Origin of the sequence: Psychromonas arctica (assembly GCF_036697365.1) — a bacterium.
In the GTDB taxonomy this organism is placed as follows: Bacteria; Pseudomonadota; Gammaproteobacteria; order Enterobacterales; family Psychromonadaceae; genus Psychromonas; species Psychromonas arctica_A.
Genome location: NZ_JBAHZA010000002.1, coordinates 173,015 through 288,357, shown reverse-complemented (window position 1 = coordinate 288,357; position 115,343 = coordinate 173,015). Strand labels below are relative to the sequence as shown.

Genomic DNA, 115,343 nt, shown 5'->3' with positions numbered 1-115,343 from the left:
GCTGAATTACAACGACAGCAATTCAAAACACAACAAGATAACCTGCTTATTAAGAAACAGCACTTTTTAAAACAAGCCGCAGCGACTTTTGAAGAGGATATTAAAAAATTACAAAGTAAGATTAAACAGCAGCAGGCTAAACTAGTTGAGTTTAAGGAATTACAGCAAGAACAACGTTTTGAGCTTAATAATCAAATGTTAGATCAACGAATGGTAGTTGAGTCAGATAGAGATAGCCAACTTGACCAGCTTGCAGAGCAGTTTGCTGCTATTCAAGAGAGCGCCAAAACACGACAGAAAGATTATAAGCAACAACGAGATCAAGCTTTAGATAAGCTAGATCCAGATGGTGAAGTTGATAAACGTATTAAACAACGTGCTGAATTGACTAAACAACTTGAAGAATGTGCAGTATGGGCACGTAAAGCACGTGAATATGAAGATTTCATGAATAATCGTTATATCAATCGTGACCAGTTAGTTGAACAAAATCAAAATCGTGAAGTGCAAAAACGTAGTTTAGAAAATAGTTTATCGGACTTAACCATTGAAAAAACAGGTCTAATAACTGAGAAACAAAAACGCCTTAAAAAAGTATCACAGCAGCTTAATGATGATGCTGATCTTTTACTCCAATTAGGTTTGGCACAACGTGAATGTGAGCAATATGGTATTGAACCTTTAGCATCTGATTCAGAACCAAGTAATAACCCAGAATTAACTGTAACTTTCTGTGGTGATTGGGTTAAGCAGTTTAAGGCAATCGATAAACGATTACAGTCACAGATTACTCAATTTAATACTGCCTTTGCTAAAAACAATGCAAACAGCGAACTTTATGAGAATTGGGTTAAATTAGTAGCAGATAACGATATTTATAAAGGAGCTAGAAGTCTCTTCAAATATCAGAACCCGATTGCAGATTTACTTAGCAGTGCTGCGCAAAAACAAAAAAATACTTATCAATTGGTGACGGTTAACGCCAACATGATCAATGAATTCTACCAACATATTGAACACTTTGGACGTCGTATTAAAAGTATTGGTAAACAGTTATCTAGTAATGTGACTAAACTTGCTCATTTTGAAGCGCTAGCTGATATCAATGTCAATACGGTGATGAAACAAGAAGAGTTAGATTATTGGGGACCATTGCAACAATTTGCTAAATTATTTGAACAATACCGTGATGATTTACGCGAAGGTGTTGGTGATATTCCCGATGATCTGATTGTTGCCATGCAAAGACTATCTGCATATTTACCAAGTGAAGGTTTTGCATTAGCGCATCATCAGTTGTTTGATATTGAGTTTACAATCTCAGAAAAAGGCCAGTTAAAACATGCTCGTAATGCAAGGCAACTTAAAAAGATAAGTTCAACAGGACTTTCATATTTAGCTATGTTGTCATTGTATGCTGGGATTTTAGGCATGTTACGCGGTGAAAGTGATGTTAAAACACAAATTATACTGCCAGTGGATGAATTAGGTGAATTAGCGGCTGAAAATATCGACCTGCTATTAACTATGTTTAACGATAATGCGATTACCATGTTATCTGCATCCCCATCAACGGATCGTCATATTCTATCCTTGTATGAACGACACTATAAAATTAAAGATAACAAGATATTCCATGCTCATATTCCTACATCACGATTAGATGAGTTACTAATGCAACGCAAACAAGTAGCAGAACAAGCGACTCAGACTGAAACAACTGAATTGGAGAGCCAAGATGTTTAAGCAAACCGTTCAAAAATTATTAACTGGTGAAGTGATTTGTGAAACAGGTTTCGCCGATGAGTTTTTATTTTTACAGGCTCAAGAAAATCAAGATCGTGTTAGTGACTTCCTGAGCAATTTAGATCGCCAATTAACCTTTCTGGATAGTGCTGATGCGTATTATTGTACATTTAACGAAGTGGATAGCGATAATACACCAGAATTAACCGCATTATTTACTGATATTCGTGGCATGTTTCGTCCATTAGTTGAGTTTTTAGAATTAATTCTAACGGCGAGTCAAACTGACTTACCAATTCATGCAAAGTCCATTATCAATATTAATGAACTGTTTGATCCGTTTGAACATGATCAAACATTGCGTGAGCAATTACGTCATTTAACCTCGATTCGACCTTTTAAAACCAATAAATTAGAAAGCCGTGAACAATTGGTATTTGTCTTTCATAAACTAGAAGAGCTGGGATATTTTGTGCGTAAGAATGCAGGAAGTAGCCGTTATTTTGCAACTGCTAAATTTGATTTAATTTATCTATTAATTGAATTTTTAAATGATTCTGAACGTATTGAATTACCGGAGACAGTAGAGCAACAACAAGAAGAGTTATTGTTCTAATGGCTGGTTATGATACGAAAGATGTAGCAGAGTTATTACGCCATTTAGGCAACCATGACCAGCTATTAGCTGAGGCTTATGTGTTCGGCTCTATACAGGGCGATGGTGATGAAGCAAGAAAGATTGCTGCACTGCATAAAAAGTCATTGTTAAGACCTGATGATGAGCCTGGCGATTACCGCGTAAGTGCTGAGCTTAAACGTATGTTAAATCGTTTAATGCGTAAACAAAGCAGTTATCGTCAACTTACTGATATGGGGAAAGTGATTGATGTGTTGGCAGACACAGTCAACGACTATCGTTTATCAGTAATCAGTGATCAACAGGATGATGCAGAATACTATTTAGATCAGCTTGATGATCTCCTTTATGAGGCTAAAGATAATCTCAACGTTAGCCTCGACAATATGCACTATGCTATCTCGAGCCAGTTTGGCTTTGTAACAACAATCAGCGCTAAAGTACGTGAGAATGAGCGTGCATTAACCTATGCACAAAAACTCCTCACTGAATTACAGCAAATCGACCCTGAAACTTGTTATGAATGGATGGATTGGGCTTGTCCAGTAGAGCTTGCGCGAAAAATAAGTGGCTTTATCTATTGGTTTAATCAAACCCTTCCACGCTTGCGCTTTATCATCGATAGTATGAGATTAAGCCTGTTTAAACTTAGACGTGATGAAAAACAAGCGAGTTTATTACGTAATATGGCGCGTTACCTTCAGAAACACCCTGAGTTTGAAATTAATGAGAATATCTTTGAAGATAAAAACTTACCTGAAACATTGCGTTTTGCACCCGCAATGCCGATTAAGTCATACATCAACGTAAAAGAAACTGCTCATGAATTGGCTTTGGTCAATATAGTACAGTCATTACGAAAACTAAGTTCAGTCACTAAACCCAGTACGCGTGAGACATCGTCAGTGGAAGTAATTGAAAATGTAGCAATGAGTTTTAATTATGATTACTTTGAAGAGCAAACAGAGCGGCTATTTGAGAGCGCGATCACCACAGGAGAAGCTGTTTCCGCAGTAGCATATTGGCAAAATGCTTTAGCAGACTGGCATCAATTGCAGCAACATATCGAACCTGTCGCTTGGGTAGAGTTGGTATTTAGTAGTTATTGTAAATTAACTAATGCGCAACAAGCATTGATTGATATTAAACCTAAGGGCAAACAGCTTGAAGGCATCTCTCATAACTGGTCATACAGTGACATTGTGGTCAAAGTAAAATAACGATGCCCGGGTATCTATTTAATAAAACTCAATACAAATTCTTTGCTGAACAACTAAGGAAGGGGATTAATCGGGTTAAAAAAAATAAATCCTGTGAATGGATAGTTGAAGTCCATCGTCTAGGAAAAATTGAATATGACCAATGGGTTTACACTGATATAGACAGACGTGAAATCCTCGCCTTAGTAAAGTCACAACTAAACGTGGATTTGCTTTACGATGATTTTCCTTATGATACCTCTCGCATTGAGCGAGCTAGCACTTTTAATGAAGAAAAAACTCGGACTTTGTCTGTTAGCCACGAGTTTGTTTTAGTTAATAGCCTAAATACTTTAAAGCTAAATCAACAAACCATTGCGCTTAATGAGTTTCAATCTTTAGGGCTTTATATTAATGCAACGAGTGTTGATAGTATTGAGCACGATTATATTGTGTTGGTAGAAAATCTAAGCGTAATGGCTAATTTATCATTGGTAAAATTAAATGCTGAGTGCGCTTTTTTAAAAGATGCATTATGGCTGTATCGTGGTGATATTAAAGCGCAACAAACTACAGCCATGGCCTATCAGTTTTTTAGACGTTTTAAAGGGACTCATCAATTAGTGTGCTTTGCTGATTTTGATCCTAAAGGCTTAGAAATTGTGTTAACAAGTGATGCCGATTATTCACTTATGCCGACACTGAACGATATCAAAGACTTTACAGCTGAAGGATCTGATATTGATTACTTCAAGCAAACTGATTCAAGAAACTATATTAACAAAAAATTATCAGATTCAGCTGAGGTAGGAATAGAGCCGTTTTATATTTTAATGTCTGAGAAAAGAAAAACTATAAAACAAGAACATATGCTGGCAAAAGCAATGGCTTTATCACTATCTAAAATAAATAACATACAATAGAAACTCATTAATAAGTAAATTTAAATTAGGAATAAATATGCAAATTACAAAGAACAGTGTCGTAGAATTTCATTACCGAGTTAATGAAGGCGATGCATTATTAGAAAACAGCCAAGGTAACGCCCCATTGGTCTACCTTCATGGCCACGGCGGCTTATTCGAAACGATGGAAGCTGCCTTTGTTGGTAAATCAGTGGGTGATGAATTTGAAGTCACTTTAACACCTGAACAATCTTATGGTGATCGACGTGAATCAGCAATTCAACGTATCCCATTAAAACATTTACAAGGTGCTAAAAAATGGTCTCCAGGTATGGTTGCGACGGTTGAATCGAATCAAGGAAAACAAGAAGTAACGTTAATTAAAGTAGGGCGCTTTAATGCTGATTGTGATTTGAACCATCCATTTGCAGGAAAAACACTCACTTTTGCTATCCAAGTTGTGAGTGTGCGTGAAGCGACTGCTGATGAGCTGTCTCATGGACATGCGCATAGTAAAGGCGGTTGTGGTCATTAATCAACGAGGTTAATTTAATGAAACGTATTACTTTATATACCATGGTCAATTGTCCTCACTGTAAAACAGCGAAACAATATCTCGAACAACAAAAAATTATTTTTCGTTCAGTAGATGTGAAGAGTCCAGCAGGTCAAAAAGAGTTTGCTAAAACAGGTTTCAGAGGCGTTCCTATTTTAAAAGTAGGAGATCAATTTCTAAATGGTTTTAGTGTGAAAGGTTTTAATAGTTTATATAAAAACTAAGCATATTCTGTTATTCATTAAATCAATTAGCAGCACTACTTATGATTAAGTGGTGCTGCTATGTTCTATATGCAAGCACTACATCAATAAACCTTCCATGCTAACAATAAAAAATGTCACTTATGTGATACTTTTTTCTTGCCAGCATTTGAATAAATGCATAAAGTGAAATCATATTATTTTCTTGTTACGGAGTGCTAATGAAAGTATTTGATTCTGTTGGCTTACCGCCTGCGCAAGTTATCTCTTTACCCAATGAAGTAGAGCACCATGATCACGATCATCACCAATTGGTGATCGCATTAAAAGGTTATTCTGAGTTTTGCATTGAAGGGACACCAAACTTTATTGTGCCAGGACAAGGCTGCATTGTAACGACTAGTTCGGAGCATGCTTTCAATGGCGTTGGAGACTCGGAGATATTAACCTTAAATTTACCCGTAGAATTAAGTGTTGATACTCAAATAGTAAAAAGAATTGAACCTTTATTCAGTAGTAATCAATATTTCCGTTTAGACAGACAATTCCAATCAATTCTACAATTACTCGTGTTAGAAATGAAAGAATCCCCGGAAGATATTTTATTAGCAGAAGCTTGTAAAAATACTGTTATAGCAATGCTTCATCGTCACATGCATTTAGATTTTCCGAATAAACTCAGTTTAAAAAATAGAATCAATATGACTATTATTGATAATTATATTCTCCAGCATATTGCTACTAAAATAACCGTAGCCCAATTAGCGGGTTGTGTTTATCTAGGTGAAAGCCAATTCCATTTGCTATTTAAACAGCAAGTTGAGATGACTCCACATCAATATATTCTTCAAATGCGTTTGAACCTTGCTAAGAAGTTATTAGCAGACCATTCAATGAGTCTTTCATCTATCGCTAGTGCCAGTGGTTTTGCTAATCAAAGTAGCTTCACCCACAGTTTTACTAAAACACAGGGCATCTCACCTTCTAAATATCGCCTTTAATTGATCTATATCAAGGTGGTTATTAAGTGATCTGGATCACATAGCAATTTCAGTCGTACTTTTTGACATATTAATCGTAGTTTTTGGTAAAGCGTTTTATTCAATTTAGAAATACTATCGAGTTTTATGACATTGCCAACAATGTCTGATTAAGGCTATGTTTTTAGAGGGATACTTATGTCGTTTTTGAATGCAGCAGACGTGCTACGTAAAGATTTTATGGATACAGAATTATCTGTATTGTGGTCGTATATTTCACCTTTGTATATGGTTGATGAAAGCGAGTGGTTAAGTCAGCTATTACCATTAGCGACACCAACTACAGAGCAAATGTCTAGCATTGATAAAGATGCAACTGACTTAATTGAGCGTGTTCGCAAAGATAAAAATGCGGTACATATGATAGATGCGTTATTAGCTGAATATAGCTTGGATACCAAAGAAGGTATTCTATTAATGTGTTTAGCAGAAGCATTAATGCGTATTCCTGACAAGCAAACAGCAGACGCACTAATCAAAGATAAGTTAAGTGTTGCAGACTGGAAAGCCCATCTAAAAAACTCTAGTTCACTATTCGTTAATGCCTCAACTTGGGGATTATTATTAACGGGAAAAATTGTTAACTTAAAGAAAGACAATAAAAAGAGTTCTGCGCATCTTGTTAATGGTTTAGTAAACAAATTAACTGAGCCAGTTATTCGTGAAGTAATGCAACAAGCAATGAAAATAATGGGGCATCAATTTGTATTGGGCCGTAATATCAATGAAGCACAGTCGAATGGTAAAACCTTTACTAACAAAGGCTGTAGTTATTCATTTGATATGTTAGGTGAATCAGCATTAACAGCAACAGATGCTAAAAAATACTTTGATGCTTACATGATGGCGATTGAATCAGTGGGTAGTAAAGCGCTTAATCAAAAAGATCAAGATAATGCAGCAACGGTTTCGATTAAGTTATCGGCATTGCATCCTCGCTATGAAGTGGCAAACACTCAACGTGTGCTCACTGAAATGTACGATACTGTTATTCTTTTGATTAAAAAAGCACGAGAAGTGAATGTTGGTTTAACCATAGATGCAGAAGAAGCTGATCGTTTAGAATTATCGTTATTATTGTTTCAAAAGCTACTCGCTGCACCAGAAACTAAAGGTTGGGGCAAGTTAGGCATAGTTGTTCAGGCATACAGTAAACGCGCATTGCCAGTACTTGCTTGGTTGGCGGGATTAGCAAAACAACAAGGTGATATTATTCCGTTACGTTTAGTTAAAGGGGCGTATTGGGATAGTGAAATTAAAATATCTCAACAAAATGGTTTTGCAGCTTACCCTGTATATACCCGTAAAGAAGCAACAGATGTGTCTTATTTAGCATGTGCTAGATTTCTGTTAAGTCCTGCGATTAAAGGATTAATTTTCCCTCAGTTTGCAAGCCATAACGCACATACAGTAACCAACATTACGCATATTGCAGAACATCAAGAATATGAATTCCAACGTTTACATGGAATGGGCGATGCTTTATATCACCATGTAATGAAAATGTTTAACAGCCATGTACGAATATATGCACCTGTCGGTAATCATAAAGATCTATTACCTTACCTAGTAAGACGTTTATTAGAAAACGGTGCTAACAGTTCTTTTGTACATCGTTTAGTTGATGCTAAATGTGCTATTTCAGAGCTAACAGAGCATCCTGTCGTTACTTTATCTAAACGTAAAACATTACATAACAGTTTAATTGAGCTACCACCGGCTATTTTTAGCGATCGAAAAAATTCATTTAGCATTAATATAGATATTGAGAGTGAAGTTGCGCCACTACATGAAGCTATTGAGAGCTTTAAAGGTTATCAGTGGAAAGCGGGACCAATAGTGAATGGAGTACTTTACACTGAGGCTCAACAATTAGATGAGCCAGAAAGTGATATTACTAGCCAAACTATTACAGCACCTTATGACCGTTCAATTGAAGTGGGAAGTGTGCTGTTTTCAACACCACAACTTATTGAAAATGCATTATTAAATGCACAACAACATTTTTTAGAGTGGGACACTACAGATGTATCAGTACGAGCACAGTGTTTATACAATCTAGCTGATTTGTTAGAAAAGAACATGCCTGAATTAGTTGCACTTTGTCATCATGAAGCTGGTAAAACTATTCATGACTGTATTGATGAAGTTCGTGAAGCGGTTGATTTCTGTCGCTACTATGCACAGCAAGCAACGGATATGTTAGACAACAATGAAGCGAATGTAAGCTTCGATAACATTATCCAGCAGGTGACACATCAAGGTAAAGGTGTATTTGTTTGTATTAGTCCATGGAACTTCCCATTAGCTATTTTCTTAGGTCAAATTACTGCAGCGTTAGTGATGGGCAATACTGTCATTGCCAAACCTGCAGAGCAAACCTCTTTAATTGCTGCACGTGCGGTTGAGTTTATGTTAGAAGCTGGATTTGATGATCAAAGTATTCACCTGTTAACAGGAAACGGAGCAGAAATCGGTAATGCTTTAACTTCTGATGATCGTATTGCTGGCGTGGTATTTACTGGTTCGACTAATACCGCACAAGTGATTAACAGGAGTCTAGCTAAACGCGATGTATTACCTGCTACGTTTATTGCAGAAACAGGCGGTCAAAATGCAATGATCGTGGACAGCACCGCATTACCTGAACAGGTAGTAAGGGATGTAATACGCTCTGCATTTGCATCTGCGGGACAACGTTGTTCTGCACTGCGTGTATTATTCATTCAACAAGATATTGCACCTCGTGTTATTGAGCTGATTCAAGGGGCCATGGATGAATTATCTGTTGGGTTACCGTATTTACATAGCACTGATGTTGGACCTGTAATCGATAAAACAGCAAAAGATAAACTGACTAACCACATCAAGAAAATGACTGAGCAGCATAAACTGTTGGCACAAGTGTCGTTAAGTGAATCATGTCAAAAAGGAGATTTTATTGCACCTACCGCGGTAGAAATTGATAATTTATCGCAATTAACAGAAGAACAATTTGGCCCTATTTTACACGTCATTCGTTACAAGGCATCGCAGTTAGAAGAAGTAATCAATCAAATAAACGGCTGTGGTTTTGGATTAACAATGGGGATTCATAGTCGAAATGAATCAACTTATACACATATTGCCAAAGCCAGCCGCGTTGGTAACTGTTACATCAATCGCGATCAAGTTGGTGCAGTGGTAGGTGTACAACCATTTGGAGGTCAAGGGTTATCAGGTACAGGTCCCAAAGCGGGTGGACCACGTTATCTACAACGTTTCAGCAAACAAGTTGTAACTGTTGATGTTGAAATGAATGAAGGGGTTTAAAGATGAGAGAAACTATTGAAGTAGCACCAAATGTCAGCGATTTACGTGTTATTAATCAAGCTGCAGATGCATGGTTACCTTGGAATGCTATCGGCGTCGAAGAAAGATTAGCGGTATTGGAACAATGGAGTGCGTTATTAAAGTTTCAACAGTGCATTGATTTATTAGCTTCACAAGTGATCGAGTATCATTGCCAGCAAGCGACAAAATTAATTGCTGAGCCATTGAATATGCCGGGCCCAACAGGTGAAAGTAATATTTTAAGTACTTCTGGTCGTGGTGTATTTCTAATTATGGCTGAAGAAAACTCATCGGTTATCGCTTTTACTGCTTTGCTGAGCTGTGCATTAGTTGGCGGAAACAGTTTGATTGTCACTGATACAGAAGAGCATAAAGCATTGTTTGAAGTGTTACAGCAAGCCTGTGATTTATCAATGGTTGCGATGCCTGTGTGTTTTGTGAAGGATAATCAAGCATTAGAAAACCTTTTAGATGATGATGTAGTTGCTGGTGTTGGTTATGTAGGTGACGAACAAAAAGTGATTGAGTTAAACCGTATTATTGCTAATAGAACAGGGCAGATTGCGACTTTTATTACTGAGACAGATCTACTTCAATTAGAAACATCGCGAGATCAGAACTTAGTATTACGCTTTATTACCGAAAAAACATTATCAACCAATGTTACCGCAGTAGGGGGGAATGCCACTCTATTAGCATTAGGGTGTGGTGACGAATAGTTTAAAGGACTTTACCAATTAAACTAACTTATCAGTTTAATTGGTATTAATACTCAGTATTTTGTAAATAAAAAGCCGCGCTGGTTGCCTAGCGCGGCTTTTTATATGATAACTAGCAGTTAACTTATCGTAAAGTGATGGCTATATAGTTATTCAGGTAATACGCCATTGTGGTAGATGTTTTGTACATCGTCACAGTCTTCTAGCATCTCTAAGAATTTTTCAAACTTCTCAACATGCTCTTCAGTTATTTCAGTATCTGTTTGCGGTACGTAAGTGATTTCTTCGACTTCTAATTCAGCATCTGGATAGCTTGCATGTAGTGCAATTTTAGCGTTGTTAAACTCTGTGTGAGGACAAAATACTGAAATTTTACCGTTTTCGCTAACTACATCAACAACGTCAACATCTGCCATCATTAATTCTTCTAAAACTGCTTCATCGTCTTCACCAGCGAATACAAATACGGCTTGATGCTCAAACATGTGAGCAACGGTGCCTGGTGAACCAATTTTAGCGCCAGTTTTATTAAAACAGTTACGTACTTCAGTCCAAGTACGGTTACCATTATCAGTTAAACAATCAACGATAACTGAACAACCACCAGGGCCGAAACCTTCATAGCTAGCGCGTTCATAATCTTCACCGCCACCGCCTTTCGCTTTTTCAATTGCACGTTCAATTACATGTGCTGGAACTTGGTCTTTTTTTGCGCTATCGATTAAACGACGAAGTGATAAGTTACCATCAGGATCAAAACCACCATTTTTTGCGCAAACATATATTTCTTTACCGTATTTTGAGTAAACTTTAGTTTTCGCGCCGGCTGTTTTTGCCATGTCTAATTTTTTGTTCTGGTATGCTCTTCCCATCTGAATGCTCTCTTTTTTTGAAATGGATTGTCCGGAAAAAATAATGGTCAAGATTTTAGCCTTTAATGAGGCTTGGCGCTAGAGGGGGTAAGGGAATTTACTGAGATAAGTCATCAAAATAGGGTAGTAACGCTATAATTTAACCCAAAAATTATTTGTTAAGCATTTATTTGCGACATATCGTTAGTTATGCACTAACTCTTTTAATTCAGCTACGTCTAAAATATGGTTTTCGATTGATACTTTACTTGCGCCTAACTCACAATCGCTATTCCACTCTTGGCCTGCAGAGCAGACTTTAGTTTCACTGTATAAGGTTTTTGTTGCTATCAAGAAAAGGCTTTCGTAAGCGGTGAGTAATTTACTCTTAATATTTGTCAATCTCGCCTGAGCCAAATCACTATGTGCTCTACATATCTGCTTTTCTTTAGCTAAATTTAACCTTTTTTGTCTACGTAGTTCGATATCTGCAATTGAGTCAGCTTTAGTTTCAGCGGCTTTAAATTGGTTTATCATTTTGTCTAATGTTTGTATTTCTTTGATTAATTTAGATTTATCTTTTTTGAGTTTTTCGATATCACCTTTTAAGTGGAACTCAGTTTTTGTATTGCCTGAAGTCCCTATACTTACTGACGTAATACCTTTATGGCTAGTGGTAATACCACCAATGATGGCTCCTTGTGTATAGGTATCATTGTGTACATGTATGTTACCTATACATAAGGTGCGACAATGTATTAATTGACTGCTTAGTGTTAAGTCTTTTCCAATAGTGAGATTGGCATATTGGGCTATTGTACCGGTTAGATTACCATCGCAAGTGACTTCACAGGTATAGGTATCATCTTCTTTATTTAGATGGCCTATAATAGGCATCTCTACTGTTAAATCTCCGCCACAAATTATCTTAGCAGATTCAATAACTCCCATAACCGTGATGTCCCCACTGGCTTTAACTATCATATGATCATGTATATCACCGCTAATAACCACTGTTCCATCATATTCTATATGACCCGTCTTGTTACTCACTTTTTCTACTAGCATTACATCATCAATTCTAATAAAACCGTCTTGTTCGATGGGAATACCAAAAGAGGAAGCAATTAAATTTAATGGGTTTTTTGGATCAACCTGTACATTCTTATGAATTACAAATTCAGCGTCTTTTCCTTCCACATGTTCAATTATTTCTGCGGTCACTGTTTTACCTGAAGCTCCTGATTCTTTGGGTATCTTTTTCATTAATACAGTGCCGGCTTTAACGGTAATAGACTGGCCTAGGTCACGCATATCTACTTTACCATTAGCTAGTAATTTTGGTTTGGGTTTACGGTGTGTTTCGGTATTCACCATTTTGACAAAAGTGGCATTTTTACCATGAATGGGTGGAATTCCATGTGCGACTGCAATTTTTAAAGTCTCACCTGGTTTTGCATTTTTGCAGGCATTGAGCAGGCCTAAGACATTTTTAGGGACTAAACCGATCCTCAAACCTAAACGTTGGCATTCAGATTTAATCATATCTAGTGTGATTTCTTTCCCGCCATAAGCATTGGTAATAGTGGCACAAGCCTCCATTTTATCATCAGAGATATCTATATTTAATATAGCATCTTGCTTTTCTGCGATAGTAATAGGGTCAACCATGAGTGTTGAATCAAGTTGACCTTCAGCAAGCATTTTAAATGCATCGACTGCTTTATTGATTCCATCAATTTTGACTTTGAATTTTGGTAAAGAAGGGGTGTTTAAAAGGACAATAATATCTTCTGCAGTAACTTCTGCATAGAAAGGGCTAATTTTTAATAACAGTGATTCACTATCGTTTGATAGTACTATCTGTTCAATACTTAGCTTGTCCTGAACCATATAACTCCATTAAATTAATATCAAAAAAATATAGCTACGTTATCTCAGAAGTACTAATAAAAAGCAAGGTTTTCTTAATCAGATCATGATGCTAAGAGCTACAAGATAATGCAGAACAACCAAATTTATTTCTAGCCCAGTCAGGACGTTTTATTTCAAATTGTTGATATTTTAGCTGTTGCTTGTAAGGGGCTTTTATTAGTTCGGAAAGAAGTAATACTTTCGAATAATCACCTTGTTCTGCCAACTCTATTGCTTCCTGCACTTGGAAATTACGTAAAATATAACAGGGATTAACGTCATCCATTTGTATTTTACGTTGTTGATCATCTTGCTCTGTCGCTAACAATCTTTTTTGATAACGTATTAACCACTCTGATAATTGTTGTAAATAGTCTTTAGTTATTTCTTCTTGATTATAAAAGCAGTTTGTAAAATGCGCTTGTAATTGTTGTAAATTTTGTGGGCAAACCCGCGTTGAATAGTCGGCTAAGGTACGATAAAACAGTGTCATATCTGTATTAATAGTTGAAAGCACTGTTTCTAAGTCAGTACATAGAGCTTGATCACTCTTAACCAATTCGTTGTCTTGACTATCTGTATTGGTTGCAATGCCTAATTTTTCGCGCATCATCTTTAACCATTTTTCATTGTATAGATGATTGTAATTATTAAAGGTTGCTTGCAGTGGCTCGGCTTCATTTATAAGTGGATAAATAGCATTAGCTAATTGAAATAAATTCCATTGTCCTATGTAGGCCTGTTGTCCGAAACGATATCTACCCTCAGTAGCGTCTGAAGTGTTTGGTGTCCAATCCAAATCGAAGTTATCTATCCAACCATAAGGGCCATAATCAATAGTTTCGCCTATTAACGACATATTGTCAGTATTTAGTACACCATGAACAAAACCCACACGCATCCAATCTACAATTAATTGTGCTGTTCGATCGCAAAGTATTTCGAACCAAGATAAATAAACGACCTTATCAATAATGCCTGATTCAGGTATCAATTGTGCATAGTTGTGTCTAATACAATAGTCTAAGGTTTGTTGTAATGTGTCTATGTCACCTCGAACAGCTGGTAACTGAAGCGAACCAAAGCGCAGAAAAGAAGGGGATACTCTAGCAACAATAGCACAAGGCTCATACGCTGCATGACCATCATAAAGCTTGTCTCTAATTACTTGTTCACCGGTAAGTGTTAAGGTCAATGCGCGTGTGGTTGGTATACCTAAGTGGTACATAGCTTCTGAACATAAATATTCGCGTATTGAAGAGCGTAAAACAGCCATGCCATCACCGCGACGAGAATAGGGCGTTTTACCCGCACCTTTTAATTGTAAGGTGACATGTTGTTGACTGTCGAGTACCTGATATTGACCAAGATTGATCGCTCGGCCATCTCCTAATTGTCCAGCCCATTGACCAAACTGATGACCACCATAATTCATTGCGTAAGACTTTATGTGTGGGTCACGTATGTTCCCAGAGACTAAGTCAGCAAAATTTTGTGATTTAGTGGCTTGCTGATCAAACCCTAATGATGTGGCCAATGTTTGATTACAGCAAATAATGTGTGTGGCTTTAGTCGTGCAAGGAGTTACCCAAGAATAAGCTGCTTTTTCTATACTTCGGCAGCTATTATTGTCATCTGGATCCGCTGGTAATTCCGAAACAAATGTCGTAAGCGGGATGGGTAATAAATCATTCATGGGTAACCCTAATAAATCGCTATTATTTAACGGCAGCGATAACTGAGATTTCTACTAATAATGCTTCTCTTGCCATGCTTGCTTCAACACATGCGCGAGCTGGTGCATGACCCTCTGGTACCCAAGCATCCCATACTTCATTCATACCAGCAAAGTGTAAAGCCATATCTTTAACATAAACTGTTGCCGATAAGATATGTTCACGTGAACTACCTGATTCTATTAACAGTTCATCTACTTTATCTAACATCGTTTGCGTTTGTTCTTTGATCTCTTTAGTCGCATCTGCACATACTTGGCCGCATAAGTAGATAGTTCCGTTATGCTTTACTACACGGCTCATACGTTGTTTAGTTTGTTGACGTTCAATCATGTCTTTTCTCTCAATAGTGGTTTAAAAGAAATAATTGTAACGTTTAAACATAAAAAGGCGAGTGTTTTAGTTTAACTAGCTGAATTACTGGATAAGTTTAAGTAAAAAATAACATAAAATTTTAATAGTAGAATATACGCTAACGTTCATTTACGTCACCATTTTTCACATATACTCTTTCTGGGCGTCCTACTTTCCCATATTCATTTTCTGCGGTTAATAAACCATTTGCAGAACAATACTCTAAATAACGGCGAGCTGTAGTTTTACTAATACCTGTTTCAGTCACTAAACGATCTACCGTATATCGAACGCCGATATGTTGAGAAAATACGCGTTTAATGGTTTCTAAAGTTATGCTTTCTATTCCTTTAGGCAGTGATTGTTGGTGTTTATCGCGTAATTGGATATTAAATAGCTCATCAATATGTCGTTGCTCAAGGTTATCGTATGCTCTCATCGCAGTATTGAGTGTTATGTAACGGTCAAGCGTTTCTTGTAAACGTTCATAGGAGACTGGTTTAAGTAAGTAGTCAAAGCAACCTAATTTCATCGCTGTTTTGATGGTGTCTATTTCATCTGATGCCGTTACTAATACCACGTTGGTTTTATGACTTGATTTGTCTGCGATAATTTCTCGAAATAAATCAATGCCTGTACCATCTGGTAAATAGTTATCTAATATAATCACGCTAGGTTTGTGAATTTTAATCATAGTGCGAGCCATTTGTAGTGTCTCAGCAATACCGATCGGATTAAAGCGTGTTGTTTGACGTAATATCTCACTGTGTGTTTGTGCGATTTTGGCATCATCTTCAACAATTAATACATCAATTAAATCCATTGTTTACCTTTAACCTTTATTTGGGATAAATACAGAGAAAATACAACCTAATGTGTCGCCGTTATCTACGATGATAAAACCATTTGCGTGCGTCACATAACGATGTACTAGATATAAACCAATGCCATGGCTGTGATTATCATGCTTAATCGTGACGCCTTTTTTCCAAATATCATCAATTAAATCAGCAGCGATTCCAGGGCCGTTATCGGTCACTTCAATCACCAAATCACTTCCTGCATCTGTTATTAATACGTTAACCACGGATTGAATATCAGTGTTCTGTTGAGTGGCATCAAAGGCGTTATCTATTAAATTACCAATAATTGCACACAGCTCAGTTTCACTTAACTTTGAGTGAAGTGCAGATAGTTGACAAGTAGGATCAAAAATTAATGAGATGTTTAACTCTTTTGCCCTCAAAGACTTACCTAATAATAAACCGGCCACTTGCGGCAAATGTATTTTTTGATGAATAAAATCCAGTAGTTTTTGTTTATTGGTATTTTCATTAGTAATGAGTTGCTGTACTTCATCAAATCGTTGCAGTTGAATCAGTCCTGAAATTGTCGCTAGTCGATTCGAGAACTCATGGCGCAAGACACGTAACGTATCTGTGTGTTGTTGAACTTGGCTAAGCTCATTAGTTAGCGCGTCAATATCACTTTTTTCCCTAAAGCTGATCACCCAGCCAATCAATTCTTTTTGTTTAAAAATAGCAACGCGATTAGCAATAAAATAATGTTCATTAAAAAGGAACATTTCATCTTTAATATTTTCAACTAATGGATGTCGGAAAAAGAACTCTGTGTTTGATACATATTCAATGATATTTCTGGTTTTCAAGTAGGTGATGTCATGCTCTATGTTAAGTAATTGACGAGCAGAATGGTTAATAGTTAAAAAGTTGCCTTTGAGGTCAATAGCAATGACTCCTTCGTATACTGAGCTTAAAATAGATTTTTGTAAATTCAACGCAAGGGTTATGGCTTCAGGCTCCATATTATTCATTTTTTTCTGGATATGGCGCGAGAACCCCCATGCAGCTAATAACGTTAATACCAAAACACTGAGAATTTCAATCAATAGTGGTGTCATATACACCTCAATCCATTGATCGAATCGATTTAATAAATAACCAACAGAAACAACACCGATAATATTTTGGTTCTGATCAAAAATAGGCGATTTACCTCTGACGCCATAGCCTAAACTGCCTTTTCTCAAGCTAATATAAGATTCTCCATCTTCTAATACACCTGCATTATCGCCACCTGTCATAGGTAAACCAATTCGGTCTTCAACGGGGTGGGCGAGACGTACGCCATCCTTATCGCCTATTACAATGAAGCTCGCGTCAGAAATTGTAGATAAACGACTAATATTTTTTTGCAGTGCGTTAAGGTCATTTAGTTGGATTTGATTGATAAGAGTCGGATCGCTAGAAATCTCTTCTGCTTGTATTAAAGCACGTGTACCGACCTGATGTTTAATAGATTCATATAAAGTACTTTCAAAATGCCACACCATGACAGACATTTGAAGGATCACTAATCCAAATAGCAGTAGGAAAATCTTAATACGAAAAGTTAATTTAGATAATGAGAAGTACATGTTGTGATAGTGCCTAATCGGTGTGAGCAAACAAGAATGTAAAAATGGTGTTAATGAATCGATTAAACAATGTTAAATGAAACGTTAATTAATCAATAGTGAATTGTTTGGTTTTATAACCTCCATCAATTTTTGCGTAAAAAAAGAAGCATACAACTAAGTATGCTTCACAAGTTAATGTTATTAATGGTTATTAATGGTTATTTATTGAAGTAGCTTTAGCTATGTTAGGCTGATTTAGTCGCCATTTTAGAACGGATTGTTTTAATAAGTGGTAACAGTACTGATAATACAGTGACCGCTAATAATCCTTGAGCGATACCGGAATCCATAAACGCGCCTAAATCTTGATTAGAGATTCGGTAACCTTGTCGGAATGATTGCTCCATTTGACCACCAACAATAGCGGCTAAAATCATTGGTGAGGTGGGTATATCAACACGCGCCATAAGCACACCTGCAACACCTAGGATGATTAAAATATAAAAATCGACCACCGAAGCACTAATCGCAAAACAACCTACAAAAGCCAAACTTAGTACAATCGGGTAAAGAATTTTTGGTGGAATCGCTAATAATCTAACCAACACGCCAGCGAGTGGTAAATTAACAATCGCAAGGATCACATTAGCAACAAACATACTAGCAATCAGTCCCCAAGCAGTGTCTGGGTGTTGAGCGAATAATAATGGTCCAGGTTGTATACCAAGCATTAGTAAAGCACCCATCATTACCGCGGTCGTGCCTGAACCAGGAACGCCTAGAGATAACATTGGGATCATCGCACCAATAGACGCTGCATTATTCGCAGATTCTGGTGCTGCTAATCCTTCGATAGCACCATGGCCAAATTCTTCTTTATTTTTAGATAATTGTTTTTCATTGTTGTAACACATTAAAGAAGCCATAGTGCCACCTGCGCCAGGTAAGGCACCTATGATAAAACCAACTGGAGCGCTTCGAAGAATAGGCCATTTAGAGCGTTTCCAATCGTCTTTGCTTATCCAAATCTTTTTAAATTTAGTCTGTGCTTTTTTACCACCTTCACCTAGTGTGCTGAAACTTTTAAATACTTCTCCGAGTGCATAAATACCGATGATAACCACTAAGAAGTCAATACCTGTTTGAAGCTCTAACACTCCGAAAGTAAAACGTTGTAAACCAGATTGTCCATCAATACCCACGGTAGAAATAGCCAAACCAATGCACATTGATAAAAAGCCTTTGAGCATGTTTCCCTTTGACATAGATACCGTCATAGATAGCGCTGCCACCATTAATAAGCAATATTCAGCAGGACCAAATTTAATTGCCAATCCAGCAACAGGCTCTGCCATCAATGTCATTAATACCGCTGCAATGGTGCCACCAATCAACGAAGCAATCGCTGAGATGGCCAACGCAGATTCAGCGCGGCCTTTCATTGCCATTGGATAGCCATCAAAGGTTGCTGCTAGTGCCGCGCCATCACCGGGAGTATTAATCAATATTGAGCTTCGAGAACCACCAAACATAGCGCCAATGTATACACCCATCATAGTAATCAGTGATGCTGTAGGGCCCATAGAAAAAGTCATCGGCAATAAAATAGCTACACCTGTTGCAGGGCCGAGACCGGGTAACATACCGATAACGGTTCCTAAAATGCCACCGACTAGAATTAAAAATAAGTAATACGGTTGAAGCGCGACACTAAAACCGTCCATCAAACTGTTTAAAATATCCATAGTTGTTCGACCTTTTAATTAAAAAATGGGAATGGAGGAAGGTTAACTGACAGCATCTCATTGAAAGTTATGAATATGCTCACCGCGAAAATCAGTGAAATTAAAAGGCTTTTTTTCCAAAAAACTAACCCACAAGTGACGGTTAACATCGCAAACATAAAGACAGATGTACTCACCACATAACCAGCATGTTCAAAAAACATGGCATAGAAAACACAAATAATAGCCGTGATCGCGACTTTTCTTCGGTCACTTTTACGTTTTGGACTCTCGTTTAATAGTGCTTTAACTGCAATGATAGAAGGTGCCATTCCACCTGTAATGATCAGCAACACTCCAATAAATATCGCAATAGCCGATACAGTCAACGGAAGGAATATGGCTTCTAATGGGTTGCCAAACATAGGCTGAGGTAAACTGTAGGCATACCCGCCGTAGGCCAAACCAAATACGATACTAAATAACCCTGTTAGGCCATCCCAATTAGATTTTATATTTGACATTTTTCACCTCTACCAAATAATTGAATTTATTAACTTACACCGATATTCACGTGTCGTTTAAGATTTGCGGATACATGATTCGATATACTTTCAGGAAGAAAGCTTTGCTTTTTACACAAAGCTTTAATATGTTTTAAATGAAACTAATATTGAATAAACAGCAATATCTTGTAATACACCTTGTTGGTGAAGTCCTAAGTAGATGGATTGCTGTTTATATCGTTAAATAACATTGTTGCGTTTTATTGGCCAAATACACTTTTAATCAGCGTTTTGTATTGGGTATTAGTGTCACCTAAGAATTCAGTAAATGCTTTTTCATCCTGATAAGCGTCATCCCAACCGTTACGTTTTAATGCGGCTTTCCATTCTGGAGTAGCGACCATTTTTTGTAACGCATCGTGCCAATATGCAACCGCTTCTTCAGGCATATCTTTAGGCCCAAACAAACCACGCCAGTTTTCAAAGATCACATCAATACCTTGTTCTTTTACTGTCGGAATTTCACCTATTAATCCAGTGCCGATACGTTTGTCTGCTGTTTGTGCTAATGCGTGTAGTTTTCCACTTTGTACAAGACCGGCAACATCACCTAAACCTGTTGAAATAAGATCTACATGCCCACCTAATGCTTGTGCAATTAAACTGCCGTTTTGAAATGAGACATAATCAATATTGCGAAGGTTTTCAACACCAGCCGCTTTAGCAACGAGTAAAAATTGGATGTGGTCCATTGAACCTGCGGCAGACGTACCACCAATTTTAACGGATTTAGGATCTGCCTTTAGAGCATCCATTACATCTTTAATGGTTTTATATTTTGAATTTTCAGGTACGACAAAAGCAGCGTAATCAGTGATTAGACGTGCAAGGGGAGTTGTATCTTTATAACTGTATTGCGTTAAGCCTGTTAAGTTAGTTAATAAAATAGGTGGTGAATAAACTGAGATTAAGTCACCTTTACCCGTTTGCGTTTGCATGTATGAAAGATTAACAGCGCCACCGCCACCAGGTCGATTAACCACAGGCATATTAGATTCTACCAGGCCTGTATCTTTTAACGTTTTAGCAACAGTACGAATAGTTAAATCCCAACCGCCACCAGCACCAGCAGGAGCGACCATATTAATAGTATGAGGAGGATAATCTGCCGCTATAGCAGAATTGATCGAAATAAGTGAAGTAGTCGCAATCACCATACCAGTGAACATTCTTTTTAATCTAATCATTAACTTACATCCTTTGCTTGTTTTCTAAAATAATGAGTCTGAGTTAACAAAAGCTCATTCTCACCTTGTGTTTTGCGCTCAGTTAGTTTTGAGGAGGGGGAACCTCTATTTCATCACTTTGTTAAAATAGTGTTTTGCATTTGTTAAATGAAATAACTGAGGATGTAGGATACTGATTGGCTAATGTTGGAAGTGTGAATTGAAACAATTAAACGTTATTAATCAATGGTGCTTATGGTTTTTATGACGTTAATTATTTTAAAGAACAGCTAGGAAACTTGTGATTTACAATAAAAACAATTACTTATGTTTTTATTGTAAATTTTTAAACAAAACTATTGGGAGATTAACTTAGTTGAATATGATTAACTCTGTGCACAGCTACACATTTATCGACTTTTATTTAAGGATTGAAAGGGCAGCTTCAAAATTAACAAAAAAATAGCTTTTTGACTGAATTGTAAAATTTTACATAGCACTTTAAATAGCATTTTACCTAGTTATTGAATAGCAGTATTTAACATCGGTTTTGATATAAACTATGCAAAATTAAAACAGTGGTTTGTAACTAATCATGATTCAGCCACTCAAAAATCAGAGCGATACTTTAAGGAAAAATTTTATGAAACTGCAAGAGCATGTTTATTTGATGGCTGACTATAACCAATGGATGAACCAGAAGATCTACGAAGCGGTTAGTGCATTGCCACCAGAAATATTGCATGAAGATAAAAAATCGTTTTTCGGTTCAATATTTGCCACCTTAAATCATATTTGCGTGGGCGATACTATGTGGTTAAAAAGGTTTGATAGTGTGTTGAGGCATTATGATGCCTATACACCCATTGCCGAGTTATCTATGCCTGAATCGCTTGATGTATTTCTTGCTAATAACTTTAATGATCTTAAAGATAGACGCGTAATACTTGATGAAGCATTACTCGAGTTAGCTGGTATGTTAAGCGATGAAGAGTTATTACAGCCTGTTACCTATCAAAATAGTAAAGGTGTCACAGCAAGCAAAACATTGTTTAACCTATTAATGCACCTCTTTAACCACCAAACACACCACCGAGGTCAAATTACCACGTTATTAAGCCAATCAGGTGTTGATATCGGGATCACAGACTTAGTCTTCATACAGCCTAATGTGGATATACATTAAAGCGTTGAAAAACCGAGCTAAGTTAGTTGATTAACTTAGCTCGATGTTAACTGAGTACAAATATTAAATTAGTGGAGTTGTAGCGATTAGAATATTGGAGACATACCAACAGGCTGAGATTGTAATAAAATAGCTCCCGTTAACACGATTAAAATACCGCCGGTTAACTTAACAAATACTTTAATGTTCTCACTATTGATGCCGGTTGAAACACTACTTTTTGACGTTTTACTGTTTTTATCACCAACAGTTAGGTATCCCTGTATTAGTTTAGTCCCTAAGGTTGTCATAACCGCAATACTTGAAGTAGTTAATGCGGTCCCAATCGACATGAAAAATGCACTTACAATACCCAACCAGTACAAACCTAACGTATTAGAAAACAGCAATACCATAATTGCACCAGTACAAGGGCGTAATCCAACACTAAAAATAATCGCTAAAAATTCTTTAAGTGAAGAAGCCTTATTAATCTCTGCAGCGCCGGCAAAATGGACATGCCCACAACCACATACATTATCGGGACCATGGTTATGAACGTGCGTTGTAGGCTGACTTTTATTACTAGCAGGCGTCATAATAGGTTTAATCGTATTTATTTTGATAGGAGTAGGGCGTGAATAAAAAGACTTAATTAACGATTTACCATTACGCCAAATAACGATTAAACCTAATATAACCACTGAATAAAAACTTAACGTGATTAAATTGTTCGCTTCATCATTTACTTCACGCATTGTTGAGTTAAACAGCATTAACAATACAGAGACGACGACAATGGCAACGACAGCTTGTAATAACGCCGATAAAATAGTTAGTACTAAACTGATTTTTACTTTTGTCGGGTGTGTAGCAAGGTAAGTCGTGACAATTAACTTACCGTGGCCAGGACCAAGAGAGTGCAATATCCCATAAATAAAGGCTAAAGAAACCAAAGATATGCCAGAAGCTAATAATTGAGTTTGTGCAGAATACAAAAGCTCAATAATCTGCTCATTGATGCCTTTCTGCCATTGCATACTAGTAATGATCAACGAAGGCCAAGCTTGCCAGATTGCATATCCAGCACTAATAAAAATCAAGCTTACAAAATATAACCAATGCTTATTGAACGTAATTTTATTTGTCACTATGTTTCCTTATTTAAGGCAATTAATGAAAACCGTTTGAGTAAATAGTTGACCAAGCGCATCATCAGGATCTTCATCAACGCCTAGTGACATTGCATAAGAGACTTGCTCTGGTGACGGGTTTGGAGGAATGAGTTCAAAAGAACAACGTTTACTTAATGCCGATGATAATTGAATATCGTTTTTACTATCCCAACTCATATCTACATAATAACTTGGCTCAAAAATAGCAAGTTTTAAAGGGCGATCCGAAATCGCTTTAGGCTTTGAAAGTGGAACATAAAAATCCAATGTCAATTTTGAACCCTTTTGCGTCAATGTACCTTTGTTAGAGAAGGCATATTTAATCGGAGTTTCCCCATCATAAAAGTAGGTAAAGTAATGCTCTACATTGATATTTTCCATTACTGAATCTTTTATTTTATTTAACGTCGCCGCTTTATTTTCAGCCGATAAATCCTCTCCATCAAGCATGTAAGCAGAGGTAATTGAATCAAAAGTCCAAGACATAGTGAAGCCAGTGATTTGGCTTTCATTGCCTTCAATTTTTGTTTTCATGTCGATCCATGAGTGGGGATGAGCTTGCGTACTTACAGGAGTAAGTAAACTAACGATGAGAATAAGAGGTAAGAGTTTAAGATTATTTTTCATAGTATATTATTCTTATTAACTATTACGCATTCATATCGCCAACAAAGTTATGTTATAACATAACAAGTGTAAGTGGTAATTGAAATGCTAATTTTAATGAGGTTGTTTATTAAGTAATTATTAACCTAATAAAGTAGTTGAAATTTAAGTATTACATTGTGTTATTAGGGTCTGACTTATTATTAAAAAACACCCCTATACAGCTATGTATAAATCACAAAGTGAAATAGGGGTAAATAATATTAATTTTCTAACGTTGATTCAAATGCAGTAAGACGCTTGCGCACTGATAAAAGTTCAACAATGGTGGTCCAAGAATTGACCAAATATTGGAAGGAGCTACTTACTTGGCCGAAGGCCGTTAGAATTTGTTGCAAAATACCGAAGGTGATTGCACCAACAACAATAGTTGGGACTAACAGTATAAATACAAAGATATTATCCGCTTGTAAATACAACATACGCGCCACATTAAAGTACATATAATGGAAGTATAAACGGAAGTAGTTTTTACGGACATTGGCAAACAACTCGTTTAAAGCGATAGGTGTCGCGCGATCAGCATTATCCTCGCCATAAACTAACTCTTTACGGAAAGCAGCTTCAACTTTCTGATTATTAAATTCTAAGCCTGGTAACTTGATACCAATTAACGCTAATAACCCTGTACCAAAAATAGACCAGAACAAAGCGGCATAGAAAAGAGGATGTGCAATTTGACCAACGATCGGTAATTCAGACACATATTCAGACAACGCCCATAACACAGGCAAGAAGGCAAATAAGGTCATAATAGCTTCTACTAATGCCACACCTAAACTTTCCATAATAGATGCAAAACGCATGGTATCTTCTTGAATACGTTGAGATGCACCTTCAACATGTCTTAACTTTTGCCAATGTGATGTGTAGTAATCGTTCATTGCTGTACGCCAGCGGAAAATATAGTGGCTGACAAGAAAGCGTGTTGCCACGAAGATAAAAATAGCTAAAAAAGCAATCTGACCAAACACAATTAACAGATCAAATAGCTGTCCAGTCGCCGTACTAGCTGCTTGAGCATCGACAGCTTCGGTAGGCGTATCGCTGCCAATCGGTTTTAGTAAAGATTGAATTAAATCGAAGAAAGGGCGACGCCAATTATTAATAGCAACGGAGACTTGTACTGAAAAGTACGTGGAGAATAAAATAGTCGACGAGCCAATAATCGACCACCATTGCCATTTATGCGGCGATATCTTAAACCACGCCAAGGCAAACAGCGCAGTACAAGCAAAGTAATAAGCATAAAACAGTAAAAATGAGTCGGTGGCAAAATGCTTAAGTCCGATAACAGGTTCAGACTGCGATATATCTAAGCCAAGTAACGCTGCCATTTGTTCATTGTATCCATACCAAATAGCGCAAGTAAGTCCGGCAAAAATCAATGCCGAGATGAAGAAGATCTTAGGATTGGGAAAGAACGATTTAAACATGGATGTATAAGCCCTTTATTATTTTTTCACTGATTGTACATTGATACCCAAATTCATCATTATATTTTCAATAAAAAATAAGTAAAAGAAGGTGATAGAAGGAGATAGAACTAAGGACTTAGTTTGCCCTAGATTTGTAGATACCTCATAAAAATAACTTGAAAATAAATAACTGAGGGACCTAAGAGCCAATTCATCGAAGTAGAAAACATTACAGTTGATAATGTTAGAAGAATATAATGAATTGTTATTCCATGTTCGACAGCAGTAAGCGGACTGTTTATTTATACAGCCCTTCATGTTTGCCATCTTTCCGCCGTAAATATTGCATTTTGTCGCCTTTCTACATGACTTATATTTCATATTTTATTTTAAATCGTTGATTAAAATGATAATTGCAGTAATCTAAGTCTATTATTAATCATTGGATATTTGCCATCTTTCCGCGGGAAAGGTGACAATTTGTTATTTAATATGCTTATGTAGACTCCTCCTAGTCAATAATCGATTCATATTAATAGAAATTGTTGCGAACTTATGTACGAGCTCTATCGAGTAGCGAACTCTGGCTCAATGATATTTACGCACATACTAGTGACCAATTCTGTTAGGCGAGCGTGATGCTCTCAGCATATTGCTGGTTCAACTAGGTAATTCTATTGATTGCAATCTATTATTGAAATTACGTTTTTAAACAGGTGTAACTTTATATTCAGTGTTCTTAGTTATCATTGAGAATGCAGTTCTTACCGTTTTATTAGCTAAGGCAACAGATGCGCATTTTTTCCCTTTTCGGTCTATCAAATTCTTTAACCATCGTTCTTTTTCAGTTTTTGCTTCTTTCTTAGCAATGCTGTTTACAAAGGTAAATGCACCAGTCACAAGTTGACTGCGAAGCATTTGGTTCCTTATATTTTTACTAATTTTACCTAGCTTTGTTTTTCCTCCACTGGAGTGCTGAACAGGTGTTAAACCTATGCAAGCAGATACGTCTTTACCTTGTTTGAATACCATTGAATCAGAGCAGCCAATTGCCAGGTACAAATTAATTGCATTAATTGGACCTACTCCTTCGAGTTGTATTAATCTTTTACATTCAGGTGATTTTCGAATAGCTCGCTCTATGACTTTGTCGTATTTACTCACTGATTGACAGAGTTGTAAGTAGGTCTTCCACACGGTCGAAATAGCTTGTCTGAAGTACATAGCACAACCATTCTCAGCGTCTTCTAAAACAAGTTGAATCGTGCCATTTAGCCCACCATTTTTAGTTGATACTCGAATATTGAGTTCTAATAAGAGTGCTTTAATTTGATTTTTAATAGCCGTTTTCTGTTTAACTGCTAAATCTCTAATACGTATTAAAGATTGTAATTGTTGTTGCTCTAGTGTTTTGCCTTTAATAAATTTTACGTTTGGTAAATGTGATGCTTGTACAATGGCAAGTGCATCGTTTTTATCATTCTTCTGTTGCTGCCTAACCACATTTACTAATTTAGCTGATATCAGATGTACGGTATGACCTAAAGACGTTGCTTTTTGCTTCCAGTAATTAGATGTTCCACAGGCTTCAAAAACAATGGTAGATGGTTTCCTTTGAGTTAACCAAATAGCGAAGTCAGCAACATTCATTTCAGTGTTAGAGATGATTTTTTGTTGAGAGAAAACACATACTTGAATAACATCCTTTGCTAAATCAACACCAATCGTTGTATTGTTCATACTATTTCTCCATAAGCGATTAAATTACTAACTTTATATTAGTAGGATTAGGGCGGAGGAGTCTAATTAACTGTTATGTGCTTCGGAGTTTTATGTCTAGCATAGAGGGTATTATAAAATCTTTGAATATCCCTATTCGTAGGGATTATGATTTGGAAAATAGTTGGTTATATGAAAATTATGTAGCCAGAATAGATGAAGCTCTTGAGTATCATTGTCCCAATTCGACATTTTCACTTTCAATGAAGCAACAAATTTCTAAACTATACCATCAAGGTTATGTCGTTATTGAAAACCTACCTGTTGCTGTTCCAGTACATGCAGTCTTAAGAGAGCTTGAAATTATCGCATCTAGCAACAAAGGTAGAAAACTGAAAAAGATCACAAATGGCGTAGGCTTTGAAGTGTTACATTCGCACTTTGGGCAATCATCATTTATTGTAGAGAATTGGGCCAATTATGTTAAAAATCTAAAACTAGATGAGCAAGAAATTAATGTTGAAACTATGTATAGCTCATTACTTGAATCAGTATCGAAACCTAAAAAAACTGGAGAGTGGGTTGTTTATAGTAGGCTTAATCAAACGGTTCATTTTTGGTGTTTATGGTTGCACGAAGCTGGTAATGAAGCATTGATCAAATTATTAAAAAACAGCACATAACAAGGCAATTCAACAGGACTAAAAACAGCGGGCCATTCGCTTCGCTCAAGTTTAGCCCACAATTTTTAGCCCGTTAATATGGGCGTTATAAGCCATAAGAATATTGCGTTAATAATTATGAAAGGATGCTAAAGTGCAAAAAGTTATCGAATTCAAAAAGAAAGGATTCTAGTCAAACCAAGTTGATCTTAATTCCCTTAATAATAAAATATCCGAATTAACTAAAGAAGGTTGGGTTATCAAATCCTTAACTCCCAACACATCATTGTTTGGTCTTGTTACGTCATATACTATATTTGTCGAGTTGTCAGTTTAGTACAATTGGCTTATAACAAGGCATTCAAGTGGACTAAATACAGCGGGCTGTTTGCTCCGCTCCATTTTAGCCCACTATATTTAGCCGCTTAATGTGGCGTTAAGTGTTTCCATATAATTAGAGGTTTGGTGTGATTGAAATAGTTTCCAAAAATAACATAGCAGAAGTATTGCCATTGATTCGCGCTTATCAGGAATTCTATAATGTTGCGAATATATCAGACTCTAAAAACGAAGAGTTTTTCTCTCAATTTAGTGAATCTAATCCAGCTGGTTGCCAGTTTTTATATCGTGATAACGGAGTTGTTGTTGGTTTTGCTACAGTATATTTTTCCTATGCTTCAAGTATCACATCAAAAGTTGCAGTCCTTAATGACTTATTTACGGTTTCAAATATACGTGGGCAAGGTGTCGGGCGGAAGTTAGTTGAACATTGCCATCAATTTGCATCAGAAAATAATGCTTCTAGGCTTCAATGGGTAACAGCTCCAGATAACGAAGTTGCACAAAAGCTTTACGATTCAATAGGCGCTAATAAAAGCAATTGGAATATTTATACGTACAACACTTAACAAGGCGCTCAAGAGGGAAAATTTACAGTTGGCTGTTTTCACTCCGTTCAACATTTTAGCCAACTACAAATTTCCCCTTAGCGGGGCGTTATGAGCTATGTAATATTCACCTCCTGCCATGTTGGAATTAAATAGACTTAATTAAATTTATTTAATTTATTGACTGCTCACTTAAATGAATTTAATATCTACAGCACTTAAATTGATTTAAGTGCTGTTTTGAAATCATTAATTTTATTCGGAGAATATAATGGCTAAGAAAAAGAATCATATTTTAAATGCTCTTGAATCTATTGCTAAGGCACAAGAAGAACTAGAAACCCGTGTTGAAAAGCACGATAAAATAATCGAAAGTCAGGGACAAGATATCGCTAAGCTTGAGAAGCAAGTAATGAGCCTAAGAGATCAGGCTATACAGGCTGAAGTTGCTAGTGGAGAACGCTCGGATTCTGTTGCTAAAAAATATGGTGTAACTCCATCTCGTGTCGCACAAATCGCCCCAAGAAAAGAGTTTCATCGTCCTAAACTAAACTAGCTCATAACAAGTTGCTCAAAAGGAAAAATTACAGTTGGCTTGCGCACCGCGCATTATAGCCAACCATAATTTTCCTCTTAGCAAAGCGTTATGTGCCAAAAGGTTTTCATCTTCAAGTGTATATTTTATGAATAAATTTGATTTAGAAAAATTAGTAGATATTAGAGTTGCTGAATCTAAAGCACTACTAGATTCTAATAATTTCCACGGTGCGTATTACTTGGCAGGATATGCTTTAGAATGCGCATTCAAAGCTTGTATAGCTAAACAAGTAAAAGAGTTTGATTTCCCAAACAAACAACTGGCAAATGCCAGCCATACTCACAAACTGTCTGAGTTATTAGGGACGGCAGGTTTAAAGCAAAAATTAACTCAAAAAGAAAGAGAAGATCAAGAGTTTAGTTTAAACTGGGCTGTAGCAAAAGATTGGACAGAAACTTCAAGGTACGATTGTACTATCGAACAAACAAGAGCAGTAGATCTATTTAATGCAGTTACAGATAACGAATCAGGAATATTGGCATGGCTAAAGACATATTGGTAACAGAAATTTTGTCTGAAAACATGACAAAATCTGGAGCAGAATTAATTCGAAGATTAGATAAGTCTAATTCAGAGGTAAAGACTGCTTTGTGGCTTTATTTTCCAGAGGAAAAAAATTGGAAGCTAATTATTGCATCTCCTCTAGTTGGTAAAAATGGACCAAAAGCGTTTTATAAAAGAATCATAGATTCAAATAATGATGCAAATAAAGAAGAATATGTTGTATCAATAAATGATATTGGTGTTGCAAATATTGATCACCCAATAATTCAACTTATGAAGTTTGCAATTGGTACAGGAGCAAATGATGTATCCGATATTCGTTTTTCTAGAAACACTATCAACGGAACATTCATTGAAGATTCTTTAATATATCGCTCAAGCACATAACAAGTCGTTCAAAAGGACAAAAAACAGTTGGCTTTTGCTCCTTCGTCGCTAATTTTAGCCAACAATTTTTTGCCTCTTAACGAGGCGTTAGAACTAAAGGAGGTTGTGTACTTTGAAATTAAGTGACGAATTTATACAAGATATATTAAAAAAAGTACCAGGCTCAAAGAAGGCCGCAGAAGGTGTTCTTCTTCCTACAGAAGATGGTTATTTTCATTTAAGAGGGATGACTCCTAAGAAAGAAACTGAAGGCTTAAGCAATGAAGAACGTTTTTTTTCACCATTTTGCAGTAAGAAAAAAAGAAAAGTAGCGGACACCCATTAATTTTGACGAATCATAATTACTCTTCTACTTTTTAGTGATGTAGTTTTACAGGTTAAGAGGTCATTGTTATGACGCAGTCACGCCAATCTCAGGTATCGTTATCTGATACACCTTATTACCATTGTATTTCTCGCTGTGTTCGTCGAGCTTATCTGTGTGGAGAAGATAAATACACGGGAAAATCATTTGAGCATAGACGCCAATGGGTTGTTGAGCGTATGCATTACTTAGCCTCTGTGTTTAATATCGACATTTGCGCCTACGCTATCATGTCGAATCATTATCACCTTGTACTACATATCGACGAAGCGCTTAACGAAAACTTAAGTCATGAAGAGGTTTGTGAACGTTGGTGTTTGCTTTATTCAAAACCTATACTCGTTGAACGTTGGCAATCAGAGCAAACAATTTCTGAGGCTGAAAACAAAGCTGCATTAGCTATTATCGAAGGATGGAGAGGGAGATTAGCGGATATTTCATGGTTTATGCGTTGTTTAAACGAATTTATTGCGCGTAAAGCCAATAAAGAAGATGAGTGCTCTGGGCGCTTTTGGGAAGGTCGATTTAAATCTCAAGCACTATTAGACGAAGATGCGCTATTAACTTGCATGGCTTATGTTGATTTGAATCCAGTGCGAGCAAAAATGAGTGTCAGTATAGAAACGTCAGAATATACATCTGCTTACGAACGCATTCATGGTGTTGCCCAACAGCAAGAAAAGCCACTAGAATACACTTTTACTAAAAAGCCCTTATTTGGCTTCGTGGGTGATGAAAGCCAAGATAATGCGGAAAACAACATTCAAGGTCTTCCATTTTCATTATTAGATTATATTGAATTAGTAGATTGGAGCGGGCGAATAATAAGGGAAGATAAACGTGGTGCAATATCAAATCAACGACCTAGGCTATTGTCAATGCTTGGTTTAGACAATGATACTTGGTTATCACTAGCGAGTAGTTTTGGTAAAGATTATCACGGGGCAGTGGGTTCGCTAGAAGCATTAGCGGCTTATGCAAGCAACACAGGTAAGCGCTGGATAGCGAGTAAGAATCAATTACGACTGCATTAACCAGTGCACTTTTTTATTCACAACATAATAAAACACTTCATTTAGCTGCCGCTAAAACTTTGCATATTTGAAAAAGCTATTATTTGCCTTAAACCCCCTCAAATTTATCTATTTTACGATTAAATAAACTATTTTCTCGGTTATTTTATTTTTTGCTCATAAAAATAGCTTTGTTTTTGGTTGTGAAATAAATGGATGTCCGCGTGTACGATGGATGTCCAAGTGTACGCGATATAATTTTCAGTATTTAATCAACGCGTAATAATCCACTTACCATTTTCACGCCTAAACATGATGGTTAAACTATAATAAAGACCACTTTGGTTGACAAACCCAAGTATGTTTGCTCTTTCTGATCTCACAAGGCTAACTATTTTATTATTCTGTTCAAAGGAAATACCAACATCATTTGCAGTTCTATTTATAAGTTTCCAATTCGGATCATCTATAGCTTTATTAATATACTCTCTTAACAATCGTTCCATTTCTCCCGATGGATAACCAAAAGCAATATCTAACTCTTTATTTCGCTCTGCAAATAAAGGCATAATAGAATCGACATCTTCGTTCTCTAAACCGTCTTGAATCACTTTGTAAGCTAAAAACAACTCGTTTCTGCTTTCAATTAGTTCCTCAGTGGTCATAGAACGATAATCTGGTAAAGGAACACTTTTAAAGAACGCCCAAAGCGGGAGTTGATTCGGTACAGAAATTTGACGGCTATAAATAAACGTATCTTTATTTTTATACTCTCTTTTTATAATTGGTTTTAATTCGACTTCACCTTTACCAAATTCAACTTTATTATTAGACGCTAAATGATACCGCCCACTTTTTAAAATTCCGTCTAACTCTTTTCGTTCATAAACTTCATTCCCATTAAGTTCAAGTATAGATAATTGATAACTTGCACCAGAATCTCTATCTTCAACGATCAATGTTAATTTTACAGAAGCGCCAGCAGGGAACTTATTACCTTTAGAATCTCCACCCCACACTTTAAATAGACTTTGCTCTGGATGCATCCAATGATTAATCGGTAAATCAAGGCTATCTTGGGTATTGCCATCATATTGTTTGAAAACGACAACATCATTAACGCTTACAAAATACTTTAATCCATGTCCTTGAATATTTAGTTTAAACCTCACATTACCTTGTAATACATTCATATCTTCTCCCCATACATTTTGCAAAGATATCAATGCAATTAAACTAAACAATATACCCCGAAAAAAACTTTTTAATTTAAAAATTCTCATTAACTTTCCTTAACAAACATTGAACACTTTATATTTAAATATAAAAATTAGTGCAAAAGTTTTATTATTTAATAAAAGAAAACAACATTAAATAATTGAACTCATAGAGCAAAAAACTATGACCATCTACATTATAATTAATTATTGCTGTTCTCCACCTGTGTATCCTGGATTTTGAATTTTATCTACAACTAATGCCTGTGAATGAGAGGTATTCTGGCTACTACCAGCTACCAGCTACCAGCACTATTACCACTTTCTTCATATTTTCCAGAATTAAAATCTATATCTTTTAATTTCAAAGCAGTACCTTCACCAGTATCAAAAATAACTCTAGGATCCATTATTATTTCCTCTTTAGATCTTTCTCTTTTTTTAGTAAAAAAATCTTCATCTCCACCCGTAAAAGAAAGAGATGCAGCATTAAGTGAAGTCTTTGGTTTATAATCCATTAAATTTTTAGGTTTAGGACTTTCTTCTGCTTTTGCAAAATCATCGGAAGGAGACGCACTATTAATTTTTGAACGGTTATCAGACATATTACCAAATCCTGCTTTATGCGTTTTTTGTGATTGCAAAAGTACAAAAGGAATAAAATGAGCAAAATAATAAAACGACCTGATTATATTCAATATTGCACATTGGGTATTGATCATGGTTGTTATACTGAAGAAGACAGGGCTTTATTAGAAAATGAAGAGGCACTTATTGAATGGTCTTCTCCTAGAGCTTTTATGTGGAAAGATAGCCCTATAAAACATCATTTAAAAGCATTAAGTATTTTAGGTATTCCATTATGCTTAGTACTTATCAATTATTTCTCTACACTAAACGATCCTAATACATCTGATGCTGCTGGAGGATTAGTGCTTACTATTACTATTTTTTTTACCAGTATATATGCTTTGTTTTATTATGTATGGCGCAGTCAATACTACAGTATAGCTTTTAAAATAACTGAATCTGGTATGCTTACTGATGTGTTGAAAATTTATCCAAAGTGGCGTTATGGTATTCAAGATCCTACTAAACTTGTTTGTTTTTTACGCTCTGTGAGTGTGATATTGATTGTTGTTGCATTATCTACTGATCCTCTTTTGTTAGCAGGGGCTGCAGGCACTGTATTTTTAAGCTTTATTAAGCCTAAAGTAGATAAACCTGAAAAGGCTGATTATATCCCTATATTTTGGAAAACTGGTTTGACTGATGAAGATGAATTGAGGTTTATTGTATTTACTTCAAACAGATACATTATTCACATTTATAGCAAAAATATAATATATGGAATAAGTTTATTTTGTAATAAAGATAATTTTAATGATGTTAAAAATATTGTTTTAAAAAAATTACCTAATGCTAAAATATTTGAAGCGCAATATATGTCAAGACCAAACAAAGTCGTGGACACCCATTATCTTGACAATTTTTCTTGACGTATCTAAAGAATTCGAGACCATGCAGGGAAATTGGTTGTTTAGTAAGTTTACCAATAGTAGTTTTAGTGCAGAAGATCTTGTTTCAAATCTAATTGGATTTTATCGAGCAGTAGAACCAAGTAAACAATATATTTCTATTTGTGAACCTGTCAGCAAAAAAATCGCTTTAGCAATATGGGATAAATATGGGGCTGTCGGTGAGAATAAAAGTACTACTATGCTCCCTTATATTTATCCTCTTCCAAGCTCGTCTAGTTCAACGCCTTTAAGGATGCCTCTTCCTTTTGCTTTCAATTCAATTACTCCCGTAAAGCAGGGTGTATTGTTTAGTGAGGTAAAATAAGTGATAAAAAAATTAATATATTTCAGCGTGTTGTTAATTGTATTACTAGGTGCTTACTATTCGATGATATCTTTATCGGAAAGAAGAGATTTTTCTAAATCTTCGATTGATTATTATTTACTCGCGCCTAATTTATTTAAAAATTTTTCATCTGCAGATATTATTGAGGAACGTTATATTTATAGTTCTAGTGACGGTAATAAGCCGATTGTAATTTCCTTTATATTTCATAGTATGAAAGACTCAGCTCAAATCAAAGGTGACCTTAAAGAATATTTAAATGGTAATGGATATAAAATGGTGGGGTCAAGTTTTTCGGATGGTGGAAACAGAGAAATTACAATAGAGGCAACAGATAACAATGCTAATGTGATTGTTAAGCTAACAATGCTTGAATATATAAAATGATATAACAAGCAAGGATAGGTGCTGCGCAGGCGACACCTTATCTGGGTGTTGGACAAGCCCGACGAGACTCTTTGGTTTATATAGTAAATAGTGGAATGGGTTTTGGGCTGGCTCAATAATTCAACTTTCTTTAAGGCGAGCCTCGCTAATATACAATTGATACCTCAATTATATCAATGTGTTATATGTTATATGTTATATTTTATATATTGAATGCCATATCGTCAGAGGTCATGGACAACCATAAATCTTTTTATTATTTTTTCACTGATCGTACATTGATACCCTTGGATTCAGATCATAAGTGCATAACTTGAATTGGTAGGAAAAGTGGTCAGCTGAATATATGCTTATCGCCTTTTCTCCGGCAAGAGATGCAACAATGAAAACATATAAACAACTGACCTATGCACAACGATGCCAGATTTACGCCCTAAAGAAAATAGGCATGAGTCAAAATAAAATAGCTAAACAACTGAATGTGAGTCAATCGACGCTTAGTAGAGAGTTTGCCCGTAATACTGGCAAGCGAGGCTATCGTATTAATCAAGCTCAACAAGCAACAGTTAAACGCCGTATTGAAGCCCGTAAAGCAATAAAATTGACAACCAATCTGATTGCATTAATAAATGTAAAACTAGGTGAAAAATGGAGCCCTGACCAAATTTCAGGATGGCTTAAGAAAGAGCGAGGCATCAGTATTAGCTACGAAACTATTTACCAACATATTTGGTCCGATAAGCGAAGTGGTGGTCAATTATTCAAAAATCTGCGTCGAAAAGGTAAGGCTTACCAAGCGCGCAATAAAGATAAACAAGCTGGTCGAGGTTTTATCAAGAACCGCATCAGTATCGATGAACGACCTAATATCGTTGACACACGTAGCCGAGTTGGTGATTGGGAAATAGATTTAGTCATTGGTAAAGGACATAGCGGCGCATTAGTGACTATTGTTGAGCGTAAAACGCGTTTTACAGTATCGACACGTATTGATGATAAATCAGCAAAGACGGTCACTGCGGCCACACTTGCATTAGCTCGATTTATGGGACAAATGCATACCTAGTGTGAGAAAATCATTTAGGAATGGTTAGAGGGACTCGACTTTTATCAATTTGAGCTGCTGGAGTAATTCTACAGCCTCTTTATACTTCAAAGGCCACTATGAACATAATCGATAAATTCACAATACAAGAACATGAAGGAGATTACGAGAAGCGACCTTTAAAATCTTTATTGTATTACCGTGGCAAAGCACTTGGAAAAAAAGTCTCAGGGTATGTTATTGAAAAGCAATTTGAACTGGACGATTACTTTCTTCTATTAATAAATTGGGATTGTCAATTTGAAGAAAGTTGTGAAATTATAGTAATAAATAAGCTTCAAAAAATTGTAGGTCATTATAGTTTTACTTCATTCTATAATAGTTATAATTTACGTACAGTTTGTGAGCTTTCTAAAAATAATTTTAGGTTAACTTTTAATGAGTCCGATAATTTTGAGGTAATTATAAATTACCCTAAAAAGCATTTATTAAGTAAAGTCGTAACAGTGAGTGCAATTCGCTGAACCAATAGGAATTGAAAGCAAACTCTCGACCCTTCACACCTAATTGAGATAAAAAGAAGAACTCATGCTTAAATCGAACTAGAAAGGTTAGATATCACTTCAATCAATAGCTAAGCGACTTCATAGTAATGAACCCCAAACTTTAACCGATCAAAATGTTAAATATTTTATTATTGAATTGATACTAAATATTATTCTTTCCTGCTGATTTACAAAAAGTCAAAAGAAAATGAGGTGTAGATTCTATCGGTTGAAAGGGATAATTATAATAAAGTAATTGAGCACAACTAAAACATTAGTTACGTGTCTGCTACATAGGCCACTGTTTTAGTTCACTTGTTGCTGTGTTAAATTTCAAAGGTTAGTTATGAAGAAAATTTGGGGTTATTGGTATACATTCTTATTCATTGTAATGTTTGGCTTTGTAGGTAGTACAGGCTCTATTGAAGAATATCCACTATGTATTCAGATTGTTGTAATTATAGCCATTATATCTATGTCTGGTTTTTTTCTACTAATGCTAGCTGATTTTTCATCAAATAAAGATATAAAGTATCGAGTAATTGTAGGGGGTTCACTATTATTTTTTAATTGGATAGCGATACTTATATACTTTTGGGTTGTGGTTAACCGCAAAGTTAAAATTTAACAACACTGTCTGAAGAAGAACGGCAGTAAAAATAAGTTATTTATTACAAATTTAAATAACAGCGAGAAGTTATGTAATAGTTTACATTAAACCAAGTGTAACGCTCTTTCGTTTGAATAATACACGTTAATTATCCTCATAAACCTCTTTATAATTCAATTTAATCAATCATTTAATATGTTACAATCTCAATTAAAAGTGAATTAATTTGGTTGTCCACAATAATTTTTCTGAAAGTAGGGGGGGTAATGGATACTAATAAAATGAAAGTTAAGGTTACATCCCATCGAACACGGTTAAGTTGCGCACACATGAGTAATGACGCTCAAAATCGCTTACTATACACAAAACGAACTCCTCGAAGCCGGCGAGAAATAATAATATTAAAAATCATCGATTTACCTTTAAGTAATCAATTGTATTTTTTATATTATCTATTGGGTTTTATTTCATTTTTGCCATGGTCAGGATTAGGTTGGGAAGGGATGATTTTCTCTTTAGTTGGTATGGGTTTTGTACTTTATCGTTATATCAGGTTAAATATCTCAATAGAGGAACGTTTAACTTATGAAAGAGAAACTCCACCAAAATCGATAAGTGATATTCATAATGAACACGCAAATGATGGTTTGCGATTAAGTGTCTACTCTGTGGCATTAAACGGTTTACTTTTTGTAATTATGAAGACATTCGAAATAGCAACATAATAAGAAAATGTAACCTGGAACTAAAGTAATTGAATGAGTTTCTTTACTCTTTAGCTGATGCCCACGGAATACATAGAAAAAATAAATTATATATGGGCTTAATGCGCATCAAATATTTTCAATAAGTTTTTAGCTAGATAAATAAAAATTTAGCAAGCTTGTTAGGTATTAAGGAAAAATCATGCATTCAAATTTTGAACTTTGTCAAAAAACTGGTTTATTCAATAGTTTTAAATATACATTAGTTGGTAATAAAGAAATTGAATTTTCAACAAAAGGTTTTTTTAGTTCTCGGAAAAATTCTATTCCATTTTCGGCTTTAAACCCTACACCGATTGAGTATCAAAAGCTTAATATAAAAGCGTTAATCTATAGTGCATTCTTTTTCATTGCTTTTTTGTTATGTGTATCGTCATATTTTATGTTGAGCGGTACGGATAAAAATGTGTGGGTTATTATTATATTTTCAACAATATTCGCTATTCTATTTATAAATTGTGTTCATACCTGTGTTAAATCTTCGGCAAAAGTATTGATATTCACTAGTGCAGATGATGGAAGTAATATCTTCTATATTTTACCGAGTAAAAGTAAGCCAGAAGAAGTTAGCGAATTCACCTCTTTGATTAAAAAGCGGTGTGAGTCGATTAAACTTGTAGAGAACTTATCTGAAGATCATAAAAAAGAAATATATGCCCGTCACCTCGAGTTTCTTTCTGAGCAGGGAGTATTAACAGAGGTGGAATTCAATACTATTATATCAAGGTTACATCAATCAGTAGAAAAAGCAGATGTAATTAGATTGCTTTAATCGCAACTGATCGGGTAGAAAGTGATATATAGTTTCTGGAATTAATTACAACCACTCATATTACTCTGTTTAGTCGACGTTATATTTCAGGATCATGATGCAAATTAATCCAGATGAATTTACCAAAGAAGTGTCACCAATTACTAGAAAAATCATTGGTGGTATTTGTTTATTATTAACTATATTTTCTGGCGTTATTGCATGGGTAACTGGAGATATAGCCATTACATTGCTAGCTTGGATAACTGGTGTCCCCCTTGGGTTCGTTAGTTTATCTTTACTTTTAGGTAAGGCGAAGCAAGGAAAAGGTATATTTTCTTCGTTTACACTTTATTTTATCGGGATATTGCTATTTATTGGTTCAATTGTCGGGGTTATATCTGGTGAGCCTTGGAGTGGTATAGGTTTCTTGTTTGGGTTAGGTTGTTTTGCATTGGCTAAAAAGAGAAAACGACAGCGAGTGCGTTGGTAAATGGATGTAAAAATTATTTAGAATTTGGTCCACCCGAGAACATGACAAATTATGTTCCAGGTTCTATAACTGAAATAATTATTTCATATGGTGCGCGGAAAGAAATATTAAGTAATTAATTAAAAGAAATTGGTTCGATAATATTAATAGAATCAGCTGATTTTAATGATATTGAAGATACATTATTCGAGAGTACATGATTAACGGCAGACAATTACTTAAAGAAACTCTTAGTGGCTAAAACTACTAGTAAGTTAAATCTGTTCGCCATCTAATTAACTAATTTCCATCGTTAAACTATCTTTTACGAATGCGATTTTTAGCATTTATTAATGGGGAGATAGTGCGATTAACTGCTTAGCCGTTTATGAAAATATCAGCGGCAAATGTTGGATAGCCAGTAAAAACCAATTACGGGCATTAAGTCGCGTATTTTTTATTTAAAATAAAATAAATACATTATTCACAAGGGCTAATATTAGTCATACCTGAAAAAGCCATTATTTGCTTAAAACCTCTCTTAATTTATGATTTTCTACTATCAAAATTTTTAGATTACCGTTTTAATAATGGAAATAGGATTATGTTTGATGATTTAAATCGATAGATGTCTGTATTTTCTTTCATTCACTTTTCAGAGTCATTTAATGATACCGTTTTTGATAAAGAGATTACTGATGAAAAACAATTTAATAAAGACACAGCTAATACTGGACTGTATTTATATCCACTAAAATTGGAATATGATCGTAGTGCGCCTATAAATAATTTGAAGTCTAAGATTGCATTAAAATTAAATAGAAAAGGTAGTAGTGTTTTTTATTCATATATAGTTGATTTTGATAAGCGTAAAGGGCAGGTTATTAAACAAGTTAAAGATTTAAAGGTTCAAGGCATTACTTTTCAAACACTAAATATTGTCTCACAACCCTACAGAAATAATGAAATAGTAAGTGGATAATCAAGGAAATTAACGATGACTCACCTAATAGATAGACCAGACTATATTGAATATAGCACTTCTGCTCTTGATTTTGGTACTTTTACGCAAGAACACATTGATACACTTGAGAGTGAACCGGCTTTATTTCAATGGACTCTACCACACGCATTTATATGGCGTGAAAGAGCACTTACACTTCATTTAAAGGTACTCAGTTTACTTTTTTTACCTTTGTTATTGATATGCATTTATTCACTTATTGATATTGCTCGTCATGGCATAGATCCACGTGATGATTATGGAATTTTACTTTACTTTGCAGTGATTTTTTCTTTAATTTATGGAATTTTATATTATTTAACGCGAAGCCAATATGAACATGTGGTCTACAAAATAACTGAATCAGGGGTTTTAAAAGATCAACTTAAATTATTTCCTCGCTGGCGTTATGGTAAACAAGATCCGACTAAATTCGTTAATTTTTTTCGTTGGCTTTCTATCCCTATTATCGTATTAGCGTTATTTATTCATCCCGCTTTATTAATTGGTGCTATTGGCATGCTGAGTGTGGGGTTTCTGCCAATAGAGGTAGATGAGGGAGAAAAAGCCTATTATGTCGCCTTCATGTGGGATCGTCCAGATTTGCCTAAAGAACGTCAATTAACACGCATAAAATGCTGTCCAAAACGATTAATTATTCAAATATTAAGTGAAGATTATTGTAGGAATATAGCGATATATTGTACCGATGATAATTTTAATAAAATTAAAACATTTCTTTATGATAAATTGCCTAATGCACGAGATGATGGCCAAATTTATATGTGTACTATAGATGGTGTTACAGGTGTGTTCAATGGTTCTTAAGTATAAAATTATTTGTATTTAATGTAAGTAAATTAGTTGATTTTTAATAATTGTAATATAAGAGAAAAATAATGGGAAGTCCTGCAGCAACCACAACCAGTTATCATGCCTGCCCAGCAAAAACAGGTAAAACACCTCATGTGGGTGGCGCAGTAATTAGTGCCGGTACCGTTACCGTCGGAGGCCTTCCGATTGCGACCGTCGGCGATAAATGTATTTGTAATGGTCCACCCGATGCGATTGCTGCAGGCTCACCAACCGTCACAGCCTATGGCAAACCTGTATCACGTGTTGGTGATGCAACCGCTCACGGTGGTAAAATAGTAGTGGGTAACCCAACGGTGTTAATCAACTAAGCTTAATCCACACATTGTAGAGAGGGCTAAAAATAAAACAATAATAAAAAAATGGATAGGGTGTTAATGGATTACATGGACGAATTGTTTGCGCAACGTGAGCATTTTATTAATACATTTTATGCAAATAAGCAAAACGTATTAGATAATCGTAATCGATTAATTGCCTGTGCTTATTAGCTTGCAAAACAACAACACCCTGTGTTTTCAAATCCAGATATTAATTCAGTTTTATCGTTTTTAGCGAATGATAAAACCTATTCTCAATCCCAGTTGTTTTTACTTTTACAGTTATATATTCGTGTTTATCAAAGTGAAACCTTTGTACTTGATGCGTTGTATTAACAACCAGCATCAAGATTACAAAAATATAACTCCACAACTGTCGTTAATACGTCATATTGACGAATACTTTGTGACGTTTAATGTGTTAAAGACATTCATAGGATCAATCTTATAGAATCTTTTGTTTGATTAATAAAAATTATATTTATGAAAAGTCGAAAGATCATTTTCTTAGTTTATCAATAACACCAAATATACTTCTGAATATTCGTTTAATCATATTTTGTTTTTCAACTTCAAAATCAGCTTTAATTTTTATCAATATTTTGCTCTTTATCGCTTTATCAATATCCAATTTTTTTAAAAACTTGGTTACTTTCTTAATTGATAAAGCTGGACCTGCATCATATTCTGCATAGATGAATTGGTATGCATCTTCCTTATACAAATCAAACATAAGCTTAATAAATCGTAGCCTCCGCTCAGAGTTAAGTGACCAAACAAACTGAACTGGATGATACTTTCCCAACTTATAAGATAAATTAAAGGTACCAGGATAAATAATGTACTTATTGTAAATGGTAATAAGCTCCCGATAAGAAAAATCACCTTTGATGTAAGCTTTAGTCTTTTCGTAAATATATGTATTTAAAGAACCATATCTTTCTAAAATATGAATAAATTCAAGTAACATCTCGCAATTTTCGTTTTCATTTATTACCACTGGCCAAAAGTTTATTTCTGGGTTTTCTGTACTAACATTTTTATAGGTCGAGTATTGGGTTAGTTTACTATTACAGCCGCGGGCAATAATTTTAAATCCAGAATCTGTGCGCTGTAGAATAACAGTTTCAGAGTATTTATTATTAGACTGTTCAAATTCTAACATCGCCTTAGACACGACAGTTGAACTATCAGAGAAGACGATATGTTCAGAATAGTCTAGAGCAAGGTTTTCAAAGCTATCTTCATCCATTTCATTATCTTGCATGTAACGATAAATATACCGTGAGATATCTTCTGTGTATTTAGTTGGCGCCATTTCATATGTCATATTTTCAATAATAAGACGCAACGATTTGCACAATTCGTTATCCTCTTGAATATCTATTCTAACTCGGTCACTATTAATGTCAGTTAAGAACCAAAGCCGTATCTTGGCATCAACACGAGTAAGGCCAATATCAACTTGAACGACAAAATCTTCAATGGTTTGATCTGATAAATCAAAACAGATTTCACACTGTCTTAAAAATTTAATTGCCTCATCATTTTTTGCCCCGTCAAGTCTACTGCAATAAAGTGCTTTTATCGCCCAATAGATATGTTCAAAATTGTAGTCATCAAGTTCTTTTTCATCATAAAATCTAGAGATAAAATAGGCTGCAATATCTCCAAATGAGATTCCAATTTTATTCATTAATGTAGAAAAAAGATGATAATCCTTGTAACCATTATTGGTACATAGCTCTACAACAGTTGAAAAACTATTTAGCACAATCATTGGAGATAGTTGAAAAATCAAACGCAAAAATCTTTCAGAACGTTCATCTATTGCCTGTTCATTCTGTGAAAGCAGTATTGATGAAAGTATTAAGTGCTCTACAACTGAATGATTAAAAATTCTATATATTGGTTGATGTTGACTACAAACAATTGCATCTTTCTTTATAAGATATTGCTCTAGTAGCTTTAGAACTCTTTTTTCTGATGTATGACTCTCTTTATTTTCGAAATAGAGGCAAATTTCCTCTAATTCATCAGATGAAATTCCCTTTCTAAATATCTCTAAACCTAAACAGAATCCTATATTTTCGGGGTTTAGTCCATCTACATCTCGATAGTCCTCTTCCGGTGATTCAAACATCCCGCGCAATAGTTTTGTAAATAGAGGCCAAGTTGTTTTTTGAAGAGAAGAAATTAATATATCGGTATATTCATCACTAACATTTTCACGAGAGTCACGATAAACCAGATAAGCTGAAATAAGATTTAAATATCCCATATTCGTTTCATCAAGCTTATGGTCGAGGCATAAAAGCTTAATGGCACTTCTCGGCAGCACATCAAAAACTGTGTCGATTTTTATAAAAGGTTCATATTGTTCGACAACAGCATTATACGACACAAGATTATCAATAAGTTCCATAATCTGATGAAGGTAGGGATTGTCACCGGTACCATCAGATAAGGAATTGCTTGAATATCTCTGATAAAAGTCTTGGTGAGAAATAGACTTCGACTTTATGACTAGATACTCATAAAGAGAACTATTGAAAGATTCTAGTGCCAAGAGCCTTTTTAACACGTCTAATAATCTAAGTGCTTCATCAATTTCTTCAAAATCAAAAGACCACCTGTCCAGGGTACTGTTATAGACTATTTTGATAAAGCGTATAATTTTCTCGCCAATATCTTTATTCGTGCGTACGTCGATGAGTGAATCAGTTTTCATTACGACAGCATAAAAAGGAGTTGAGCTGCCTTTAACAAAAGAGATAAAATCAATTGGCTCAATTCGTTCTAACAAGCTATTTACCCAGGTATTATCATGGCGCTTTACGTAATCTTCGCTATCACCATTTTTTACATAGTCGATAATGTCAGGACCATCTTTTAGTAAAGCGAGCAAGTCATGCAATAACTCACGATTACTCACATTATCTTGATTTTTAAATCTATGGGCAGACCGGACTCCTGATTGTTTTTGCTTTAACACTTCATTATTAAGTTCATCTATTTCAGACTTAATTATTTTACTGGATACTTTATCTCTTTGTATAACTGTGAGTATTGCTTCTGTATTAGGTATGTGACTGATTAGTCTCTCTTTATTAGATTTCCAAAATGGGCTTAAGGTTTTAAAATAATCTATTATTTCCTTATCTTCAGAAATATTTCTACACACTTGTATTACTAATTCTTGCTTAAAATAATGGTATAAGTTCTGATCTTTCTTAAAAGTATTGAGCAAAGTAGGGACTTTATCAGCTTTAGGGTCTCCATCATTGGGGTTGGGTTGTTTGAAATCACTCTGAAACATTTTTCGCACATATGGCCAATACATACCAACTCGAAAAAATGGAACATCACAACAAATATACATTTTAATCGTGTATTCATTCCAACCATATATCATAACGAGATCATAGGCGTATGATTCATATCCGCTTGTGTTTTCATGACACCATTCAGTAAGGTATTTCCCTAATATTGAGCAACTTTCTTCATAACAGCGAGCAATAATATATAAAATTTCAATGCCGAAAGGTTGCTCTTCTTCCCAAAGATTATCGCCTTCCATACGACTAAAATAAACGAAGGATTCTGCTGTCTCGATAATATTTTTTTTGACTCTAGGGTAGGATAATGCAACTGCAAAGAAAACGAGATCAGCAGGAAGTTCGAGATCCTCATTTTCTTCATAATCTTCTAACTCAGGACTCATCATTAAAGCAGTTTTAACTAACTCCTGAACATCCGCATTAGGAATATCCGAGAACTTTAATCGTCCATTGTCATTATTTAGAAAATCAACATCTAACTCTTTATCAAAGGCTCGTCCTGCATCAAGTAATTGCTTATATTCGTGTAAACCTTCAATAACTGATTTTTCGTTATTTGGATCGATCATTATTGTAAAAAATGGCTTTATCACTTTTAATTTCCTTATAAAACCTATTATGTAAACTAGAGAGTAACTATAAAAATAAGAGCTAGTAGTGTTTATCAAAACTACCAGACAGAAGGTGAGGTAAATATTCAACATGGAAGGTGAAGTTAAGTTGAAATTAATAAGAAGTTAATATCACTAAGATGTTGCTTTATAGCTTCTTCTATCTTCTAGTTGTGTAGCTATACATGTTAAGGCTAGTTATTATCGGGACACTTTCATATCACTGTATTTCACGTTGTGTTTATATATCCATAAAAATATTTTGAGCATTGCGTTAATCCTTCATTAAACAGATACAATATTAGGTTTCTATTCTAAAAAAATTATACCAAAACTAATTTTATATAAAATTTATAGTGTAAACAATATGTTATTTATTTATAATTAAATATTGTGTAAAAATATTTTAAATAAATGATAATAAAAGGAAGTTACTATAATGAGTAGTAGTGTGAATGTCATGGGTGTTATTGCAAACGTTATTATGATTGGGGTTTTCTTAAATAGCTGGTCAAAACGTAGTAGTAGAAGTTTAGAAGAAAATAGCGATATTGAACCGGATGAACCAAAAGCACCCGTGATCAAGCATGAATGTATTAAAGCGTATAACGAAGCAAATGCTGCGGAAACTTCAGCTTTAGAGCAAAAATATTCATTAACAGTAGTAGAACCGCTATTTATAATTGATGTCATAGGTGATATAAAAGTTACTGATATATTGTTAATTGAAAGTGTTAAAGTTGAATACCCGTTGGATATGAACTTAACAGTAGAAATGGTTGGAGAAAAAGTAAGATTAGCAGTAATAGATGAAAAATTTTATCTTCTTAGTTGTGACTCTTTTTCTATTGTGTAAAAAGGATTAATCAGTTAATAAATTTTAACCTGCTATTTTAGTATTTTCATGACAAAATTTACAGCGCTGGCATTAGTTATTAAATAATGCCAAGCAGATACTACTAAAAAATAAAATGGAAATTTTATTCTCACAATAGGAAGCTGAATATTTATTTTTCTTGGCTGTTATTATTTAAATTAATCCAACAAATAAAGCTGAAGTAAATGGTCATTTCATAAGATTCCCAGTATCCCCATTAACAACCCAAGAATAAAGGTTAATACTAACGAAACATATAAGTTCTCAGCATATTGTGTTTATGTAAATTAGTAGATTTATTAAATAATAACTAATCGCTTATCCGGCAATGCCATTGCAATATGCTTTTTACAATAAGCACTTTCATTGATGAAGTGAGGGTAAGTTTCTGGTGTGTCGACTTGACCGATCTCTTCGCCTTGTAGCGTAATTAACAATGGCTCACCTTGTTTTACTACTTGAAAGTCTTTACCGCAGATTGCTGGGTGTACCATTGCGTTACGTAAACCATCTTGATCAAGTGGGATAGCAACTTCTTTTGTGAAATAAAAGGGTTCATAATCTTTAAGCGAGTCTAGGGTGTTGAGATTCGACTGTTCAATATAATCTAATACTGCGGTAAGCATCTTTTGCATTAGTATTAATGTACTGTGCTGCAATGAACCATGAGCTTGCGCGCCAACTTCTATCATTACACCATATTTCGTTGCCGTGCATAGGTAGGCTTGCTCTCCCCATGATTTTTCATCTTCAAAGAGTATATTGGCTTCTGGCATTTGCTGATTAACATACGCGCCCATTTTTGTATAAAATGGATCATTAGAAAGTAAGATTAGTGTTGCACCCATGTTGCTGGTGGTATTGTGCAAATCAATTAAAAGCTGATTGCCTTTTTGAATGTATTGCAGGGTGTTTTCCGCCATGAATTTTTGTGAAAGCAAGCGCTCATAAGAGTTGGGACTTTCATTATTTTCTACACTAGAAAATTCACGATTTAAATCGGTATCAATATAACGTGTCGCACACTCAATCGCTTTGGCATTAACTAGTTGAGATGACGATGAGAAAGATGAGCGTTGAATATTATAAAGGTTATCTTGAATTAACTTATTGATATAAATGCCTGATAATTCGTTGCCATGCGTTCCTGCTAAGATCTGCACATTGTTGATTTTACTCATGTAGTCTTACCCCTAAATTAAATTAGATATTATCATTTTGTTATAATATAACATTAATTTTTAACTAATTGTCTAACTCAAAGGAACAATTTAAACCTTTAATTCATCTAGGTTATAATCCTAACACTTTTTAATTCAAGAATTTATTATGTCCAAATCACAACAAAACAATAACCAACTTAAGTACCTGTCAGCTTATTCACCGCAAGTACAAAGTCAGATCCAAACCTTATTGGATCAAGATAAGTTAGGGGCATTTTTATTGAAAAAGTACCCTAAACAACATGCTATTAATAACGATAAGTTGTTACGCGATTATGTTATGGACATTAAAAATCGCTATCTACGTAAGTCATCACCATTGAGTAAAATCACATACGATAAGAAGATTCACGTGGTGAATAATGCGCTTGGTTTGCATACCTTTGTGTCACGAGTGCAGGGAAGTAAGTTAAAGAGTAAAAATGAAATTCGCATTAGTGAGATGTTTAAAGTTGCACCTCAACCTTTTCTAGAAATGATTGTGGTACATGAGTTGGCGCATATACGTGAAAAAAATCACGACAAAGCTTTTTATCAACTTTGTGAGCATATGTTGCCTGACTATCATCAGTTAGAATTTGAGATGCGTTTGTACTTAACGCAGTTGGAGTTTAAAGGCGAGATTTATTAATTTAGTAGATGCAAGATATTAGGTGCTAGGTTCAAGATGCGAGCTGCAAAGTACTAGGTGCTAGTTGTAAGATACAAGGCAAAAGATGCTAGATACTAGTGGTTAGCTATCGTTTTTTGTTTGTAGGGCGTGTTTTAAGTGCTTCATGCCTTGATCCATTGAGACTAAGGCTTGGTAATTAAAGTCTTGTTTTGCGGCGTTTAGGTTAAAGTAATGGCTGGTGGATAGTTGTTTGGCGACAAATCGGGTCATGATTGGCTCTTCCTGTTTACCTGTTTTTAAATACCACCATTCCAAAATAGTACCTACAAAATAAGCGAGGCCACTCGGTACACGCGCGGTTACTTTTTTTAAATCAGCAACTGCTAAGATTTTATTGAGCATATCAGCCATTAGGATAGGTTGATCATTGCTGATGAAGTAGGCTTTCCCTGCACATGCGGAGTTGTCTTCATTGAGTGTGACTGCTGCCATTAGATGAGCATAAACGGCATTATCAATGTAAGTGGTATCTACTAATTTGTCTTTTTTCCCAACTAGTTTGAGTTTACCTGCTGTTGCACGTTCAATAACACGTGGTACTAAGTGTGGATCTCCTGGTCCCCAAATTAGGTGCGGGCGAAGTGCTACGGTTTTTAATGCTGTGCCATTAGCCTCTAACACTTTCTGCTCAGCGACGGCTTTTGAAAGTCCGTAAAAATTTAAAAATTGCTTCGCATAAGGTTGTGATTCATCAATATAGTCTTCATCTTCACCTGCAAAGGTTACACTCGGTGTGCTGGTGTAAATAAACTTATTAATATTGTGGTGGTGACATGCTGCAATAATGTTCTCTGTACCTATGACGTTAGGTTTGAAATAACTGTCTTTATCTCCCCAAACGCCGGCTTTAGAGGCCACATGAAATACCATATCGCAACCTTGCATGGCATCGAACACTGCTTGTTTATCTTGAAGGTCCCCCTTAATCAGCGTTACCCCTAATTCATTGAGGTGAGGGTAGTCACCACGCGCGAACCCAATGACGTTGATATCTGCAGCACGTAAAAAACGGCATAAAGCAGTGCCTAAAAAGCCTCCTGCACCTGTAACGAATACACAATTAACTTGTGATGCTAGTTGTTTAAGGACAGTTTGCTGCTCAATTAATAGGTCTGAAAAATTTAAGTCTGGTGTTTGCATGTTTAACTCTGTTGTTGTGCCCAAACGGCTAATTTTTCACGAAATATTTTAGCATTGTGGCGAATATCCATAGGGAACTTCTTATGAATATAAAATAGATTAATGCCTTGAGTATGGCTGTGTTTGTCAGCTAACTCTTGTAATTCAAAGAATAAACGCGTGTTATCTAATCTATTTTCTTTATTCATTTCGATGCAGATGGCAGGTGTTGATTTACCGTTACGTTGAACGGTTACTAATGCACTGCGTTTGATGCTGTTATGAGTATTGAATATACGCTCACAAGGAATCGAATAATAAGTTTTGTTTGCTTGGAGGTGGTTAGCGTCAACACGATGCGCTTTTCGACCACACATCCAGAGTTTCCCTTGGTCATCAATATAACCTAGGTCACCCATACGATGCCTGATAGCATCACCATCTTTAATTTTAGCTAACTCAGTAGCACTTTCACGACGATAATAAGCGGCACTGACTTGTGGACCTTTTACTACTATTTCACCAATCTCAAAAATGGGTAAAGTTAACTCGCTATACCACTCTGGAATAACTGCTTCATCTATCTTGATAATCTTGATTTCAACATTATCGATGGTGTAGCCAACACAAATACCGCCACCTTGTTCGGTAATTTGTGTGGTTTTTAGCATCTGCGTACTGCCAATTTTGCTGATAGGCAATGACTCTGTCGCGCCATAGGAGTTAACAATTTCAGCTTTGCCAGTTAGCATTTCACTAAAACGATTGATTGCTTCTAATGAGGCTGGTGCGCCTGCTGATATGACGCGTTTTAAGCTGGGCAAACTATGTTGTTTACTTTGACCTGCTTGGCCTAATACTTCCAATAATGCGGGATTCGCAAATAGGTTAGTACATTGGTATTTTTCGATAGCAGCAAAGATGAAATCCGGGTTGGCTTTAATTGGCTGGCTAGCGTCCATATCAGGGACAATGGAAGCCATGCCTAATGCTGGACCAAACAATGAGAATAGGGGAAAGGTAGCTAAATCCATTTCACCAGGTTTTATTTGATAGTCATGTTTTAATACTTTGATTTGTGCTTCAAACATTCTATGCGTATACACAACACCCTTGGGAGTGCCTGTACTGCCACTTGTAAATAAGATTGCCGCTAGTTTGTCTAATAGTGGTTCTTGCATTTTGAACCGTGAAGTACGTGGATATTTTTTTAATAAACTCGTGAGTTGTTTGCCACCAGCAAGTGCAGGGCCGCCAACATTAATCACATGTTTAATCGTTTGCTTACCCCAAGCAAATAACAAACGTGCTAGTTGTGCTTTTGGAATGCCGATGAAGGCTTCTGGTTGCGACTCTTCAAAGCATTGTTTTAAATTTTTAATGCCCATACCTGGATCAACTAAAATGGGCACAATACCAGCTTTGAATAATGCAAAGGTTAAGTTAAAAAAAGCAATACTTGGGGTTACCATCAACACCGCTTTTGTTCCTGGTTTAAGACCAAATTCGCTTAATGCAAAAGCAATATCGTCGCTTTGTTGGTGTAGGGTTTTAAAGTCTATTTCTTGATAGATTAGGCCGTTTCGTGTTTTTTGTTGCACACTGACTGCCAATTTATTTGGGATTTTTTGCGATGCTGTGACTAAGTGGCGACATAAGTTTCCTTTTGTCGCACTAGTTTGTTTTTTAATACTTCGTTTAGAAGGTTTGCTATTGACCATTTATGGGTTAGTAGCCATAAATTTTTGTACAATATTAATCACTTCGTTACTCGCATCTTCGAGTATGTAGTGACCGCAATCAGCAAATTCATGAACATCTGCATGTGGCATTTTTTGCTTCCAAATTTCTAAAAAGTGTTTATCAAATACAAAATCTTGTAGGCCCCAGCAAATGACTGTCGGTACTTTTTGAAACTGTTGTAAGCTATGGTCGATGCTTTCAACCAATTTATAGTTACGGTCAGTTTTTACTAATGGAATATCCTGCACAAAACGCAATGTGGAAATTCGGTTTTTCCAAGAGTTAAACGGAGCAACATACGCTTCACGAATGGTTTTCGACATTGGTTTACGTTTAACACCCACATAAGAGGCGATAGAAGAGAAGGCGTTTAAGCCACGCACTAATGCGGTACCTAAATAGGTATTACGACAAATCCACAATGGCACTGGGAATTTCTTTGTATTCGGTAGATTAAAGGCTGCAGTGTTTAATACTACTAAACGTTTAATTCGCTCCGGATAGCGGGCTGCATAGCCCATTCCTATCATACCGCCCCAGTCGTGAACGACTAAGGTGATGTTTTGTTTAATATCAAGATGATCCAATAAAGACTCTAGATCATTGATGCGTTGATTCAGAGTGTAGTCATAATCTTTGTCTGATGGTTTATCAGATAAACCACAGCCAATATGGTCAGGGACAATACATTGATATTGGTGACTTAGTTCTGTTACTAAATTACGGTAGTAGAAAGACCAACTAGGATTGCCGTGTACCATCACAACAGGTTCACCTTTACCTTCGTTTAGGTAGTGGTATTGTTGCCCATTAAGTTTTAAAAAATTACGTCTAAAAGGGAATAAACTATCAAAATTCATCTTACCACTCCAATCCAAGCATCATGCAGTTTAATCCACTGCCTATTCCTAAAAAGCTGACATTGTCGCCTTTTTGTAAAAATCCATTTTCATCGGCTAATGCTGCTGTCACAGGGAGTGATACAGTGCCCATGTTGCCCAAATATTGATAAGTCGGGTACTCTTTTTCAGATGGGATGTTTAGTGCTGTTAGTACTTGTTTTTGGTTTGCTGAGCCCACTTGGTGACAGATAACTTTATCAACGCTGTCTACTGACCATTGTTGTTGAGTTAAGAAGTCTTTCCAAGTATCTAATGCTAATGCAACACCTTCTTTAAGTAGCGGTACTGCATTAGTACGCATGAATTCACGATGTAATTTTAGGCCTACTTCTTGTAGCCCCCATTTACATAAATCATGATGCTCTGGTGCAGATAGGTGGCTTGCACCGAGTAATTTATGTTGGCGTTGATTTTTTAAAGGCAGGCTGCCATCTGTAAGTAATACAGCAATTGCGCCAGAACCACCGGTTAATGTTGCCAGTGATTGTGAAAAATTTTGAATGCTTTGGTCTGATAACATGTTGTCGATAGTGATATCAACAATGTGGCGAGCAGATTCACAAGAGACGACTAAGCCTGCTTTGATTTGACCAAGTTCGATACGGTTAGCAATATCCAATATGCCTGATAGTACACCTAAACAAGCATTACTAATATCATAGATAGCCGTGCTTTTATTAACGCCTAATTCAGCAGCTATGCGACAAGCTGTTGCAGGTTCATGTTGGTCGCGACATACGCCTGTATAAACAACTGCACCAATATCATCAACATTAACGCCTGTTTCATCTAATGATTTTTTAGCGGCTTCGATTGCTCCATCAGAGAGGCGGTGATCTTTTGGCCACCATCTTCTTTGTTCGATACCCGTTAATGCAGCAAGTTGACCTGTTGGAATGCGCAATTTTTGATACAAAGGTGCAAGTCTAGATTCTAATTCTGAACTTGAAACCACTTCAGGGGCTAATTCATAAGCCATACTATTGATATAAACGCGGGAATATTTCATTAAGCTGTAATTTTTCTCTTTAATTTTTTAAAAAGGACTTTTTAAATCAACCCTCAAACCGGAGCGCTAGATTACCGTAATTTATCCGGTTAACAAAGTCCAATAGAGGTTGTGTTTCTAATAACCGGTATTTTTTTGCAAATGCGTTTACTTTTTATTCTTTTAAGGGCTTGTTTTTCGATATATAACTTAGCCATTGTCGAGGTATCTGCATCTTTTTATAGATTGAACTAGCAATAGGTAAGCTTTCATTATTTATTTTGCTCGCTAGAATTTCTGCTAAGAGAGGTCCACTACATAATCCTCTTGAGCCTAATCCAGTTATTAAATAGGCATTAGATAACATTGGTAACTTTGAGTTAGTTTTTATGCCTGCCTGATAGTCCTGTTTTAGTTGTTCATAATCTGTTAACTCACCTAAATAAGGAAAATGATCACGCGTTGTTGTACGCGTTGCAATATGTGCTTGGTCATTAATAACGATAGTGTCTACCCAAGGTTGATCTGAAATGCACTTTTTAAGTTTTTGATGATTTTCTTGTTGTTCGATTTCACGGTATTCAATACTGTCGTCATGACGCTTAAAGGTTGCACCCATACAGTGTTGACCTTGCATTGTAGGTGTTAAATAACCTTCATGGCATAAGGTTAATTTCAACGAGGCTAAATTATCGTTACTTGGCACATGACTCACTTGTCCTCTTGCTGCTGATAAAGGCACTGCTCTGCATTGGTTAAACTTAAGTGTCTCCATACCTGCGGCGATCACTATGCATTGATGTTTTAATGTCGTTGCTTGGTGCTGTTTTGAAGCATTAGTTGTCAATATCCAATCATTTAATCCGTCATTTGATTGCCCAACACTGTCGATATGATGATCACAAAGTATTTGCACATTAGGTAATGCTTTTAATATTTTGCTTAGTGAGTTAATTAATTCCCTTGGGCTTAGCCAACCAGCACCTGGGTAATATAAACTTTGATGGCCAATTGGTAAGCCTGCTAGTGTGTTTGTTTGATTTTCAGTTAACCATTTAACTAATGAATGCGGTAGTTGTGCTTTATTGATATTTTCTAATTTACGATGTGAGGTCTGATCATAAGCAAGCTGTAGCAATCCATTAAACTGGTGAGAAAAGGGCACTTGTTGATTAACTTGTTTATAAAAATTTAAAGCATATTGATAGGCATTGGCAAATAATTGGCTAAGTTCATCATGTTGTTGATTAAGTAACGGGTAAAGGGCTCCTTGCAGGTTACCAGAAGCGCCTATACCTAGTTGTTCATCTGCACAATAGACAGTGACTTTATTGCGGCGCTTTGCAAGAGATAAAGCTGTACATAGCCCTGCAATTCCGCCGCCTATAATTGCTACATCTGTTTTTTCAACTTGTTTCTGCTGAACTGCTTCGTGCTGGGCAATACCTACTAACATTTCACGCTTTTTACCATATCCTTTTCGTTTAGACATGCTAAAGCCTGCTTCGATTAAAGCGCGACGGACAAATCCCGCAGCAGTAAAAGTTGCTAATGTAGCTGCTGGTTTACTTAAGCTAAACATTTTCTGGAACAAAGCTTGATGCCACATCTCTGGGTTTTTATGCGGGTTAAATCCATCTAGGTACCAAGCATCAACAATACCTGTTAAGTGACCAGTTAAATTGTCTATTTGCTGGTTAATATCACCAAACCATAAATCTAATATTATTTCACCTTGATTAAAAGTGAGGCGATGACATCCAACCAAAGGTAAAGGATATTGTTGGATTAATTGCGATGATAAATCAGAAAACTGTGTGAATTTATCGAGAGTCGTTTGGATTGCCTCTAACTCTAAAGGGTAGAGTTCAAAGCTAATAAAGTGCAAACGTTTTAGTTGAGTAGTTGGATTTTTTGCTTGAAATTCTTCGAATTTTAATGCGCTAGTAAGGAAGTTAAGTCCTGAGCCAAATCCAGTTTCTGCAATACAAAATTGTTCAGAATTAGAGGTTTGCCATCTGTTGGCTAGATCATTCCCTGAAAAAAACACATATTCGGATTCATCTGCACCATGGTCATTATTGAAGTAAATATCATCAAATTGTGTAGAAAATGGCTCAGACTGATCTGACCAGTCAAGTTGTGCATGGTTAATTATATTGTTTTTGTCTTGAGACAAGTTATATTCCTTGTATATTAGATCATAATTTATAACAGTCAGGTTGATTTAGGATAAATCACACTTCACACTTGATGATCATATAATTAGTCCCTCAAGCAATAAAGGCTTAATAATGAAAAGAGCAGTAATTACAGGTATTGGCATTGTTTCTAGTATTGGTAACAATAAAGATGAAGTTTTAGCATCACTTAAAAGTGGCCAGTCGGGTATCACATTCTCTGAGCAATTCAAAGAAATTGGTATGCGCAGCCAAGTTTGGGGTGATTTAAAAATCAATCCTTCAGAGCACATTGACCGTAAAGTAATGCGTTTCATGGGTGATGCAGCAGCATACACTTATCTTTCAATGCAGGAAGCTATTGAAGATGCGAAACTACCTGAAGAGATGGTTTCTAATATTCGTACTGGCTTAGTCGCTGGTTCTGGCGGTGGTTCTTCAAAAAACCAAGTTGACGCATGCCAAATCATGAAAGACAAAGGCGTTCGCCGTGTTGGTCCTTACATGGTTCCTCGTACGATGGCGAGCACAACTTCTGCATGTGTAGCAACACCTTTTAAAATTAAAGGCATCAATTACTCAATGAGTTCTGCTTGTGCAACAAGTTCACATTGTATTGGTCACGCTTTAGAGCAAATTCAACTAGGTAAACAAGACATCGTTTTCGCTGGTGGTGGTGAAGAACTAGACTGGACAATGGCCTGTGAATTTGACGCAATGGGTGCATTATCAAGCAAATATAACGAAACACCTGATAAAGCGTCTCGTACTTATGATCAAAACCGCGATGGTTTTGTTATCTCTGGTGGCGGCGGTATGGTTGTTGTTGAAGAGCTAGAGCATGCACTTGCTCGTGGCGCTAAAATTTATGCTGAAATCGTAGGTTACGGTGCAACTTCAGATGGTTACGATATGGTTGCTCCATCAGGCGAAGGCGCTGTACGTTGTATGCAACAAGCGCTATCAACAGTTGAAGGTAAAGTAGATTACCTAAATACACACGGTACTTCTACACCTGTTGGTGATGTCAAAGAGCTAGAAGCAATTAATATCGTATTCGGTGACGATGCGCCAAAAATTAGTGCGACTAAATCACAAACTGGTCACGCACTTGGTGCAGCTGGTGTTCATGAAGCTATCTACAGCATGTTAATGATGGAAAATGATTTTATCTCTGCTTCTTGTAATATTGAAGAAGTTGACGAAAAAGCGGTTAATTTACCTATCGTTAAAAACAAACCTGAGGCTGCAAAACTAAACACAGTTATGTCTAACAGCTTTGGTTTTGGTGGAACAAATGCAACATTGGTATTTAAACGTTACGAATAAGCGTTAATAACTGATGTTAAAAAGGAGCCTTGGCTCCTTTTTTTGGTTCTGCAATAATATTTAATGAAATTGGGGATAAACGAAAATAAGATGAAAATTTATATCGACGAAAATATGCCACATGGCGAATCGTTTTTTGAATCATTTGGTGAAGTCATTACCTTCTCTGGTCGTGATGTTACTGCCGAGCAAGTTCAAGATGCAGATATATTATTAGTACGTTCTATTACCAAAGTTAACCAATCCCTACTAGCATTAAACTCAAATATCCAATTTGTTGGTACTGCGACCATAGGTACTGACCATATTGATATCGAATATCTTGAGTCTAGAAATATTACATTCAGTAGTGCGCCAGGTTGCAATAAGATTTCAGTTGCTGATTACGTGTTAAGTGCGCTATTAGTGGTTGTTGAACAGAGGCAGCTAACACTATTAAACCAAACTGTTGCCATTGTAGGGGCAGGTAATACGGGTACTGCAGTTTATGATTGCTTAACCGCGATAGGCGTTAACTGTTTGTTATACGATCCACCATTGCAGAAAGCGGGTGATCCTCGTTCGTTTTGCCGCTTTGAAGAAGTACTGGCTGCTGATGTCATTTCATTGCATGTGCCAAAAACCATGGTAGGACCCTATAAAACTCTCCACTTATTTAATCAGTCTGTGCTTGAAAAATTAAATCCACAGCAAATTTTAATTAACGCGTGTCGTGGTGAAGTGATCGATAATAAAGCTTTATTAGGTTTAGCAATAGAAAAGAAAGTTCCCACACTAGTGCTGGATGTATGGGAAAATGAACCCGATATTGATAAGCAATTATTGCCTTATGTTACGCTAGCAACTCCCCATATCGCAGGGTACAGTTTAGACAGCAGAGCACGCGGTACTGAAATGTTGTACATTGCACTTTGTGAAAAATTACAGATACCCGTGAAGTTAAAAAGTACAGACTTCACTGAACAGTCAAATATTAGCGATATCACCTTAAGTGGTGATTTAACACCAGAATTATTAAAATCATTAGTACATTTGATATATGATGTACGCAGAGATGATGCTTTATTTAGGAAAAAAGTAAATGAAGTGAACGGTTTTGATAATATGCGTAAAAATTATCCAGAAAGACGAGAATTGTCTACTTTAACGGTGTTAACACCAAATAAGCGGCAAGTTTCGCCACAAATGATCGATTTAAAGAAAATTGGTTTTACTGTTAAAAATAAATAAAAGGTCAACATGAACAAAGAATACAATATTGCGTTAATCGGCGAGATTGATGGTTGCATCGAAACAACGTTAGAAGTGTTATTAAAACGTGATTTCGCAATTAATAATATTTTCCCAATCAGTAGCAGCGAGAGTGAAACTACTTCTGTTATGTATTCAGGTAAACCTGTTGACGTTGTTGAGTTAGAAACATTCGACTGGCAACAAGTAGATATTGCGTTATTCCTATCGGATAGAGAAGTTGCACAAGCTTGGATACCTGTAGCAAAAGAACATTGTGTGGTTATCGATATCAGTGGCTATTATTTAGAATCTCCTGAAGTACCTCTAGTACAAGTTGGCGTAAATGACGAAGATATTGCTCGTTACAGTGATGCAAATATTATTGCAATTCCAAGCCCTGAAACTGCCCAATTAACACTTGCTATTAAGCAAATTCATCAAGAAGTAGGTATTAAGCGTGTCACCGTGGCAGGTTATCAATCAGCTTCTGCGATCGGTAAAGAAGGTGTGTCGGCATTAGCTGGAGAAACGGCACGTTTATTGAATGCTAAAAGTATTGAGCAACACAAGTTTAAACAGCAAATTGCATTTAATGTTGTACCGCAAATTGATGAATTTAACGAAGATGGCATCGATTTTTCAGAACTGCGTTTAGCAGCTGAAACTCGTCGCTTATTAAATGATCCTGAAATGGTAGTGTCAACAACACAGGTCGTTGTCCCTATGTTTTATGGTTGTTCGCAAGCGGTTCACATCGTGACGCATTATCCTGTAGAACTTGAGGAAGTTGCTAACGCACTTCATCATAGTGATAACATTGTGTTAGCAGGTTCAGTTACTGAATATTCAAACATGATTGATGATGTTGTAGGTAATGTTGAAGTGCACGTCGGTCGTTTGCGTAAAGATACTTGTGATGCTGCTGGAATTAATATGTGGGTATCTGCTGATAATGTACATTACGGTATTGCAACTAACGCAGTATTGGTAATGGAAAAATTGGCCTATACCTATTTATAGTAAGATAATTTAGGTATTACAGTGGGCTAGATCTCAATTCTAGCCCGCACGTTTGTTTTAAAAGATCTGCTATTGCTTGTCCTGGTTTATTATAATTAATATTATTTTGCAATTCCCTTACAAGGATCGTTTATGAATCGCATGTTTCTCGCTGTTGTTTCTTGTCTACCATTATTATTGACTGCTCATAATGTACAGAGTGTTGAATTAGTTGGTCCTAATGAAGAACCTCAAAGCATTCAGTCATTAAATTCAGTGGCGTCTTCAAACTCAACATCTTCTAGCTCTGTTTCTAGATATGGTCCGGTATCGGTTAATGAAACATTATGGTCTATTTCAAACAAACTACGCCCTAATACTGATGTCAGTGTATATCAAACATTAGTTGCTATTTATAAAGCTAATCCGACAGCTTTCCGTAATGGTGACATTAATAGAATAATTGTAGCTTCAGTAATTGATGTACCGAGTTTATCTTTTATTTCACAGCAAACTAACGCTGAAGCTTTTCGTTTATTAAGAATAACCAATAATCCAGCACCAACAAAGGCTCCGACTCAAACATCACCTGCAGTAATTGAAAAACAGGAGGCGCCAGCTGAAGTCACTCAAACAGCAGAACCAGAGCAGACAAAAAGTACAAAAGAAGCAGTGCAGGTAAATAATGAGCAATTACAAAAATTAGAAGCAGAATACGCGCTGCTTAATGAACAATTAATTGCCGCTACTGAATCTAATCAACGCTTAAAACTTAAGTTACAGCCATTAAGTGATCAAATACATACATTGTCAGAACAAGTTGAGCAGGATATTAATGTTCAAATTGAACTTCAGGCGTTAATTGATCAATATAAAGCCGAAATTGATGCGTTTGAGGAGCCTCCATTTAGTGGCCCTGGTTTATTAAACAATATTCTTAGTTCTATTACAGGATCTGCCTCTACGTTACTGCTGACAATTTTAAGTCCATTATTACTTTTAACAGCATTGTTTCTTTTAATATTACGCATTAAATCAAAGCGTGAGTTAGCATTAAAAGAACAGGAGCTTGCTGAATCAACCTCGATTATGGATGAAGAAGAGAACGAGTTTGATTCTTTGTTCGCTGCAGAGATTGGTACTGAAGAAGTTTTAACTGAAGATGAGCTCTCTGACGCAGAGGAAGAAGATGCGCTTACCATTATCGAAGAAGAATTATCAAATAACAATGTATTACCTGAGACTTCTGGATTAGAAGCAGATTTAATAGAAGGAGAAGATGATTCTTCAAATAATGACGCTATTGACATGGATGCGTTGCTTAACGACGAAGGTGAAATTACTGAGTTATCAGAATCTGATTTGACATTAGACGAAGACATTTCACAAAATGACTTAGATTTAGCCGCTCAATGGGAATCTGAATTAGCAGAATTAGAAGATAAAGGCGAAGATCAAGTTGACCTTGATGAATTCCAATTTGATACACAAGAAGATGCACCTTTAGAGCCAATACAATTAGATGATGTTGAAACTGAGTCAGTTGAACAAGATCTTAGTATCGAAGAAGATAGTACTCCAGAAGCAATTCCTGAAGTAGAAGAGATATTAGAGGAAAGCTCTACAGATGCTGTTTCTGAAAGCGAGGAAGTGGCTACAGAATCTACTGATATTGATGACATTCTATCAGCAGAACAATCGGAGATAGAAAATGATGTCTCACCAGAAGCTATTCCTGAAGTAGAAGAGCTATTAGAGGAAAGCTCCGAAGAAGCCGTTTCTGAAAGTGAAAAAGTGGCTACAAAATCTACTGATATTGATGACATTCTATCAGCAGAACAATCGGAGATAGAAAATGATGTCTCACTAGAAGCTATTCCTGAAGTAGAAGAGATATTAGAGGAAAGCTCTGAAGAAGCCGTTTCTGAAAACGAGGAGATGGGTACAGAATCTGCTGATATTGATGATATTAATGATATTCAATCAGCAGAAAATATGCATATAGAAGAAGATAACGCACCAGAAGCTATTCCTGAAGTAGAAGAGTTGTTAGAGGACAACTCTGTAGAGGCCGTTTCTGAAAGTGAGGAAATGGGTACAGAATCTGCTGATATTGATGATATTCTATCAGCAGAAAATACGCATATAGAAGAAGATAGCGCACCAGAAGCTATTCCTGAAGTAGAAGAATTATTGGAGGAAAGCTCTGTAGCAGCCGTTTCTGAAAGCGAGGAGATGGGCACAGAATCAACTGATATTGACGATATTCTATCAACAGAACATTCGGACATGGAAGAAGATGATGTTTCAGTACCTGAGTCAGCTGAGGATATCGAAAATCCATTAACGCCTGAATCAGATCAAGAAAAAGAAGTATCTAAAGACGAGGATGAATTTGATTTCAATGACCCAGATTCGTTAGCTAAACAATTAAGTAATAATGCCTTTAATGAAGAGACTGAATTACCTAAGTTTGACAAGACAGATGATAAAGGATTTATTGATATCGATGCCTTGTTAGCAAATGAAGAAGGCCTAGACGTAGGTGAAGAAGAGTTTGACTTAGACTTTGGTTTGGACGAATTCCCTGATGTAGTTGAGTCATTTGCTGAGTTCGATACCGATGCCGATGGCGTAGCTGCACAATTAGATTTAGCTAGAGCATATTTAGAGATCGATGAAAAAGAAGGGGCAAAAACCATATTAACTCAGTTAATGGAAACTGCGCCTGAAGATAAACTAAAAGAAGTTAAAAAATTATACGATAGAATTAGTTAATCACTTATTGAAATAATATCTAGTTATTTTACATGTTTTACCGAAGCCAGCATTGCTGGCTTTTTAAATTGGAAAAGATTTATGCGCCCGATAATTTTGGATGTTGCTGGATATCAGTTAACGGCCACTGAACAAGAATACTTAGCTCATCCATTAGTTGCTGGAGTTATTTTATTCACTCGTAACTTTGATAATGTTGTACAACTAAAAGAATTGGTACAACAAATTAGATTCTATGCTAAACAACCTATTTTAATTGGCGTCGATCACGAAGGTGGAAGGGTTCAACGTTTTCATCAAGATTTTACAACGTTACCAGCTTGTGGTGATTTATTGTGTAAAGCAGATTCATTTGAGGAAACTTTATCACTTGCTAAGGCCAGTGCGTTTGTAATGGCAAGTGAATTAATTGCATGCGATATCGACTTAAGTTTTGCCCCCGTATTAGACATCAATGGTATTTCAGATGTTATTAAAGAGCGTGCATTTAGTGATGATAAGCACCAAGTCATAAAAATTGCCACTGCTTATACAGAAGGTATGAAACAAGCGGGTATGGCAAGTACTGGCAAACACTTCCCAGGACATGGTAGCGTTAAGGCTGATTCTCATATTGCATTACCTGTTGACTCTCGTCCTAAAGATACAATCTTCAGTGAGGATATGCTGCCTTTTATAGGCTTGATCAATGCGAATAAATTAGATGCCATTATGCCATCACATGTCGTTTATTCTGAGTGTGATAGTTTACCTTGCGGCTTTTCAGATTATTGGTTACAAACAGTTTTAAAATCTCAATTAGGTTTTAAAGGAGCGATAATCAGTGATGATATTTCTATGCATGGTGCTAGCTTTGTTGGCAATCATCTATCACGTGCCGAAGGTGCATTGAAAGCGGGCTGTGATTTCATTTTAGCGTGTAATGATGCGCCGGCAGCAATGACTATTTTAGACGGTTTATCAGTTGCTACTAGAGATAGCGTATCTTTAATTAATCGTTTAGCTGCTGATAAAAGTAAATTAGTAGAGCCTCTAATCGATAATAACTTGTGGAAACAGTCTAAACAGATACTTGAACAGTTTAATGCCAAAATTTAAAGTTATGTCTTAAATGATATTGATAAGTTAGGGTAGTTAATAAAAATAAATAAGTCGAAAGTGACCTGTTTGTGCAGTAATAAATATAAAGGCGGATAAAAATGATCATCTATTTACATGGGTTTGACGCGACGAGCCCTGGTAATCATGAAAAAGTGATGCAATTAAAATCGATTGATCCTGATGTTCGGTTCGTACACTACAGTACCATCCACCCTAAACAAGATATGGCACATATCCTTAAAGAAGTTAATCTACATATTAATGATACTGAAGATACCGCTCCATTGATTTGTGGGGTAGGCTTAGGCGGTTATTGGAGTGAACGTATTGGCTTTTTAGCCGGTATTAAACAAGTTATTTTTAACCCTAACTTGCATCCAGAAGATAATATGGTCGGCCGTATTGAATGGCCTGAAGAATATTTTGATATTGATACAAAGTGTGTTGATGATTTTAGACGTGAAAATGCAGCAAATTGTATTTGTATACTGTCTACTGTCGATGATGTTTTGGATAGCGAAGTGAGTAACCACGAGTTAGCAAATTATTACCCAATCATTTTTGATCAAACTCAAGGGCATAAATTTAAAGATATCACTTCACACCTACAAACGATAAAAAAATTCAAAGCAGAATAGTGTTATCTGTTTGTTAAATCGATCAAATTTATGTTTACAAAAATAGCTAATTTGATCGAATTCTCCTATATTTAATCAGTTAAATCCCAACAATCTTACTTCATTCACATTCAAAGATAAAAAAAGGTGACTTGAAGCCCATTTTTTTATAACCTTTGATTTCTAAAAATACAACCTAGATCAATTTTTTTATAAAGATGATATTTGACACCTTGTTAAGCATCCTTTTTGTAAAAAATTTAATTTATGAGGATGTTATGAAAAAAATTGTAATCGTTGGTGGTGGCGCAGGTGGTTTAGAATTAGCTACTAAGTTGGGTAATAAGCTTGGCCGCAAACAAAAAGCACACATCACTTTAGTTGATAAAAATAGTACTCATTTATGGAAGCCGTTACTCCATGAAGTAGCTGCAGGATCGTTAGATGATGGTATTGATGCAGTGAGTTATCGTGCTCATGCAACTAATCATGCTTTTCACTTCAAATTAGGTGCAATGCGCACTTTAGATCGTGTTAATAAAACGATCACCATTGATCCTTTGTATGATGCAGAAGGGTGTATGATTTTACCGGAAAGTCACCTACATTATGACATCCTAGTTATGGCGCTCGGTAGTGTTAGTAATGACTTTAATACTAAAGGTGTCGGTGAACATTGTATTTTCTTAGATAGTCCGCAACAAGCGAAAAAATTCCATCACCGTATGTTGAATAAATATTTACAACTTGGTGTTAAAGAAACAAATTCAGTTAATGTTTCGATTATCGGTGCTGGTGCAACTGGAGTTGAGTTATCTGCTGAGTTATATAACTCTCTTAAACAGGTTTCTAGTTATGGTTTCTCACATATTAAAAGTGCAGATTTACGTGTTAGTTTAATTGAAGCAGGTGATAGTATTTTACCTGCATTACCAAAACGTATTTCAGCGTCTGCACATCAAGAGCTAGTTAAACTAGGTGTGGATGTTCGTACTAACACAATGGTAACTGAAGCAAATGAAGAAGGCTTGTTAACTAAATCTGGAGAGTTAATAAAAGCTGATTTAATTGTTTGGGCTGCCGGAATTAAAGCCCCAGACTATTTAAAAGAGTTAGCTGGGTTAGAAACTAATCGAATTAATCAGCTGATTGTTAAACCTACATTGCAAACAACCCTTGATGATGACATTTATGCGATTGGTGATTGTGCGAGTTGTGCATTACCTGATGGTGGTTTTGTTCCTCCCCGCGCACAATCAGCTCATCAAATGGCGACACAAGTAGGTAAAAATATTATTGCTACTTTGAATGGTAAAGAATTAACTGATTACAAATATACTGACTATGGTTCATTAGTCTCATTAAGTAACTACAGCACTGTTGGTAGTTTAATGGGTAACTTGATGAAAGGTTCCATGATGATTGAAGGGCGCTTAGCGAAGGTTGTTTATGTCTCTTTGTATCGTATGCATCAGGTTGCATTACACGGTTACATTCGCACTGGATTAATGACTGTTGTTGAAAAAATTAACCGCGTATTACGTCCGAGATTAAAACTTCACTAATCAAGTTATTCGAGTTAACGAATAAATAAAATGCCTCACTTGTTGAGGCATTTTTTTGTCTAAATTTTATGTCTTAATTTTTTATCTTAATAAAGTTTAGTTTTTAAAACTGTCTTTCAAATGTTTACTTTTAAAAGCATAGATACAAGCCCAGCTTACCACGACTAATTGAATCGATGCTGACAGTGAATATTGAAAATGTTCTAGATTTAGATAATAGAGTTGTAAAACAAGATCTGCTAATAAACTGACTACGATCAAATAATAACAAATAGGCCAACTTTTAATTGCCCATGGCTTTTGTGCATGGCGACGTCCTGATATTAAAAATACAATGATTGGTAGCAATCCGATAATCAAGCCTGTGTAAAAATGTATTTTTTCAGGATAAAAAAGCATCAATAATTTATCGCCGGTTTGTTGTGATGCCAGCGAAATAATTAATAACATCCAAGTACGTGATAGAAACAAAAGAAGATAAAGAAAAATAGGAGGGGATTTCAAATCGCCTGCTTCAGTATAATGCTGAAGCGCATATAAACGTGTTTTCATTGATGTGCTCGTTTTAAAATTAACTTTAATTTATTGGGTATTATATCAATTACACTGACTAACTGTTCTACTTTACATGTGAAAATATTTATTTCTTCGTTGTCATCTTCGTAAAAATAACTATTTAAGCCCCACGTACTTTTAACAAAGTTAATCGGGAGAAGCCTTAAATTAAGCCTTGAACTCAGTCATTTTTCCGGCGTAAAATTTAGATCACTTATTTAATGTCATTGGTATCAGAAATAAAAATGCCATTTCACGTTCACCATATCAATAAATTAATAATGGCAATCGCTCAATGGCATAATGAATAGAGTGGTTAACTATTAATATTTTTTATTCAACATAGCATTGAGTACAATATACAAACCGACTTTGTGGATCATTAATTCTCGATATAAAGTTACTTTGTTTTTCGATGGTTTGGAAAATACTGACTAAGGATGGCTGTGCAATAACTCCACTTGGTAAAAACTGAACTGCTTTTGTAAACAACTGATTAATTAGAACCTGCTTAGAAGATAATCTTGGCTCAATAGATATCACATCAAAATCTTTAATTTGCGCTAATTCAGCTGCCTTATTTACAGCAGAATGTAGATTACCTAATTCGTCAACTAGCCCATTATTTAAGCCATCTACACCTGTCCATACACGACCTTGAGCTACGTTATCAACTTCTTCGATAGACATACTGCGACCTTCAGCAACGACTTGTAAGAAGTTGGCGTAACCATTTTCTATCCCCATTTGAAATATTTCGGCTAACTCTGGTGTTAATGCTTGAGTTACACCAATATTAGATAATGGGTTTGTTGCTACACCGTCTTGTTGTATACCTATTTCATTAAGCGATTTATCTATGGTTGCAAACATACCAAATATACCAATTGAACCAGTAAGTGTGGTTGGAGAAGCAATGATTTCATCTGCAGCAGAAGCGATCCAATAACCACCTGAAGCAGTTACTGCTCCCATTGATACAACAACTTTTTTACCTGCATCTTTGAGTGCTAATACTTGCTGCCTGATATTTTCTGAAGCAAAAGCACTACCGCCAGGAGTATCAAGACGGAGCACTACCGCTTTCACACGAGGATCATCTTTTGCTTGTTTTAATAGACTATTAAAACTTTTATCTGCGATTGAAGTGCCATCACTAACGCCGGATACGATTTCACCTGTGCCATGAATGACAGCAATGTATGAATCTGCACCTGTATATTGGTATAACGAAGGTAAAGTTGCTTGATAAGCACGATAATTAATCATGTTTGGTAAATCATTACTCTTCTGTAACGCGTCTTCAGACAAATTCTTGATGAATTGATCGTGAAAGGCTAATTGATCTACAAGACCCATTGTTAAAGCGTATTGACTAGTATCGCCATTGACTGCTTTTAGGTTTTCTTTTACTTGTTGTAATGTCGGGTTAATTGACTCAGGTGTTAGTTTTGGGTTGTCTTTGCGTTGTGTTAATACACGGTCAATATAGGTTTGCCATAATTGGTTTAACCAGTGTTGATTTGCGGTTTTACTGTGCTCTGACATTTGTGTTTCAGTAAAAGGTTCTACAAATGATTTATAGGTACCTACTTTAAATACATGAGGAGTCACTAATAATTTATCTAATAAGTCTTTAAAATATAACCGATTAACAGCATAGCCTTGTAATAATACAAAACCATTTGGCGGTAAAGTTACTTTGTCAGCATAAGAAGCTAAATAATATTGAGTTTGAGAGTAATTATCTGCGTAAGCATAAACAGGTTTGCCAGCCTCTTTGAAATGATTAATGGCTGTACCAATATCTGTCAGTTGATTTAAGTTTGCTGATTGTAAACCACTTAACTCAAGTACAAGTCCGGTAATTTTAGGATCATCTTCAGCAAATCTGATTGCTTTGATAATTTCTTGTACCTCAAACTCTTGAGGTGCTTCGTTATCTATTCCTGAAAGTTGTTTTGATATTTCTTGAGAAATATTCATAGGGCGTTTCTTTTCAACAATGAAACCATTTAAATCAAGTTGTAGATAAGAGTTATCAGCAACCTCAATTTCCACTTCATCAGTATCATAAGAAGCGGCAATGAATAACACTATCACTATAAAAATAACATTCAGTAACAGTAAGCGTATTGCATTAATAAATTTAAAGCTATTGACCAGTATTGATTTAATAAGTCGAAATAAAAAGGCCATAAAATTTCCTTATCAAAGAGAGGAGATGGTACCAACCACAATAAATAGTTTATCTATGTTTCCTGTTAAAACAGTTTCCTGCTTAGTTGTAAACTTCGTTAAGAGAACAGATATTTACGTCAACTTACGCCTTGAATTGATCTGTTTCTCGAAAGTGGAATTTAGATAACATAGTTAATACGATCGGCATTACAAAATTTAAGCAAAAAAAAAGCACCGATTACAAACATAATCAGTGCTTTCTAGGGAATAATCAATCTTTAAATTTAAAAGCTTGAAGTATCAACAAATAGTCCAACTTTTAGATCTTCTGCTGTGTAGATAACCTTTCCGTCAACTTCTACTACGCCATCAGCAATACCCATTACTAATTTACGCATAATTAAACGTTTCATTGTAATACGGTAAGTTACTTTTTTAGCCGTTGGTAATACTTGGCCTGTAAATTTAACATTACCTACACCTAGTGCTCGTCCTTTACCTGGACCGCCACTCCAACCAAGGAAAAAGCCAACTAATTGCCACATAGCGTCTAAACCAAGGCAGCCAGGCATTACTGGGTCATTAGGGAAATGACATTCAAAGAACCATAATGCTTTATCGATATCTAGTTCAGCGATTAATTCGCCTTTACCATGCTCGCCACCATCTTCTGTAATAGAAATGATACGATCTAACATTAACATGTTGTCTACTGGTAATTGACAGTTGCCTTCACCAAATAGCTCACCTTGACCACATTTAATTAATTCTTCTTTATTGTAAGAGTTTTTACCCAACTCTTTTTGGGATACGATTTTAGTCATAATCACTTTTCTTAAGATAATTGATAAGGTGAGGCATTAAAATGCATATAATTAACACCACGAAATAATGAGCGCCATACTTTATATGAGGCGCTATGAACAATCAAGAATAATAAAAACCTATCATATAGATTTGTATATCCTAATGAAAGATAGAATGTTTTAGCCTAGAAAACAAGCTAGATGAGGATTCTTCCATCTCTTCTTTGTTGGCTAACTCAATTCTGTAATTAATTGTTTTAATAACGTCTTCAAATTGTTTATTTAACACTAATGGAAATGCTTGATGGCAATGTGAAATAGCATGAATTAACATTTTGCCTTGCTCTATTAAAACTAACGTTTGATCATTTAACGTTAAATTAATGATATTCGCTTTAGGCATTACAATTGTAACGGGGTTGCTTATTAAACCTAATTCGAATAAACGAGTTACAGATTCTATTTTTTGGTTTATGCCTCCGATAGGTAACACGTTACCATGTTGATCTAATGAGCCTGTTACAAACACATCCTGTTTAACTGGGAACTTAGCATAACAAGAGCTAACAGCTAACAAAATGGCTAAGGACGCACTATCGCCATCACTTTCTTGATAGGATTGTTCAAATACTAGGTTGCATGAAAATGGAAATGCACTGATATGACTAAAGAAATGATTTAAATAGCCTTGAACGATATGAGTACTCTTAGCGTGAATATTGCCCGCTAATTCAACTTTACGTTCAACATCAATAATTTCACCATCACCAATCATATCACTGGCTGATATTCTAAAGACTTCACCAAACTCACAAGGGTAACCTAAAAGCTCAACCACAGATAGTCCGTTGATTTGACCGACATTTTCACCGCTTAACTGTAAATTAACTTGTCCTTCTAAAATAGATTGTTCGCTATATTTACGCGCCAATGATTTTGCTTCATATATCTCTTTAAAATAATTATTTAAATCATCTTTAGATATTTTATTTTCATCAGAAACTAAATTAGCGTAATTAATTGTTTGTTGAATAAACTCTGGGTCGAACAACAACTGCTGTTGGTGCTGACATTCAATTGACAAAGCTTTAAGTAGTGTATTTAAGGCATCCAGGTCAAGTGGTTCAATAGATAATTTTTGAGTAAGGTGCTGACAGTAATTGGCGATAGTATTGACTGCATCTTGATTGGCAGGTATTTGGCTTGCCAATTCACAGAATAACGATGAAATTTGTGTATATTCAGGGTCAATTTGGATCAGTTCTTCAAGTTGTAGGCGTGTTGCTACTAAAACCAATTTTATGTTGATAGGTTGAGACTTTAAGTCTGGCAAAGTTTGTTTAATTCTTTCACCGTTAACTGCATCACTCGCTATTAGGTACCCACGCTGTAAAACAGATTTAAGCTTAAACCATAAGTTAGGTTCGACTAATAATGGACTTACATTTAATACCAATGCTCCATTATTTAGCTTAGTTAATATACCTTCAGAATAAGAGATTTCATGGCCTGACACAGATAAGCGGCCAAATAAACTTTCTTGGTTGTAACTTAATAAATAATCTGACGGTAGCTCATTGGGTATTGCTTCTTTCAATACTTGTTCAGCATTGAGCCAAAAGCGGCTATTTACCAATAATAAAGACGTTGGTAGCTTAAGATATCTGGATATTATAGCTGTGGCATTAGGAAATAATTGAGAAAATGCGAGTACCTTTGATGGTGAATATAGTTTTATATATTCACTAAAATCATTACCACATTGCAGTACTGATAAAGGGGAGGTCTTCTCAAGTTCATTATGTTTGTTGCTAGAGGCATTATCTAAAGTTACAGGGGAAATATTATCGGTCAAAATCTCAGCTCTAGTTAAGTAAAAAGAAGGCAATTTAGCATATACCTTCCCATAAAGTTAACAATAAATTGTCTTTTATAACTTATAACCCTTAACTTTTTGCTGTTGGTATTTTAATTCACATGCTGTACACCTTTGTTGGGTAGGGCAATCAAATAACTCTTCAGCTGATAACTCAATTTCACAGTCGGAGCAAAGACCGTATAAACCAAGTTCAATTCCCTGCAGTGCTGCATCTATACTCTTAATTTGCATTTTATAAATGTTTAATGAATGACTCTCACTATGTATCAAACTATCTATTAATAAATCAGCATTCATTTCATCAACTTTATCGACAAGCTCATTAAGGTAAGGTTTAGATGAAACCGCTAAGCGTGTTTTAACTTTTTCTTTCACCTGTGAGAATTCAGCAAGTAAATGCATTTTTAATTGTTCTTGTTGTTGTAAAGTAATCGGTTGCATAACAGGTGCCTCATTATTAACGATGATATTTAATAATAATGAGGAGGGGATTAAAGTTATTGATTTGTATCAATAATAAAAGGCTTTTTCAAAATTACGTAATGGCAGTTTTTTACCATTTTTGTTTATCAGCAAATAATCTCTCCAGATCCTTTTTCTTGGTGTCTTCTTTTTTAGTTTGCTGTTGACTGTCTAATGCATCATTTTGTTCATTAGTTAAATATGAAGATACTTCAGTTTTTAAATTTTCTAATAAGGTTTGTTTATTTTCTAATACATTATCTTTATTTGGAATGTTATTTAAGATTTTAAGAATTTTATCGGTCATTTGTCGTGCTGTATTATATTGCTTTTGTTTTTTTGCTTCATTAATTCGTTTAATGCTAATTTCGATATTAATTTTCAGTTGAGTGATTTCTAACTGTTGATTTTCCAACACGAATAGGTCTGTATTGATCTTTTGCTTTGCATGTTCAGATCGAAGTACTGCACGTAATTTCTTAGTCGCTTGTACTAATGCTAAAGCATCTTTATCATTGGCTGGAACCTGTAAGCTACTTGGTGATGGAGCTACATAATTTTCTTTAATTTGTTTGATCTGTGCTTCTGTATCTGCAAAATGCTCTTTGTAGCTGGCTGTACTTGGCGATATGTTGATCATGACATATAACGCATTACGTATTCTATTTTTTAGAATTAATAATAATGCCTTACTGAATGGAATTTTAGTTGAATACAACAATAATTCATCAACTTCGGTAATGGTTGCATGTTGTTTGGATACAGAGATTCGACGCTCTGTTTCCGCTTTGTGTTTGTATTGCTGAATGATGTTATAACCAATCATCACAATCAATAACAAACCGACTAAAGATATAATTAATGGATACAAGTTGTATGCTCTTTTATGTGATTAAAGTAACGCAGGGCTTAAACTCACCATGCCATTAAAATTAAGGTAACTTTAAAGTGAATATACTGCCACTTTTTTCAGATTTATTGGTTAATGTAATATAACCAGATAGTGCTTTAAGTTTATGAGATTCAGCAATTTTTTTAGCAAAAAGTAAACCCAATCCACTTCGTCCTTTATTTGCATTAAATGTAGCAATTTTATCATCATTTACATTTAACATATAATGCGGGTAACCATCACCATCATCTTCTATTTCAAATACTAAATAGGGATCTTGTTGGTATGCAGTAATCGTGACTTCACTTTTAGCATGACGTAAAGCATTAATTAAAATATCACTTAATAAGTAACTAATTAAATCAACATCATAATAGCCGTATAAATTATTTTCAACTTTAACACCTAACTTGATGTGATGACTGTTCAAATATAAACGATTACGCTCTAATATATCTGTTAATAATTCATTAACTGAGTTTTCTTCAATTAATATGGGTAATTGTTTTCTCTCCTCTCGATATAGTGCTAATAGTTGCATTAATGTACTGTTAATACGTGAAGTTTGGTAATGTAAGTTAGATACTGATTTATGTTGTGGAGTCGTTAAATTATCAGCTAAGTCTAAATCTTCAATAGATTGTAGCACCATTGCCAGTGAATTTTTCATATCATGGATACTAGTCGCTAATATAGTACTGAAATCAAGTTGATCACTATTTTTCATTGTTTCTCCATTAACGTAGGTCTTACCTACCTATTCTAATTATAAAAAGTGCGAAGTTGTAAGTATTAGTTTTCACTTCTATCTTTTAAAAATAGTTGAATATTTATTGTTTTGTATCATCTTAAAGAAGATTTACTCATTTTCTTTAGTTTTATACAGGTATAGTAGGGCTAGGTAAAAGTATGACTTTGTTAATTTTTGAAGTCTGATAGAATAAAATGGAATAAGCCTTAACCTAAAAATAAGCTGATAACATTATGAAATTGCAACAATTACGTTACATTGTAGAAGTACTCAATCATAACCTAAATGTATCTGCCACAGCCGAGAATCTTTTTACCTCTCAGCCAGGCATTAGTAAGCAGGTTAGAATGCTGGAAGATGAGCTAGGCATTCAAATTTTTGAGCGTAGTGGTAAACACTTAACTAAAGTGACGCCAGCAGGGCAAGAAATAATACGTTACTCAACTGAAATATTGGGTAAAGTTGAAAGTATTAAAGCGGTTGCCAATCAGTATACAATGCCGGATCAAGGTAAGCTAAATATTGCCACGACTCATACACAAGCCCGATATGCTTTACCTGAAGTCATTAATGGTTTTATTAAACGTTACCCTAAAGTGTCTTTACATATGCACCAAGGCACACCAACGCAAATAAGTGAATCCGTAGTGAAAGGTAAAACAGATTTTGCCATTGCTACCGAGGCTCTACATTTGTATCAAGATTTGATTATGCTGCCTTGCTATCACTGGAATCGTTCTGTGATTGTACCTAAAGACCATCCTTTAGCGAAAATAGAGAAATTATCCATTGATGATATTGCTGAGCATCCTATTGTTACTTACATTTTTGGCTTTACCGGTCGCTCTGAATTAGATGAAGCATTCAATGCAGCTGGTTATAAACCAAATGTTGTGTTTACTGCAACAGACGCTGATGTTATCAAAACTTATGTTCGCCTTGGGTTAGGTGTTGGTGTTATTGCAACTATGGCTATTAATGAAGACGATGATTTTTGCGTGTTAGATGCAAGTCATATATTTAAGTCTAGTTTAACCAGCATCGGATTTAGAAAGGGGTCTTTCTTACGTGATTACATGTATGATTTTATGGTTCGCTTTGCTCCTCATTTAACACGTCCTTTAGTGGAAAAAGCGATTCAACTTAAGTACACAGCGGAAGTGAATAAATTATTTGAAGATATAGAATTGCCTACTAGGTAAACTATAAATATGCTGTAAAATCTTCACTGAATTCGATTTAAAAAAACCAACTGAGAGTTGGTTTTTTTGTATTTATAATTGTAGTCAACAAAGCAGTTTATTATTGGTTTAAATCTGCTAGTAGGGGCAAAATCTTACTAACTTTATCAAAACATTCTTTGTATTCACTCTGAGCATTCGAGTCCGCTACAATACCGCCGCCAGCCCAACAATAAATCTTTTGTTGATGACAAACTAAGGTACGAATTGCAATACTACTATCCATATCACCGTTACCATTAATATAAGCAATACTGCCGCAGTAAATATGACGTTGGAATTTTTCTAGCTCGCATATCACTTCCATTGAACGAATCTTTGGAGCACCTGTAATAGAGCCGCCAGGGAAACAGACTCTGAGTAAATCCTCTGTAGAGTATTGTTCTGCTAATTTTCCAGTGACCGTGCTTACGAGGTGATGAACTGCTGGAAAGCTTTCAATATCAAATAGCTTAGGTACTGCAACGCTACCAGCTTCACAGACTCGCCCAATATCATTACGCAATAGATCAACAATCATTAAGTTTTCTGCTTGATCTTTTTCTGAGCTCATTAAATGTTGTTTGTTTGCTAAATCTTCATTGGGATTTATGCTTCTTGGCATAGTCCCTTTTATAGGTTTAGTTTGAATTATTTGATTTTTTAATAATAGGAAACGCTCTGGAGAGACAGAAATAATCGTTTGTTCTGGCAACACAAAAAACGCAGCAAAAGGGGGCTTATTATGAGATAGCAATGCTTGATAAGCTTGATACTCATTACCCTGATAAGCTGCTTGAAAACGTTGCGCTAAATTAACCTGGTAACAATCTCCGCTAAGTATATATTCTTGGACTTGATTGAATGCGCTTTTATATTCATTTTCAGAGGTATCTGTTTGCCATGCACCGGTCAATTTAAAATCTTGAATAGTTTCTTTACTTGATTCTAATAAGTTATTTAACCAGCTAAAACGCTTTTCCCATAAAGCGTTAACATCTTCGCTTCGAAGTTTACTGCGGTGTTGCATTAAATAATATTGATCTTCGCATACATTATGCAGAATGGCCCAATCGTAAAAGCCACATTGGAATGATTCTAACGATAAACCAGGGTTTTGAGATGATTTATGTAACGATTCAAATAACTCTCCCATTTCGTAGCCATAAGCTGCTATCGCTCCTCCATGAAATGGAAATTGGTTATCAGTTTCTGGGGTGAAATGAGATTCTCGAACAGATTTTTGAGCAATTAAAGGATCTTTATCCATTGTTTGATATGTATTTAATAAACAATTATGAAATAAAGTGCCATCACTGGACTCGGTTAATGTGGCGATAGGGGATCCAGTGAAAATAGACCAATTACTATCAACATGATCAACACTGCCTGACTCTAAAAAAACAGTCCACTGCATAGAAGATAACTTGCTCTTAATGATATTGATTATCTTTACAGGAAAAGATAGTGGTTTTATTACGGTATTATCTGATATATAAGTCATTTTTTCGTATTTAGGCAACATTTTTGTAACAAAAAATTAGGCGATTGAAGCCAATAATATTACCATTATTTTCATAAACTGTTTACTAATTACTGGGAGCGACTGATGACAGTCATTAAAGAGCTTGATTTCATTAATAGTGTAAAAAATTCATTACAATTCATTTCTTATTACCATCCCCTCGATTTTATTCAAGCAATGGACAAAGCATATCAAGCAGAACAAAATCCTGCTGCAAAAGATGCTATTGCGCAAATTCTTATTAACTCTCGTATGTCAGCGGAAGGTAAGCGACCGATATGTCAAGATACTGGTATTGTGACAGTTTTTGTAAAAATTGGTATGAAGGTTACATTTGACACAGAATTAACAGTGCAAGAACTGGTTGATGAAGGTGTTCGTCAAGCTTACAACGAACAAACTAACCCTTTACGCGCTTCAATCGTAGCAGACCCAGCTGGTGCCCGTAAAAACACTAAAGACAATACTCCTTCTGTTGTACATGTTGAAATGGTTAACGGAGATAAAGTTGAAGTCATGGTTGCCGCAAAAGGCGGCGGTTCAGAAAATAAATCGAAAATGGCGATGTTAAACCCATCAGATTCAATTGAAGATTGGATTGAAAAAACCGTCCCGACTATGGGAGCTGGTTGGTGTCCACCAGGTATGTTAGGTATAGGTATTGGCGGTACTGCTGAAAAAGCCGCTGTAATGGCTAAAGAGTCGTTAATGGAACCTGTCGACATCTTTGAATTGGAAGAAAAAGCGAAAGCCGACCCAGATTCGTTAGATACTGATGAAAAACTCCGTTTAGAAATTTATAAACGTGTTAATAATTTAGGTATCGGGGCACAAGGGCTAGGTGGTTTAACAACTGTTTTAGATATTAAAATTAAAAGTTGCCCAACTCATGCTGCATCTAAACCTGTTGTTATGATTCCAAATTGTGCTGCTACACGTCATGCTCACTTTACTTTAGATGGGTCAGGTGAAGCTTACCTTACGCCACCATCTTTAGATCAATGGCCTGAAATTACACGTGAAGTTGGTGAAAATGTTAAACGTGTTAATGTTAATGATTTAACTAAAGCAGATATGAGCGATTGGAAAAGCGGCGATACATTATTATTAACTGGTAAAATATTAACTGGCCGTGATGCTGCACATAAACGTATTAATGAATTAATCACTAGTGGTAAAGGTTTACCTGAAGGCGTTGACTTTAAAGGCCGCTTTATCTATTACGTTGGGCCTGTTGATGCTGTACGTGATGAAGTGGTTGGGCCTGCAGGTCCAACAACTGCAACGCGTATGGATAAATTTACCGATTTTATGTTAGAGGAAACTGGTTTATTGGGCATGATTGGTAAATCTGAACGTGGTCAGCAAACAGTAGACTCTATTGCTAAACATAATTCGGTCTACTTAATGGCTGTTGGTGGAGCTGCTTACCTTGTTGCTAAAGCTATTAAAAAATCTCGTGTTGTTGCTTTTGCTGATTTAGGAATGGAAGCAATTTACGAATTTGATGTTGAAGATATGCCAGTTACTGTTGCTGTTGATAGCCAAGGAAATAACGTTCATGAACAGGGTCCTGCGATTTGGAAGGCTAAAATTGCTGAAATAGACAGCAAAATGTCACAATAGTTATTAAATTGATTGCTTGATCAAGTAAGGATGGTATAAAAGCAATCAAGTTAACTATTTTTCAATATCAACAAAGGAATAAGTATGTTTGAACAAGTGAGTATGGCACCTGCAGATCCTATCTTAGGCTTAACAGATGCATTCAAAAAAGATAGTCGTGAAGATAAAATCAACCTAGGCGTTGGTATTTACAAAAATGAAATGGGTCAAACGCCTATTTTAGCGACTGTTAAAGAAGCTGAAAAACGTTTACTCGCTGAAGAAACTACCAAAAGCTACCTAACCATCGAAGGTATTGCTGCTTACGGTGAAGCTGTTCAAACATTACTTTTCGGTAAAAATGCTGAAATCATCTCTTCAAAACGTGCTCGTACAGCACAAGTACCTGGTGGTACTGGTGCATTACGTACAGGCGCTGACTTTGCTGTTCAAAAGTTAGGTATCAAGAAAATTTGGGTGAGTAATCCAACTTGGGCTAACCACGGTAATGTTTTCAAAACTTCTGGCCTAGAAGTAGTGACTTATGATTACTACAACGCGGAAACTAAAGACCTTGATTTTGATGCAATGATTGCTTCACTTCAATCTGTTGAAGCTGGTGATATGGTGTTATTCCACGGTTGTTGTCATAACCCAACAGGGATCGACCCAACTCCAGCTCAATGGGAAATTTTAGCTAAACTAATTGCTGAGTTAGGTGCTATCCCATTCTTCGATTTCGCATACCAAGGCTTTGGTAACGGTGTAGAAGAAGATGCTCAAGGTTTGCGTGTATTTGCTGAACATAACAAAGAGTTATTAATTGCTAACTCTTTCTCTAAAAACTTCGGTTTGTACAATGAACGTGTTGGTGGTATCACCTTAGTTGCTGAAGACTCTGAGATTGCTGAATCTGCTTTTAGTCAAATCAAAGCGGGCATTCGTTCTAACTACTCTAACCCGCCATCACATGGTGCTGCAATCGTAACAACTATTCTTAATGATGCTGTTCTGTATGAACAATGGGTTCAAGAAGTTGCAGATATGCGTAATCGTATTCAAGAGATGCGTGATCTGTTTGTAGCGACATTGAAAGAGAAAGGGGTTGAAGGTGACTTTAGCTTTATTAGTCGTCAATTAGGTATGTTTTCTTTCTCTGGCTTAACCGTTGAGCAAGTAAATCGTTTAAAAGAAGAGTATGCTGTTTATATCGTCGGTTCTGGTCGAATTTCTGTAGCTGGTATGACTAAAAATAATATGCAACCTTTATGTGATGCATTAGCTAAAGTTATTTAATATCCAATTAAATAGATGAATATTTAAGCCTTAATGAGTGATCATTAAGGTTTAATTATATTCATTACATTAACTTTAATTACTTTGTTAAAGTTAATCTAATTGATATATAACTAAGCCTATATCTGACTATACATTGTATTTATTAACGGTTTACTATGATCATCGTGGCATGTTAAAACAATGTGATTAGAGAATAGTAAAACCTGATAGAGAGCTATGAGTAAAAAAATTAATCAAAGTCTTTCATTTTTAACAAAATTGAAAAAATTACCTGTTTCAGCAAGCGACATTAAATGTTTGCTAACAACAGAAGCATTTAAAGCTGAATTATTTTCACAAATAAACAATGCAACTCGTCGTATCTACATAGCAGCTTTATATCTTGAAGCTGATCAAGCAGGTGAAGAAGTCCTAGCTGCACTTTACCAAGCCAAACAAAACCACCCAGACTTAGATATAACCGTATGTATCGATTTCCATCGCGCACAACGTGGTCTCATCGGGGCTGCAAAAGGTGGAGACACTAATACTACTTGGTATCAGAAGATGGCGGAGATCAATGGTCAAGGTGTAAAAATAGTCGGTCTACCGGTAAAGCGTAAAGAATTGTTCGGTGTTCAGCATTTAAAAGGTTTTATATTTGATGATCTAGTATTTTATAGTGGTGCAAGTATTAATAATATCTATCTGCACCAAGAAGCACGCTATCGTTTTGACCGATACTGGTTAATTAAAGATAAAGCGTTAGCTGACAGTATGGTGGATTATCTAAAACAAGTTATTGTTAATAGTGAGGCCGTTGTTCAATTAAATGCCCCTTATGTACCACGCTTTAATGAACTAAAAAAAGAACATAAGAATTTAAGCAGAAATTTAAAGTTATCAGGGTATCATTTTGATCCTGAAAAGACTGATTGTGTTGCCATTAGACCGCTCACAGGAATAGGAACAAAGAAAAATTTATTAAATAAAGTGATACGTGCTATTTTTCACTCTACTGAGCAAGAATTAATTTTGTTCACTCCTTACTTTAATTTGCCCACAGCTTTATCTCGCGATATTTCTACACTTTTAAAGCGTAAAGTGAAAATAACCATAGTGGTAGGGGATAAAACGGCTAACGATTTTTATATACCAGAAGATAAGCCTTTTAAAACTATCGCGGCTTTACCTTATTTGTATGAACTTAACCTGCGTAATTTTGCTAAAAAGCATCATACTTCCATATTACAAGGCAATTTAAAATTACACTTGTGGAAACATGACTCCAATAGCTTCCATTTAAAAGGCATTTATTCTGATCAACGTTTTTCTTTGTTAACTGGTCATAATCTAAACCCTAGAGCGTGGCGTTTAGATCTTGAAAATGGTTTGTTAATCGATGATCCGAAAAAACAATTAAGTGATAAGATACATACTGAATTAGAAAATATTCTTACGCACACTCGATTAATTGAAAGTTATCAAGATATCGATGATATAGCGACTTATCCTGATAAAGTTAAGCAGCTAATTTCTCGATTAAAACGTGTAAAAGCTGATCGAATCATTAAAAGAATTATTTAGTTTTATGTTTTTAAATAATAACTTCCCACATTAAAATATTAATTTGAGATGATTATATTTTTTGCTGATTTTTAGCATTATGATTATCTCAATTTACTCATATGTTTCTTCTTGTATAGATTTACCTTTTCACTCTCATAAGTATAAATCTTGCTTTAAGCATTTTGAATAGTGTGCTTTTTAATCACCTAATCAAAAAGTGTCGACTATTTAAGCGCTTAGATATAAAATAGCTAATTATCTATTGAATTATATCGGGGCTTACGTATAATTCGTCACATCAAGTCAAGGCTTGATGCAGTGACAATGGTAGGCCTCTTGGTTTCTCGCATTGATAACTTATTAACCTGGTCAGAGCCGGAAGGCAGCAGCCATAGTAGGTGATTCAAGTGCCGAGAGTTTGCTGGGAGGTCTGCCACCCAATCACTTAAGCCCCTGTAAAAGCTTTCATTATGACGCAATACACTTCCCAATTTGATACATCACTTAAAGCAAAGCACTTTCTTCCAAAATATTGGGGAACTTGGAGTTTACTCGCGTTATTATTTGTATGTAGTTATATACCTGTAAGCATTCGTGATCGCTTCGCTTCTTGGTGTGCTGATAAACTTTATCCTGCAAAATTCTTACAAAAACGTAAAAATATTGCTTTTACAAACATTGGGTTGTGTTTTCCAGATTATTCGGATTCAGATAAAGATGCTTTAATGCAGAAGAACTTTCGTTCAATGGCACAAATAGCATTATCTCTGGGTGAAATAGCATTCCGTAGCCAATCATTTCTTCATAAACGTATTAATTTTATTGGCGAACACTTTGTAAAAGAAGCAGAACAATCTGGCAATGCAATTATATTCTTAGCTCCTCACTGTTACGGTATTGATTTCGCTGGAGTAGCTGCAATCTCAGCAAGAGGCTATCCTCTATCAAGCATGTTTAAAGATTACAAAAACCCAATCTTTGATTGGTTTGTTACTAATTATAGAACTCGATTCAGTCGTTTGCATGAAAAAGGCGCCTTATATCATCGTAGTGAAGGCTTAAAACCTTGCATTAAAAGTTTACGTGATAAAGCACATTTCTATTATTTACCTGATGAAGATCATGGTCGTGAAAGTAGTGTTTTTTCACCATTTTTTGCTACAGAAAAGGCCACGCTGCCTGTCATTGGACGTTTGGCCAAGTTAGGGAAAGCAGTGGTCATTCCGACTTACACCTCTTACAATGCCAAGACAGGTAAGATTGACGTTATCTGCCATTCTCCCTTGAGCAATATTCCTAGTGGTTGTGAGCAACAAGATACTGATCTAATGAATCAGGCCATTGAACGTGTTATTGCTGAAAATAAAGCGCAGTATATGTGGACATTAAAGTTACTCAAGACAAGGCCTGAAGAGGGTGTGAAAATTTATTAGTAGGTTTATTTATTGGTGAATCATATTCTTTATATTCACCAATAATATATATTAATATTTATTGAGCGTTAAAACGCTGTCCAGTTACTTCTAAGCTATCATCACCTAAAAGGTAAAGATACGTATCTAAAATCTCTTCTGGAGTCTTTAAACGGTTTGTATCTTCCTCAGGATAAGCGCTTGCACGCATCGATGTTCTTGTTCCACCAGGGTTTACCGCATTGAACCGCATCGACGATTTATTATATTCATCAGCAATTACTTGCATCATACCTTCAGTAGCAAATTTCGATACACTATAAGTTCCCCATAAAGCTCTTCCTTTATGACCTACACTCGACGTTGTAAAAATGGTACTAGCATTGTCAGCCTGTTGTAATAGAGGCAACAACTGCTTGGTTAGCAGAAAGGCTGCATTCACATTGGTTTGCATAACCTCGTGCCAAGTTTCGGTTTCAATTTCAGTAAATTTGCAAAGCTTGCCAAGTTGGCTAGCGTTATGGACTAAACCATCTAAATAACCGTATTCACTTTTTATGTGCTCGGCTAAATTAACATAATGCTCTTCAGTGGCACCATTAAGGTCTAACTGTATTGGTTCGGCAGATTGTTTATTTAATAATGCAATTTGTTGAGCTACAGAATCTAATTTACTTAACGTTCGGCCTAATAAAATGACTTTAGCGCCTAAGCTTGCACATTTTATAGCTAAAGCCTTACCAATACCGTCACCTGCGCCTGTAATAAGAATCGTTTTATTATTTAATAAGTTAGTAGGGGAGCTGTAGTTCATTACCGTTTCTCTCTTTACAAAAACGAGATCATATCGTTTTTTTAAAAAAAAGGCTTAAACTCTTTTGTAGGTTGGGACATTTTTTGTCATTATGAGCGAATTATTTTATAACGAGGAGTTATTTTGGAATATTTAATGCAGTATGGGCTATTTTTAGCTAAAGCAGTAACCTTTGTAATCACTATAGTTGCAATTTTGATTGCTGTGATCGCTCTAACTAGTAAGCAGAAAGCTAAAAAAGGGGAATTGGAACTGACTGATCTATCTGAACAGATTAAAGATACAAAAAAATCTATTTCAGAGCAATTATTAAGCCCTGCACAACTTAAAGCAAAACACAAAGAAGATAAAAAGTTACAAAAAGAAAAAAACAAAAAAGATAAAGCTGAAGCTAAATCTACTGCCAATGTCGAGACTGAATCTCAACTTTATGTTATTGACTTTAAAGGCAGTATTGATGCTAAAGAAGTGTCATCATTACGTGAAGAAATTACCGCAATTATTAGTGTTGCTACTGAGAAAGATGAAGTATTCGTCCGTTTAGAGAGTGGTGGTGGTATGGTACATGGTTATGGTTTAGCCGCATCACAATTACAACGTTTAAAAGATAATAATATTCCTTTGACTATTTCTGTTGATAAAGTCGCAGCAAGTGGCGGGTATATGATGGCATGTGTTGCCAACAAGGTAATTGCAGCACCGTTTTCAATCATTGGTTCGATTGGTGTTATTGCACAAATTCCAAACTTTAATAAAGTATTAAAAAAGCATGATGTTGAATTTGAACAACTAACAGCTGGCCAATATAAACGAACATTAACTATGTTTGGTGAAAACGATGATTTAGGTCGTGAAAAGTTCAAACAAGAGCTCGAGGAGACTCATCAATTATTCAAACACTTTGTTAGTGAGCATCGCCCACAATTGGACATTGATAAAGTAGCAACCGGTGAGCACTGGTATGGTACACAAGCTTTTGATTTGCAATTAATTGACAAAGTTCAAACAAGCGACGATTATTTATTAGAGCAATTTAAAGATAAACATATAGTACAAGTACGTTACCAAAAAAGTAAAAAACTTGCTGAAAAGATCGGCAAAAGTGTAGCATCTTCTGTACAAACAAGTTTAATGACGATTATGCAAACTAATATTTCAAGAATGTTTAAGTAACGTTTTGATTAAAAATATGTTAAAAAGCCGACTATTATTCAAGTCGGCTTTTTATTACCTATATTTTAAAAATATAAAAAATAGGTTGCTATTCGTCAAAACTTTGGATTATATAAAAAAGAGAAACTCAACGGACGAGTTAACATTCTTTCTAACATAGACTATATATTAGGTATCAAAGCAATATGAGCAAATCTCTGGTTATCGTGGAATCACCTGCCAAAGCAAAAACAATCAATAAATATTTAGGTAAAGATTTTATTGTTAAATCGAGTGTTGGACATGTTCGTGACCTACCAACAAGTGGTAGTGCGAAAAAATCAATCGATGCAAAAAAGAAAAAATCTTTAGCTGGTTTAACCCCTGCTCAAAAAGCGAAAGAAACAGCAAAACGCACACAAGCTGCATTAGTGACAAGAATGGGGATAGACCCAAAAAACAATTGGGCTGCTAACTACGAAATCCTACCGGGTAAAGAAAAAGTAGTTGATGAATTAAAGAAGTTAGCCGTTGATGCACCTACTATCTATCTCGCAACCGATTTGGATAGAGAAGGGGAAGCTATTGCATGGCACCTGAAAGAGATCTTAGGTGGCGATGATGATAAATACCAACGTGTTGTATTTAATGAGATTACAGAATCTGCCATTCAAGAAGCGTTTAAACACCCAACAGAACTTAATGTTGATGGCGTTAATGCACAACAAACACGTCGATTCTTAGACCGCTTAGTTGGTTTTATGGTATCTCCTTTATTATGGAAAAAGGTTGCCAGAGGATTATCAGCAGGTCGTGTGCAGTCAGTAGCAGTAAAATTATTGGTTGAGCGTGAGCGTTTGATCAAAGCATTTAATCCGGTTGAATACTGGGATTTACATGCTCAAACCGTTGCACAAGATAAAACTGAATTACGTTTAGAGGTTTATAAATTCAATGATAAAACCTTTGCACCAGTAAATGAACAAGAAACACAAGTTGCTGTTGATGCTTTGAAACAAGAAACTTTCTTACTCGAAGCTCGTGAAGATAAGCCGACTAAAAGTAAACCCAGTGCTCCGTTTATTACATCAACGCTGCAACAAGCTGCAAGTACTCGCTTAGGTTTTGGTGTTAAAAAAACCATGATGTTAGCGCAACGTTTGTATGAAGCGGGTTACATCACATATATGCGTACCGACTCTACTAACTTAAGTAAAGATGCCGTTGCTTCAGCACGCGATTTCATCACTAAAGAGTTTGGTGAAAATTATTTACCTGAAGTAGCTGTGTCTTATAGTAGTAAGGCTGGTGCGCAGGAAGCCCATGAAGCGATACGTCCATCAGATGTGTTGCAACGTGCCGAATTGATTGATGTCACAGATAAAGATGCAAAACGCTTATATGAGCTTATATGGCGTCAATTTTTAGCATGTCAGATGCTACCTGCATTATATGATTCATCTACTCTGGTCATCGCTGCTGGTAATTATAAATTACGTGCTAAAGGGCGCACGTTACGATTTGCTGGTTGGACAAAAGCACAACCTGTAACGAAGAGTAAAGCTGATGAAATCCAACTACCTGATCTAGAAGTAGGTGAGGAAGTTAGTTTAGTTGAATTAGACCCACAACAACACTTTACCAAGCCACCTGCACGCTTTACTGAAGCTGCATTAGTTAAAGAATTAGAGAAGCAAGGTATTGGCCGACCATCAACGTACGCTAGTATTATTTCTACCATTCAAGATCGTGGTTATGTAAAAGTAGACAAACGTCGTTTCTTTGCAGTTAAAATGGGTGAAATTGTTACGGATCGCTTGTCTGAAAACTTTAATGATTTAATGAGTTATGATTTTACTGCTGCAATGGAAGAGAATCTCGATGCAATTGCAGAAGGTAAAGCTAATTGGCATAGTGAACTTGATCGTTTCTATAAAGATTTAACAACACAATTAGATAAAGCTGATTTACCGGAAGAAGAAGGGGGTATGCGCCTCAATGATCCGGTGATTATTGATGATGTAACTTGTCCAACTTGTGACCGTCCAATGGGTATTCGAACAGCGAGTACTGGCGTATTCCTAGGTTGTTCTGGTTATGCTTTGCCGCCTAAAGAACGTTGTAAAACGACAATCAACTTAGTTGACGGTGAAGAAGTCGAAGACATTCTAAGCTCTGAAGATCTGGAAACTGCAGCATTAATGGCCAAACATCGTTGTCCTAAATGTGACACCGCGATGGATAGCTACTTAATCGATGAAACTCGTAAGTTACACGTTTGTGGTAATAACCCTATCTGTGATGGACATATCGTAGAAAAAGGTGAGTTTAAAATTAAAGGCTATGATGGTCCCGTTGTTGAATGCGACAAATGTGGCTCTGATATGCAGCTTAAAGATGGTCGTTTTGGTAAGTACATGGATTGTACTAATGATGAATGTAAAAACACGCGTAAGATTTTACGTAGTGGTGAAGTTGCTCCGCCTAAAGAAGATCCAGTACATTTACCAGAGTTAGAGTGTGAACAAAGCGATGCTTACTTTATTTTACGAGATGGAGCTGCTGGTATATTTTTAGCTGCAAGTACTTTCCCTCGCTCACGTGAGACTCGCGCGCCTAAAGTTGCTGAACTTGCAAAATTTAGAGATAGAATTTCAGAAAAATTCTATTATCTAGCAGATGCACCACAACAAGATCCTGATGGCAACCTTGCAATTGTGCGTTATAGCCGTAAGAACAAAGAACAGTATGTGATGACGGAGATAGATAAAAAAGCAACGGGTTGGACAGCTAAGTATATCGATAACAAATGGGTAGAAGAGTTACCTAAAAAGAAAACCGCTAAAAAAACTAAAGCGAAAAAGTAGGTAATAAACTTAATTAAAAAATGGCAGCTCTCGCTGCCATTTTTGTGTTTAATGCCAAATAAAGGCAGCTAATTTTTATAGTTGAGTATAACTTCCATTGGTGGCTTTTTAAGCAACTAATACATTTCTTGATTCGTAACATAGGGTTGTTTGTTTAAATTTTTAAACATTTGTATATACTAGCGTTTTTTAAAAGGATGGTCTGAAATGCGCGTAGCTTTAGGTATTGAATATGATGGTGCTAACTATTACGGTTGGCAAAGACAAAAAGAAGTTAACTCTGTTCAAGAAGAGCTAGAAAAAGCGTTATCCAATATTGCAAATCATCCCGTTACTGTGAATTGTGCAGGCCGAACCGATGCGGGTGTTCATGGTACAGGCCAAGTTGTGCATTTTGATACAGAGTCGGAACGTCAAATCAGTGCCTGGACTTTAGGAGTTAATGCCAAGTTACCTGATGATATTGCTGTTCGTTGGGTTAAAAAAGTAGATGACAGTTTCCATGCTAGATTCAGCGCTACTGCAAGACGTTATCGTTATATCATTTACAATGGTGTTTATCGTCCAGGTATTTTGAGCAAAGGCTTAAGTCACTATCATTGCGACTTAGATGCATCAATCATGCATGAAGCAGGTCAATACTTGGTCGGAGAGCAAGATTTTACTTCTTTCAGAGCATTACATTGTCAAGCCAATAGCCCAGTGCGTACGATTGAGTATCTAAATGTTTCTCGTCATAGTGATTTTATTGTTATTGATATTAAAGCAAATGCATTCCTTCACCATATGGTACGCAATATTGCTGGCAGTCTGATTGAAATAGGTCAACAGAAACAACCTGTAGAATGGCTTCAAACTCTATTGAGTTACAAAGATCGTGCAAAAGCAGCTGCAACTGCGAAACCTGGTGGTTTATATTTAGTAGAAGTTGATTACCCTGAACAATTTGATCTACCTAGACCTGCTTGTGGTCCTTTATTTTTAGATATTTAAAGTGATGAATACAATGACAACACCAACAACCAATAACATTTTTTCTGCCGATACTCTTAATGAATGGTTAGCACATTTAGAACAATTACATCCTAATGCGATTGAATTAGGTCTTCAGCGTATTACTGAAGTAGGTAAGCGACTTAATTTAATACATTTTGATGCGCAAGTTATTACTGTTGCCGGTACCAACGGAAAAGGAACGACCTGTGCTTATTTAGAAAAAATATTATTAGATGCTGGCTACAAAGTGGGGGTGTACAGCTCTCCACATATTCATCGCTATAATGAACGTTTACGCGTAAACGGTTTGGAGCTAGATGACTCAGCTCATTGTGATGCTTTTGCTATCATTGAAAATACACGTGATACAATTTCTTTAAGTTATTTCGAATATGCTACTTTGTCTTGTCTGTATTTATTACAACAAGCAAAATGCGATTATATTCTTTTGGAAGTTGGTTTAGGCGGGCGTTTAGATGCGACTAATATGGTCGAGTCTGATGTTAGTGTAGTCACAACAATAGGTATTGATCATATTGATTGGTTAGGCAGTGATAGAGAAAAAATAGGGTTTGAAAAAGCGGGTGTCTTTAGAGCTAATAAACCAGCAATTTGTGGTGAATTAGATGTTCCTCAATCTATCATTGATCATGCAGACTCAATATCTGCACAGTTGAAGTTAGCATCAAGAGACTTCTCTTTTACAATGCTAGATGAACAACATTGGTCTTGGAATGGACAGAATGTGTTATCTCCTATTAAACAAACCTTAATGCCAATACAAAACGCGTCAACGGCATTAGCGACAATTGAAGCGCTAGGTATTACGATTGCTCCTGAAAAATTAATTACTTCAGTGGAGAACGCTGCATTAGCAGGGCGCTTGCAGGCCATTGAAGGATACGATTGTGATTTTTATATTGATGTTGCACATAATCCACAATCGGCGCAATATCTAGCAACGCAAGTAAAGCGTTTAAAACAGTTTAAGCCATCTTGTAAAGTACATGCCGTTGTCGGTATGTTGTCTGATAAAGATATGACAGCAACATTGTCTGCAATCAATAGCGAAATCGATGAGTATCATTTCATCGATTTAGATTGTTATCGTGGTGCTTCAGCATCACAATTATTAAACGCTTATCAAAGCAGCAAGCATAATAATCATAATGTGACTTGTTATGAAAATGTGCTTAGTGCCGTCGATAAGGTAGTTAAGAATGTCAGTACATCTGATATAGTCATAGTATTCGGTTCATTCCATACTGTTTCCGATATTTTAACCAAATAGCAAGGGTATAACGTGGCATCTCAGTTTAAAAATCGTTTAGTCGGCATTACTATATTAGTTGCATTAGTTGTGATCTTTTTACCTTCATTGATCGACGGCAAAAAAACGACTTACCAGCAAGAATTTGCTGCAACTCCTATTAAACCAGAACTAAAAGAGCACTCTCAAAATTTCTCAGATTCAACTCCGTCACCTAAAGAACAGTTAGTTATTGAAAATGAAGAAGTTGAAGAAGAAACAACTGAACCTGCTGCCTCTGAGTGGAAAGTAGAAGAAGTTGCTTCAGCGGTTGTGGTCGAAGAAAATAAATCAACACCAAAAACTGTTACACCTGCGCCAGTGAAACAAACTCAAGCACCTGTTTTTGAAGATCCAGCTTGGACAATTCAATTAGGTGCTTTCCAAAATAAAGCTAATATAAATAGTTTATTAAAGAAATTAAATAAAGCTGGTTTTCAGGCTCATACCATCCCAAGAGAAGTAATGGATGGTCAATTGACGCGAGTTTTTGTTGGTCCTAATGTGTCTAAACAAAAATTAACCGATATGCTGCCTCGATTAAAAAGCATAACTAGCTTAAACGGAAAAGTTGTCCCTTTTAATCCAATTGCACCTTAGTTTTTAAAGCGTTTCAAAACATTCTCTGATAGAATGCGCGCGTTATAGATTTACATTAATTTAGGGATAAGTATGAATTGGTTTGATTTCACCATTCTTGGTGTTATTGGTTTATCATCTTTAATTAGCTTAATTCGCGGCTTCACCAAAGAAGCTGTCTCGTTAGCCACTTGGTTTGCTGCATTTTTTATTGCCAGTAACTTTTATCCCGAAATGGCACAATTTCTCACCGGTATTGAAGACCTAAAACTTCGAAACAGTGCCGCCATTGCTATTCTTTTTGTTGCAACCTTATTAATAGGTGGCCTTATCAATTACATCATTAATCGCTTAGTAGCAGTAACTGGTTTATCTGGTACAGATAGATTGCTAGGCGTTATTTTTGGTGCAATCCGCGGTATATTAATCGTGAGTGCTTTACTCTTCATCATTGATTACATGACATCATTTGATGAAACGCTATGGTGGAAAGAGGCGCAATTACCGCCTCATTTTGGCATAGTTATAACCTGGTTCTTTGAACATTTAGAAAGCTCATCTAGCTTTCTAAAAAATATACAATCAACAAAGGTTTAATCGTTGATTAGCAAAAATTAGTCACTACATTAAAAGCACATTCGTTTGTGCTTTTTTGTGAACTCTCTTAAAAATAGAAAGGCTTCAATTTATGTGTGGAATAGTAGGTATAGTTGGTTCAACTCCTGTCAATCAAAGTATTTATGATGCATTGACTGTATTACAACACCGCGGCCAAGATGCTGCTGGTATTGTAACGACTTACAACGGCAACTTTAAACAACGCAAAGCTAATGGTTTAGTAAAAGATGTGTTCGAAACAAAACACATGCAGCGTTTAAAAGGAAATAGCGGAATAGGTCATGTTCGTTACCCAACTGCAGGTAGTTCAAGTGCTGCAGAAGCACAACCATTCTACGTAAATTCACCATGGGGTATTTCCTTAGCACATAACGGTAACCTTACCAATGCTAAAGATTTACGTGCTGCTTTAGTGAAGTCTCGCCGTCACATCAATACAACTTCAGATTCTGAATTATTACTTAATACTTTCGCAGCAGAGTTAGGTAAAACTAAAACGGATCATTTATCTCCTGACGATATCTTTGCTGCCATTTCTGAAGTACATAAGCAAATTAGTGGTGCTTATGCAGTAACAGCTTTAATCATCGATCATGGTTTAGTGGCTTTTCGTGACCCAGATGGAATTCGCCCATTAGTGCTAGGTTCTCGTCAAACTGATGAAGGTGATATTGAATATATTGTTGCTTCTGAAAGTGTTGGTCTTGATACTATTGGTTTCCGTTTCTTGCGTGATGTTGAACCGGGTGAAGCTGTTTACATTACTGAAAACCGTAAATTATTTACTCAACAATGTGCAGAAAAAACGTCATTAACGCCTTGTATTTTTGAGTATGTTTATTTTGCTCGTCCTGATTCAACATTGAATGGGATTTCAGTTTATGAAGCTCGTTTAGAAATGGGTCGTAAGTTAGGCGCTAAGATTAAACGCGAGTGGGCAGATGTGGAAATTGATGCTGTTATTCCTATTCCAGAAACGTCTAACGACATAGCTTTAGAAATCTCTGTTGAGCTAGGTTTACCATATCGCCAAGGTTTTGTTAAAAACCGCTATATCGGCCGTACATTTATCATGCCTGGTCAAACTCAACGTCGTAAGTCTGTACGTCGTAAACTGAATCCAATTTCAGCTGAGTTCAAAGGAAAAAATGTATTATTGGTAGATGATTCAATTGTTCGCGGTACTACTTCTGAACAGATCATTGAAATGGTACGTGAAGCGGGTGCTAAAAAAGTATACTTAGCTTCTGCTGCTCCAGAGGTTCGTTACCCTAATGTGTATGGTATTGATATGCCAACGCCTGAAGAGTTAATTGCTCATAACCGTAATGCGGAACAAATTAGTGATTGTATTGGTACCGATAAATTAATTTTCCAAGATATTCAAGATTTAAAAGATGCTGTTGGAAAGCAAAACCCAAGCATTCAAGAGTTTGAATGTTCTGTATTTGATGGTCAATATGTTACTCCTAACATTAATAAAGAGTACTTTGATTATTTAGCAAGTCTACGTAGTGAAGATGCTAAAAAAATACAGACACAAAAAGAAGAGATTGCTAACTTAGAAATGTATAACGAAGCTTAATCTTTGTTGTTAGTTATTTTAAAGCACAGTTTAGGCTGTGCTTTTTTATACCAGTTATTTAAATATTCTCATTTTTTCAATTGATATTGTCTATCGGTAAGTTAATTACCTGCTGCCTTTAAAAATTTACAACGAGAAGGTGGGGTATTTGAACACCTCAAATAGTTAAACTATTTATTGGTATTATTGCAACTAGGATTTTAATACAAAAAAACCAGCCAATTGGCTGGTTTTTATAAACGTTTTAAAAACGTATTAGAATTCCGCTGTGCCAGGTGCACGTGGGAAAGCAATTACGTCACGGATGTTTTGTACACCAGTTACATAAGAAACTAAACGTTCAAAACCTAATCCGAAACCAGCATGCGGTACAGTTCCGTATTTACGCAGGTCACGGTACCAGCTGTAATCTTCTTTATCTAGACCCATCTCTTCGAGACGTTTGTCTAAGGCAGCTAAATCTTCTTCACGTTGACTACCACCAATAATTTCACCGATTCCTGGAGCAAGAACATCCATTGCCGCTACTGTTTTACCATCTTCATTAAGTTTCATGTAGAAAGCTTTAATATCTTTCGGGTAGTTTTGAAGAATAATTGGAGCTCCAACATGTTCTTCAGCTAAGTAACGTTCATGCTCAGATTGTAAATCTACACCCCATTCAACAGGGTATTCAAATGTTTTGTCACATTTTTGTAGAATGTCGATTGCGTCAGTGTAATCCATACGCACAAATTCCGAACTTACCATGTTTTGTAATCGAGTAATCGCTTCTTTATCAACACGCTCTGCAAAGAATGCCATATCATCAGCACGTTCTGTTAATACAGCGTTGAATACGTATTTCAACATGTCTTCTGCAAGTTGCGCTGCGTCAGATAAGTCAGCAAAGGCAATTTCAGGTTCAACCATCCAGAATTCAGCTAAGTGGCGAGTTGTGTTTGAGTTTTCAGCACGGAATGTAGGGCCGAATGTGTAAACATTACTCAATGCACAAGCGTATGTTTCTGCATTTAATTGACCAGATACGGTTAAGAAAGTCTCTTTACCAAAGAAATCTTTTTTGTAATCTATTTTACCTTGCTCATCACGAGGTAAGTTTTCTAAGTCTAAAGTGCTAACCTGGAACATCTCACCGGCACCTTCACAGTCACTACCTGTAATGATAGGAGTACTGATCCAGTTAAAACCACGCTCATAAAAGAAGTTATGAATAGCGTGTGATAAACAGTTACGAACACGAGTGACAGCACCAAACATATTAGTACGTGGGCGTAAGTGAGCATGTTCACGCATATATTCGATACTATGACGCTTAGCAGACATTGGGTAAGTGTCTGGGTCTTGTACAAAACCGTGTACTTCAACTTTCGTTGCTTGAAGTTCAAATTGTTGGCCTTTCCCTGGGCTTTCTACTAGCTCACCTGTTACTGCAACACTACAACCAGCAGATAGGTTCAATACATCTGAAGTGTAATTTTCTAATTCTGCAGGCACAACTGCTTGAATTGGGTCAAAGCAAGAACCGTCATAGATATTTAAAAATGAGATGCCAGCTTTTGAATCACGACGTGTACGGATCCAGCCTTTCACTGTTACTTGGCTGCCTAGTGCAAATTTGCTGTTGAAAATATCAACAATGGGTGTTTTTGACATCTTAAATTGTGCTCCATAATCACAGAGTTAACTGTTTTATACTAAAAATATTAATAGCTGCATATATTACCTTGGATAGATTCAGATACAAGTATCTAACCTTATATTAATAGTACTATTCATAGTCAAATCAGTATATAAATACAGCGAAAAGCATATTTTTTTATTCGTAATGATTATCCCAAGTTTTTTACAGTTAAAAGAGCGACTTAAAAAATATTCATTAACCTCTATTGGGCTTTAATTTATGCGTTTGCAAACGTCATAAATTGCAGTACATAACTGCTTCAATTGTGCTGATGTGATGATATAAGGAGGCATGATATAAATAAGCTTACCAAATGGTCGTATCCAAACTCCGGCTTCAACAAACTGTTTTTGAATTGTAACCATATCCACAGCTTGATGCATTTCAACTACACCGATTGCACCTAGTACTCTGACTTTATTAACAGAAGATAACTGCTCACAAATCGTCAGGTTTTGGCGCAATTGCTTCGAAATGCTATTAACTAATACAGACCATTTACTATTCATTAATAGCGTTAAGTTAGCATTTGCGACTGCACAGGCTAATGGATTACCCATAAAAGTAGGGCCGTGCATAAACACTCCTGCCTTACCTTGGCTAATTGTATTAGCTACTTTCTCAGTTGTTAATGTTGCAGCAAAACTCATATAACCACCGGTTATTGCTTTACCTAAACAGAGAATATCTGGAGTAATTTGAGCATGCTCACAAGCAAATAATTTACCAGTACGCCCAAAACCAGTTGCGATTTCATCAGCAATCAATAACACGTTATATTGATCGCATAACTTGCGAGCAGCTTTTAGATAATTAGGATGGTAAAAATGCATTCCGCCTGCACCTTGTACAATGGGCTCTAAAATCAATGCAGCAATTTTATTATGCTTATCTTCTAATAAGTTAGTCAGTTCAAGCATTTCACTATCATCCCATTCTTGATCAAAGGCGATAGTGGGTTGCTTAGTAAAGTAATTTTTAGCAACAAAGTCTTGATATAGTTCATGCATCGAGCCATCAGGATCGGTAACACTCATCGCGGCAAAAGTATCTCCGTGATAACCTTTTTTTAATGCAACAAATTTGGTTTTTGCATGCCCTAATGACTGCCAGTATTGTAAAGCCATCTTCATTGCAACTTCTACAGCGACACTTCCCGAGTCACTAAAAAACACCTTATCTAAACCCTCTGGTGTTATTTCTACGAGTTTTTTCGCCAGGTTTGTCGCTGGTTGGTGGGTTAGACCACCAAACATAATGTGTGACATTTTGTGTAATTGTTCAGTGGCTGCTTGATTAAGCTCTGGAACATTATAACCAAATAAGCAAGCCCACCAAGATGACATGCCATCAACTAATTGTTCACCAGATTGTAATGAAATTAGGCAACCATCAGCACTATCCACTGGATAACAAGGAATGGGATTTGTCATTGAAGTATAAGGATGCCAGATGTGATCTTTGTCAAATTCGACATCAACGGATACTGTGTTTAAAACATTATTGGTCATTATTTATCCAAATGTAAAGTTAATTAGTTGTTTTAAGTTGACAGTGTAACTTTCAATATTAAACTATCAAAATATTTTTTAATTCAGGTCGACACAATATGTTATCTCATAATCAAATCCGTCAAGATTGGACTGTTCAAGAAGTTAATGATTTATTTGCCTTACCATTCATGGATTTAATGTTCAAAGCGCAAACAGTACATCGTGCAAACTTTGCTAACAACCAAGTTCAAGTAAGTACATTATTATCGATAAAAACTGGAGCTTGTCCTGAAGATTGTAAATACTGCCCACAAAGCGCACGTTACGATACAGGGTTAGAAAAAGAGACCCTAATGGAAGTTGAAAAAGTAATTAAAGCAGCGAAAGAAGCTAAAGCAACAGGTTCAACTCGCTTTTGTATGGGCGCAGCTTGGAAAAATCCAAAGCAACGTGATATGCCATATCTAGTAGAAATGATAAAAGAAGTAAAATCATTGGGACTAGAGTCATGTATGACATTAGGCACTTTAGATAACAGCCAAGCTGAACAATTATCTAGTGCAGGTTTAGACTATTACAACCATAATCTAGATACTTCACCAGAATATTACGGTGAAATAATTACTACAAGAACCTATCAAGAACGCTTAGATACATTAGATAACGTTCGTAATTCAGGTATGAAAGTCTGCAGTGGTGGCATTGTCGGATTAGGTGAACAAGGTAAAGATAGATCAGGTTTACTGGTGCAACTTGCTAACATGCCTGTACAACCAGAAAGCGTGCCGATTAATAAACTGGTTAAAGTAAAGGGGACGCCTTTAGATAACGTCGATGATTTAGATGATTTTGAATTTATAAAAACCATTGCTATCGCTCGCATATTGATGCCTAAATCTCATGTCCGTTTATCTGCGGGTCGTGAAGATATGTCCGAACAAACTCAAGCTTTGTGTTTTATGGCCGGTGCAAATTCTATTTTTTATGGCTGTAAGTTATTAACGACTGCAAACCCTGACGAGAATTCAGATATGCGTTTGTTTAACAAATTAGGGATTAATAAAGAAGAAATTAATTTATCACCTTTTGAAACAGAGAAAACTGTTGATGCAGCGATTATTCGTCATGCTGAACAAGATGAACTTTTCTATGATGCAACCAGTAAGTTATAAAAATGAGTTTTTCATTTATAGCTGAACAACTCAAGCAACAAAAAGCACAACATTTACACAGAAGATCTGTACAGGTAACTGGCAAACAAGGGCGGTTTATTGAAGTCGATGGCAATTCTTTTGTTAATTTTTCCAGTAATGATTATTTAGGATTAGCCTCTGAGCCTGCGTTAATAAATGCCTGGAAAAGGGGGGGCGACTTGTTTGGTATTGGCAGTGGTGGTTCATACCTTGTAACCGGTTACAATCAGGTACATCATGATGTTACTGAACAACTTAAAAGTTGGTTAAACGTAGATGCAATCGCCTTGTTCAATTCAGGTTATTCTGCCAATCAGGCGATTATTAAGCTGCTACTACGTAAAGACGATTTATTAGTACAAGATAAATTAAATCACGCTTCTTTAATGGAAGCTGGTATTTATAGCCAAGCTAAAATGCAACGCTTTAAACATAATGATATGGCTCATTTAGGAAATATATTAAAGCAACATATTCAAACAGATAATAAATTAATTATTTCGGAAGGCGTATTCAGCATGGATGGGGATATAGCCCCAATGACTGAACTGTGCTCGTTAGCAAAGCAAAACAATGCATGGTTAATGATTGATGACGCACACGGCATTGGTGTTTTAGGAGAAAATGGGCAAGGTAGTGTTGCACAAGCAAATCAATCTCAACAAGACATTGATATTTATATGGCAACCTTCGGTAAAGCCTTAGGTGTTGGTGGGGCACTAATTGCTGGTTCAACAGAATTAATTGATTATATTAATAACTTTTCTAAACCCTATGTCTATAGCACTGGTTTACCTCCTGCAATGGTGTATTGCATCGGTGAAGCTGCGAAGCTTGCTGAGCAACAGCAATGGCGAAGAGACCATTTAGCTGGATTGATTAATTATTTTAAACATTTATCAGGACAATATGACATCCCATTGATGCCTTCTAATAGTGCAATTCAACCAATATTAATGGGCAGCAGTAAACAAGCGTTAGATATTAGTGTTTGGTTAAAAAAACAGGGCATTTGGACTACTGCAATTCGTCCACCAACGGTCCCTAACAATACTGCTAGATTGCGTGTGACATTAACCACTAATCACCATAAATCAGATATTCTTCTCCTAGTGACAAAATTAAAGCAGGCCATTGATGCAAATAGTCATTGATAAAGAAGCTGTCAAAGCTTCGTTTTCTAAAGCAGCACATCAATATGATGCTTTCGCAGATTTGCAAAGAGAAATAGGCAATCACTTAATATCACTGATTAATTTCAATAAAACCTATTCTAAGGTGCTTGATTTAGGTTGTGGAACAGGTTACTTCTCACGTTTATTAACTGATTTAACTGAACTATCCAGTTTAACCTGCTTCGATTTATCACCAAGCATGCTGGAGCAAGCAAATGATAAGTTAAGCTCCCGTAAACACGTTAATTCATACCAATTAATACAGGGTGATATTGATCATTTACCTTTTATAAGGCAACAATTTGATCTCATTTTTTCTAGTTTAGTATTACAGTGGAGTGAGGATTTAGCGTGCTGCTTAAAGCAAATTAAAAAAGCGTTATATGAACAGGGTAAGCTATGTTTTTCAACGTTATTAAGCGGATCTTTGTTTGAATTAGAACAAGCTTGGTCAAATGTAGATAATGAGAAACACATCAATCAATTTTTAACTCAACAGCAAGTGTTTGATGCACTAAAAATGGCGGGGTTTAACCAGATTGAGCTTACTACAGAAACGAGAATTAAACGTTTTCCGAGTTTATTAACAGTGATGAAAGCACTAAAAGGAATCGGTGCTAATCATGTTCATGGCAGTAAGCATAATAGTTTAACAGGAAGGCAATTGCTCAAAAAATTAGATCAAGGTTACCAAACATTTGTAGATAACAATGGGTTGTATTGCCTTAGTTATCAAGTTTGTTACGTCGTTGCACAATAAATTCATAAAATTAAATGGGCATTGTTAAAAATGAAATCAGCAAACAAGGTGTTACTTAACCAATCAACTTATTTTATAGCTGGAACCGATACGGATGTTGGAAAAACAGTATGTACTCGCGCATTATTACAAGCGGCTAAGCAACAAAATAAAACCACTATTGGTTACAAGCCAATTTCAGCTGGTTGTGAATTAACTGAGCTAGGTTTGCGTAATCAGGATGCTTTAATTTTACAAGCAAATAGCTCCGTTAACTTACCTTATAATGATGTCAATCCAATTGCTTTCCAACAACCAGTTGCACCGCATATTGCAGCTATTGAAAATGGAACTTTTATCGATATCAATATCGTTAATAATGGATTACAACACTTGCAAAATATGAATGTTGATTTGGTTTTTGTTGAAGGGGCAGGTGGATGGCATTTACCGATTGATAATCAGTTTTTACTATCTGATTGGGTTATTGAAAAGCAATTACCGGTGATTTTAATTGTCGGGCTCAAGTTAGGTTGTTTAAACCATGCATTACTAACCGCCAAAGCAATTGAACAAAGTGGGTTAGTTATAGCAGGTTGGATTGCGAATCATTTACAGCCGGATATGCCCTATGTTGTCGATAACATTGAAACATTAAAAACTATGATTAATGCACCTATGTTAGCTGAGATTCCATTCATTAAAGGCATTAATACCACTAATTTAGCTGAGTTTGTTGATGTGAGCTTTATCTAAGCGATATTTACCACAATATTTTATGCTTGTTTTATACTGGTTAACCATTTTTTCCAAGGTAAAGGCATCATAGGCAGTACAATTAATAAAATACCAAGTGCTGTTAATATATCGGGAATTTCATTAAACCAAATGATCCCAAACACTGTAACAAAGGCTAAACCAGAATATTCAGCTAAAGCAATATGACTAACATCTGCTTTTTTATAGGCAATGACTACTAATGCGTGGTAACCCAATACAAATATATTAATCGCCACAATCCATAATATATTAACCATTGAGATCGTTTGCCAGTTAAATAACGATAATAATAACGCTAAAGGCAGAGTCATTATTGTTGTCCAAAATAAAGTCGAAATTAAATGCTGGCCAGTAGGGATTCTTCGTATAAACACATTACAAAAAGCTAAAGTTAGTGCGCTGCCTAGTGCGATAATTGCAGCCCAATGAAATTGCTCAGGCCTTAACACAATTAACACTCCAATAAACCCAATACCAGTTGCGATGTATTTACTAATGGGTGGTGTTTCTTTAAGAATTAAAATGGACATTGGCAGCATCATTAATGGAGCTACATAAAACATTGCATTTGCTGTTGCTAATGTTAAGTGCGTAATAGCAACCATTGCACAGGCACTTCCTCCCACAATAAATTGTGCTCGCCAAAAGGTAATTTGATCAAAGCCATCTTTATATTTTTGCTTAGGTAATCTCAGCCATAACGGTGCAATGAACAATAAACTAATCACCTGACGTATAAAAACATACTGAAACGTTGGAACTTCACCATTAAGTACTTTTAGAGATACATCTGACAAGGAGGCTAGTAGATTAGCTAAAATTAATAATAAAATAGCTTGGGTGACTGACTTTTGTTGCATGAATGATACGTCAATAGCTGGATAAAAAGGTGAGGCATTATACTGAATTACTTTTTTACAACTAGCTTTATTTGTATGACTTATACTAATTTAGCGACTTAACTCCTTATAAATAAGCAGTTGCGTGACTGCATTGTCTTTAATTGGTCACGCACTTAGCTTTTTGAAGATCCACTTTTATAGTGGAGTTAGCAACAGGCTTGTTTTAATAAAGTAGGCTGTAGAGTTTACGACGGTACTCAGAGACAAGTGCCTTATCATCAGTAGTTTCTAGAATATCCAACATGATTTTTTTGGCTTCACCATTGTCGTAACCTAGATCTTTTGAAAGCACAGTGTGTAAAAGGTTGAGGGCTTCCTTATAACGCTTAACTAGCTGATACTGTAGGGCTAATTGGTATTGTACTGATTGTACATCTTGCGTATTGGCTAAAGCATTTTCTAATGCAGTTATTTCTGGTGTTTGAGCTGATTGTTCAGTCGCAGTTAATTCCGCTATTAAACTATGGTAAAGCATATCTTGATCGGCTTCAGGAATACTATCTAGGATTGGTTTAGCATTTTCAAATTCACCCAGTGCTAAATACACTTGTGCTAGTGCTAACTTAATTTGATTGTCTTGTTCATTTAATTTTTGTGCTTGAAGTAACGTTTCTTTTGCTTCAACTAGCTCACCTTTAGCGAATAACGTTTGTGCATCAGTTAATAATGCTAAAGCAGGATCAGGGAGGTGTTTTTTAATTAAGTCATTAAGAAACTCTGGTGTCTGTTCACCTGCAAACCCATCCACACCTTGTCCATTTACAAACATGTATGCAGTAGGGACGCTCTTAATTTCAAAGTGTTGAGTAATTTGATGTTCGGTATCACAATTTACTCTGGCAAGTGTAAACCCATTACCGTAATCATGTTGTAACTGAGTAAGTACTGGAAGTAATGTTTTACAAATATTGCATTGGCTAGACCAAAAAACGACAAGCACAGGTTTATTTTTTGAACCGTCTGCAACCACAGTTTGAAAGTCTTGAGCAGTGATGTCGAAAATGTCTGCTTGCATATTTACCTCATTGTTTAAAAAATTCATAATAATACGTGAAGATTGAAACTCATCAAGCTTTAAGATGTCTCTATTCAACACTGAAGAATAATTCATAACAAACTGTTCATTTTGCGTTTTTTATCACGCAACACAGCAAAGGTTAATAAATCAGCAATTACGGTTAGTATTTCAAAAAACTAATAAATATTTGAGTTGAGCGTGAATCTGTTTGTTTTTCTTCTTGTTTTTAAAGGCTTGCAAAAGTAACATTACACGCTCAATAAAAGGAGCATTTACATGTTAACAGGTAGTATTGTAGCACTCGTGACACCGATGGATCAGACTGGCGAAATTGATTATATTGCATTAAAAGAGCTCGTAGAGTTTCATATTAAATCAAAGACGGCAGCCATTGTAGCAGTAGGTACGTCTGGAGAGTCAGCAACGTTCAGTGTTGATGACCATGTTAAAGTAGTTGAGCGAACGATTGCTTATGCTGCTGGTCGTATTCCTGTTATCGCTGGTAATGGCGCTAATTCAACATCAGAAGCGATTGCGTTAAGTAAACTATTCATTAACAGTGGAATTGTTGCTGGTTTAAATGTAACTCCTTATTACAATAAACCAACGCAAGAAGGTTTATACCAACATTATAAAGCAATTGCAGAATCATGTGAGTTACCGCAAATTCTGTACAATGTACCAGGTCGAACCGCTGTTGATATGTTACCTGAAACGGTTGCTCGTCTTGCAAAACTGACAAACATTATTGGTATTAAAGAAGCGACAGGTGACCTACAACGATTAGCTGATATTAAAGCTGTTGTTCCAGAGGATTTCTTACTTTACAGTGGTGACGATGCAACCGGTTGTGAGTTTATGCTACAAGGTGGTCATGGGGTTATCTCTGTATCGACTAATGTAGCGCCTGCAGAAATGACACAAATGTGTGATTATGCACTTGCCGGTGAAAATGAAAAAGCACTTGCAATAAATGCACAATTAATGCCAATTCATACTCACTTATATCATGAAGCGAATCCAATTCCAGTAAAATGGGCTTGTGCGGAGCTAGGCTTGATTCCTACTCCTACATTACGCTTACCATTGACTACATTATCAGAACAGTTCCAACCAATTGTTCGTAATGCCTTAATTGAAGCAAAATTACTTTCATGAATAGACAAAAAGCATTAACACAAATCGCAGGAGTTGTTATTTTAACAACTGTTGTTACAGGCTGTGCTCGCTTTGAAACAAGAACACAGGCGAGCGGTGAGTTTGACTACCAAGATGTTGAATTAATAGATAAATATGATCATGGGGACATCCCACAAATTGAACAAAGGTCTGTATTTGATATCAACTCGTTAACTAAAGACCAAGACCAATTTGGTCTGTTAGGAAAAGATGTTGATGTACGTCCTCCAGCTCAATTAATGCCGGTGTTAGATGGTGTTATTTTAGATTCAAGTAAATCGAAAACTAAAGTATGGTTCAATACATTTAAAGCTGATAGTGACCACCGTGAAAAAGTGGAAGAGCTAGTGTTACAATTTTTAGCTTATAAAAATGCAACGCCTAATATCAAATCGGAATCACCACTTCAAATTGATACTGGTTTAATCGTTACTGAGCGTTCTTACGGTAGTTTGACTAAAAGTGTCGCGCACGAAGAAGGGCAATATCAATTAGAAATTGAGACTGCACCAGATAATCACAGTGTGTCTCTAATGGTTGATGTGCAAAGTTTTCAAGAGAAAAATGATGATTATGAAGTACAGAACACGCTAGAGGGCCGAGCTAAACGCAGCGTTGAAATTCGATTCATCAATGAGATGTTACAATTTGCCAATATTAAGCAACAGTTAGAAGCGAAACAATTTGAAGATAATCGTCCATTACCAATTAAATTAGGTTTTGACGATAATCATCAAACGGCTTGGATTGTTGACGCAGAGTTTCTGGAATCTTGGGCTAAACTACCTTCATTATTAAATTTAATGAGCTTTAAATTAGTTGATAGTGACAAAAACCTTGGTTATTTCTTAGGTCGTTTTGTTGAACAAGATGCAGAATATTGGCAAGAAAATAACCTTAACCCAATTACCTTAGAAGAGGGTGAATACTTTATTCAACTTGGCGAGTTAGTTGGAGGAGACACTTCAATTACTTGGTTAGATGAAGATAAGAAGCCATTGACTAATCAACAGGTTACTGAATTATACCTTAGCATTACTGATAATGTACGTAGTGTAATTTTAGATAAAGACAGTCAAACAAAACCACTATAGTCAATTCGTTAAAACTAGCTTAATGAATATCTATCTGAAAAACCTAAGTTGTATTACTTAGGTTTTTTTTTGCTATCAATTTCTATTTGTTCTTTATCTTGTTTCTCTTTAATTGCTTTCAGTACATGGTCCGGTACTTTCATTTTTGCACTTTGTTTCAGCAATAAAATATTACTGAGAATAATACCCAGTACTAATACAATAATAAATATAACCCAACCGATAGACATAATAGCTCCCTAGAAAACTGAAGATATAAAAAAGCAGGAACTAAGTCCTGCTGAAATATCTTTAACATGTATTTAATACCAATCACACTAATTAACTGCTCTATTTTACTTGTTAAAACAACTTATTTCTTCGTTGCAATTTTCGCAAACAGATCAACTATTAAAGAATTAACATCTTACCGTTAATTCTCCGATAGACTATTAACGAAGTTAATCGACGAAAGGCTTAAATTATGCCTTGAACTCAGTCATTTTTCCTGCGTAGAATTTAGATCACTTATTTAATATAATTAGTATAATATTAATCTATTAAATTGTACTGTGCGCGAAGAATATCGATTATCTCTTGTTTGGGATTGTCTGATAACACAATTGGCTTGCCAATAATTTTTTCAGCAATACCTGTATATGTTTTAGATATTTGCATTAATACTTCTTCAGGCAATGCATTATTCTTGGCTAGTGCTGCACGTTCTTCCATACGATCTTTATTTAATAAAATATCTGGATCAGGGAAATGCTTTAATAATAATTGACGAAAATCTTCTTTGGAGTTTTCAACAATATTACCTTCACGATAAGCAGGACCATCCCATATACGTGATGAATCAGGTGTTCCAACTTCATCCATATAAATCAGTTTTTCATTCCCAGCTTTATCTGTAACATAACCGAATTCAAATTTAGTATCTACGAAAATTTGGTCAAGCTTAGCTAGTTCAGCGCTGATTAAATCAAAACCTTCTTTTAATAGTTTTTCATAGTCATCAATATGTGCTTTTGCAGTAAAGTTAAACGCAGCAAAATTGTCTTCTATATTCTTACGGGTAACATTAACATCATCAACTTCTTGAACGCCAGGAATGCCTTTAAGGATCCCTTTAGAAGAAGGGGTGATCAGTAGTTCTGGTAATTTCACGTTATTTTGTAAATTATCAGGAATAGTGATACCACAAAATTCTCTGTCGCCATTTGAGTATGCTCGCCACATTGAACCTGTAATGTATTGTCGAGCAATAGCTTCAATCATAACAGGACGAGCTTTCTGTACGATCCAAATAAATGGATGTGGGATATCTAAAATGTGGCTATCTGCTAAGCCTTGCTCTTTAAACAGTTTGAACCAATGGTTTGAAATCGCATTTAAAGCTGCACCTTTACCAGGAACGCCATTCATGCCTCCTTCACCGTGCCAAATGCAATCAAACGCTGAAATACGGTCACTGATAACCATGATTGCTAACGGGGCATCCGCAGCAACATCGTAACCCTTTTCTTCAATCAAACGTTTGCTATCTTCGGCTGTTAACCAATAAACTGAACGCACTTTACCACTGTGGACTGGCTGATCTGTACGAATTGGTAAGTCGTTGTTTACAGCTAATACTTTATCGGCAAGACTCATAAATATTTCCTATAAAAAGTCAAAGTGAGCAGAAATTTCTGCAAGAAATGATAAGGCGCGAATAATAACAGATTCATCGTCAGTATTCATGCCAAAAAGCCGCCATATCAGTATAATAACGCTTTTCTATATTATTCTATGTGGGTCAAAATGAACAAGGGAGTGGCTTAATGAGTAAAGGTTTTACTTGCAAACAATTCCATATTAATACAGAACAGTGTGGAATGCCTGTGAGTACAGATGGAATATTACTTGGTGCGTGGGCTAATATTTTACAATCCGACAGTATTTTAGATATTGGTTGTGGAGCTGGATTATTAAGTATTATGTGTGCTCAACGTAACGCTTATGCATCTATAATAGGTCTTGATATTGAGCAAAATGCATTTAAAGCTGCCATTGAAAACGTTAATCAAACACCTTGGAATAAACGTATAACGATTAAACATCAATCTTTACAATCATTTGTTGAAGGTCACCTCAATACTAAACCTAGCATCAACTCCGAGATTTCATCGATTATTTGTAATCCGCCTTACTTTAATAGTGGCGAACATTCGCTAAATACACAGCGTGCATTAGCACGGCATACTTCCAGTTTATCCCATTACAATTTACTAAACGATTGTCATCAAGTCTTAAAATTAGGAGGAACAGCTAGTTTTATTTTGCCGACGAAGGAGGGATTAGCCATGATAGATTTATTAGATGAGGTGAACGACAAATTTGAAACGTTTTTAAGTTTGTCTAAGCTAACCATGGTTCATACCAAGCAAAATAAACCAGCCACTCGCTTATTAATAGAGCTCACTAAACATAAATCTAACCTTTTGATTAACGTTACAAAAAGTAGCTTAATTATTCATGAAGGCGGTAACTACAGTACTGATTTTGTTGAATTAACTAAGGCATTTTATTTAAAAATGTAAGTTAGAAAGGGCCGCAAATTGCCTAAATTATATTAAGAGCTATGTCAAAAGCTATATCAAGAGCTATATCAACATTGCTCAATAATTAAAAAACTGTCGGTGCTCTGGTCCAGCGCTAAAGCTGCTTATCTTATTAACATGCTTAACTGATTTCCAATGTGCGACTTGTTGGCCTTGATTGACATGTGGAAAGGTATTTTTATCAGATACTTTAATGTTTAAAAAATCACATAACAATTGGTAACTTGACGGTTGGCCAATATCAATAGATAGAAAATCAGAACGACCAGAAAAATACGCTAACACAGCTTGTTGGTGTCGCAGATAACAATCTGTAAGATGCGTTTCAGTGAGAAGTTGTGAGTGAGTTAATTCGAAGGTTTGCTCAAATGAGCGTTTTAACACCGGGCTAAAACTGCCATTTTTTAAACCAAGCTCGGGAAGCATTCTAGTCAACAGACGTTGCATAGAGGGTAACCAAACATTTAAGTTTCTTGTCAAATATATGAAACGTGCATCAGGAAATAGTTTATCTAACTGTTGGTAGTCAGAAAAACACGGGCAATCAGTAACCACTTCCGCTAAATTAAAGGCTTGTTTTGTGAAAGCGGTATGAGCCACTTTATAACCCAAATTCAAGAACGCAACACTAATACTCGTTGTACCCGTTCGGGGTAAGCCAATAATAAATATTTTACTCAATGTTTTACTCGTTCTTAATAGGTGAATTATCGCTCAGTATAACGACTTATCTTCAAAGTATAACAGTTACATTGTTTAATAGTTCGATATCAAAAAATAGAATATAAAAAAGGGCTCTACTTATAGTGAGTACATCACCCATATAAGTAGGTAATCTATTAATATTAAGAACTAATTAGCTTAGGTTTACGCATTAAACATTAAACATTAAGAATTGAATGCATAGAGTCAATGAGCTGGGTTGCCATCTGATCATATGACTCAGACATAATACCCTCTGAGAAATGACCTTGGTCATTATCAAAGTATTGGCCATTGTGTGCGCGCATTGCAGGAGATAAAGCAATTTTGGTAATAATATCTGCACCAATACTTAAGTCACTTCCTGCAATTCCAAACCCTTCTTTTACCATTTTACTTGCTAATAGAGACCCTGGGTTAACTGAAATACAGACTGGATTACCTTCGGTTTTTCTATATGTATCACTCCATAAACGTATTGCTAATTTACTCTGAGAATACGCTTGCATAGGGTCTAAATTAGTTTTGCCTAGTAATGCATCAATATTTACTGGCGATTGTGCAGCTGAAGATAAGTTAACAATTCGCCCATTGGTACCTAAGATTGATGAAAGAGCTTCACTTAAATAAAAAGGGGCAATGGTATTTACGACAAATCTAACATCTAAGCCCTGTGCATTTTTAGTTTCATTGGTTTTGAAAACACCGGCATTGTTAATTAACACATCAATATGACTGTATTTCTGTAAAATATTCTGAGCCAGTGTTTTTACCTCACTGAGGATTGATAAGTCAGCTAGAAAAGTATCTACCGATGCATCATTCGATATTGCTAATAACTGTTGCTTAACTGATGTTAATTTTTCACTATTACGACCATGAATAATTAAATGGTGGCCCAAATTAATTAGGTTTTTAGCTGTTTCTAGGCCAATACCATCTGTTGCACCGGTAATTAAAATTGTTTTTTTCATGCAAATACTCCTGACATTAATTGACCAAATCATGTTAATGAATTGGTCAATTAGATAAATGAAGGGTTAAATCTCTATTACAACTTTACCCATACCTTGGCCACTTGTAAGTCGAGCATAGGCATCGCCTACTTGTTCAAATGAGTAATGATTTTCATCTAAAACCGGTATTAAGCCACCAGATTCAACAATCTTCGTTAATTCAGATAAAATGGCACCGTGTTCTTCACGTTTAGTGTTATGCAACATTGGGATAAGCATAAATATAACGTGCAACGACAAACCTTTCATGTGTGCTGGCAATAAATCAAGTGACAGCATAGACGTAGTTGTCGCTATTTGTCCGTTTATTGTCGCTGCTTCAAATGAGTTTAATAAATTCTCCCCACCAACAGAGTCAAAAACAATATCAAACCCTTTTGCATTGGTATGCTTCTCGACATAATCAGCCACTTTTTCAGTTTTATAATCGATACCCGTTGCGCCTAATTGTTCGATTAGGGCAATTTGCTTGTCGCCACCGCCAGTAGAATAGACTTTACAACCAAAATGATGAGCAAGCTGAACAGCAATATGGCCAACACCACCAGAGCCACCATGTACTAGTACTTTTTTACCTGTGGAAACCTGTGCTCTTTGTAAGCCTTCATAAGCCGTAATACCAACCAAAGGTAATGCAGCTGCTTCACGCATTGATAAATTTTTAGGTTTAAGCGCAATTAAATTTGCGTCTGCAAGCATATACTCAGCTAATGCTCCAGGTAAATCAGCTAAACCACCAGCGCACCCATAAACTTCATCACCAACTTGGTAATTCTCAACACCTTCACCGATTTCAGTGATTGTGCCTGCAAAGTCCATCCCTAACAAAGCAGGTAGTTCTGGCGATAATCCAGCCAAGGCTTCGCCCATGGATTTGATCATAGTATCAACAGTATTAACACTGGTTGCAGATACTTTGATAACAACATGACCAGCTTTTACAGTTGGTTGTGCAATTTCAGTTTGTTCAAATACTGCTTCTTCGCCGTAACTTTTCAATATCATTGCTTTCATTATGTTCACCTTTATATGCCAATGTTTAGTAAGTGAAATAAGTATATTATCTAATAACTAATTTGATAATATGGCAATATAATGAATCACTTTATATTTTTTATTGATAATAGGGGCGTTTAAATTGAATATTGAGCATTTAAAACTTTTTGTACGCATTGCTAATACCCATAATATTAGTGCTGCTGGCGAGGCGCTTGGTTTATCTGCCGCAGTGGCGAGTAATCATATCAATAAGCTTGAAGAGGCACTAAAAGTTAGGCTAATTCATCGTACTACACGTAAAGTTTCATTGACTGAGGAAGGAAAAGCATTTTTACCTTATGCCGAGGATGTTATTGCCAGTGTACTATCAGCGCAAGCTTCTTTAGGTAAAGAAACGAATATATTGCAAGGGCGATTACGGGTTTCTGCCCCTGCATCGTTTGGCAAAATACATTTAATTCCTGCATTAACTGATTTCTTAAAAGCGCATCCTAAATTAACTATTGATTTGAAGTTATCTGACTCTATTGTTGACCTAGTGGAAGGTGGTTTTGATATTGCAATTAGAAACTCAAAATTAAAAGACTCAAGTTTAATTGCCCGTAAGTTAACCAGTGATCAACGTATTATCTGTGCTTCCCCTGAATATTTAAAAGCCAATGGAATACCTACACATCCTGAACAGTTAAAACAACATCAATGTCTCACCTTAACAGGTCTCGATCATTGGATTTTCGATGATAATGGTAAAGAGCTAAATATAAAAGCAAAAGGCAACTTAAGTGCGGATAACGGAGAAGCAATCAGAGATGCTTGTATTAATGGTTTAGGCATTACCCTTTGTTCAAAGTGGATAGCTCATCAACAATTAAGTGACGGAGTACTGGTAGAAATTTTACAAGATTACCCGTTAACCAGTGATACTTCTATTTGGGCAATTTACCCAAGTTCTCGGCAAGTTGCGCCTAAAGTTAGGGCATTTATTGATTATTGTAAGGAATATTTTGAAAATAATAATCGATGGGAAGTGTGATCGTAAATGAATGTTCTGCATTCTTTGTGCTTGAACTAAACACCTGTTTATCAGCTTTAAATATTAGTTAATAATTTATTTATTTTTAATGGAAGTTCAGCCCTTATCTATTATTTTCACACTTTCATATTTAAAAAATGAATATCGATATTAAGCCTTTATAGCGCCGAGTTAACTAATATTATGAAAAGTTAAAAGTTAAAAATACAAACTGGAGCCAGAGACATGAGTAAATACGAGCAAGAATACTACCTGCCGTTCGCAGCCATGGATGACAGTAAATTATTTGTTGGGATGGATAAGAAAACGGTAATGCGTCGTGGTGGACATAAAAAACTTAATCCTGCTGATGGACCGATGTTTTACCATAATGCCTACAAAGAAGAAGATAAAAAAGAGGGCGTTAAACAGCCTATTCCTGACATTATGTTGGTAACAAGGGAGATGATTATACCCAATGAGATGATGGAATTTTTGCGCGGTTTTAATATTCCAGGTATCCAAGTGTTTCCTGCTGTTTATATTGACGATGATGATAACTGGCATGAAAACTTATCGGTCATTCATTGTTATGAAAGGTTAGATTGTTTAGATTTTGATAAAAGCGTAATAGAAAATAATCCTAAGTACTGGGAAGAGGGAGATGATAATAAAGTTGATAAACCTTATCTTTCTGAAGCAGTCCTAAATGGAATGCCAGAAGATGAACGGTTAATATTTAAAATAGATAATGTTAAGGGGCTACATATCTATTTTCACCAACGTATTGTTGATTATATCCGTGAAATGGAATACACAGGCGTTCACTTTATTAAAGTCGCTGATTTTGAAGAAGGAATGCAAAACCATGAAGGCTTTGATGGTGTCACAACTTATTAGTTCATATTTCTTTTAAAATCATTTTGTCATAAACACTAACCTTATTTTTACAGTATGTTTGTTGTTCATAAAAATAGTCGTTTTCTTTATTGAAAAGTTTTGTATTGAATAAATATCCAATGGGAAGTGCAATAATTAATCTAACTAATTAATAAGTGGTCATATTCTGTGTGATATTTAATCTTAAATGTGAATGTTAACTCTTTAAATTTTAGTTTGTGAAGTCAAGCATTGTGTCTGTTAAGTTAAATGTTAGTCTTGATCAGTTACACATATCTAACATTTCAATAACATGAATAACGTATACAAATGAGGTTATCACAATGAATAAAACTTTAAAAAATGGAATCCTAGGGTTAGCGTGTTTATTCTCTTTTAACGCACTTGCTGAAAATTATACGATAGGGACAGGGAGTCAGAGTGGTACTTATTATCCATTAGGCGGTATCTTAGCTAAAATTTGGAGTGAAAATATTGATGACTTCGATATGCGTGCTGAAGTAACTGCTGCATCAGTAGAAAATACGATTAAAGTCGCAGCTAAAAAACAGCTTGCTGGTATTGCAATGGGTAACGTCGTTTTACAGGCAAGTGAAGGCGTAAAACCTTTCCCACGTAAAATGGATGTTGCACCATTATTCGCGCTTTATCCAAATGTTGTTCAATTTATCGTTCCTGCTGATTCTGATATCAAATCAATTAAAGATTTAAAAGGTAAGAAAGTATCTTTAGGAGCTCCAGGTTCGGGTACTCGTGTCAGCTCAACGAATATATTAGCGGCGTTAGGTATTAATGATAGTGATATTGAAGCTCAATCATTGAATTACACGGCAACTACGAATGCAATCGCTGCAGGTCAAATTGACGCTGGCGCAATTGTAGGGAGTGTTGGTGTTGGTGCTATTACAGAGCTTGCTTTTACTAACAAAATTCGTATTTTATCTTTTACTGCAGAAGAGTTGAAAGCTGTTTCTGAGAACAATGCTTCTTATCAATCAATTGATGTTCCTGCCGAAAGTTATAAAGGCGTTGCTGCTTTCAGTGCGCCAGCAGTATGGAATATTCTTGTAGTCAATAAGAATATGGATACTGATTTAGCGTATCAGATGACCAAAGTTGCTTTCGAACATATGGATGAAATCAATCAAGTGATCAGCGTGACTAAATTTACGACTATTGAAAATATGAATAAACTTGAAGGTGTTGACCTACACCCAGGCTCTATGAAGTTTTTCAAAGAGAAAATGCAATAAAAAGGTAGTCTTAATTTATACCTAAAAGCAAAAACAGCCTGCTGTGACTAACTATTAGTTGCAGCATTTTTATTTTAATTCAACTTAACAAATTGTAACAACCGCATATTATTAACTACCTATTACTTTCTATTTAATATAAAAATGCAACTTTAATAACATATATTGTCTGCAAATTAATAAGATATACCGATTTAACGTAACAAAGGATTGGTATTAGATATACGCTTCGGAGAAAAGCATGACAGAATCAACAACGCGCTGGTGTTCAGACAAACTAGTATTAATAGCCGCATTAGCAGCAATCTCTCTTTCAGTATTTCAAATTTGGCAGGGGATTACTGCTGATTTATCTGCACCTGTATTTAGACCCATCCATTTGAGTTGGGTTCTCATTTTAGTTTTTTTAACCTTACCATTAATTAAGCAAGGGCAATCAACTGCTATCTATCTAATGGGCCGGTGTATAGATATTCTATGTATAGCTGCCATAGCTTGGGCGTCTTATAATATTGTCTCATTTGATTATGATGACATCATGTTCCTGATGGATGGATTGACATCATTGGATCAACTTTCAGGGTTAATCATTATGGTGCTTCTATTGGAAGCAACACGACGAACAGTCGGAATGGTAATGGTGGTTATCGCTGCTTTGTTTTTAGCCTATGCAATCTTTGGTAATTACTTACCTGGTTCAATCGCTAGTAAAGGTTTTTCAATTGAAGAAATAGTCAGGTTTCATATTTTCTCAACAAACGGTATTTATGGGGCACCTTTAGCGATTGCAGCAGGTGTGGTATTTATCTTTGTATTATTTGGTGCTTTCTTGCAAGTGACTGGTGCTGGTAAATTCTTTATCGACGCTTCTTTTTCACTGGCTGGTAAATACCGTGGAGGTCCTGCAAAAGCGAGTGTATTAGCGTCTGCTGCTTTAGGTTCTATTTCAGGATCTGCAATTGCAAATACAGTAACCACTGGTGCGTTAACTATTCCGATGATGAAAAAGCTTGGTTATAAATCTGAGCAAGCTGCTGGGATCGAAGCCGCTGCTTCAACAGGAGGTCAAATTATGCCACCTGTCATGGGCGCAGGGGCATTCGTGATGGCGCAGTTTACGGGTATTCCTTATAGTGAAATCTTATTAGTTTCAATTGCTCCAGCTATTTTATATTTCGGTTGTACTTTACTGTACGTTCATTTAATGGCGTGTAAATTAGGCCTTAAAGGGATGGATGTCACTGAGAAAATAACAGTCGTATTGAAAGATGGATGGCACTTCTTAGTACCATTGATATTGATAACCAGCTTATTGCTAATGAGTTATTCGCCTATTTTGGTTGGTATTACTGGCTGTGTTGCAATCTTGGTCGCTGCAATGTGTCGTAAACATAGTCGTATTACTGTTTCTGTTTTCTTTGAAGGAATGAAAGAAGGTGCAATCCTGGCTCTGCCAATAAGTGTCGCTTGTGGTACTGCTGGTATTGTTGTTGGTGTGGTTGGACAAACTGGAATTGGCCTTCAATTTACGCAATTCTTGATGGCGCTATCAGGTGGTTACCTATGGTCTGTATTAGGTTTAATTGCAATTGCTGCTGTTATTCTTGGGATGGGGTTACCTGTGACAGCTGCTTATATTGTATTATCGATTATGGCTGTACCAAGTCTAACAGAACTAGGTGTAGGCTTATTAGCTGCACATATGATTGTATTCTGGTTGTCACAAACGTCTAACGTGACTCCACCAATTGCACTTGCTGCCTTTGCTGCTGCTGGTATCGCCAATACGTCTCCAATGAAATCAGCGGTTCAAGCGTTTAAATTAGCTCAAGGCTTCTTTATCATCCCTATTATGATGGCATTCTCTGGATTAATTTGGATGGAAGGTAAGAACGTCGATTTCATTGTTGCAATTGTACTAACTGTTGGATTAATTGTTGCTTTTGCTGGCTGTATAGAAGGGCGTTTAGCAACGAAATTACCGATGTTATCTCGCATGCTGTTATTAGTGTCTGCCTTTGCTATGTTAGTTCATTACCCATATATTAATGCTATTGGCTTAGCGCTTATTGTAGTGATCACTTTACTTAATATACGTGCTTCAAAAAATGAGAGTGTATTAACTCAGGAAGTCATTTAAAACATTCAATAGTTTATTTAAGATAACTTCAGTTGCAGTAAAGAACGCAAACTTTACTGCATACAGATTAATAAATCGCTTTATGATCTGATAACCCCAATTTAACGTGGTTACGGATAATATTAATATGCCACAGGGCATTATTAAAATCATGACAGAAAAAAGGAGTTTTTTATGAAATATAAAGTGTTAGCTACGGTTATTGTCGCAGGTTGTTTTTCTTCATACGCATCAGCAATTGAAGTTGAATTAACTGATTCCGCATGGGATGGCGTTAAGATACCAAAAGGTCAACAATGTCAGAAATTTGGTGGAGAAAGTCCAATGACTCCAGCATTAAAGGTTTCATCAATACCAACAGGTTCAGATTCTCTCATGCTGGCTTACAGTGATAGAGATTCTGAAAAAATGAATAATGGTGGTCATGGGATTATGAGTTATAAAATTATGTCTACGGCATCAAGTGTTACTCTACCGAAAGTGCCTGGCCATTCTTATGACTTACCTGAAAATTTTACTATGATAGAAGCTCATCGCAGTCCAGGTTGGGATAAAGAAGGTGCTTATATGCCTCCATGCTCTGGTGCTAAAGATCACGCTTACTACGTGACGGTTAAAGCAATGAAAGGGAAAGAAGTAACTGCAACGACTGTGCTTGAATTAGGTAATTATTAGTTGATAAAACATTAATTAAGCTTTTCTTAGTTATTTTTTATAATTCACTTTAAAGTAATTTTTAGTGAATTTTTTTTACTTTGTATTTGCTAACTTTTAAATTATTTCTATATATTAGATTATTTTAAAATAACTTGAACGATCGTTATGATTGTGTTTGAATGAGTGTTCAATTAACGAGGAGCCTCACATGATTAAATTTTATTTTCACCATACACCTAACCCAATGAAAGTTGCACTTTTCCTAGAAGAAACTGGTTTACCTTACGAAGTGGTTCCTCTTGACACATTAAAAGGTGAGCAACACACGCCTGAATATAAAGCAATTAATCCTAATGCTAAAGCACCTGCAATTACTGACGATGAAACACGTGTTTTCGATTCTAACGCTATCTTAATGTACCTATCAGAAAAATCTGGCAAGTTAGCTGGCAAACCTGAAGATCGTGCTGAAATGCTTTCTTGGTTAATGTTCATTGCATCAGGTTTAGGTCCTTACTCAGGCCAAAGCGTACACTTTAGACATGCAGCGCCAGAAGGCTTAGACTATGCAGTTAACCGTTACCTTCGTGAAGCACAGCGTCACTATGAAGTATTAGATACTCATATGGAAGGTCGTGATTTTGTTGTAGGTGATGAATTCACTATTGCAGATGTATCTGCATGGGGCTGGATTGATAAAGCAACAGTTGTATTAGGTGAAGAAGGGCTTACCCCTTACCCTAATTTAAAACGTTGGTTTGACAGTATTGATAGTCGTCCTGCTGTGGCACGAGCTCGTAATATTGCATCCGATGTTGAATTTAAAAAAGAGTTTGATGAAGATGCTAAACGTGCTTTCTTCCCATCAAACTACCCAAAAGTTTAATTAACTAATAAGGAGCGAATATGACTGATCAATATGTCCCACCTAAAATTTGGGTACATGATACTAATGGCGGCAATAAATGGGCTAACATTAATCGACCGGAGTCTGGTGCTACTCATGAAAAAGAGTTACCAGTCGGAGAGCATAAGTTGCAGTTGTATTCCTTAGGGACTCCTAATGGTCAGAAAGTGACTATTATGCTTGAAGAGTTATTAGCTTTAGGCATTAGTGAAGCTGAGTATGATGCTTATTTAATTAATATTGGTGAAGGTGATCAATTTTCATCTGGCTTTGTCGGTGTCAATCCGAACTCAAAAATACCAGCATTAGTTGATAAAACGGCTGATCAAGATCTCAATGTATTTGAGTCTGCTTCTATTCTTGTACATTTGGCGGAGAAGTTCGGTCAGTTTCTACCTGCTTCAGGTGTCGCAAGAACGACTACGTTTAACTGGTTATTTTGGGCACAAGGTTCTGCACCATTTTTAGGAGGTGGCTTTGGACATTTCTATGCTTATGCAGATGAAAAGTTTGAATACCCAATTAATCGATTTGCGATGGAAGCTAAACGTCAACTTGATGTATTAGACAAACAGTTAGCTAACAATACATTTGTCGCTGGCGAAGAAATCTCTATTGCTGACATGGCAATTTGGCCTTGGTACGGTAATTTAGTGTTAGGTAACTTATATGACGCTGCTGAGTTCTTGCAAGTTGAAACCTATACTCATGTAATGCGTTGGGCTAAACAACTTGAACAACGTCAAGGTTTCCAACGAGGACGTACAGTTAATCGTCCGTTTGGAGAAGAGTGGGAAAAAGTTGAAGAGCGTCACTCAGCTGAAGATATTGATAAAGTGCTAGCCAAAAAGCCTCAATAATATAATTACCCTTTTAAAAGTGATTATATTTAAAAACGGTTTAATAACATGACGTTATTAAACCGTTTTTTTATATTTATTGATTTTTGATATTCAACTTCTCAGGGTACTGTTTAATCATATCGATAAAACAATCTGCCATCGAATATTGGGTAATTGTCCCTTCACCTTGCATCATAGTTAATGCGTCGTAGCCTTCTTTTCCTTTCATGGTATAGGCTGAAGAAGTGCCGTGATAAAAA

At 35.9% G+C, this 115,343-nt stretch carries 104 protein-coding genes, 1 other RNA gene and 1 pseudogene (2 of these 106 running past the window's edge); 65 read left to right on the top strand and 41 right to left on the bottom strand.

The annotated features are described in order from the left end of the window. From V5290_RS03370 to V5290_RS03330, 9 genes are all read left to right on the top strand, one after another. Nucleotides 1-1,746, top strand: the end of a protein-coding gene (locus V5290_RS03370; RefSeq protein ID WP_333381902.1) for an ATP-binding protein. Its footprint begins 1,980 nt before the window's first position; the window shows 1,746 of its 3,726 coding nt (coding positions 1,981-3,726); its start codon lies off the left edge, out of view; the stop codon is at nt 1,744-1,746. Next, on the top strand, nt 1,739-2,362 hold the full coding sequence (locus tag V5290_RS03365) for a hypothetical protein (protein ID WP_333381900.1): 624 nt from the start codon (nt 1,739-1,741) through the stop codon (nt 2,360-2,362). Before V5290_RS03370 ends, V5290_RS03365 begins: the two co-directional genes overlap by 8 nt. Then, nucleotides 2,362-3,603 (top strand): hypothetical protein, encoded by a 1,242-nt coding sequence (locus V5290_RS03360; protein WP_333381898.1) that lies wholly within the window; start codon nt 2,362-2,364, stop codon nt 3,601-3,603. Before V5290_RS03365 ends, V5290_RS03360 begins: the two co-directional genes overlap by 1 nt. A 2-nt stretch (nt 3,604-3,605) precedes the next feature. Then, on the top strand, nt 3,606-4,505 hold the full coding sequence (locus tag V5290_RS03355; RefSeq protein ID WP_333381895.1) for a DUF7281 domain-containing protein: 900 nt from the start codon (nt 3,606-3,608) through the stop codon (nt 4,503-4,505). Nucleotides 4,506-4,542: 37 nt separating this feature from the next. Beyond that, nucleotides 4,543-5,022, top strand: coding sequence for a peptidylprolyl isomerase (locus V5290_RS03350; RefSeq protein ID WP_333381893.1), 480 nt, complete (start codon nt 4,543-4,545; stop codon nt 5,020-5,022). A gap of 17 nt (nt 5,023-5,039) precedes the next feature. Beyond that, nucleotides 5,040-5,267 carry a glutaredoxin family protein gene (locus tag V5290_RS03345; protein WP_333381891.1) on the top strand — a complete coding sequence of 76 codons (228 nt, stop codon included), beginning with the start codon at nt 5,040-5,042 and terminating at the stop codon, nt 5,265-5,267. 200 nt (nt 5,268-5,467) lie between these two features. After that, nucleotides 5,468-6,247, top strand: a complete 780-nt coding sequence (locus tag V5290_RS03340; protein ID WP_333381889.1) for an AraC family transcriptional regulator — start codon at nt 5,468-5,470, stop codon at nt 6,245-6,247. Between the two features lie 177 nt (nt 6,248-6,424). Continuing rightward, nucleotides 6,425-9,598, top strand: coding sequence for a bifunctional proline dehydrogenase/L-glutamate gamma-semialdehyde dehydrogenase PutA (gene putA / locus V5290_RS03335; protein ID WP_333381888.1), 3,174 nt, complete (start codon nt 6,425-6,427; stop codon nt 9,596-9,598). A 2-nt stretch (nt 9,599-9,600) separates the two neighbouring features. Further along, complete coding sequence (locus V5290_RS03330; protein WP_333381886.1) at nt 9,601-10,338, top strand: hypothetical protein; 738 nt, start codon at nt 9,601-9,603, stop codon at nt 10,336-10,338. A gap of 149 nt (nt 10,339-10,487) precedes the next feature. On the opposite strand, the gene V5290_RS03325 is transcribed toward V5290_RS03330, so the two are convergent. From V5290_RS03325 to V5290_RS03285, 9 genes are all read right to left on the bottom strand, one after another. Continuing rightward, complete coding sequence (locus V5290_RS03325; protein ID WP_333381884.1) at nt 10,488-11,210, bottom strand: YebC/PmpR family DNA-binding transcriptional regulator; 723 nt, start codon at nt 11,208-11,210, stop codon at nt 10,488-10,490. A 183-nt stretch (nt 11,211-11,393) separates the two neighbouring features. Next, nucleotides 11,394-13,082: a FapA family protein gene (locus tag V5290_RS03320; RefSeq protein WP_333381882.1), complete on the bottom strand. Its 1,689-nt coding sequence runs from the start codon at nt 13,080-13,082 to the stop codon at nt 11,394-11,396. A 91-nt stretch (nt 13,083-13,173) separates the two neighbouring features. After that, the gene (locus V5290_RS03315) at nt 13,174-14,799 is read right to left on the bottom strand and encodes a protein adenylyltransferase SelO (protein WP_333381880.1); all 1,626 of its coding nucleotides are present in this window, start codon (nt 14,797-14,799) and stop codon (nt 13,174-13,176) included. Nucleotides 14,800-14,821: 22 nt separating this feature from the next. After that, complete coding sequence (locus V5290_RS03310) at nt 14,822-15,172, bottom strand: RidA family protein (RefSeq protein ID WP_290038026.1); 351 nt, start codon at nt 15,170-15,172, stop codon at nt 14,822-14,824. Nucleotides 15,173-15,311: 139 nt separating this feature from the next. Beyond that, the gene (locus V5290_RS03305) at nt 15,312-16,016 is read right to left on the bottom strand and encodes a response regulator (RefSeq protein ID WP_333381878.1); all 705 of its coding nucleotides are present in this window, start codon (nt 16,014-16,016) and stop codon (nt 15,312-15,314) included. A 9-nt stretch (nt 16,017-16,025) separates the two neighbouring features. Then, nucleotides 16,026-17,630 carry a sensor histidine kinase gene (locus V5290_RS03300; protein WP_333381876.1) on the bottom strand — a complete coding sequence of 535 codons (1,605 nt, stop codon included), beginning with the start codon at nt 17,628-17,630 and terminating at the stop codon, nt 16,026-16,028. Between the two features lie 227 nt (nt 17,631-17,857). Beyond that, nucleotides 17,858-19,357, bottom strand: a complete 1,500-nt coding sequence (locus V5290_RS03295; protein ID WP_333381874.1) for a tripartite tricarboxylate transporter permease — start codon at nt 19,355-19,357, stop codon at nt 17,858-17,860. Nucleotides 19,358-19,371: 14 nt separating this feature from the next. Further along, nucleotides 19,372-19,860, bottom strand: a complete 489-nt coding sequence (locus tag V5290_RS03290; RefSeq protein ID WP_333381872.1) for a tripartite tricarboxylate transporter TctB family protein — start codon at nt 19,858-19,860, stop codon at nt 19,372-19,374. 242 nt (nt 19,861-20,102) lie between these two features. Then, nucleotides 20,103-21,089, bottom strand: a complete 987-nt coding sequence (locus tag V5290_RS03285) for a tripartite tricarboxylate transporter substrate binding protein (RefSeq protein WP_333381871.1) — start codon at nt 21,087-21,089, stop codon at nt 20,103-20,105. A 622-nt stretch (nt 21,090-21,711) separates the two neighbouring features. Here V5290_RS03285 and V5290_RS03280 point away from each other — a divergent pair. Then, nucleotides 21,712-22,254: a DinB family protein gene (locus V5290_RS03280; protein WP_333381869.1), complete on the top strand. Its 543-nt coding sequence runs from the start codon at nt 21,712-21,714 to the stop codon at nt 22,252-22,254. Between the two features lie 86 nt (nt 22,255-22,340). Here V5290_RS03280 and V5290_RS03275 read toward each other — a convergent pair whose 3' ends face one another. The 4 genes from V5290_RS03275 to V5290_RS03260 form a co-directional block, all read right to left on the bottom strand. Further along, the gene (locus V5290_RS03275; protein WP_333381867.1) at nt 22,341-23,384 is read right to left on the bottom strand and encodes a nickel/cobalt transporter; all 1,044 of its coding nucleotides are present in this window, start codon (nt 23,382-23,384) and stop codon (nt 22,341-22,343) included. 9 nt (nt 23,385-23,393) lie between these two features. Further along, nucleotides 23,394-24,035 (bottom strand): DUF1007 family protein, encoded by a 642-nt coding sequence (locus V5290_RS03270; protein ID WP_333381865.1) that lies wholly within the window; start codon nt 24,033-24,035, stop codon nt 23,394-23,396. Between the two features lie 242 nt (nt 24,036-24,277). Next, nucleotides 24,278-25,510: a peptide antibiotic transporter SbmA gene (sbmA, locus tag V5290_RS03265; RefSeq protein ID WP_333381864.1), complete on the bottom strand. Its 1,233-nt coding sequence runs from the start codon at nt 25,508-25,510 to the stop codon at nt 24,278-24,280. A 690-nt stretch (nt 25,511-26,200) separates the two neighbouring features. Next, complete coding sequence (locus tag V5290_RS03260) at nt 26,201-27,232, bottom strand: IS110 family transposase (RefSeq protein WP_333381862.1); 1,032 nt, start codon at nt 27,230-27,232, stop codon at nt 26,201-26,203. Nucleotides 27,233-27,324: 92 nt separating this feature from the next. Here V5290_RS03260 and V5290_RS03255 point away from each other — a divergent pair, with 92 nt between their 5' ends. The 7 genes from V5290_RS03255 to V5290_RS03225 all read left to right on the top strand — a co-directional run bounded on the left by V5290_RS03255 (nt 27,325) and on the right by V5290_RS03225 (nt 31,647). Continuing rightward, nucleotides 27,325-27,894, top strand: coding sequence for a hypothetical protein (locus V5290_RS03255; protein WP_333381859.1), 570 nt, complete (start codon nt 27,325-27,327; stop codon nt 27,892-27,894). Between the two features lie 446 nt (nt 27,895-28,340). Next, nucleotides 28,341-28,781: a GNAT family N-acetyltransferase gene (locus V5290_RS03250; RefSeq protein ID WP_333381857.1), complete on the top strand. Its 441-nt coding sequence runs from the start codon at nt 28,341-28,343 to the stop codon at nt 28,779-28,781. Nucleotides 28,782-29,031: 250 nt separating this feature from the next. Continuing rightward, entirely contained in the window at nt 29,032-29,316 is a 285-nt protein-coding gene (locus V5290_RS03245; protein WP_333381855.1) for a hypothetical protein, read from the top strand. Between the two features lie 127 nt (nt 29,317-29,443). Then, nucleotides 29,444-29,860 carry a hypothetical protein gene (locus V5290_RS03240; RefSeq protein WP_333381853.1) on the top strand — a complete coding sequence of 139 codons (417 nt, stop codon included), beginning with the start codon at nt 29,444-29,446 and terminating at the stop codon, nt 29,858-29,860. Continuing rightward, entirely contained in the window at nt 29,839-30,249 is a 411-nt protein-coding gene (locus V5290_RS03235) for a hypothetical protein (protein ID WP_333381851.1), read from the top strand. Before V5290_RS03240 ends, V5290_RS03235 begins: the two co-directional genes overlap by 22 nt. Nucleotides 30,250-30,361: 112 nt before the next feature. Further along, nucleotides 30,362-30,574, top strand: coding sequence for a hypothetical protein (locus tag V5290_RS03230; RefSeq protein ID WP_333381849.1), 213 nt, complete (start codon nt 30,362-30,364; stop codon nt 30,572-30,574). A gap of 68 nt (nt 30,575-30,642) precedes the next feature. Continuing rightward, nucleotides 30,643-31,647, top strand: a complete 1,005-nt coding sequence (locus V5290_RS03225; protein ID WP_333381847.1) for a transposase — start codon at nt 30,643-30,645, stop codon at nt 31,645-31,647. Nucleotides 31,648-31,898: 251 nt separating this feature from the next. Here the strand turns inward: V5290_RS03225 and V5290_RS03220 are convergent, their stop codons facing one another. Beyond that, nucleotides 31,899-32,909: a hypothetical protein gene (locus V5290_RS03220; protein WP_333381845.1), complete on the bottom strand. Its 1,011-nt coding sequence runs from the start codon at nt 32,907-32,909 to the stop codon at nt 31,899-31,901. Nucleotides 32,910-33,139: 230 nt separating this feature from the next. Beyond that, nucleotides 33,140-33,448: a hypothetical protein gene (locus V5290_RS03215; RefSeq protein ID WP_333381843.1), complete on the bottom strand. Its 309-nt coding sequence runs from the start codon at nt 33,446-33,448 to the stop codon at nt 33,140-33,142. Between the two features lie 57 nt (nt 33,449-33,505). Here V5290_RS03215 and V5290_RS03210 point away from each other — a divergent pair, with 57 nt between their 5' ends. The 12 genes and pseudogenes from V5290_RS03210 (at nt 33,506) to V5290_RS03155 (ending at nt 41,470) form a co-directional block, all read left to right on the top strand. Continuing rightward, a complete protein-coding gene (locus V5290_RS03210; RefSeq protein WP_333381841.1) occupies nt 33,506-34,342 on the top strand; it encodes a hypothetical protein in 837 nt (278 codons plus the stop codon). Between the two features lie 22 nt (nt 34,343-34,364). Continuing rightward, a complete protein-coding gene (locus tag V5290_RS03205) occupies nt 34,365-34,688 on the top strand; it encodes a hypothetical protein (RefSeq protein WP_333381838.1) in 324 nt (107 codons plus the stop codon). Further along, entirely contained in the window at nt 34,689-35,096 is a 408-nt protein-coding gene (locus V5290_RS03200; RefSeq protein WP_333381836.1) for a hypothetical protein, read from the top strand. A 382-nt stretch (nt 35,097-35,478) separates the two neighbouring features. Next, nucleotides 35,479-36,138, top strand: a pseudogene (locus tag V5290_RS03195) (IS30 family transposase); the annotation flags it as partial. A 122-nt stretch (nt 36,139-36,260) separates the two neighbouring features. Continuing rightward, nucleotides 36,261-36,665: a hypothetical protein gene (locus tag V5290_RS03190; RefSeq protein WP_333381832.1), complete on the top strand. Its 405-nt coding sequence runs from the start codon at nt 36,261-36,263 to the stop codon at nt 36,663-36,665. A 367-nt stretch (nt 36,666-37,032) separates the two neighbouring features. Further along, a complete protein-coding gene (locus V5290_RS03185; RefSeq protein WP_333381830.1) occupies nt 37,033-37,314 on the top strand; it encodes a hypothetical protein in 282 nt (93 codons plus the stop codon). A 248-nt stretch (nt 37,315-37,562) separates the two neighbouring features. Continuing rightward, entirely contained in the window at nt 37,563-38,021 is a 459-nt protein-coding gene (locus tag V5290_RS03180) for a hypothetical protein (RefSeq protein ID WP_333381828.1), read from the top strand. A gap of 181 nt (nt 38,022-38,202) precedes the next feature. Continuing rightward, a complete protein-coding gene (locus V5290_RS03175) occupies nt 38,203-38,832 on the top strand; it encodes a hypothetical protein (protein ID WP_333381826.1) in 630 nt (209 codons plus the stop codon). Nucleotides 38,833-38,929: 97 nt separating this feature from the next. Beyond that, nucleotides 38,930-39,304: a hypothetical protein gene (locus V5290_RS03170; protein ID WP_333381824.1), complete on the top strand. Its 375-nt coding sequence runs from the start codon at nt 38,930-38,932 to the stop codon at nt 39,302-39,304. Between the two features lie 607 nt (nt 39,305-39,911). Continuing rightward, nucleotides 39,912-40,265, top strand: coding sequence for a hypothetical protein (locus tag V5290_RS03165; protein ID WP_333381822.1), 354 nt, complete (start codon nt 39,912-39,914; stop codon nt 40,263-40,265). A gap of 15 nt (nt 40,266-40,280) precedes the next feature. Continuing rightward, nucleotides 40,281-41,114, top strand: a complete 834-nt coding sequence (locus V5290_RS03160) for a hypothetical protein (RefSeq protein WP_333381819.1) — start codon at nt 40,281-40,283, stop codon at nt 41,112-41,114. 71 nt (nt 41,115-41,185) lie between these two features. Continuing rightward, on the top strand, nt 41,186-41,470 hold the full coding sequence (locus V5290_RS03155; RefSeq protein WP_333381817.1) for a PAAR domain-containing protein: 285 nt from the start codon (nt 41,186-41,188) through the stop codon (nt 41,468-41,470). A gap of 508 nt (nt 41,471-41,978) precedes the next feature. Here the strand turns inward: V5290_RS03155 and V5290_RS03150 are convergent. Continuing rightward, nucleotides 41,979-45,413, bottom strand: a complete 3,435-nt coding sequence (locus tag V5290_RS03150) for a hypothetical protein (protein WP_333381815.1) — start codon at nt 45,411-45,413, stop codon at nt 41,979-41,981. A gap of 457 nt (nt 45,414-45,870) precedes the next feature. Here V5290_RS03150 and V5290_RS03145 point away from each other — a divergent pair, with 457 nt between their 5' ends. Further along, nucleotides 45,871-46,287, top strand: a complete 417-nt coding sequence (locus V5290_RS03145) for a hypothetical protein (RefSeq protein ID WP_333381813.1) — start codon at nt 45,871-45,873, stop codon at nt 46,285-46,287. Between the two features lie 320 nt (nt 46,288-46,607). Here the strand turns inward: V5290_RS03145 and V5290_RS03140 are convergent, their stop codons facing one another. After that, nucleotides 46,608-47,489 (bottom strand): aspartoacylase, encoded by an 882-nt coding sequence (locus V5290_RS03140; RefSeq protein ID WP_333381811.1) that lies wholly within the window; start codon nt 47,487-47,489, stop codon nt 46,608-46,610. A gap of 148 nt (nt 47,490-47,637) precedes the next feature. Between V5290_RS03140 and V5290_RS03135 the strand changes: the two genes are divergently transcribed. Continuing rightward, complete coding sequence (locus V5290_RS03135; protein ID WP_333381809.1) at nt 47,638-48,162, top strand: M48 family metallopeptidase; 525 nt, start codon at nt 47,638-47,640, stop codon at nt 48,160-48,162. Between the two features lie 102 nt (nt 48,163-48,264). Here V5290_RS03135 and oleD read toward each other — a convergent pair whose 3' ends face one another. The 5 genes from oleD to mnmC all read right to left on the bottom strand — a co-directional run bounded on the left by oleD (nt 48,265) and on the right by mnmC (nt 55,135). Beyond that, nucleotides 48,265-49,344, bottom strand: a complete 1,080-nt coding sequence (gene oleD, locus V5290_RS03130) for a 2-alkyl-3-oxoalkanoate reductase (RefSeq protein ID WP_333381807.1) — start codon at nt 49,342-49,344, stop codon at nt 48,265-48,267. A 2-nt stretch (nt 49,345-49,346) separates the two neighbouring features. Next, nucleotides 49,347-51,044 carry an olefin beta-lactone synthetase gene (gene oleC / locus V5290_RS03125; protein WP_333381805.1) on the bottom strand — a complete coding sequence of 566 codons (1,698 nt, stop codon included), beginning with the start codon at nt 51,042-51,044 and terminating at the stop codon, nt 49,347-49,349. Beyond that, the gene (locus V5290_RS03120) at nt 51,045-51,926 is read right to left on the bottom strand and encodes an alpha/beta fold hydrolase (RefSeq protein ID WP_333381803.1); all 882 of its coding nucleotides are present in this window, start codon (nt 51,924-51,926) and stop codon (nt 51,045-51,047) included. It abuts the gene before it with no gap. Between the two features lies 1 nt (nt 51,927). Beyond that, nucleotides 51,928-52,977, bottom strand: coding sequence for a 3-oxoacyl-ACP synthase III (locus tag V5290_RS03115; RefSeq protein WP_333381802.1), 1,050 nt, complete (start codon nt 52,975-52,977; stop codon nt 51,928-51,930). 154 nt (nt 52,978-53,131) lie between these two features. After that, entirely contained in the window at nt 53,132-55,135 is a 2,004-nt protein-coding gene (gene mnmC / locus V5290_RS03110; protein WP_333381800.1) for a bifunctional tRNA (5-methylaminomethyl-2-thiouridine)(34)-methyltransferase MnmD/FAD-dependent 5-carboxymethylaminomethyl-2-thiouridine(34) oxidoreductase MnmC, read from the bottom strand. Between the two features lie 115 nt (nt 55,136-55,250). Here mnmC and fabB point away from each other — a divergent pair, with 115 nt between their 5' ends. From fabB to V5290_RS03075, 7 genes are all read left to right on the top strand, one after another. Then, nucleotides 55,251-56,465, top strand: coding sequence for a beta-ketoacyl-ACP synthase I (gene fabB, locus V5290_RS03105; RefSeq protein WP_333381798.1), 1,215 nt, complete (start codon nt 55,251-55,253; stop codon nt 56,463-56,465). A 90-nt stretch (nt 56,466-56,555) separates the two neighbouring features. Beyond that, the gene (locus V5290_RS03100; protein WP_333381796.1) at nt 56,556-57,695 is read left to right on the top strand and encodes a 4-phosphoerythronate dehydrogenase; all 1,140 of its coding nucleotides are present in this window, start codon (nt 56,556-56,558) and stop codon (nt 57,693-57,695) included. 9 nt (nt 57,696-57,704) lie between these two features. Further along, the gene (locus V5290_RS03095; protein WP_333381794.1) at nt 57,705-58,718 is read left to right on the top strand and encodes an aspartate-semialdehyde dehydrogenase; all 1,014 of its coding nucleotides are present in this window, start codon (nt 57,705-57,707) and stop codon (nt 58,716-58,718) included. A gap of 132 nt (nt 58,719-58,850) precedes the next feature. After that, the gene (locus V5290_RS03090; protein ID WP_333381792.1) at nt 58,851-61,475 is read left to right on the top strand and encodes a FimV/HubP family polar landmark protein; all 2,625 of its coding nucleotides are present in this window, start codon (nt 58,851-58,853) and stop codon (nt 61,473-61,475) included. 81 nt (nt 61,476-61,556) lie between these two features. Further along, complete coding sequence (gene nagZ, locus V5290_RS03085) at nt 61,557-62,573, top strand: beta-N-acetylhexosaminidase (RefSeq protein WP_333381788.1); 1,017 nt, start codon at nt 61,557-61,559, stop codon at nt 62,571-62,573. Nucleotides 62,574-62,674: 101 nt separating this feature from the next. Continuing rightward, complete coding sequence (gene ycfP, locus V5290_RS03080) at nt 62,675-63,214, top strand: alpha/beta hydrolase YcfP (protein ID WP_333381785.1); 540 nt, start codon at nt 62,675-62,677, stop codon at nt 63,212-63,214. Between the two features lie 257 nt (nt 63,215-63,471). Beyond that, nucleotides 63,472-64,758 (top strand): NAD(P)/FAD-dependent oxidoreductase, encoded by a 1,287-nt coding sequence (locus tag V5290_RS03075; RefSeq protein ID WP_333381783.1) that lies wholly within the window; start codon nt 63,472-63,474, stop codon nt 64,756-64,758. A gap of 96 nt (nt 64,759-64,854) precedes the next feature. Here the strand turns inward: V5290_RS03075 and V5290_RS03070 are convergent, their stop codons facing one another. The 7 genes from V5290_RS03070 to V5290_RS03040 form a co-directional block, all read right to left on the bottom strand. Next, nucleotides 64,855-65,310 carry a DUF2919 domain-containing protein gene (locus V5290_RS03070; protein WP_333381779.1) on the bottom strand — a complete coding sequence of 152 codons (456 nt, stop codon included), beginning with the start codon at nt 65,308-65,310 and terminating at the stop codon, nt 64,855-64,857. Between the two features lie 336 nt (nt 65,311-65,646). After that, the gene (gene sppA / locus V5290_RS03065; RefSeq protein WP_333381777.1) at nt 65,647-67,512 is read right to left on the bottom strand and encodes a signal peptide peptidase SppA; all 1,866 of its coding nucleotides are present in this window, start codon (nt 67,510-67,512) and stop codon (nt 65,647-65,649) included. Nucleotides 67,513-67,778: 266 nt separating this feature from the next. Then, a complete protein-coding gene (gene fabA / locus V5290_RS03060) occupies nt 67,779-68,318 on the bottom strand; it encodes a bifunctional 3-hydroxydecanoyl-ACP dehydratase/trans-2-decenoyl-ACP isomerase (protein WP_333381774.1) in 540 nt (179 codons plus the stop codon). A gap of 142 nt (nt 68,319-68,460) precedes the next feature. Next, nucleotides 68,461-70,155, bottom strand: coding sequence for an AAA family ATPase (locus tag V5290_RS03055; RefSeq protein WP_333381771.1), 1,695 nt, complete (start codon nt 70,153-70,155; stop codon nt 68,461-68,463). 75 nt (nt 70,156-70,230) lie between these two features. Continuing rightward, nucleotides 70,231-70,620 carry a hypothetical protein gene (locus V5290_RS03050; RefSeq protein WP_333381768.1) on the bottom strand — a complete coding sequence of 130 codons (390 nt, stop codon included), beginning with the start codon at nt 70,618-70,620 and terminating at the stop codon, nt 70,231-70,233. 112 nt (nt 70,621-70,732) lie between these two features. After that, on the bottom strand, nt 70,733-71,512 hold the full coding sequence (locus V5290_RS03045) for a DNA repair ATPase (protein WP_333381765.1): 780 nt from the start codon (nt 71,510-71,512) through the stop codon (nt 70,733-70,735). A gap of 61 nt (nt 71,513-71,573) precedes the next feature. Next, the gene (locus tag V5290_RS03040) at nt 71,574-72,260 is read right to left on the bottom strand and encodes a HAMP domain-containing sensor histidine kinase (protein WP_333381762.1); all 687 of its coding nucleotides are present in this window, start codon (nt 72,258-72,260) and stop codon (nt 71,574-71,576) included. 257 nt (nt 72,261-72,517) lie between these two features. Between V5290_RS03040 and cysB the strand changes: the two genes are divergently transcribed. Then, the gene (cysB, locus tag V5290_RS03035; RefSeq protein WP_290038060.1) at nt 72,518-73,486 is read left to right on the top strand and encodes an HTH-type transcriptional regulator CysB; all 969 of its coding nucleotides are present in this window, start codon (nt 72,518-72,520) and stop codon (nt 73,484-73,486) included. 100 nt (nt 73,487-73,586) lie between these two features. Here cysB and pabB read toward each other — a convergent pair whose 3' ends face one another. Beyond that, nucleotides 73,587-75,008 carry an aminodeoxychorismate synthase component I gene (gene pabB, locus V5290_RS03030; RefSeq protein ID WP_333381757.1) on the bottom strand — a complete coding sequence of 474 codons (1,422 nt, stop codon included), beginning with the start codon at nt 75,006-75,008 and terminating at the stop codon, nt 73,587-73,589. Between the two features lie 105 nt (nt 75,009-75,113). On the opposite strand from pabB, the gene V5290_RS03025 reads away from it, so the two are divergent. The 5 genes from V5290_RS03025 to V5290_RS03005 all read left to right on the top strand — a co-directional run bounded on the left by V5290_RS03025 (nt 75,114) and on the right by V5290_RS03005 (nt 80,914). After that, nucleotides 75,114-76,655, top strand: coding sequence for a fumarate hydratase (locus V5290_RS03025; protein WP_333381754.1), 1,542 nt, complete (start codon nt 75,114-75,116; stop codon nt 76,653-76,655). A gap of 84 nt (nt 76,656-76,739) precedes the next feature. Continuing rightward, nucleotides 76,740-77,930: an amino acid aminotransferase gene (locus tag V5290_RS03020; RefSeq protein WP_333381751.1), complete on the top strand. Its 1,191-nt coding sequence runs from the start codon at nt 76,740-76,742 to the stop codon at nt 77,928-77,930. A gap of 219 nt (nt 77,931-78,149) precedes the next feature. Further along, entirely contained in the window at nt 78,150-79,499 is a 1,350-nt protein-coding gene (gene pssA / locus V5290_RS03015) for a CDP-diacylglycerol--serine O-phosphatidyltransferase (RefSeq protein ID WP_333381748.1), read from the top strand. Nucleotides 79,500-79,815: 316 nt separating this feature from the next. After that, nucleotides 79,816-79,911, top strand: an RNA gene (gene ffs / locus V5290_RS03010) — signal recognition particle sRNA small type. 40 nt (nt 79,912-79,951) lie between these two features. Continuing rightward, nucleotides 79,952-80,914: a lauroyl-Kdo(2)-lipid IV(A) myristoyltransferase gene (locus V5290_RS03005; RefSeq protein WP_333381746.1), complete on the top strand. Its 963-nt coding sequence runs from the start codon at nt 79,952-79,954 to the stop codon at nt 80,912-80,914. Nucleotides 80,915-80,972: 58 nt separating this feature from the next. On the opposite strand, the gene V5290_RS03000 is transcribed toward V5290_RS03005, so the two are convergent. Next, nucleotides 80,973-81,707: a YciK family oxidoreductase gene (locus V5290_RS03000; RefSeq protein ID WP_333381743.1), complete on the bottom strand. Its 735-nt coding sequence runs from the start codon at nt 81,705-81,707 to the stop codon at nt 80,973-80,975. A gap of 123 nt (nt 81,708-81,830) precedes the next feature. On the opposite strand from V5290_RS03000, the gene sohB reads away from it, so the two are divergent. From sohB to purF, 7 genes are all read left to right on the top strand, one after another. Further along, nucleotides 81,831-82,880, top strand: a complete 1,050-nt coding sequence (sohB, locus tag V5290_RS02995; protein ID WP_333381740.1) for a protease SohB — start codon at nt 81,831-81,833, stop codon at nt 82,878-82,880. Between the two features lie 185 nt (nt 82,881-83,065). After that, complete coding sequence (gene topA / locus V5290_RS02990; protein WP_333381737.1) at nt 83,066-85,726, top strand: type I DNA topoisomerase; 2,661 nt, start codon at nt 83,066-83,068, stop codon at nt 85,724-85,726. A 207-nt stretch (nt 85,727-85,933) separates the two neighbouring features. Continuing rightward, on the top strand, nt 85,934-86,719 hold the full coding sequence (gene truA, locus V5290_RS02985) for a tRNA pseudouridine(38-40) synthase TruA (protein WP_333381735.1): 786 nt from the start codon (nt 85,934-85,936) through the stop codon (nt 86,717-86,719). A 13-nt stretch (nt 86,720-86,732) separates the two neighbouring features. Beyond that, nucleotides 86,733-88,013, top strand: coding sequence for a bifunctional tetrahydrofolate synthase/dihydrofolate synthase (gene folC / locus V5290_RS02980; RefSeq protein ID WP_333381733.1), 1,281 nt, complete (start codon nt 86,733-86,735; stop codon nt 88,011-88,013). Nucleotides 88,014-88,025: 12 nt separating this feature from the next. Continuing rightward, on the top strand, nt 88,026-88,631 hold the full coding sequence (locus V5290_RS02975; protein ID WP_333381730.1) for an SPOR domain-containing protein: 606 nt from the start codon (nt 88,026-88,028) through the stop codon (nt 88,629-88,631). Between the two features lie 72 nt (nt 88,632-88,703). Further along, the gene (locus V5290_RS02970; protein WP_333381727.1) at nt 88,704-89,207 is read left to right on the top strand and encodes a CvpA family protein; all 504 of its coding nucleotides are present in this window, start codon (nt 88,704-88,706) and stop codon (nt 89,205-89,207) included. A gap of 91 nt (nt 89,208-89,298) precedes the next feature. Then, complete coding sequence (gene purF, locus V5290_RS02965; protein ID WP_333381725.1) at nt 89,299-90,813, top strand: amidophosphoribosyltransferase; 1,515 nt, start codon at nt 89,299-89,301, stop codon at nt 90,811-90,813. Nucleotides 90,814-91,068: 255 nt separating this feature from the next. Here the strand turns inward: purF and asnS are convergent, their stop codons facing one another. Further along, on the bottom strand, nt 91,069-92,469 hold the full coding sequence (gene asnS / locus V5290_RS02960) for an asparagine--tRNA ligase (protein ID WP_333381722.1): 1,401 nt from the start codon (nt 92,467-92,469) through the stop codon (nt 91,069-91,071). A 240-nt stretch (nt 92,470-92,709) separates the two neighbouring features. Then, entirely contained in the window at nt 92,710-94,008 is a 1,299-nt protein-coding gene (gene bioA, locus V5290_RS02955) for an adenosylmethionine--8-amino-7-oxononanoate transaminase (RefSeq protein ID WP_333381719.1), read from the bottom strand. A gap of 98 nt (nt 94,009-94,106) precedes the next feature. Here bioA and bioB point away from each other — a divergent pair, with 98 nt between their 5' ends. The 4 genes from bioB to bioD are packed head-to-tail and all read left to right on the top strand — an operon-like array spanning nt 94,107 to nt 97,853. Next, the gene (gene bioB, locus V5290_RS02950; protein WP_333381716.1) at nt 94,107-95,162 is read left to right on the top strand and encodes a biotin synthase BioB; all 1,056 of its coding nucleotides are present in this window, start codon (nt 94,107-94,109) and stop codon (nt 95,160-95,162) included. Between the two features lie 2 nt (nt 95,163-95,164). After that, a complete protein-coding gene (gene bioF, locus V5290_RS02945; protein ID WP_333381713.1) occupies nt 95,165-96,337 on the top strand; it encodes an 8-amino-7-oxononanoate synthase in 1,173 nt (390 codons plus the stop codon). Beyond that, nucleotides 96,321-97,118, top strand: coding sequence for a malonyl-ACP O-methyltransferase BioC (bioC, locus tag V5290_RS02940; RefSeq protein ID WP_333381711.1), 798 nt, complete (start codon nt 96,321-96,323; stop codon nt 97,116-97,118). Before bioF ends, bioC begins: the two co-directional genes overlap by 17 nt. A 30-nt stretch (nt 97,119-97,148) precedes the next feature. Beyond that, nucleotides 97,149-97,853, top strand: coding sequence for a dethiobiotin synthase (bioD, locus tag V5290_RS02935; protein ID WP_333381707.1), 705 nt, complete (start codon nt 97,149-97,151; stop codon nt 97,851-97,853). 20 nt (nt 97,854-97,873) lie between these two features. On the opposite strand, the gene V5290_RS02930 is transcribed toward bioD, so the two are convergent. Both V5290_RS02930 and V5290_RS02925 read right to left on the bottom strand, forming a co-directional pair. Continuing rightward, nucleotides 97,874-98,737, bottom strand: coding sequence for a DMT family transporter (locus tag V5290_RS02930; RefSeq protein WP_333381704.1), 864 nt, complete (start codon nt 98,735-98,737; stop codon nt 97,874-97,876). A gap of 205 nt (nt 98,738-98,942) precedes the next feature. Beyond that, a complete protein-coding gene (locus tag V5290_RS02925) occupies nt 98,943-99,794 on the bottom strand; it encodes a tetratricopeptide repeat protein (protein ID WP_333381702.1) in 852 nt (283 codons plus the stop codon). 279 nt (nt 99,795-100,073) lie between these two features. On the opposite strand from V5290_RS02925, the gene dapA reads away from it, so the two are divergent. Both dapA and bamC read left to right on the top strand, forming a co-directional pair. Beyond that, complete coding sequence (dapA, locus tag V5290_RS02920) at nt 100,074-100,955, top strand: 4-hydroxy-tetrahydrodipicolinate synthase (protein ID WP_333381699.1); 882 nt, start codon at nt 100,074-100,076, stop codon at nt 100,953-100,955. Further along, complete coding sequence (bamC, locus tag V5290_RS02915) at nt 100,952-102,070, top strand: outer membrane protein assembly factor BamC (RefSeq protein ID WP_333381697.1); 1,119 nt, start codon at nt 100,952-100,954, stop codon at nt 102,068-102,070. The genes dapA and bamC overlap by 4 nt, the downstream gene beginning before the upstream one ends. A gap of 53 nt (nt 102,071-102,123) precedes the next feature. Here bamC and V5290_RS02910 read toward each other — a convergent pair whose 3' ends face one another. Beyond that, the gene (locus V5290_RS02910) at nt 102,124-102,300 is read right to left on the bottom strand and encodes a DUF2897 family protein (RefSeq protein ID WP_333381694.1); all 177 of its coding nucleotides are present in this window, start codon (nt 102,298-102,300) and stop codon (nt 102,124-102,126) included. Between the two features lie 301 nt (nt 102,301-102,601). Continuing rightward, nucleotides 102,602-103,705: a phosphoribosylaminoimidazolesuccinocarboxamide synthase gene (locus V5290_RS02905; protein ID WP_333381691.1), complete on the bottom strand. Its 1,104-nt coding sequence runs from the start codon at nt 103,703-103,705 to the stop codon at nt 102,602-102,604. Nucleotides 103,706-103,875: 170 nt separating this feature from the next. Here V5290_RS02905 and V5290_RS02900 point away from each other — a divergent pair, with 170 nt between their 5' ends. Further along, nucleotides 103,876-104,634, top strand: coding sequence for a tRNA1(Val) (adenine(37)-N6)-methyltransferase (locus tag V5290_RS02900; RefSeq protein ID WP_333381688.1), 759 nt, complete (start codon nt 103,876-103,878; stop codon nt 104,632-104,634). A 78-nt stretch (nt 104,635-104,712) separates the two neighbouring features. Here V5290_RS02900 and V5290_RS02895 read toward each other — a convergent pair whose 3' ends face one another. The 3 genes from V5290_RS02895 to V5290_RS02885 form a co-directional block, all read right to left on the bottom strand. Beyond that, nucleotides 104,713-105,336 (bottom strand): sulfotransferase family protein, encoded by a 624-nt coding sequence (locus V5290_RS02895; protein ID WP_333381685.1) that lies wholly within the window; start codon nt 105,334-105,336, stop codon nt 104,713-104,715. Between the two features lie 200 nt (nt 105,337-105,536). Next, nucleotides 105,537-106,331 (bottom strand): SDR family NAD(P)-dependent oxidoreductase, encoded by a 795-nt coding sequence (locus V5290_RS02890; RefSeq protein WP_333381682.1) that lies wholly within the window; start codon nt 106,329-106,331, stop codon nt 105,537-105,539. A gap of 66 nt (nt 106,332-106,397) precedes the next feature. Next, a complete protein-coding gene (locus tag V5290_RS02885; RefSeq protein ID WP_333381678.1) occupies nt 106,398-107,387 on the bottom strand; it encodes a zinc-dependent alcohol dehydrogenase family protein in 990 nt (329 codons plus the stop codon). Nucleotides 107,388-107,511: 124 nt separating this feature from the next. Here V5290_RS02885 and V5290_RS02880 point away from each other — a divergent pair, with 124 nt between their 5' ends. From V5290_RS02880 to yghU, 7 genes are all read left to right on the top strand, one after another. Beyond that, nucleotides 107,512-108,405, top strand: a complete 894-nt coding sequence (locus tag V5290_RS02880) for a LysR family transcriptional regulator (protein ID WP_333381674.1) — start codon at nt 107,512-107,514, stop codon at nt 108,403-108,405. A gap of 225 nt (nt 108,406-108,630) precedes the next feature. Continuing rightward, on the top strand, nt 108,631-109,284 hold the full coding sequence (locus V5290_RS02875; RefSeq protein WP_333381672.1) for a hypothetical protein: 654 nt from the start codon (nt 108,631-108,633) through the stop codon (nt 109,282-109,284). A 323-nt stretch (nt 109,285-109,607) separates the two neighbouring features. Then, on the top strand, nt 109,608-110,537 hold the full coding sequence (locus V5290_RS02870; protein ID WP_333381669.1) for a TAXI family TRAP transporter solute-binding subunit: 930 nt from the start codon (nt 109,608-109,610) through the stop codon (nt 110,535-110,537). A 241-nt stretch (nt 110,538-110,778) separates the two neighbouring features. After that, nucleotides 110,779-112,677 (top strand): TRAP transporter fused permease subunit, encoded by a 1,899-nt coding sequence (locus V5290_RS02865; protein ID WP_333381666.1) that lies wholly within the window; start codon nt 110,779-110,781, stop codon nt 112,675-112,677. A gap of 174 nt (nt 112,678-112,851) precedes the next feature. Next, nucleotides 112,852-113,352, top strand: coding sequence for a hypothetical protein (locus V5290_RS02860; RefSeq protein WP_333381663.1), 501 nt, complete (start codon nt 112,852-112,854; stop codon nt 113,350-113,352). 190 nt (nt 113,353-113,542) lie between these two features. Continuing rightward, nucleotides 113,543-114,220, top strand: coding sequence for a glutathione S-transferase family protein (locus V5290_RS02855; protein ID WP_333381660.1), 678 nt, complete (start codon nt 113,543-113,545; stop codon nt 114,218-114,220). A 20-nt stretch (nt 114,221-114,240) separates the two neighbouring features. Next, nucleotides 114,241-115,101, top strand: coding sequence for a glutathione-dependent disulfide-bond oxidoreductase (gene yghU, locus V5290_RS02850; RefSeq protein ID WP_333381658.1), 861 nt, complete (start codon nt 114,241-114,243; stop codon nt 115,099-115,101). A 76-nt stretch (nt 115,102-115,177) separates the two neighbouring features. On the opposite strand, the gene V5290_RS02845 is transcribed toward yghU, so the two are convergent. Beyond that, nucleotides 115,178-115,343 carry the 3' end of a bifunctional UDP-sugar hydrolase/5'-nucleotidase gene (locus V5290_RS02845; RefSeq protein WP_333381656.1) on the bottom strand. It continues 1,550 nt past the right edge of the window, so 166 of the gene's 1,716 nt are visible here — the last part of the coding sequence; the start codon falls outside the window, past its right edge — the gene reads right to left on this strand; it ends in the stop codon at nt 115,178-115,180.

Bases quoted from the DNA above. Each gene is read 5' to 3' on its own strand.
- V5290_RS03160 (WP_333381819.1), top strand. From the start codon at position 40,281: ATGACTCACCTAATAGATAGACCAGACTATATTGAATATAGCACTTCT.
- V5290_RS03350 (WP_333381893.1), top strand. From the start codon at position 4,543: ATGCAAATTACAAAGAACAGTGTCGTAGAATTTCATTACCGAGTTAAT.
- V5290_RS03205 (WP_333381838.1), top strand. From the start codon at position 34,365: ATGCAGGGAAATTGGTTGTTTAGTAAGTTTACCAATAGTAGTTTTAGT.
- V5290_RS02930 (WP_333381704.1), bottom strand. From the start codon at position 98,737: ATGCAACAAAAGTCAGTCACCCAAGCTATTTTATTATTAATTTTAGCT.
- V5290_RS03225 (WP_333381847.1), top strand. From the start codon at position 30,643: ATGACGCAGTCACGCCAATCTCAGGTATCGTTATCTGATACACCTTAT.
- yghU (WP_333381658.1), top strand. From the start codon at position 114,241: ATGACTGATCAATATGTCCCACCTAAAATTTGGGTACATGATACTAAT.
- V5290_RS03220 (WP_333381845.1), bottom strand. From the start codon at position 32,909: ATGAGAATTTTTAAATTAAAAAGTTTTTTTCGGGGTATATTGTTTAGT.
- bamC (WP_333381697.1), top strand. From the start codon at position 100,952: ATGAATAGACAAAAAGCATTAACACAAATCGCAGGAGTTGTTATTTTA.
- V5290_RS03100 (WP_333381796.1), top strand. From the start codon at position 56,556: ATGAAAATTTATATCGACGAAAATATGCCACATGGCGAATCGTTTTTT.
- nagZ (WP_333381788.1), top strand. From the start codon at position 61,557: ATGCGCCCGATAATTTTGGATGTTGCTGGATATCAGTTAACGGCCACT.
- V5290_RS03345 (WP_333381891.1), top strand. From the start codon at position 5,040: ATGAAACGTATTACTTTATATACCATGGTCAATTGTCCTCACTGTAAA.
- topA (WP_333381737.1), top strand. From the start codon at position 83,066: ATGAGCAAATCTCTGGTTATCGTGGAATCACCTGCCAAAGCAAAAACA.
- V5290_RS03070 (WP_333381779.1), bottom strand. From the start codon at position 65,310: ATGAAAACACGTTTATATGCGCTTCAGCATTATACTGAAGCAGGCGAT.
- V5290_RS02870 (WP_333381669.1), top strand. From the start codon at position 109,608: ATGAATAAAACTTTAAAAAATGGAATCCTAGGGTTAGCGTGTTTATTC.
- V5290_RS03245 (WP_333381855.1), top strand. From the start codon at position 29,032: ATGGCTAAGAAAAAGAATCATATTTTAAATGCTCTTGAATCTATTGCT.
- purF (WP_333381725.1), top strand. From the start codon at position 89,299: ATGTGTGGAATAGTAGGTATAGTTGGTTCAACTCCTGTCAATCAAAGT.
- V5290_RS03185 (WP_333381830.1), top strand. From the start codon at position 37,033: ATGAAGAAAATTTGGGGTTATTGGTATACATTCTTATTCATTGTAATG.
- fabA (WP_333381774.1), bottom strand. From the start codon at position 68,318: ATGACTAAAATCGTATCCCAAAAAGAGTTGGGTAAAAACTCTTACAAT.
- V5290_RS03325 (WP_333381884.1), bottom strand. From the start codon at position 11,210: ATGGGAAGAGCATACCAGAACAAAAAATTAGACATGGCAAAAACAGCC.
- pabB (WP_333381757.1), bottom strand. From the start codon at position 75,008: ATGACTTATATATCAGATAATACCGTAATAAAACCACTATCTTTTCCT.
- truA (WP_333381735.1), top strand. From the start codon at position 85,934: ATGCGCGTAGCTTTAGGTATTGAATATGATGGTGCTAACTATTACGGT.
- bioA (WP_333381719.1), bottom strand. From the start codon at position 94,008: ATGACCAATAATGTTTTAAACACAGTATCCGTTGATGTCGAATTTGAC.
- fabB (WP_333381798.1), top strand. From the start codon at position 55,251: ATGAAAAGAGCAGTAATTACAGGTATTGGCATTGTTTCTAGTATTGGT.
- V5290_RS02855 (WP_333381660.1), top strand. From the start codon at position 113,543: ATGATTAAATTTTATTTTCACCATACACCTAACCCAATGAAAGTTGCA.
- putA (WP_333381888.1), top strand. From the start codon at position 6,425: ATGTCGTTTTTGAATGCAGCAGACGTGCTACGTAAAGATTTTATGGAT.
- bioF (WP_333381713.1), top strand. From the start codon at position 95,165: ATGAGTTTTTCATTTATAGCTGAACAACTCAAGCAACAAAAAGCACAA.
- V5290_RS02875 (WP_333381672.1), top strand. From the start codon at position 108,631: ATGAGTAAATACGAGCAAGAATACTACCTGCCGTTCGCAGCCATGGAT.
- V5290_RS03290 (WP_333381872.1), bottom strand. From the start codon at position 19,860: ATGTCAAATATAAAATCTAATTGGGATGGCCTAACAGGGTTATTTAGT.
- V5290_RS02900 (WP_333381688.1), top strand. From the start codon at position 103,876: ATGAGTAAAGGTTTTACTTGCAAACAATTCCATATTAATACAGAACAG.
- V5290_RS03050 (WP_333381768.1), bottom strand. From the start codon at position 70,620: ATGCAACCGATTACTTTACAACAACAAGAACAATTAAAAATGCATTTA.
- pssA (WP_333381748.1), top strand. From the start codon at position 78,150: ATGAGTAAAAAAATTAATCAAAGTCTTTCATTTTTAACAAAATTGAAA.
- V5290_RS03270 (WP_333381865.1), bottom strand. From the start codon at position 24,035: ATGAAAAATAATCTTAAACTCTTACCTCTTATTCTCATCGTTAGTTTA.
- V5290_RS02970 (WP_333381727.1), top strand. From the start codon at position 88,704: ATGAATTGGTTTGATTTCACCATTCTTGGTGTTATTGGTTTATCATCT.
- V5290_RS02910 (WP_333381694.1), bottom strand. From the start codon at position 102,300: ATGTCTATCGGTTGGGTTATATTTATTATTGTATTAGTACTGGGTATT.
- V5290_RS03180 (WP_333381828.1), top strand. From the start codon at position 37,563: ATGGATACTAATAAAATGAAAGTTAAGGTTACATCCCATCGAACACGG.
- V5290_RS03340 (WP_333381889.1), top strand. From the start codon at position 5,468: ATGAAAGTATTTGATTCTGTTGGCTTACCGCCTGCGCAAGTTATCTCT.
- V5290_RS02885 (WP_333381678.1), bottom strand. From the start codon at position 107,387: ATGAAAGCAATGATATTGAAAAGTTACGGCGAAGAAGCAGTATTTGAA.
- V5290_RS03005 (WP_333381746.1), top strand. From the start codon at position 79,952: ATGACGCAATACACTTCCCAATTTGATACATCACTTAAAGCAAAGCAC.
- V5290_RS02865 (WP_333381666.1), top strand. From the start codon at position 110,779: ATGACAGAATCAACAACGCGCTGGTGTTCAGACAAACTAGTATTAATA.
- bioD (WP_333381707.1), top strand. From the start codon at position 97,149: ATGAAATCAGCAAACAAGGTGTTACTTAACCAATCAACTTATTTTATA.
- oleC (WP_333381805.1), bottom strand. From the start codon at position 51,044: ATGGTCAATAGCAAACCTTCTAAACGAAGTATTAAAAAACAAACTAGT.
- V5290_RS03235 (WP_333381851.1), top strand. From the start codon at position 29,839: ATGGCTAAAGACATATTGGTAACAGAAATTTTGTCTGAAAACATGACA.
- V5290_RS03025 (WP_333381754.1), top strand. From the start codon at position 75,114: ATGACAGTCATTAAAGAGCTTGATTTCATTAATAGTGTAAAAAATTCA.
- oleD (WP_333381807.1), bottom strand. From the start codon at position 49,344: ATGCAAACACCAGACTTAAATTTTTCAGACCTATTAATTGAGCAGCAA.
- V5290_RS02890 (WP_333381682.1), bottom strand. From the start codon at position 106,331: ATGAAAAAAACAATTTTAATTACCGGTGCAACAGATGGTATTGGCCTA.
- V5290_RS03145 (WP_333381813.1), top strand. From the start codon at position 45,871: ATGAGTAGTAGTGTGAATGTCATGGGTGTTATTGCAAACGTTATTATG.
- bioB (WP_333381716.1), top strand. From the start codon at position 94,107: ATGTTATCTCATAATCAAATCCGTCAAGATTGGACTGTTCAAGAAGTT.
- V5290_RS03285 (WP_333381871.1), bottom strand. From the start codon at position 21,089: ATGATTAGATTAAAAAGAATGTTCACTGGTATGGTGATTGCGACTACT.
- V5290_RS03210 (WP_333381841.1), top strand. From the start codon at position 33,506: ATGAGCAAAATAATAAAACGACCTGATTATATTCAATATTGCACATTG.
- V5290_RS03115 (WP_333381802.1), bottom strand. From the start codon at position 52,977: ATGAAATATTCCCGCGTTTATATCAATAGTATGGCTTATGAATTAGCC.
- V5290_RS03140 (WP_333381811.1), bottom strand. From the start codon at position 47,489: ATGAGTAAAATCAACAATGTGCAGATCTTAGCAGGAACGCATGGCAAC.
- V5290_RS03360 (WP_333381898.1), top strand. From the start codon at position 2,362: ATGGCTGGTTATGATACGAAAGATGTAGCAGAGTTATTACGCCATTTA.
- folC (WP_333381733.1), top strand. From the start codon at position 86,733: ATGACAACACCAACAACCAATAACATTTTTTCTGCCGATACTCTTAAT.
- V5290_RS03330 (WP_333381886.1), top strand. From the start codon at position 9,601: ATGAGAGAAACTATTGAAGTAGCACCAAATGTCAGCGATTTACGTGTT.
- V5290_RS02925 (WP_333381702.1), bottom strand. From the start codon at position 99,794: ATGCAAGCAGACATTTTCGACATCACTGCTCAAGACTTTCAAACTGTG.
- V5290_RS03155 (WP_333381817.1), top strand. From the start codon at position 41,186: ATGGGAAGTCCTGCAGCAACCACAACCAGTTATCATGCCTGCCCAGCA.
- V5290_RS03300 (WP_333381876.1), bottom strand. From the start codon at position 17,630: ATGTACTTCTCATTATCTAAATTAACTTTTCGTATTAAGATTTTCCTA.
- V5290_RS03260 (WP_333381862.1), bottom strand. From the start codon at position 27,232: ATGAACAATACAACGATTGGTGTTGATTTAGCAAAGGATGTTATTCAA.
- V5290_RS03095 (WP_333381794.1), top strand. From the start codon at position 57,705: ATGAACAAAGAATACAATATTGCGTTAATCGGCGAGATTGATGGTTGC.
- V5290_RS03255 (WP_333381859.1), top strand. From the start codon at position 27,325: ATGTCTAGCATAGAGGGTATTATAAAATCTTTGAATATCCCTATTCGT.
- V5290_RS03020 (WP_333381751.1), top strand. From the start codon at position 76,740: ATGTTTGAACAAGTGAGTATGGCACCTGCAGATCCTATCTTAGGCTTA.
- V5290_RS03355 (WP_333381895.1), top strand. From the start codon at position 3,606: ATGCCCGGGTATCTATTTAATAAAACTCAATACAAATTCTTTGCTGAA.
- sppA (WP_333381777.1), bottom strand. From the start codon at position 67,512: ATGGCCTTTTTATTTCGACTTATTAAATCAATACTGGTCAATAGCTTT.
- V5290_RS03120 (WP_333381803.1), bottom strand. From the start codon at position 51,926: ATGAATTTTGATAGTTTATTCCCTTTTAGACGTAATTTTTTAAAACTT.
- V5290_RS03365 (WP_333381900.1), top strand. From the start codon at position 1,739: ATGTTTAAGCAAACCGTTCAAAAATTATTAACTGGTGAAGTGATTTGT.
- V5290_RS02860 (WP_333381663.1), top strand. From the start codon at position 112,852: ATGAAATATAAAGTGTTAGCTACGGTTATTGTCGCAGGTTGTTTTTCT.
- cysB (WP_290038060.1), top strand. From the start codon at position 72,518: ATGAAATTGCAACAATTACGTTACATTGTAGAAGTACTCAATCATAAC.
- bioC (WP_333381711.1), top strand. From the start codon at position 96,321: ATGCAAATAGTCATTGATAAAGAAGCTGTCAAAGCTTCGTTTTCTAAA.
- V5290_RS03190 (WP_333381832.1), top strand. From the start codon at position 36,261: ATGAACATAATCGATAAATTCACAATACAAGAACATGAAGGAGATTAC.
- V5290_RS03240 (WP_333381853.1), top strand. From the start codon at position 29,444: ATGAATAAATTTGATTTAGAAAAATTAGTAGATATTAGAGTTGCTGAA.
- dapA (WP_333381699.1), top strand. From the start codon at position 100,074: ATGTTAACAGGTAGTATTGTAGCACTCGTGACACCGATGGATCAGACT.
- V5290_RS03135 (WP_333381809.1), top strand. From the start codon at position 47,638: ATGTCCAAATCACAACAAAACAATAACCAACTTAAGTACCTGTCAGCT.
- V5290_RS03215 (WP_333381843.1), bottom strand. From the start codon at position 33,448: ATGTCTGATAACCGTTCAAAAATTAATAGTGCGTCTCCTTCCGATGAT.
- V5290_RS03310 (WP_290038026.1), bottom strand. From the start codon at position 15,172: ATGATTGAACGTCAACAAACTAAACAACGTATGAGCCGTGTAGTAAAG.
- ycfP (WP_333381785.1), top strand. From the start codon at position 62,675: ATGATCATCTATTTACATGGGTTTGACGCGACGAGCCCTGGTAATCAT.
- V5290_RS03165 (WP_333381822.1), top strand. From the start codon at position 39,912: ATGTCTGTATTTTCTTTCATTCACTTTTCAGAGTCATTTAATGATACC.
- V5290_RS03000 (WP_333381743.1), bottom strand. From the start codon at position 81,707: ATGAACTACAGCTCCCCTACTAACTTATTAAATAATAAAACGATTCTT.
- V5290_RS03305 (WP_333381878.1), bottom strand. From the start codon at position 16,016: ATGGATTTAATTGATGTATTAATTGTTGAAGATGATGCCAAAATCGCA.
- V5290_RS03295 (WP_333381874.1), bottom strand. From the start codon at position 19,357: ATGGATATTTTAAACAGTTTGATGGACGGTTTTAGTGTCGCGCTTCAA.
- V5290_RS03320 (WP_333381882.1), bottom strand. From the start codon at position 13,082: ATGGTTCAGGACAAGCTAAGTATTGAACAGATAGTACTATCAAACGAT.
- V5290_RS03175 (WP_333381826.1), top strand. From the start codon at position 38,203: ATGCATTCAAATTTTGAACTTTGTCAAAAAACTGGTTTATTCAATAGT.
- V5290_RS03280 (WP_333381869.1), top strand. From the start codon at position 21,712: ATGAAACTGCAAGAGCATGTTTATTTGATGGCTGACTATAACCAATGG.
- V5290_RS03315 (WP_333381880.1), bottom strand. From the start codon at position 14,799: ATGAATGATTTATTACCCATCCCGCTTACGACATTTGTTTCGGAATTA.
- V5290_RS03090 (WP_333381792.1), top strand. From the start codon at position 58,851: ATGAATCGCATGTTTCTCGCTGTTGTTTCTTGTCTACCATTATTATTG.
- V5290_RS03040 (WP_333381762.1), bottom strand. From the start codon at position 72,260: ATGAAAAATAGTGATCAACTTGATTTCAGTACTATATTAGCGACTAGT.
- sbmA (WP_333381864.1), bottom strand. From the start codon at position 25,510: ATGTTTAAATCGTTCTTTCCCAATCCTAAGATCTTCTTCATCTCGGCA.
- V5290_RS03075 (WP_333381783.1), top strand. From the start codon at position 63,472: ATGAAAAAAATTGTAATCGTTGGTGGTGGCGCAGGTGGTTTAGAATTA.
- V5290_RS02905 (WP_333381691.1), bottom strand. From the start codon at position 103,705: ATGAGTCTTGCCGATAAAGTATTAGCTGTAAACAACGACTTACCAATT.
- V5290_RS03170 (WP_333381824.1), top strand. From the start codon at position 38,930: ATGCAAATTAATCCAGATGAATTTACCAAAGAAGTGTCACCAATTACT.
- asnS (WP_333381722.1), bottom strand. From the start codon at position 92,469: ATGTCAAAAACACCCATTGTTGATATTTTCAACAGCAAATTTGCACTA.